This is a genomic window from Rhizobium lentis (genome assembly GCF_017352135.1).
GTDB classification, from domain to species: Bacteria; Pseudomonadota; Alphaproteobacteria; order Rhizobiales; family Rhizobiaceae; genus Rhizobium; species Rhizobium lentis.
In genome coordinates this window covers 1,162,929-1,278,271 of the sequence record NZ_CP071454.1, presented here as the reverse complement: position 1 = coordinate 1,278,271, position 115,343 = coordinate 1,162,929, and the positions used below count along the sequence as shown (strand labels likewise).

At 61.6% G+C, this 115,343-nt stretch carries 95 protein-coding genes, 1 tRNA gene and 2 pseudogenes (2 of these 98 cut by a window edge); 46 read left to right on the top strand and 52 right to left on the bottom strand.

The window, feature by feature from the left end; translation table 11 throughout:
• Window positions 1-515: the 3' portion of a bifunctional diguanylate cyclase/phosphodiesterase gene (locus J0663_RS06155; RefSeq protein ID WP_207243577.1), read on the top strand. It extends 1,699 nt beyond the left edge of the window; the window shows 515 of its 2,214 coding nt (coding positions 1,700-2,214); the start codon falls outside the window, past its left edge; it ends in the stop codon at window positions 513-515.
• Between the two features lie 39 nt (window positions 516-554).
• Here the strand turns inward: J0663_RS06155 and trhO are convergent, their stop codons facing one another.
• The 3 genes from trhO to J0663_RS06140 all read right to left on the bottom strand — a co-directional run bounded on the left by trhO (window position 555) and on the right by J0663_RS06140 (window position 2,956).
• Window positions 555-1,484, bottom strand: coding sequence for an oxygen-dependent tRNA uridine(34) hydroxylase TrhO (gene trhO, locus J0663_RS06150; RefSeq protein ID WP_207243576.1), 930 nt, complete (start codon window positions 1,482-1,484; stop codon window positions 555-557).
• Window positions 1,485-1,581: 97 nt separating this feature from the next.
• Complete coding sequence (locus J0663_RS06145; protein ID WP_207243575.1) at window positions 1,582-2,490, bottom strand: CHAD domain-containing protein; 909 nt, start codon at window positions 2,488-2,490, stop codon at window positions 1,582-1,584.
• Window positions 2,468-2,956 carry a CYTH domain-containing protein gene (locus J0663_RS06140; RefSeq protein WP_207243574.1) on the bottom strand — a complete coding sequence of 163 codons (489 nt, stop codon included), beginning with the start codon at window positions 2,954-2,956 and terminating at the stop codon, window positions 2,468-2,470. Before J0663_RS06140 ends, J0663_RS06145 begins: the two co-directional genes overlap by 23 nt.
• 153 nt (window positions 2,957-3,109) lie before the next feature.
• On the opposite strand from J0663_RS06140, the gene J0663_RS06135 reads away from it, so the two are divergent.
• From J0663_RS06135 to J0663_RS06120, 4 genes are all read left to right on the top strand, one after another.
• A complete protein-coding gene (locus J0663_RS06135; protein ID WP_207243573.1) occupies window positions 3,110-3,748 on the top strand; it encodes a 2-dehydro-3-deoxy-phosphogluconate aldolase in 639 nt (212 codons plus the stop codon).
• A 111-nt stretch (window positions 3,749-3,859) separates the two neighbouring features.
• A complete protein-coding gene (locus J0663_RS06130) occupies window positions 3,860-4,579 on the top strand; it encodes a tellurite resistance TerB family protein (protein ID WP_207243572.1) in 720 nt (239 codons plus the stop codon).
• 63 nt (window positions 4,580-4,642) lie between these two features.
• A complete protein-coding gene (locus J0663_RS06125) occupies window positions 4,643-5,338 on the top strand; it encodes a GNAT family N-acetyltransferase (protein ID WP_207243571.1) in 696 nt (231 codons plus the stop codon).
• Window positions 5,335-5,541, top strand: a complete 207-nt coding sequence (locus J0663_RS06120) for a hypothetical protein (protein WP_207243570.1) — start codon at window positions 5,335-5,337, stop codon at window positions 5,539-5,541. Before J0663_RS06125 ends, J0663_RS06120 begins: the two co-directional genes overlap by 4 nt.
• A gap of 57 nt (window positions 5,542-5,598) precedes the next feature.
• Here J0663_RS06120 and J0663_RS06115 read toward each other — a convergent pair whose 3' ends face one another.
• The 3 genes from J0663_RS06115 to J0663_RS06105 all read right to left on the bottom strand — a co-directional run bounded on the left by J0663_RS06115 (window position 5,599) and on the right by J0663_RS06105 (window position 8,333).
• Window positions 5,599-6,675 (bottom strand): nickel/cobalt transporter, encoded by a 1,077-nt coding sequence (locus J0663_RS06115; RefSeq protein ID WP_207243569.1) that lies wholly within the window; start codon window positions 6,673-6,675, stop codon window positions 5,599-5,601.
• Window positions 6,666-7,310 carry a DUF1007 family protein gene (locus tag J0663_RS06110; RefSeq protein ID WP_207243568.1) on the bottom strand — a complete coding sequence of 215 codons (645 nt, stop codon included), beginning with the start codon at window positions 7,308-7,310 and terminating at the stop codon, window positions 6,666-6,668. The genes J0663_RS06115 and J0663_RS06110 overlap by 10 nt, the downstream gene beginning before the upstream one ends.
• Window positions 7,311-7,439: 129 nt before the next feature.
• Window positions 7,440-8,333: a LysR family transcriptional regulator gene (locus J0663_RS06105; RefSeq protein WP_207243567.1), complete on the bottom strand. Its 894-nt coding sequence runs from the start codon at window positions 8,331-8,333 to the stop codon at window positions 7,440-7,442.
• Window positions 8,334-8,863: 530 nt separating this feature from the next.
• On the opposite strand from J0663_RS06105, the gene odc2 reads away from it, so the two are divergent.
• From odc2 to J0663_RS06090, 3 genes are all read left to right on the top strand, one after another.
• Window positions 8,864-9,997 carry an ornithine/lysine decarboxylase gene (gene odc2, locus J0663_RS06100; RefSeq protein ID WP_207243566.1) on the top strand — a complete coding sequence of 378 codons (1,134 nt, stop codon included), beginning with the start codon at window positions 8,864-8,866 and terminating at the stop codon, window positions 9,995-9,997.
• Between the two features lie 93 nt (window positions 9,998-10,090).
• On the top strand, window positions 10,091-10,681 hold the full coding sequence (locus J0663_RS06095) for a GNAT family N-acetyltransferase (protein ID WP_207243565.1): 591 nt from the start codon (window positions 10,091-10,093) through the stop codon (window positions 10,679-10,681).
• 224 nt (window positions 10,682-10,905) lie between these two features.
• Window positions 10,906-11,934, top strand: coding sequence for a serine hydrolase domain-containing protein (locus J0663_RS06090; RefSeq protein ID WP_207244448.1), 1,029 nt, complete (start codon window positions 10,906-10,908; stop codon window positions 11,932-11,934).
• 22 nt (window positions 11,935-11,956) lie between these two features.
• On the opposite strand, the gene cysE is transcribed toward J0663_RS06090, so the two are convergent.
• From cysE to J0663_RS06065, 5 genes are all read right to left on the bottom strand, one after another.
• A complete protein-coding gene (gene cysE / locus J0663_RS06085; protein WP_207243564.1) occupies window positions 11,957-12,775 on the bottom strand; it encodes a serine O-acetyltransferase in 819 nt (272 codons plus the stop codon).
• A gap of 102 nt (window positions 12,776-12,877) precedes the next feature.
• Entirely contained in the window at window positions 12,878-13,366 is a 489-nt protein-coding gene (locus tag J0663_RS06080) for a GNAT family N-acetyltransferase (protein WP_207243563.1), read from the bottom strand.
• Between the two features lie 16 nt (window positions 13,367-13,382).
• Entirely contained in the window at window positions 13,383-14,372 is a 990-nt protein-coding gene (locus J0663_RS06075; protein ID WP_207243562.1) for a WD40 repeat domain-containing protein, read from the bottom strand.
• Window positions 14,372-15,466 (bottom strand): CobW family GTP-binding protein, encoded by a 1,095-nt coding sequence (locus J0663_RS06070; protein ID WP_207243561.1) that lies wholly within the window; start codon window positions 15,464-15,466, stop codon window positions 14,372-14,374. The genes J0663_RS06075 and J0663_RS06070 overlap by 1 nt, the downstream gene beginning before the upstream one ends.
• A gap of 147 nt (window positions 15,467-15,613) precedes the next feature.
• Window positions 15,614-16,402 carry a creatininase family protein gene (locus tag J0663_RS06065; protein WP_207243560.1) on the bottom strand — a complete coding sequence of 263 codons (789 nt, stop codon included), beginning with the start codon at window positions 16,400-16,402 and terminating at the stop codon, window positions 15,614-15,616.
• Window positions 16,403-16,487: 85 nt separating this feature from the next.
• Here J0663_RS06065 and J0663_RS06060 point away from each other — a divergent pair, with 85 nt between their 5' ends.
• The 3 genes from J0663_RS06060 to J0663_RS06050 all read left to right on the top strand — a co-directional run bounded on the left by J0663_RS06060 (window position 16,488) and on the right by J0663_RS06050 (window position 19,133).
• Entirely contained in the window at window positions 16,488-17,000 is a 513-nt protein-coding gene (locus J0663_RS06060) for a MarR family winged helix-turn-helix transcriptional regulator (RefSeq protein ID WP_207243559.1), read from the top strand.
• A gap of 118 nt (window positions 17,001-17,118) precedes the next feature.
• Complete coding sequence (locus J0663_RS06055; protein ID WP_064708677.1) at window positions 17,119-18,141, top strand: LacI family DNA-binding transcriptional regulator; 1,023 nt, start codon at window positions 17,119-17,121, stop codon at window positions 18,139-18,141.
• 26 nt (window positions 18,142-18,167) lie between these two features.
• Window positions 18,168-19,133 (top strand): 2-hydroxyacid dehydrogenase, encoded by a 966-nt coding sequence (locus J0663_RS06050; RefSeq protein ID WP_207243558.1) that lies wholly within the window; start codon window positions 18,168-18,170, stop codon window positions 19,131-19,133.
• A 13-nt stretch (window positions 19,134-19,146) separates the two neighbouring features.
• Here the strand turns inward: J0663_RS06050 and J0663_RS06045 are convergent, their stop codons facing one another.
• Entirely contained in the window at window positions 19,147-19,926 is a 780-nt protein-coding gene (locus J0663_RS06045; protein WP_207243557.1) for a gamma-glutamyl-gamma-aminobutyrate hydrolase family protein, read from the bottom strand.
• A gap of 293 nt (window positions 19,927-20,219) precedes the next feature.
• Here J0663_RS06045 and J0663_RS06040 point away from each other — a divergent pair, with 293 nt between their 5' ends.
• Window positions 20,220-21,326, top strand: coding sequence for a TRAP transporter substrate-binding protein (locus tag J0663_RS06040; RefSeq protein WP_207243556.1), 1,107 nt, complete (start codon window positions 20,220-20,222; stop codon window positions 21,324-21,326).
• Between the two features lie 73 nt (window positions 21,327-21,399).
• Here J0663_RS06040 and J0663_RS06035 read toward each other — a convergent pair whose 3' ends face one another.
• Together J0663_RS06035 and J0663_RS06030 are read right to left on the bottom strand one after the other, a co-directional pair.
• Window positions 21,400-22,887 carry a TRAP transporter large permease gene (locus J0663_RS06035; protein WP_207243555.1) on the bottom strand — a complete coding sequence of 496 codons (1,488 nt, stop codon included), beginning with the start codon at window positions 22,885-22,887 and terminating at the stop codon, window positions 21,400-21,402.
• A gap of 21 nt (window positions 22,888-22,908) precedes the next feature.
• The gene (locus J0663_RS06030; RefSeq protein WP_207243554.1) at window positions 22,909-23,448 is read right to left on the bottom strand and encodes a TRAP transporter small permease subunit; all 540 of its coding nucleotides are present in this window, start codon (window positions 23,446-23,448) and stop codon (window positions 22,909-22,911) included.
• A gap of 328 nt (window positions 23,449-23,776) precedes the next feature.
• Here J0663_RS06030 and J0663_RS06025 point away from each other — a divergent pair, with 328 nt between their 5' ends.
• From J0663_RS06025 to J0663_RS06000, 6 genes are all read left to right on the top strand, one after another.
• Window positions 23,777-26,080 carry a putative bifunctional diguanylate cyclase/phosphodiesterase gene (locus J0663_RS06025; protein WP_207243553.1) on the top strand — a complete coding sequence of 768 codons (2,304 nt, stop codon included), beginning with the start codon at window positions 23,777-23,779 and terminating at the stop codon, window positions 26,078-26,080.
• A gap of 142 nt (window positions 26,081-26,222) precedes the next feature.
• Complete coding sequence (locus J0663_RS06020; protein ID WP_207243552.1) at window positions 26,223-26,975, top strand: N-acyl amino acid synthase FeeM domain-containing protein; 753 nt, start codon at window positions 26,223-26,225, stop codon at window positions 26,973-26,975.
• A 225-nt stretch (window positions 26,976-27,200) separates the two neighbouring features.
• On the top strand, window positions 27,201-27,425 hold the full coding sequence (locus J0663_RS06015; RefSeq protein WP_207243551.1) for an aa3-type cytochrome c oxidase subunit IV: 225 nt from the start codon (window positions 27,201-27,203) through the stop codon (window positions 27,423-27,425).
• A 202-nt stretch (window positions 27,426-27,627) separates the two neighbouring features.
• Window positions 27,628-28,776 carry a Re/Si-specific NAD(P)(+) transhydrogenase subunit alpha gene (locus J0663_RS06010; protein ID WP_207243550.1) on the top strand — a complete coding sequence of 383 codons (1,149 nt, stop codon included), beginning with the start codon at window positions 27,628-27,630 and terminating at the stop codon, window positions 28,774-28,776.
• The gene (locus tag J0663_RS06005; protein ID WP_207243549.1) at window positions 28,776-29,174 is read left to right on the top strand and encodes a proton-translocating transhydrogenase family protein; all 399 of its coding nucleotides are present in this window, start codon (window positions 28,776-28,778) and stop codon (window positions 29,172-29,174) included. Before J0663_RS06010 ends, J0663_RS06005 begins: the two co-directional genes overlap by 1 nt.
• Before the next feature lie 7 nt (window positions 29,175-29,181).
• Window positions 29,182-30,576 (top strand): NAD(P)(+) transhydrogenase (Re/Si-specific) subunit beta, encoded by a 1,395-nt coding sequence (locus tag J0663_RS06000; protein ID WP_207243548.1) that lies wholly within the window; start codon window positions 29,182-29,184, stop codon window positions 30,574-30,576.
• A gap of 38 nt (window positions 30,577-30,614) precedes the next feature.
• Here J0663_RS06000 and J0663_RS05995 read toward each other — a convergent pair whose 3' ends face one another.
• The 5 genes from J0663_RS05995 to J0663_RS05975 all read right to left on the bottom strand — a co-directional run bounded on the left by J0663_RS05995 (window position 30,615) and on the right by J0663_RS05975 (window position 36,352).
• Entirely contained in the window at window positions 30,615-31,097 is a 483-nt protein-coding gene (locus tag J0663_RS05995) for a DUF992 domain-containing protein (protein ID WP_207243547.1), read from the bottom strand.
• 130 nt (window positions 31,098-31,227) lie between these two features.
• Window positions 31,228-32,880 carry a sensor histidine kinase gene (locus tag J0663_RS05990; RefSeq protein ID WP_207243546.1) on the bottom strand — a complete coding sequence of 551 codons (1,653 nt, stop codon included), beginning with the start codon at window positions 32,878-32,880 and terminating at the stop codon, window positions 31,228-31,230.
• A 479-nt stretch (window positions 32,881-33,359) separates the two neighbouring features.
• A complete protein-coding gene (locus J0663_RS05985; protein ID WP_207243545.1) occupies window positions 33,360-34,226 on the bottom strand; it encodes a tetratricopeptide repeat protein in 867 nt (288 codons plus the stop codon).
• A gap of 135 nt (window positions 34,227-34,361) precedes the next feature.
• Window positions 34,362-34,574: a 30S ribosomal protein S21 gene (rpsU, locus tag J0663_RS05980; RefSeq protein ID WP_003585885.1), complete on the bottom strand. Its 213-nt coding sequence runs from the start codon at window positions 34,572-34,574 to the stop codon at window positions 34,362-34,364.
• 173 nt (window positions 34,575-34,747) lie between these two features.
• Entirely contained in the window at window positions 34,748-36,352 is a 1,605-nt protein-coding gene (locus tag J0663_RS05975; RefSeq protein WP_207243544.1) for an adenylate/guanylate cyclase domain-containing protein, read from the bottom strand.
• A gap of 284 nt (window positions 36,353-36,636) precedes the next feature.
• Here J0663_RS05975 and J0663_RS05970 point away from each other — a divergent pair, with 284 nt between their 5' ends.
• Entirely contained in the window at window positions 36,637-38,817 is a 2,181-nt protein-coding gene (locus tag J0663_RS05970; protein ID WP_207244447.1) for a CHASE2 domain-containing protein, read from the top strand.
• A gap of 86 nt (window positions 38,818-38,903) precedes the next feature.
• On the opposite strand, the gene J0663_RS05965 is transcribed toward J0663_RS05970, so the two are convergent.
• Entirely contained in the window at window positions 38,904-39,902 is a 999-nt protein-coding gene (locus tag J0663_RS05965) for a FecR family protein (RefSeq protein WP_207243543.1), read from the bottom strand.
• Between the two features lie 306 nt (window positions 39,903-40,208).
• Here J0663_RS05965 and J0663_RS05960 point away from each other — a divergent pair, with 306 nt between their 5' ends.
• From J0663_RS05960 to J0663_RS05945, 4 genes are all read left to right on the top strand, one after another.
• On the top strand, window positions 40,209-41,462 hold the full coding sequence (locus tag J0663_RS05960) for a sarcosine oxidase subunit beta family protein (protein WP_207243542.1): 1,254 nt from the start codon (window positions 40,209-40,211) through the stop codon (window positions 41,460-41,462).
• A gap of 109 nt (window positions 41,463-41,571) precedes the next feature.
• Window positions 41,572-41,913: a sarcosine oxidase subunit delta gene (locus tag J0663_RS05955; RefSeq protein WP_207243541.1), complete on the top strand. Its 342-nt coding sequence runs from the start codon at window positions 41,572-41,574 to the stop codon at window positions 41,911-41,913.
• Window positions 41,910-44,903: a sarcosine oxidase subunit alpha gene (locus tag J0663_RS05950; protein ID WP_207243540.1), complete on the top strand. Its 2,994-nt coding sequence runs from the start codon at window positions 41,910-41,912 to the stop codon at window positions 44,901-44,903. The genes J0663_RS05955 and J0663_RS05950 overlap by 4 nt, the downstream gene beginning before the upstream one ends.
• Window positions 44,896-45,444, top strand: coding sequence for a sarcosine oxidase subunit gamma (locus tag J0663_RS05945; protein WP_207243539.1), 549 nt, complete (start codon window positions 44,896-44,898; stop codon window positions 45,442-45,444). The genes J0663_RS05950 and J0663_RS05945 overlap by 8 nt, the downstream gene beginning before the upstream one ends.
• 144 nt (window positions 45,445-45,588) lie before the next feature.
• Here J0663_RS05945 and J0663_RS05940 read toward each other — a convergent pair whose 3' ends face one another.
• The 14 genes from J0663_RS05940 to J0663_RS05875 all read right to left on the bottom strand — a co-directional run bounded on the left by J0663_RS05940 (window position 45,589) and on the right by J0663_RS05875 (window position 69,612).
• On the bottom strand, window positions 45,589-46,077 hold the full coding sequence (locus tag J0663_RS05940; RefSeq protein WP_207243538.1) for a MaoC family dehydratase: 489 nt from the start codon (window positions 46,075-46,077) through the stop codon (window positions 45,589-45,591).
• 89 nt (window positions 46,078-46,166) lie between these two features.
• Window positions 46,167-48,146 carry a glycogen debranching protein GlgX gene (gene glgX, locus J0663_RS05935; protein WP_207243537.1) on the bottom strand — a complete coding sequence of 660 codons (1,980 nt, stop codon included), beginning with the start codon at window positions 48,144-48,146 and terminating at the stop codon, window positions 46,167-46,169.
• 12 nt (window positions 48,147-48,158) lie between these two features.
• Window positions 48,159-49,790, bottom strand: a complete 1,632-nt coding sequence (locus J0663_RS05930) for an alpha-D-glucose phosphate-specific phosphoglucomutase (protein WP_207243536.1) — start codon at window positions 49,788-49,790, stop codon at window positions 48,159-48,161.
• A 6-nt stretch (window positions 49,791-49,796) separates the two neighbouring features.
• Complete coding sequence (glgA, locus tag J0663_RS05925) at window positions 49,797-51,239, bottom strand: glycogen synthase GlgA (protein ID WP_207243535.1); 1,443 nt, start codon at window positions 51,237-51,239, stop codon at window positions 49,797-49,799.
• 3 nt (window positions 51,240-51,242) lie between these two features.
• On the bottom strand, window positions 51,243-52,505 hold the full coding sequence (glgC, locus tag J0663_RS05920) for a glucose-1-phosphate adenylyltransferase (RefSeq protein WP_207243534.1): 1,263 nt from the start codon (window positions 52,503-52,505) through the stop codon (window positions 51,243-51,245).
• 18 nt (window positions 52,506-52,523) lie between these two features.
• Window positions 52,524-54,731 (bottom strand): 1,4-alpha-glucan branching protein GlgB, encoded by a 2,208-nt coding sequence (gene glgB, locus J0663_RS05915; protein WP_207243533.1) that lies wholly within the window; start codon window positions 54,729-54,731, stop codon window positions 52,524-52,526.
• Window positions 54,728-57,190 carry a glycogen/starch/alpha-glucan phosphorylase gene (locus tag J0663_RS05910; protein WP_207243532.1) on the bottom strand — a complete coding sequence of 821 codons (2,463 nt, stop codon included), beginning with the start codon at window positions 57,188-57,190 and terminating at the stop codon, window positions 54,728-54,730. Before J0663_RS05910 ends, glgB begins: the two co-directional genes overlap by 4 nt.
• Window positions 57,191-57,463: 273 nt before the next feature.
• Window positions 57,464-58,696 (bottom strand): pilus assembly protein, encoded by a 1,233-nt coding sequence (locus tag J0663_RS05905; protein WP_207243531.1) that lies wholly within the window; start codon window positions 58,694-58,696, stop codon window positions 57,464-57,466.
• A 114-nt stretch (window positions 58,697-58,810) separates the two neighbouring features.
• Window positions 58,811-59,698 (bottom strand): transglutaminase family protein, encoded by an 888-nt coding sequence (locus J0663_RS05900; protein WP_207243530.1) that lies wholly within the window; start codon window positions 59,696-59,698, stop codon window positions 58,811-58,813.
• Window positions 59,695-62,112, bottom strand: coding sequence for a circularly permuted type 2 ATP-grasp protein (locus tag J0663_RS05895; protein WP_207243529.1), 2,418 nt, complete (start codon window positions 62,110-62,112; stop codon window positions 59,695-59,697). The genes J0663_RS05900 and J0663_RS05895 overlap by 4 nt, the downstream gene beginning before the upstream one ends.
• A 46-nt stretch (window positions 62,113-62,158) precedes the next feature.
• On the bottom strand, window positions 62,159-65,482 hold the full coding sequence (locus J0663_RS05890; protein WP_207243528.1) for a transglutaminase family protein: 3,324 nt from the start codon (window positions 65,480-65,482) through the stop codon (window positions 62,159-62,161).
• Window positions 65,483-65,593: 111 nt separating this feature from the next.
• Window positions 65,594-66,976, bottom strand: a complete 1,383-nt coding sequence (locus tag J0663_RS05885) for a sensor histidine kinase (protein ID WP_207243527.1) — start codon at window positions 66,974-66,976, stop codon at window positions 65,594-65,596.
• Window positions 66,973-67,650, bottom strand: coding sequence for a response regulator (locus J0663_RS05880; RefSeq protein WP_207243526.1), 678 nt, complete (start codon window positions 67,648-67,650; stop codon window positions 66,973-66,975). Before J0663_RS05880 ends, J0663_RS05885 begins: the two co-directional genes overlap by 4 nt.
• Window positions 67,651-67,743: 93 nt before the next feature.
• Window positions 67,744-69,612: a TPR end-of-group domain-containing protein gene (locus J0663_RS05875; protein ID WP_207243525.1), complete on the bottom strand. Its 1,869-nt coding sequence runs from the start codon at window positions 69,610-69,612 to the stop codon at window positions 67,744-67,746.
• Window positions 69,613-69,958: 346 nt separating this feature from the next.
• Between J0663_RS05875 and J0663_RS05870 the strand changes: the two genes are divergently transcribed.
• Window positions 69,959-71,005 (top strand): ABC transporter substrate-binding protein, encoded by a 1,047-nt coding sequence (locus tag J0663_RS05870; RefSeq protein WP_207243524.1) that lies wholly within the window; start codon window positions 69,959-69,961, stop codon window positions 71,003-71,005.
• 175 nt (window positions 71,006-71,180) lie between these two features.
• Here J0663_RS05870 and J0663_RS05865 read toward each other — a convergent pair whose 3' ends face one another.
• Complete coding sequence (locus J0663_RS05865) at window positions 71,181-71,390, bottom strand: hypothetical protein (RefSeq protein ID WP_207243523.1); 210 nt, start codon at window positions 71,388-71,390, stop codon at window positions 71,181-71,183.
• A 72-nt stretch (window positions 71,391-71,462) separates the two neighbouring features.
• Between J0663_RS05865 and J0663_RS05860 the strand changes: the two are divergent.
• From J0663_RS05860 to J0663_RS05810, 11 genes and pseudogenes are all read left to right on the top strand, one after another.
• Window positions 71,463-72,056: pseudogene (locus tag J0663_RS05860) on the top strand (LysR family transcriptional regulator); the annotation flags it as partial.
• Between the two features lie 41 nt (window positions 72,057-72,097).
• On the top strand, window positions 72,098-73,003 hold the full coding sequence (locus J0663_RS05855) for a LysR family transcriptional regulator (RefSeq protein ID WP_207243521.1): 906 nt from the start codon (window positions 72,098-72,100) through the stop codon (window positions 73,001-73,003).
• A gap of 145 nt (window positions 73,004-73,148) precedes the next feature.
• A pseudogene (locus J0663_RS05850) lies at window positions 73,149-73,631 on the top strand (ABC transporter permease); the annotation flags it as partial.
• Window positions 73,628-75,256: a dipeptide ABC transporter ATP-binding protein gene (locus J0663_RS05845; protein ID WP_207243520.1), complete on the top strand. Its 1,629-nt coding sequence runs from the start codon at window positions 73,628-73,630 to the stop codon at window positions 75,254-75,256. The pseudogene J0663_RS05850 and the gene J0663_RS05845, both read left to right, overlap by 4 nt.
• A 1-nt stretch (window position 75,257) precedes the next feature.
• Window positions 75,258-76,121: a serine hydrolase gene (locus tag J0663_RS05840; RefSeq protein WP_207243519.1), complete on the top strand. Its 864-nt coding sequence runs from the start codon at window positions 75,258-75,260 to the stop codon at window positions 76,119-76,121.
• Window positions 76,122-76,149: 28 nt separating this feature from the next.
• A complete protein-coding gene (locus J0663_RS05835) occupies window positions 76,150-77,691 on the top strand; it encodes an ABC transporter substrate-binding protein (protein ID WP_207243518.1) in 1,542 nt (513 codons plus the stop codon).
• 133 nt (window positions 77,692-77,824) lie between these two features.
• Window positions 77,825-79,270, top strand: a complete 1,446-nt coding sequence (locus J0663_RS05830) for a M20 family metallopeptidase (protein ID WP_207243517.1) — start codon at window positions 77,825-77,827, stop codon at window positions 79,268-79,270.
• Window positions 79,271-79,528: 258 nt separating this feature from the next.
• Complete coding sequence (locus J0663_RS05825) at window positions 79,529-80,473, top strand: Bug family tripartite tricarboxylate transporter substrate binding protein (protein ID WP_207243516.1); 945 nt, start codon at window positions 79,529-79,531, stop codon at window positions 80,471-80,473.
• Entirely contained in the window at window positions 80,470-80,961 is a 492-nt protein-coding gene (locus tag J0663_RS05820; RefSeq protein ID WP_207243515.1) for a tripartite tricarboxylate transporter TctB family protein, read from the top strand. Before J0663_RS05825 ends, J0663_RS05820 begins: the two co-directional genes overlap by 4 nt.
• 82 nt (window positions 80,962-81,043) lie before the next feature.
• The gene (locus J0663_RS05815) at window positions 81,044-82,561 is read left to right on the top strand and encodes a tripartite tricarboxylate transporter permease (RefSeq protein ID WP_207243514.1); all 1,518 of its coding nucleotides are present in this window, start codon (window positions 81,044-81,046) and stop codon (window positions 82,559-82,561) included.
• A gap of 151 nt (window positions 82,562-82,712) precedes the next feature.
• Window positions 82,713-82,883 (top strand): hypothetical protein, encoded by a 171-nt coding sequence (locus J0663_RS05810; RefSeq protein ID WP_207243513.1) that lies wholly within the window; start codon window positions 82,713-82,715, stop codon window positions 82,881-82,883.
• Window positions 82,884-82,991: 108 nt separating this feature from the next.
• Here the strand turns inward: J0663_RS05810 and J0663_RS05805 are convergent, their stop codons facing one another.
• Window positions 82,992-84,083 (bottom strand): DUF475 domain-containing protein, encoded by a 1,092-nt coding sequence (locus tag J0663_RS05805; protein WP_207243512.1) that lies wholly within the window; start codon window positions 84,081-84,083, stop codon window positions 82,992-82,994.
• 348 nt (window positions 84,084-84,431) lie between these two features.
• Here J0663_RS05805 and J0663_RS05800 point away from each other — a divergent pair, with 348 nt between their 5' ends.
• Window positions 84,432-84,650 (top strand): hypothetical protein, encoded by a 219-nt coding sequence (locus tag J0663_RS05800; protein WP_176538914.1) that lies wholly within the window; start codon window positions 84,432-84,434, stop codon window positions 84,648-84,650.
• A 48-nt stretch (window positions 84,651-84,698) separates the two neighbouring features.
• A complete protein-coding gene (locus J0663_RS05795; RefSeq protein WP_207243511.1) occupies window positions 84,699-84,878 on the top strand; it encodes a hypothetical protein in 180 nt (59 codons plus the stop codon).
• Window positions 84,879-84,933: 55 nt separating this feature from the next.
• Here the strand turns inward: J0663_RS05795 and J0663_RS05790 are convergent, their stop codons facing one another.
• Complete coding sequence (locus J0663_RS05790) at window positions 84,934-85,446, bottom strand: MgtC/SapB family protein (RefSeq protein WP_207243510.1); 513 nt, start codon at window positions 85,444-85,446, stop codon at window positions 84,934-84,936.
• A gap of 208 nt (window positions 85,447-85,654) precedes the next feature.
• On the opposite strand from J0663_RS05790, the gene J0663_RS05785 reads away from it, so the two are divergent.
• Entirely contained in the window at window positions 85,655-86,377 is a 723-nt protein-coding gene (locus J0663_RS05785) for a hypothetical protein (RefSeq protein WP_207243509.1), read from the top strand.
• Between the two features lie 6 nt (window positions 86,378-86,383).
• On the opposite strand, the gene J0663_RS05780 is transcribed toward J0663_RS05785, so the two are convergent.
• The 5 genes from J0663_RS05780 to cpdR1 form a co-directional block, all read right to left on the bottom strand.
• On the bottom strand, window positions 86,384-86,878 hold the full coding sequence (locus J0663_RS05780; protein ID WP_207243508.1) for a hypothetical protein: 495 nt from the start codon (window positions 86,876-86,878) through the stop codon (window positions 86,384-86,386).
• A gap of 436 nt (window positions 86,879-87,314) precedes the next feature.
• Entirely contained in the window at window positions 87,315-88,358 is a 1,044-nt protein-coding gene (locus J0663_RS05775) for a porin (RefSeq protein ID WP_207243507.1), read from the bottom strand.
• A 657-nt stretch (window positions 88,359-89,015) separates the two neighbouring features.
• Window positions 89,016-89,285, bottom strand: a complete 270-nt coding sequence (locus J0663_RS05770) for a hypothetical protein (protein WP_246590378.1) — start codon at window positions 89,283-89,285, stop codon at window positions 89,016-89,018.
• Between the two features lie 110 nt (window positions 89,286-89,395).
• A tRNA-Val gene (locus J0663_RS05765) sits at window positions 89,396-89,470 on the bottom strand.
• An 84-nt stretch (window positions 89,471-89,554) separates the two neighbouring features.
• Window positions 89,555-89,917: a response regulator CpdR1 gene (gene cpdR1, locus J0663_RS05760; protein ID WP_003542883.1), complete on the bottom strand. Its 363-nt coding sequence runs from the start codon at window positions 89,915-89,917 to the stop codon at window positions 89,555-89,557.
• A 188-nt stretch (window positions 89,918-90,105) separates the two neighbouring features.
• Between cpdR1 and J0663_RS05755 the strand changes: the two genes are divergently transcribed.
• Together J0663_RS05755 and hisN are read left to right on the top strand one after the other, a co-directional pair.
• Window positions 90,106-90,987: an N-formylglutamate amidohydrolase gene (locus J0663_RS05755; RefSeq protein ID WP_207243506.1), complete on the top strand. Its 882-nt coding sequence runs from the start codon at window positions 90,106-90,108 to the stop codon at window positions 90,985-90,987.
• Between the two features lie 265 nt (window positions 90,988-91,252).
• Window positions 91,253-92,026 carry a histidinol-phosphatase gene (hisN, locus tag J0663_RS05750; RefSeq protein WP_207243505.1) on the top strand — a complete coding sequence of 258 codons (774 nt, stop codon included), beginning with the start codon at window positions 91,253-91,255 and terminating at the stop codon, window positions 92,024-92,026.
• 47 nt (window positions 92,027-92,073) lie between these two features.
• Here hisN and J0663_RS05745 read toward each other — a convergent pair whose 3' ends face one another.
• Entirely contained in the window at window positions 92,074-93,048 is a 975-nt protein-coding gene (locus J0663_RS05745; protein ID WP_207243504.1) for an alpha/beta fold hydrolase, read from the bottom strand.
• A 529-nt stretch (window positions 93,049-93,577) separates the two neighbouring features.
• Between J0663_RS05745 and J0663_RS05740 the strand changes: the two genes are divergently transcribed.
• A complete protein-coding gene (locus J0663_RS05740) occupies window positions 93,578-94,048 on the top strand; it encodes an Hsp20 family protein (protein ID WP_207243503.1) in 471 nt (156 codons plus the stop codon).
• 59 nt (window positions 94,049-94,107) lie between these two features.
• Here the strand turns inward: J0663_RS05740 and J0663_RS05735 are convergent, their stop codons facing one another.
• On the bottom strand, window positions 94,108-95,154 hold the full coding sequence (locus J0663_RS05735; RefSeq protein ID WP_207243502.1) for a bile acid:sodium symporter family protein: 1,047 nt from the start codon (window positions 95,152-95,154) through the stop codon (window positions 94,108-94,110).
• Window positions 95,155-95,199: 45 nt separating this feature from the next.
• Between J0663_RS05735 and J0663_RS05730 the strand changes: the two genes are divergently transcribed.
• On the top strand, window positions 95,200-96,054 hold the full coding sequence (locus J0663_RS05730) for a LysR family transcriptional regulator (protein WP_207243501.1): 855 nt from the start codon (window positions 95,200-95,202) through the stop codon (window positions 96,052-96,054).
• 52 nt (window positions 96,055-96,106) lie between these two features.
• Here J0663_RS05730 and J0663_RS05725 read toward each other — a convergent pair whose 3' ends face one another.
• On the bottom strand, window positions 96,107-97,159 hold the full coding sequence (locus J0663_RS05725) for a threonine aldolase family protein (protein ID WP_207243500.1): 1,053 nt from the start codon (window positions 97,157-97,159) through the stop codon (window positions 96,107-96,109).
• A gap of 538 nt (window positions 97,160-97,697) precedes the next feature.
• Here J0663_RS05725 and gltB point away from each other — a divergent pair.
• On the top strand, window positions 97,698-102,419 hold the full coding sequence (gltB, locus tag J0663_RS05720; protein ID WP_207243499.1) for a glutamate synthase large subunit: 4,722 nt from the start codon (window positions 97,698-97,700) through the stop codon (window positions 102,417-102,419).
• Window positions 102,420-102,646: 227 nt separating this feature from the next.
• Window positions 102,647-104,101: a glutamate synthase subunit beta gene (locus J0663_RS05715; RefSeq protein WP_207244445.1), complete on the top strand. Its 1,455-nt coding sequence runs from the start codon at window positions 102,647-102,649 to the stop codon at window positions 104,099-104,101.
• 321 nt (window positions 104,102-104,422) lie between these two features.
• On the opposite strand, the gene J0663_RS05710 is transcribed toward J0663_RS05715, so the two are convergent.
• On the bottom strand, window positions 104,423-105,667 hold the full coding sequence (locus J0663_RS05710) for an SGNH/GDSL hydrolase family protein (RefSeq protein WP_207243498.1): 1,245 nt from the start codon (window positions 105,665-105,667) through the stop codon (window positions 104,423-104,425).
• A 60-nt stretch (window positions 105,668-105,727) separates the two neighbouring features.
• Window positions 105,728-106,951, bottom strand: a complete 1,224-nt coding sequence (locus J0663_RS05705; protein WP_207243497.1) for a lytic murein transglycosylase — start codon at window positions 106,949-106,951, stop codon at window positions 105,728-105,730.
• 203 nt (window positions 106,952-107,154) lie between these two features.
• Here J0663_RS05705 and galU point away from each other — a divergent pair, with 203 nt between their 5' ends.
• A complete protein-coding gene (gene galU, locus J0663_RS05700; RefSeq protein ID WP_207243496.1) occupies window positions 107,155-108,042 on the top strand; it encodes a UTP--glucose-1-phosphate uridylyltransferase GalU in 888 nt (295 codons plus the stop codon).
• Between the two features lie 55 nt (window positions 108,043-108,097).
• Here galU and J0663_RS05695 read toward each other — a convergent pair whose 3' ends face one another.
• Window positions 108,098-109,630, bottom strand: a complete 1,533-nt coding sequence (locus tag J0663_RS05695; RefSeq protein ID WP_207244444.1) for an outer membrane beta-barrel protein — start codon at window positions 109,628-109,630, stop codon at window positions 108,098-108,100.
• Window positions 109,631-109,773: 143 nt separating this feature from the next.
• Between J0663_RS05695 and J0663_RS05690 the strand changes: the two genes are divergently transcribed.
• Window positions 109,774-110,769: a KpsF/GutQ family sugar-phosphate isomerase gene (locus J0663_RS05690; protein ID WP_207243495.1), complete on the top strand. Its 996-nt coding sequence runs from the start codon at window positions 109,774-109,776 to the stop codon at window positions 110,767-110,769.
• A gap of 14 nt (window positions 110,770-110,783) precedes the next feature.
• Here the strand turns inward: J0663_RS05690 and J0663_RS05685 are convergent, their stop codons facing one another.
• The 4 genes from J0663_RS05685 to J0663_RS05670 form a co-directional block, all read right to left on the bottom strand.
• Complete coding sequence (locus J0663_RS05685) at window positions 110,784-111,239, bottom strand: NfeD family protein (RefSeq protein ID WP_207243494.1); 456 nt, start codon at window positions 111,237-111,239, stop codon at window positions 110,784-110,786.
• 3 nt (window positions 111,240-111,242) lie between these two features.
• Window positions 111,243-112,271, bottom strand: a complete 1,029-nt coding sequence (locus J0663_RS05680) for an SPFH domain-containing protein (protein ID WP_207243493.1) — start codon at window positions 112,269-112,271, stop codon at window positions 111,243-111,245.
• Between the two features lie 184 nt (window positions 112,272-112,455).
• Window positions 112,456-113,490 (bottom strand): ferrochelatase, encoded by a 1,035-nt coding sequence (gene hemH / locus J0663_RS05675; protein WP_207243492.1) that lies wholly within the window; start codon window positions 113,488-113,490, stop codon window positions 112,456-112,458.
• A 124-nt stretch (window positions 113,491-113,614) separates the two neighbouring features.
• Window positions 113,615-115,343, bottom strand: the 3' portion of a protein-coding gene (locus J0663_RS05670) for a 5'-nucleotidase C-terminal domain-containing protein (protein ID WP_207243491.1). It continues 242 nt past the right edge of the window; the window shows 1,729 of its 1,971 coding nt (coding positions 243-1,971); its start codon lies off the right edge, out of view; the stop codon is at window positions 113,615-113,617.

The following is a 115,343-nucleotide window of genomic DNA, read 5'->3' as shown; positions in this document are numbered from 1 at the left end:
CCGGACAGTTCCGCAATCCCGCTTTCACCGATTATGTGCGCTACGTGTTGAAGCAGACGGAGATCGAGGCCGACCGCATCACACTCGAGATCACCGAAGGTTATATGATCCAGAATCCGCAGCGGACCCGCCAGTCGATCGAACGGCTGAAGGGGCTTGGGGTCAAAGTGGCGCTCGACGATTTCGGTTCCGGCTTTTCCTCGATCGGTTATCTCCGGCAGTTCGGCTTCGACCGTATCAAGATCGACCGCTCGCTGGTCATGGGCGTCAACGAGGACAAGCGCCAGCGCGAAATGCTGCAGGCGACGGTGGCGCTCGCCCGCTCGCTCGATATCCCGGTGACGGCCGAAGGCATCGAGACCGAGGGGCAGGCCGTCGCCATGCGCCTGTTCGGCTGCGACTGCCTGCAGGGCTATCTGTTCGGAAAGCCTGTGGCGGCCGAGCGAATTACCGAGATGCTAAACGAACTTCGTGCCGCGGAGCCGTCAACCCGGCGCCGGCTCGGCGCGGCCTGACAGCGAAATTCTCGGACGGCAAGCTCTAAAAAATGAGGCTTAGCTGCCGATGTGCCGCTGGCCACGTTTTTTTGCCAGCGCGATCTGGTGCTGCCGCTGACGATAGCGCAGCCGGTCTTCCTCGGTGCGCTTAGCATAACAGTGGCTGCAGGAAACGCCTTCCTCGTAGAGCGGGGAGGTGATTTCCTCTGGTGTGATCGGGTTGCGGCAGGCGTGGCACAGCTTGTGTTCGCCTTCCTTCAGCCCGTGCTCGACCGAGACGCGCTCGTCGAAGACGAAGCAGGCGCCATCCCAGAGGCTTTCTTCCTGCGGCACTTCCTCCAGATATTTCAGGATGCCGCCCTTCAGATGATAGACCTCATCGAAACCCTCAGCCTTCATGAAGGCAGTGGCCTTCTCGCAGCGTATGCCGCCGGTGCAGTACATGGCGATCCTCGGCTTGTTGTGCAGGCCGGTATTCTGCCGCACCCAATCGGGAAATTCGCGGAAGGTTTTCGTCTTCGGATCGAGCGCGCCGCGAAACGTGCCGATCGCCGTCTCGTAATCGTTGCGGGTATCGATGACGATCGTATCGGGATCGGATATCAGCGCGTTCCAGTCCTGAGGCGCCACATAGGTGCCGACCACCTTGTTGGGGTCGATGTCTTCGACGCCCATGGTGACGATTTCCTTCTTCAGCTTCACCTTCATGCGCAGGAAAGGCATTTTGGAAGCGCGGCTTTCCTTATGCTCCAGGCCTGAAAATTCCGGCTGGGCACGCAGGAAGGCGAGCACGGCGCCAACGCCGGCATCCGGTCCCGCGATCGTGCCGTTGATGCCTTCGTGCGCCAGAAGCAGCGTACCCTTGACGCCGTTCTCCTCGCAAAGCGCCTGCAACGGGGCCTGCAGGCCGGCAAAGCGTGGCACGGAAACGAAATGGTAGAGCGCCGCTACAAGGAACGGGCCGGTGTGTGTCAGGCTGTCGGTCATGTGCGGGAAATACAGAAAATCGGCCGGCCGCGCAATTGCCTTCCGCCGGCGGTGGCCTCGACTGTGGCCGGCTGCAGGAGCACGTCTGCCATTCGTCTCAATTTGCGGCGGTTAGCCAGAGAAGCTCGATACGCTGCGCTTCCTCATCAGGGTCATCGGCGAAGACGGCCTCGGCTTTGACAAGCGCCTGCCGCCGGTCTTCCTGCTGGCGGAAGATGATCGCGTCGAGCAGATGGGCAAGATCGTCGTTGCGGGTGAAGATTTGCGGCTCGGCTTCGACCAGTTCGCAGAGCACGGCAAGATCGTGAATGCGGCCGAGATCCTCGACGAGATCCTTGGCCGCATCGCGCTTGGCCTTCATGGCGCCCGGCCAGACGTCGCGCAAAAGGGCGTGGTAAAGCCGATAATCGTAAGTGCGTTTGCGCAGATCGTGAAAAACGTCGGCCGATCCCTCGCCGTGGCAAGCCGCAAGCGCCGCCTTCGCTTTGCGCGCCGTCCGGCGCCAGCTCCTCGCCAGCATGCGGGCGTTCTTGCGGTGGCCGCCGTCAAAGCAGACCGCGTCCAGGGCGGCGGTGGCCTCCTTCAGAATGCCGGTCGTCTCCGTCAGCCTGTTTTCCAGCTCACTTTCGGCTTCCGCCATCCGGTCGCGGCGTCCTTCGAGAATGGTGACGATACGGCCGAGCGCCTCGCTTTCTTCTTTCCCACGCGCGGTTTTCTGCAGATATTGCGCGGTCCCGATCAAGGCGGCAGCGTCACGGATCGCCGAAAGCGACCGAGCGGTATCGCGAAGCCTCGCATTTTCGTGGTCCTGGAAATCCGGCACCTCGCGGGCCACCAGCCGGTAGAGCGAGCGCAGCCGCTTCAGGTTTTTGCGAAAGGAATGGATTGCCTCATGCGCTCCGTCCGGCCGCTCCTCGAGAACTGTTACGGCATAGTCAAGCTGCTCGGTGGCGACGCTGCGGAACTCGTCGGTGAAATCGGCGTCAGGCCGTATTCGATAGGCCATGCCTGTCATGCTCGTATTCTGTGGCAAGGGCCTGGTTGGAATAGCGGGCATCGCCGGTCACCTCACGGCCAAGCCAGCTGGGCAGGCCCGGATCGTCGGTTTCCGACGTCATTTCGACCTCGGCGATCACCAATCCGCGATGCGCGCCGGCAAAGACGTCGACCTCCCAGACAAAGCCCTTGTGCGGAACGCGGTAGCGCGTTTTCTCGATGACGATGCCGATTGCGTTCTGCAGCAGCTCTTCGGCATCGGCGACGGGGATATCGTATTCGAATTCATCGCGGGTGATAGCGCTGCGGCCGATCTTGATCGTCAGCCGCGCTTTCCTGCTGTCGAGGACGCGCACCCGGACGGAACGGTCGTCCATCGAAGCGATGTAACCCTGCCTGAGAACAGATCTTGTCTCGACTGCGGAACGCCATCCATCGCTGCGTACAAGGAACTTCCGTTCGATCTCTTTCGCCATGCCGATGAACCTTTTGTGACGGTCAAGGCACGGTAGCCCAATTTCCACGCATTTCCTACCCATCTTGTCATACGATCTGGTTTTATCTCGACAAGCCTCTGAGAGGGCGTTATTCCGGGTCGAATTCAATCGTTTCAAGGAAATCGCACGGCCATGGGCGAGAAAACAGAGAAGCTTCTTTCCATCCTGAAACTGCAGCCGGTTGTTCCGGTCCTGATCGTCGAGGACGCGAAGTCGGCCGTATCGCTGGCCCGCGCGCTGGTGGCGGGCGGCCTGAAGGCAATCGAGATCACTATGCGCACACCGGCGGCACTCGAGGCGGTGCGCGCCGTCGCGGCCGAGGTCGAGGGCGCCGAAGTCGGTGCCGGCACGATCCTGAATGCCGCCCATTGGGAGGCGGCTGTCGAGGCCGGTTCGAAATTCATCGTTAGCCCTGGCACGACGCAGGAGCTGCTCGAAGCCGCCGCCGATTCTGACGTGCCGCTGCTTCCGGGGGCTGCGACCGCCAGCGAAGTGATGGCGCTGCGCGAAGAAGGCTATCAGGTTCTGAAGTTCTTTCCGGCCGAGCAGGCCGGCGGCGCCGCCTATCTCAAGGCGCTCTCTTCGCCGCTCGCCGGCACGCTGTTCTGCCCAACGGGCAGCATTTCGTTGAAGAACGCCAGGGATTATCTCTCGCTGCCGAACGTCGTCTGCGTCGGCGGCTCGTGGGTTGCGCCGAAGGAATTGGTTGCAGCCGGCGACTGGGCAGGGATTACCAGGCTTGCGGCAGAGGCGGCCGCGCTCAAGGCCTGAGGTCAGACGGGCGGGGATGAGCATCAGGCGCAATCCCCGCGCCCTCCTATTTGTATTTCAGCCGTCGCAAACCTATGTTCTCCTCCGGCCTCAAACAGGAGATGACGAGGAATGTTCGACGCAAAGAAGCTTCTCGACCAGTTCTTGGGTTCGCAGGTGCCGGGTCTCGGCGGTTCGGTCCGCGACAGGGCGGGCGAGGCGGTACAGACGGCAAAGAACAATCCGATGAAGACCGGCGCGATCGCAGCCGTGCTGCTCGGCACCAAGACCGGCCGCAGTATTGCCGGCAACGCGCTGGCGATCGGCGGTCTTGCCGCGATCGCCGGCCTTGGCTACCAGGCCTACAAGAATTACCAGGCAGGCCAGGCACCCGCAGCCCCCTCGGATGCGCCCTCGGCAAACAATCCGGTTCTCCTGCCGCCGCCGGCCGAATCCGGTTTCGGGCCGGCATCGCCCGCCGGCAGCAACGAATTCGTACTGGTGCTGATCCGCGCGATGATTGCAGCCGCCAAGGCCGACGGTCATATCGACGACGCCGAACGCGCCCTGATCATGGACAAGATCAAGGCGGCCGATGTCAGCGGCGAGGCCGCGGCCTTCATCGAGCGCGAGCTAGCGTCGCCGACGGATATCGACGCGCTCGTCAAAGCGGCGGTGACCGAAGAACAGCGCGTCGAGCTCTACACTGCCTCGCGGCTCACCATCGAACCGGATTCGCGCGCCGAGCGCGGTTATCTCGATCTGCTTGCGGGCCGGCTCGGCCTCGCGGATCAACTGGTTGACCATATCGAAGCGACGGTGTCCTCCGCCAAGGCTACCTTGTCACAGTAGCATCCAGGCCGGTTGCCTTTATCGGGCGGCTGGCCTATCCACTCCTAGACAAGGGGAGTGAGCATGCGCGATCTTGCAAATTTCAAGGGCTGCCCGGCGCCGAAGCCGGTCACGCTGAAGGGCCGTTTCATCACTGTCGAGCCTTATCGGCGCGCGGAACATCTCGAGGCGCTGTGGGACGGGCTCGGCGGCATGGGGATCAATCCGCTGCTTCTCTATTTCGCGCAGGACGACTTTTCCGGCATCGACGATTTCGCCAACTGGCTGGACAGCGTCTATAGCAAGTCCGGCTGGCTCACCCATATCTTCCGCGACAATGCCACAGGCAAAATTGTCGGCATGGCGAACTATATGCGCGCCGACCCGGCAAACGGCGTCGTCGAGATCGGCGGCGTGGCGCATGGTCCAGAGATGAGCCGTTCGCCGCTGTCCACCGAAGCCCATTACCTGATGGCCAAGCACGTTTTCGAAGATCTCGGCTACCGCCGCTACGAATGGAAGTGCGACAACAAGAACGAGGCAAGCAAAACGACGGCCCTTCGCTACGGCTTCAGCTTCGAAGGGGTGTTCCGTCAGCACATGATCTCCAAGCATCGCAACCGCGACACCGCCTGGTTCTCGATGATCGATGCCGAATGGCCGCTGATCAACGATGCTTTCGAGGCCTGGCTTTCGCCCGAAAATTTCAACGCCGCCGGCGGCCAGATACGACGTCTGCAGGATATCCGCGCCGATCTGGAAAAGGAAAGGCTCGTATGAGCCCGGAGAGCCGCTCGCAGGCGATCGCCGCCGCCCTCATCCTGCTTGGCGCCGGCTTCGTCCTCTATTTCCTGCCGACCATCGTTCTATGGATCGGCAATTTCTCGCCGACGCTGGCAATTGCCGTCGGCGTCTGCCTGATCATGGCGTTTTTCGCGGTTTTCTGGCTGCGGGCGCGCTATCAGCGGGGCAGGGGAAAATAGACCTGCAGAATTGCGCAATTCCGGACGCAAAACCGCTTCGCACTTTTGCTGGAATGGCTAACCTTGTAGTGAAGCGCCGAGCAGCAGGACGCCCATCAGGATGACGAGCAGGGCGCCGAGGATTTCGATGGCGTTGCCGACCCAGACCGAGGCCCTCGAGCCGCGTCCGGAGAGGCGCACGGCAGCACCCTTGGCGGTGACGGCGACGGTGGCGAGTGCCGACACCGTGATGGCGGTGCCGAGCGACATGGCGGCGACTGACAGCATGCCACCGAGATAGAGGCCGTTCAGCAGTGAAAAAGTCATGACCAGAAGCGCACCGGAGCAGGGGCGAAGGCCGACGGCCACGATTGCCGACCAGGCCTCGCGGGCGCTGAACCTGTCGCCGGCGAGCAGGGCCGGATCAGGCACATGCGTATTGCCGCAGGTCTCGCAGGCCATGCCGGGAACGAAGCTGTGGCCGGCGCCCACGGCCTGTGCCTTGCCGCTGAAGATATAGGTTTGGCGTTCGGCCGCGTTGTCCTTCCAATCCAGCATCATGCTGACCGGACCGACCGGCGTCGCCAACAGCCGACGGCGCGGCAGATTGCCCGCCATCGAACGCAGTTTGCGGAACAGCAGCCAGCCGCCGAAGAGGATGACCATGATGAAACTTGCGATTTCCATCGCATGGGTCGCCGTCGTCAGCGTGATACCGGTGCCGCGCAGCACCAGCCAGGCGCCGCCGACCAAGGCCACGGCGACTGCCCCCTGAATGAAAGCCGAAATGAAGGAAATCACCACGCCGCGCTTCAGTTCGACCTCGTTCGCGATCATGTAGGAGGAGATGACCGCCTTGCCGTGGCCGGGGCCGGCGGCATGGAAGACGCCGTAGGCGAAGGAAAGGCCGACCAGCGACGTCAGCTGCCACGGATCCTCCCGCATGCCCTTCAACGCATCGGTCAGAGCCCGGTAGAAGGCCTGCTGTTCATGGTTCACGTAGAGCAAAAGCGGCGCGAGCGGCCCGCCGGTCGGTTGAAAACTCGGTTCGGCCGAGCCGATGCCGAGCGGAGATTGTGCATGGGCGAGGCTTGCAGCCGTCAGGAGCGTGAGGAGTGCTGCGGGAAAGATGAGGGACGGCCGTTTCATCCGCATGTGAGCTCCAGCCGGGTGGCGAAGAGTTTGGACATGTTGGTGCCGGTGGGGTCGGTGAAGAAGGCGTCCGTCAGCGACTGCTTGTTTTGCGAGATTACCTCGTCGGCATCCGGCCTTACGACCTGGTGTTTGCAGCCCTTGAAGCTGTCGCCGACCGTTGCGAGTTCGTTGTCTGTCGGAAAGTCGATCGATGTATAGAGCGTCGGATCGTAGACGCCGAAGGTGAGCCTGCCCTTGAGCGGCAACTTCTCGGCCGGCTTGACCGCAAAAAACATCAGAAGCTGGCCATTCTTATAGTCGACATGGATGATGTCAGGCTGCTGGACGGTGACGTTTTTGCCGTTGATCGTCAGGTTCATGTAGTAGTCGTAATCGGCAAGCGACTGCTTCACCGTTTTGCCGACCTGCGCGAGTTCGTTCGGCTCCAGCTTCAGATCGGTGTTCTTGTCGAAATCCATGACCACCGAGGAGGAGAAGACCTCGTCAAAGCGCCACACATTGCGCAGTTCCTCGATGCTGCCATCAGCGCCGGCCACGACTTCGAGCCGCGCCTCCACGAAGATGTGCGGATGCGCAAAGGCGGTTGCCGGCGCCAGCGAAAGAAGCGCGGTCATCAGTGGTATGGATTTGTTCATGCGTCCTGCTGCCTTATTCGCTCGACCCGTGTTCTTGCCAGAAATTGGGACGGAATTGGGACCGGCTCGCCGGCGGATCCCAATCGGGACCACCCCATCTTCCGGCCTGGCCGGTCTTGCCGCCCAATCTCACGGGTGTTTCTTGAACCAGTTATGCAAGTAATCGACGAAGATCCTCACCTTGGCCGGCAGATAGCGTCGGTGCGGATAGACGGCGTAGATGCCGCGGTCGGTCGGAATGTAATCGTTGAACAGCGTCACCAGTTCGCCGCTTTCGATTGGCTTGCGGGCGATGAAATCGGGAATGAGGGCGATGCCGATGCCGGCGAGTGCCGCGCGTAACGTCGCGTGCGGGCTGTTGACCTCTATCGGCCCGGAGACGGCGACGGCGAAGGTGGTGTTGTCAGGATTATAGAAGCGGATGCTCCCCTGGGTGCGTGAATTGGTATCGACGATGAAGGGAAGGCTGGAAATGTCACTCGGATGCCCGAGATCGGGATGGCGCTCGAGAAAATCCGGGGTGGCGCAGAGGTGGACGCGGAAATCGGAAATCTTGCGGGCAATCATGCCGGAATCTTCGAGCTTACTGATGCGGATCGCCACGTCGAATCCTTCCTCGATCAGATCGACGAATCGGTCGTCGGCGGCGATCTCCAGCGAAAGGTCCGGGTTCTCGCTGGCGAAATCGATCAGCGACTGGCCGACGTCGGCGTCGACGAAGGTGCGGGGGACGGAGATGCGCAGCCGTCCTTTCAGCTGCGCATTGTTTTCGCGCACGAGATCGGCAAGGTTGTCGATCTCTTTCAGAATATCCGAGGCGCTGCGATAATAGGTGTGGCCGGCCTCGGTCATGGAGAACTGCCGGGTGGTGCGGTTGAGCAGCAGGGCGCCGAGCTCATCCTCCAGCTCGCGCACATATTTGGAGAGCAGCGCCTTGGAGCGGCCGGTGCGCCGCGCGGCGGCGGAAAAGCCTTCGGCTTCGACGACGTCGATGAAGGCGCGTATGCGCGTCAAGGTATCCATGGCGCTTCCCAAAACTGTTTCAGAACGTTGAACAAATTGGGGCGCCCTGTTCAATTATTTTTTTGACCCCAAGATCAAAAAATCGCTTGATTATGAAGGCAAATATTCTTATCTCCCACTCAGCCCAAAGTCGCACGTGCCCATGGGTGTCCGCCGAACCCTCGAATTGGTGAGGAAATCGGTAAGGTACCTGGAATTAACCCCTCCAGTCGCTATTCCGGCCAACCGGAAAATGCGAGGACGCCTGAAGCAACGACGGTGCGGGCCTTTTTGTTCTCTCCCTGCTTTCCATCAGCGGGGGTTACTGAAGAGGCACACCATCATTGCCGGAAGTGCGGTTGGGATTCTCCCTCCAATCCATGGCAGACAAAGCCGAACTTACACCGCGTTCGCGGCGTTGGTTCATTATCCGCGCATCGAGCGCTTGCTATGGTTCCGGGGTCTCCACCGGCTGGTTCCAATGCAGGTTCTCGTATGCCCTTTGTCCTCCGGTTCACGCCGGAGCTCTGGAACTGGAAGAGGGAATCGATATGACCACCCAGCGCATCCGCGACTTTCTCGCAACCCGACGTCCCGACGGTCCCTGCCTCGTGGTTGACCTCGATGTCGTGCGCGACAATTTCCATGCCTTCCGCCACGCGATGCCGGATAGCGCCATCTACTACGCCGTCAAGGCCAATCCGGCCCCGGAAGTGCTGAAGCTGCTCGCCAGCCTTGGCTCCAATTTCGATTGCGCCTCTGTTGCTGAAATCGAAATGGCGCTCGAAGCCGGTGCGACCGCCGCCCGCATCTCCTTCGGTAACACGATCAAGAAGGAGCGTGACGTCGCTCGCGCACATGCGCTCGGCGTCAGCCTCTTTGCGGTCGACAGCCACGAGGAAGTCGAGAAGATCTCGCGCGCCGCTCCCGGCGCCCGTGTCTTCTGCCGCGTTCTGACCGATGGCGAAGGTGCTGAATGGCCGCTGTCGCGCAAGTTCGGCTGCGTCCCGCAGATGGCCGTCGACGTTCTCGTCTACGCTCATCAGCTCGGCCTGCAGTCCTACGGCGTCTCATTCCATGTCGGTTCGCAGATGACCAAGGTCGATGCCTGGGATTCGGCGCTCGCCGATGCTAAGCGCGTCTTCGTCTCGCTTGCCAAGCAGGGCATCCATCTGCAGATGGTCAACATGGGCGGCGGCTTCCCGACCAAGTATCTGCGCGACGTTCCGTCCGCAGAAGCGTACGGCAAGTCGATCTACCAGGCGCTGCGCACGCATTTCGGCAACCAGATCCCGCAGACGATCATCGAGCCGGGCCGCGGCATGGTCGGCAATGCCGGTGTCATCAAGGCGGAAGTCGTGCTGATTTCGAAGAAGTCGGACAATGACGATGCGCGCTGGGTTTTCCTCGACATCGGCAAGTTCGGCGGTCTCGCCGAGACGATGGACGAAGCCATCCGCTATCCGATCCGCACGGGGCACGACGGCGACGAGATGGAGCCTTGCGTCATCGCCGGCCCGACCTGCGATTCGGCCGACGTGCTCTATGAAAAGAACCTCTATCCGCTGCCGATCTCTCTTTCGATCGGCGACGAGGTCCTGATCGAAGGCACCGGTGCCTATACGACGACCTATTCGGCGGTCGCTTTCAACGGCTTCGAGCCGCTGAAGGCCTACGTCATTTAAGGTCGTTACCGCCGGCCCCGTAACCAGTCGGGGCGGCAAGCTCACAATTTTCCTCATCACCGCTGATAACGGTATTGGGTACGGGAGGCCAAGATGGCCGCTGTTCTTGATTCTGTCCGCGCATTCTTTGCGCCCTCCATTTTCACCATCGACGCCGAAAATCCGTCGGATGTCGTCGCCCGTGAAAATCTGCTCGACCGGGTCATGGGCCCGGATCGCCGCAAGAAATCGTCGGAGAAGATCCGCCGCAACCGGATTCCGGCCGAAGGCCTTGCCCTCGTTGCGCGCGATCGCGACGGCCATGTCATCGGCTCGGTGCGGCTCTGGAACATCGAGGCCGGCGTCAATGATGAAGGTACGCCGATCAATGCGCTGCTGCTCGGCCCGCTCGCCGTTGCGCCTCATCACGGCGGCAAGGGCATCGGCTCGGCGCTGATGCGCGCGGCGATCCTCGAAGCTAAAAACCGCGGGCATGGCGCCGTCCTGCTAGTCGGCGATGCCGCATATTACGAGCGCTTCGGCTTCTTCGCCGAAAAAGCTCGCCATCTTGTCATGCCGGGTCCGTTCGAACGCTCGCGCTTTCTTGCGCTCGAGCTCACGGAAGGCTGGCTTGACGGCGCGGCCGGCATGATCGTTCCCTCGGGGCGCATGCTGGCCGGCGCGCCGGTTCGCCGCGCAGCCTGAGGCTGTGCGACCAGTCGGCCGGGGTTGAGGGTCCTTCCCTCGGCCGACGGTGTCCGCGCCGCTTGACCATGGAGGCAGGCGGGCCTGCCAGGTTGCGGCGCGGATTGTCTTTTTAGCGGGCTCGCGGCGGGATCACCGGATGCCCGGTACACACGGCAACACAATCGCGTGAAATGTGCCGCCGGCCCGCGAACATCCCGCGGCGATATCCTATCTTGCGCGGCATGATCCGCGTTCTCTCCCTTCTGCTTTTCTTCTCCCTGTCGCTTGCCGCCTCGGCGCCGGCCGTTGCCCCGAGCACGGCCCTCGCCGTCACCGGGCTTGGTCCGCGCCTCGATTTGGCGGCGAGCGACCCGGCGATGCGGGCACTAAAGACGGTGATTGTCGCCCGCGGCGGACGCGTTCTCTCCGAACGTGGCTTCCATGGCCATTCGCCATCAGAATCGACCAATATCAAGTCCGCATCGAAATCGATCATTTCGGCGCTAGTCGGTATAGCAATCAGCAAAGGCTTGCTCGATGGACCAGACCAGAAAATCGCGCCGATCCTGAAGGCCGATCTTCCCGCAGCGCCCGACCCGCGCCTCAACGACATCACCATCGGCCACCTTCTCTCGATGCAAGCCGGGCTCGCCCGCATGTCGGGACCGAATTACGGCCGCTGGGTTTCCTCACACAACTGGGTGCGCTTCGCCCTCTCACAGCCCTTTGTCGATCGGCCGGGTGGGGAAATGCTCTATTCCACCGCGTCCACGCATCTGCTTTCAGCCATTCTGACCAAGGTCGGACGTCGTTCGACGCTGGCCTTGGCGCGCGAATGGCTCGGCCCGGTCGACGGTTTCCACATCGAGGCATGGGAGCGAGATCCGCAGGGCATCTATCTCGGCGGCAATCAGATGGCGATGAGCGCTCGGTCCCTGCTTGCCTTCGGCGAGCTGTATCGCAACGGTGGACGCACGCCGGAAGGGGAGCAGGTGGTGCCCGCCGACTGGATCTCCCGGTCGTGGCAACATCGCACCAACTCGTATTTCTCCGGCGATGAATATGGCTATGGTTGGTTCGCACGGCAGATCGGCGGCGAGCAGGTGCATTTCGCCTGGGGCTATGGCGGTCAGATGCTCTACATCGTGCCGTCGCTCGATCTGACCGTTGTCATGACGTCGGAAGAGAGCGGCCCTTCTGCCCGAAACGGCTACAGGGACCTGCTGCACGGCCTGCTGGCGGACATCATCGGCGCGGTGCGGGCGACCTGACGACGCGCCGCGCGTCTTTAACCTAAATATTCTGGTCCATGGTCTCGGCCGGGATCTCATCGGCACGGTGGATGCGCACGATGGCAGCCGGCACGCCGGCGACCGTGCAATGTTCGGGGACCGGTTTCAGCACGACGCTGCCGGCGGCGATCTTGCTGAAGGCGCCGATTTCGATATTACCGAGGATCTTGGCGCCCGCGCCGATCATGACGCCGTGGCGGATTTTGGGATGACGGTCGCCCGTCTCCTTGCCGGTGCCGCCGAGCGTGACATTCTGCAGGATCGACACTTCATCCTCAATGACAGCGGTTTCGCCGATGACGATTCCCGAGCCGTGGTCGAGCATGATGGAAGCGCCGATCCGTGCGGCCGGATGTATATCCGGGCCGAAGACCAGCGAGGCCAGATTGGCGAGCCAGGTAGCGATTTCCAGCCGGCCGGCGTTCCAGAGCGCATGGGCGATGCGGTGCGTCTGCAGCGCATGAAACCCCTTGAGGTTCAGAAGCGCGTGCAGAAATGTCGTGCAGGCCGGATCGCGCTCGCGCACGGCAATGAGATCGGCCTCGACCTTGCGCATGATATCGTCGTTCAGGGTGGACAGGATGAGATCGAACAGATTGCCCGTTTCCACCTGCGTGACGGAAAGCCGCGCGGCCAGAACACGGGCGATGATCTCATGATCGCCGGTCGCGTCCGTTACCTCGGTGGTGAGCAGGCGCCGCAATATCGGTTCGCGTGCGGCAAGCTCGGCCGCCTCGGCGCGGATGACGGCCCAGACGGATGCGTCGCTCAAAGGCGGCGGCTGTTGCTCGGCCAAATCGAGGCCGGTCGATTTCGGCATTCCCTTTTCCTCTGTCAGCCGCAGCGAAGGCGATGCTTCGCGGGTCACATGTTCGCTTGGCCAGCGCATTCGGCAAGCCCGATATACAGGCGGTCCGATGTTCTAGCCAGACAGGCCAGGCGTCGGCTCTGGAAGCCGGCGCCAATGATAACACACATCCGGTTCTTTTTCCTCATTATCGAGGCCGTCGGTTTCTTCCTCGGCGGTAAAACCGTGCCGCTCGTAAAAAGCGCGGGCGCCCGTATTGCGCTGGAACGTCCACAGTCTGATGTCGTCCATCTCCTCCTTGGCGCAGCCGAGAAGCAGGGAGCCGATGCCCATACCCTGGAAATCGGGGAGAACATAAAGCTGCTCTATCCAATCGTCGCCATAGGCGATGACGCCGACGAGCTTGTTTTCCACGGCGGCGCCGAGAATCGCGCGATTCGGCAGCAGATGCATGCGCCAGTACTGCTCTTCCTCTTCCGGCCTGTGCAGAACCGGCAGCCAGGGCAGCCGCTGCCATAGGGCGACACGCCTGATCCGTGCTGCCGCCTGCATGTGGCTGGCGCCAAGTGCGACGATTTCAGCTTTGGCCAGGGGGTCGTTCATTGCCGGCAACGCGGCCTTAAGCCGAGATATCGACGACGCCGCAATCGCCGGCTTCAGAGGCGAAGGCAAGCAGCTTGCCGTTTGCACTCCAGCTCATCGCCGTTATCGCACCTTTGCCGGGGCGGCGTAGCAGGGCTGCCTTGCTGTCGGCGATGCGCACGGCGAGGATCATGCCGTCGACGAAGCCGATGGCAAGAATATCCTCCAGCGGATGGAATCTTACCGCGGTCGCCATGATATTGGCACGGGTGCCGAGCTCCAGCGGCGCCTTGCCCATCGGCCCGTCCTTGCCCTGGAAGGGCCAGACGATGGCTGCGGGCGCGCCTGAGGAGGCAAGCCATTTGCCTTTGACCGACCAGGAAAGCGATTTCACCTTGGCGGGATAGCCGGTCATGCGCATGTGGCGGGCCTCGGCGCCAGGTTTGCTGTCGAGCTTCCAGCCGTGCAGGGCGTTTTCCTGCATCGAGGTGACGAGGAAATTACCATCAGGCGAGAAGGTGACGGCGGTATGGGCGCCCTTCCATTCGAGATCGACCGGTTTGGCGTTCATGCCGACCCAGTGCAGGGATACGCCGTTGTAACGGGCGGCGGCGATGCGCAGGCCTTTCGGCGCGAAGGCGATGCCCTCGACCGTGCGTTCCTCCGGGAATTCCTTGGTGGTGCCATCGGCCAGGCGGACGAGCGAACTCTTGCCGTAGGAATAGGCAACGGCTCCTTGCGGGCCGGCCGCGACCTGCGCGATCCACTTGCGCGGCGCAGTCGCGAGTTCGCGGACGCTGCCGTCGGCGGCGATGCGCAGAACCTTGCCGTCCTCGCCGCCGGAGATCAGGCTGTCGCTATATGGATCACGGATCGCGGTGAGCATGCCCTGATGGGCTTCTGAAACCCTCTCGCCGCCGTCCAGCCGATGAAAGGTGCCGTTTGCGTTTGCGAAAAAGGGGGTATCACCCAAAAATTCGACGGCCAGAATGTGGCCGTCGAGATCAAGCGGTGCAACTGTCGGCATCAGGCGGCTGCCTCGCAGGCCTTGAAGGAGGCCTCGAGCTTTTCGCGGTCGAGATCGCGGCCGATGAAGACGAGACGGCTTTCATGCTTCTCGCCTTCCTTCCACGGACGCTGATGATCGCCTTCGATGATCATGTGCACGCCCTGGACGACGTAACGCTCGGGGTCGTCCTTGAAGGCGATGATGCCCTTGAGGCGGAGAATGTTCGGTCCCTGCGTCTGCGTGACCTTCTGAATCCAGGGGAAGAAACGCTCCGGATTCATCTGGCCGCCGCGCAGCGATACCGACTGCACCGTTACATCGTGGATCGCTGACATCGCCCCATGGTTATGGGCGCCATGGTGGTGATCGTGACCGTGATGATCGTGATCATGGTCATGATGGTGGTGGTCGTGATCACAATCCGGTCCGCAGACATGATCATCATGGCCGTGTTCGAGGAAATGCGGATCGTTTTCGAGCGCGCGTTCCAGGTTGAAGGCGCCCTGATCGAGCACGCGGGCGAGATCGACGCCCGAGCGGCTGGTTTTGTAGACACGGGCGGCCGGGTTGATGGCGCGGACGATGTCTTCGATCACATCAAGTTCTTCGGGGCTCACGAGGTCGCTCTTGTTGATGACGACGACGTCGGCGAAGGCGATCTGGTCCTCGGCCTCGCGGCTGTCCTTCAGGCGCAGCGGCAGGTGCTTGGCGTCGACGAGAGCAACGACAGCGTCAAGCTCGGTCTTGGCGCGCACGTCGTCGTCCATGAAGAAGGTCTGGGCGACCGGCACGGGATCGGCAAGACCTGTCGTCTCGACGATGATGCCGTCGAAGCGGCCGGGGCGGCGCATCAGGCCTTCGACGACACGGATCAGGTCGCCGCGCACCGTGCAACAGACGCAGCCATTGTTCATTTCGTAAATTTCTTCATCGGACTCAACGATGAGGTCGTTGTCGATGCCGATTTCGCCGAACTCGTTGACGATGACCGCATATTTCTTGCCGTGATTTTCCGAGAGGATGCGGTTGAGCAAGGTCGTCTTGCCGGCGCCGAGATAACCGGTGAGCACGGTGACGGGAATGGGCTTCTGTGTGGAGATCGCGTCGGTCATGAGAACCTCTAGGATTAGGCCTGCGGCCGAACGGCTGGGGATCGGCTGCTTGAACGGTTGGTCTCATATAATGGCATGGGCACGGCAGTTCAAAGGATTTTATAATGTTATAAGATCACATCATCTGCACCGGGCAGATCACCCATTTCACCGGAGCTGCGTGATGTCGAATGCATCGATATCCTCCAGCAATTCCACCAGTCCCTTCACCGCATGCGCTATCAGCGCCTCGCCCTTTTCAGCCGTCGCAGCCGCGGCATTGCCTGCAACGCCTGATCTGTTGAGATCCGACATTTTCCAGCCGAAGGCGTGCGGGCCGTAGGCGCGCAGGTGTTTGAAGCGAGCGGCGAATTCCGTCTGCCGCGAGGGGAAATCCGCCGCCTTGGTCATATCGACCCTGTCGGGATGAAGCGCCAGCATCACTGAGGTCTCGATATCGCCGCCATGAATGCCGATCGCCTTTTCCTCCGGCGCAATCACGCCATCAGGCAGGCCGAAACGGGTCCAGCTCGTCGCCACTGCCAGCATGGCAAAACGGACCCGCGCCTCTGTCGCGACGATTGATATGAGAGGCGAATTGCCGCCATGGGCGTTCAGCATTACGAATTTGCGGATTCCCTGCTTCGCCAGCTCCTCGGCGATGCCGAGCCAGCGGTTGACCGCTTCGTCGAAGGCGAGCGTCTTCGTTCCTTCAACATCCATATGCTCTATGGAGTAGCCGACCGATTCGGCGGGCAGGAAGGTGGCCGACAAGCCGTCGCGCAAGGCCATCTTCAATCGTCCGGCGATGCCTTCGGCAATCAGCGTGTCGGTTTCGAAGGGCAGGTGGGGGCCGTGCTGCTCATGAGCGCCAAGCGGCAGCACCGCGATCAGGCGCTCTCCGCCAGGGGCCTCGACCGAGCCGCTGTCGTCGAAGTGGGGTGAAGGCGTCGTCATCCGGTTGTTGCCTCTTGTTTATGACGAGATCATGGGCAATGTCATATCGCAGCGGCTTCGGGGCTTAAAGATCAAAGGGATGGCTATGGGAAAGAAGCATAAGGACGGCAAGAAGAGCAAGTCCAAGAAGAAAGACCAGACGGAGTATACGCTCGTCGACCTTTCGCCAGCGCTGACCCAGGCGGCTCGTTCCATGCGTACGGCGCTCTCGCGCAACCTTTTCGAAAGCGGCCTCTACGCCGGTCAGGACGGCGTCATTCTCTCGCTTGCCGAAAGCGACGGCATGACGGCGGGCGGTCTTGCCCAAAAGCTCGGAGTGAAAGCGCCGACGATGACGCGGACGATCGGTCGCATGGAGGCGCAAGGTTTTCTTGAGCGCAAACCCGATGCTGAGGATGCGCGCCTCACCAAGGTCTACCTCACTCCGCTTGGCCGCGACAGCGTGCGGGCGATCGAGATGGCGGCTTCGGCCTGCGACAGACTGGCGACGCAGGAATTCTCAGAAAAGGAAATCCGCAATCTTGTTCGCCTGCTGAAAGCGATCGATGCCAACCTGCAGGCCGAAGCGCTTCCCATCGAAGAGCCGGACGAAGACTGAAAATTCCCTGAAAAGACCAATTGCCTCCGCCGGTTAAATCTTTTAATTAAACATTTTAAGGCCGCGCCGGTTTTCCAGCGTGGTCTTGCTGTCTTGCGTGCTGCCTGGAGGAGGACACGTGGTCCAGAAGATCAAGCTTTCGACGATCGCCGAGACGCTCGGGATCTCAACGGCGACCGTGTCGCTCGCTTTGCGCGACAGTCCGCTGGTTGCAGGCAACACGCGGGAGAAGATCAAGGAGCAGGCGCGCGCGCTCGGCTACATCTACAATCGCCGTGCCGCCAGCCTGCGCACCTCGCGCTCCGGCATCATCGGCGTCGTCGTTCACGACATCATGAACCCGTTCTATGGCGAGATCCTGAAGGCGATCGAAAGCGAGCTCGATCGCAGCCGTCACACCTTCATTCTTTCCAACCATTACGACAATGTCGAAAAGCAGCGCACCTTCATCGAGACGCTCCTGCAGCTCGGCGGCGACGGCGTCATCATGTCGCCGGCGATCGGCACGCCGCCGGAAGATCTGCAACTGGCGGAAGAAAACGGCATGCCGGCGATCCTCGTCGCCCGCTCGATGGAGGGTCTGGAGCTGCCAACCTATCGCGGTGACGACAGCTACGGCATTTCGCTTGCCACCAACCACCTGATCGGTCTCGGTCACCGCTCGATTGCAATGATCGGCGGCACGGACCAGACATCCACCGGCCGCGACCGCTACCAGGGCTATGTCAATGCGCTGCGCAAGGCCGGCATCGAGGTCGATCCGAACCTGCGCATCCCCGGTCCCCGTTCGAAACAGGGCGGTTTCGAAGCGGCGGTGCATTTTCTCTCCCTGCCGCAGAAACCGACGGCGGCGGTCTGCTGGAACGACCTCGTCGCAATCGGCCTCATGAACGGCATCGCCCGCGCCGGCCTTGTGCCGGGTCGCGATATTTCCGTCACCGGCTATGACGATCTCGAGGAGGCCTCGATCGCTACGCCGGCGCTGACGACCGTCTGGAACGGCCAGACCGAAGTCGGCCGCCTGGCTGCGCGCGCGCTTCTCGATCGACTTGCCGGCAGCCACGAACCTGACGGCATGCATCTCATCAAGCCGGAAATGCGTATCCGCCAGTCGACCAGTCCCCATCGGCCCCGCGCCTGAACCAGACCCGTCCAGGAGGAAAAGCCATGTCCCGCATCGCCATTCTCGTTCCTGGGAAGATACACGAGCGTGTACTCGAAAGGCTGAAGGATCGTTTTGAGATCATCGCCGTCCCCCGCGAGGAAAGGTTGGCGCTCGACGGGGAGACCGCCGGCCGCATCCGCGGCGTCGCCGTCTCCGGCGCTTTTGCCGGTGCCTGGATGGACCAGTTGCCTAGCGTCGAGGTGATCGCCAGTTTCGGCGTCGGTTATGACGGCACGGACGTAAAGCGCGCGGCCGAAAAGGGCATCGTCGTCACCAATACGCCAGACGTTCTGAACGACGAGGTTGCCGATACGGCGGTCGGCCTGTTGTTGAACACGATCCGCGAGTTGCCGCGGGCCGAAGCCTGGTTGCGCGAAGGCAATTGGAAGCCGGGCACGTCGTATCCGCTGTCCCGCTTCTCGCTCAAGGGCCGTCATGTCGGGCTCTACGGCCTTGGCCGCATCGGCCTCGAAATCGCCAAACGGCTGGAGCCGTTCAAGGTGAAGATCAGCTACCATACCCGATCGCGCCATGCCGACGTCTCCTACGACTATTACCGGTCGCTGAAGGGGTTGGCGGAGGCGGTGGACACACTGATCGCCATCGTTCCGAAGACGCCGCAGACGCATAAGACGATCGATGCCGATATTCTGGCCGCTCTCGGTGCGAACGGAATTCTCGTCAATGTCGGCCGCGGCTGGACGGTGGATGAAGAGGCGCTGAGTGCAGCTCTCGCATCAGGCTCGCTCGGTGCGGCCGGCCTCGACGTTTTTTATGAAGAGCCGTCCGTGCCGTCCGATCTGCTTGCGACCGAAAATGCCGTCCTGCTGCCGCACGTCGCCTCCGCCTCCGTGCCGACGCGCAATGCCATGGCCGATCTCGTCGCCGACAATCTCATCGCCTGGTTCGAGAAGGGAGCAGCGCTGACGCCGGTGCCGGAGACACCGCAAAAAGCCAAGCGAGATTGAGCTCAGGCGCCTCTTAGGCGCTCGCCTGTGCCGTTATAACCGGCAGTTTGCCGGCAGCGTAGCTGCGGACGGCGCCGCCGAAGGCGGCAAACAGCCTATTCGATGCCGCGTCGGTTTCGGCCCAATATTCGGGATGCCATTGCACGCCGACGGCAAAGGCCCTGGCATCGATCACGGAAACGGCCTCGACCGTGCCGTCTTCGGCGGTGGCTTCCACCTGCAGGCGGGGTGCGGTTCTGGCGATCGCCTGGCGATGCAGCGAATTCACGCGGATATCGCCCGGGCCGAGAATGTCTGCGATGCAGGAACCTGCCTTGATATGAACAGTCTGGCGGATGGCGTACATGCCGTCGCGGTCGACGCCTTCCGGCCGGCGGTGATCCCAGATGCCGGGTTCCTCGTGGATCTCGCTTGCCAGCGAGCCGCCGAGAGCGACGTTCAGCTCCTGAATGCCGCGGCAGATGGCGAGCAGCGGGATGGCGCGGTCGATGGCGCGGCGGATGAGCGGCAGGCTGGTGGCGTCGCGGGCGGGGTCGAAGGGGCCGTCTCTTTCGGTGGCCTCGGCGCCGTAAAGCGAGGGGTGCACGTTGCTGGCCGAGCCGGAAACCAGAAGGCCGTCGACACGGTCTAGGATCGCGTCGGCATCGTAGCCTGCCTCGAAGGCCGGGATGATGAAGGCCATGACGCCGGCCGCATTCAATGCCGCACGGAGATATTGATGTTGCACGGCATGCCAGGTCGCGCCGTCGAAACTGCGGATATCGGCAGGAATGGCAACGATCGGTTTCGTCATATCAGCCCCGGTGAAAATCTCTGTGCTTGCCGTTTTTGGCGCCAGAACGGCCGCCAAGTCAACGCTTGGCTGCGTGCGGTGGCCAAATTGCGGCGAAAGCGGCCCCATGTCCCGCCGGGTTAGACGCTAAGCCGCTGATTTTGATGGGCGTGTTCGTATTGCCTTATTGCCGTCTTGATGCCAAAGGCTAATAGACTAAAGCTTGAATCGCGACCTTTGCCATGCTTAGGTTTGCCCTTGCTGCGGGTGGGGTGAAGATCGCCGCGCAGCGCCATCTATACGGGAGGTTTTTGATGGATCGTCGTTCGTTTTTCAAGAAGGCGGGGACCGCCGGCGCCGGAGCGGTTGCCGCAACGGCATTGGCAGCGCCTGCGATCGCGCAGGAGAATCCGAAGATCGCATGGCGTATGACGTCATCGTTTCCGAAGAGCCTGGACACGATCTATGGCGGCGCGGAGGACATCTCCAAGCATGTCGCCGCCGCGACGGACGGCAATTTCACGATCCAGCCTTTCGCAGCCGGTGAAATCGTGCCAGGCCTGCAGGCCGTCGATGCCGTGGCCGCCGGCACGGTCGAGGCAGCCCATACCACCTCCTATTATTTTGTCGGCAAGGATCCGGCCTATGCTTTCGGAACGGCCATCCCGTTCGGGCTGAACAGCCGCCTGACCAATGCCTGGTTCTACGAGGGCAACGGCAACAAGCTGATGAACGAGTTCTACGCCACGCAGGGTATGTACGCGCTGCCGGCCGGCAATACCGGGGCGCAGATGGGCGGCTGGTTCCGCAAGGAAATCAATACGCTGGACGATCTCAAGGGCGTCAAGATGCGCATCGCCGGCCTTGCCGGACGTATCATGGAGAAGGTCGGCGTCGTCCCGCAGCAGATCGCCGGCGGCGACATCTACCCGGCCCTCGAAAAGGGCACGATCGATGCGGCCGAGTTCGTCGGTCCCTATGACGACCTGAAGCTCGGCTTCCACAAGGTGGCGAAATACTACTATTATCCGGGCTGGTGGGAAGGCGGCCCGACGGTGCATGCATTCTTCAATCTGGAAAAATGGAGCAACCTGCCGAAGCATTATCAGGCAGCGCTTACCGATGCCTGCGCCTTCGCCAATACCAACATGCTGGCGAAGTACGACATGAAGAACCCGACGGCGCTGAAGCAGCTCGTTGCGGAAGGCGCGACACTGCGCCCGTTCAGCCAGGAGATCATGGAAGCCTGCTTCCAGGCGGCGACCGGCATCTACAGCGAAATCTCCGGCACGAACCAGTATTTCAAGAAGATCTACGAAGACCAGACCGCCTTCAAGCGGGATGCCTATCTCTGGATGCAGCTTTCGGAATACACGTTCGATACCTTCATGATGATCCAGCAGCGGGCCGGCAAGCTTTAAAGCTTTCGCTGGCGCTCGATCCAGCTGATGACGAAACCCCCGGATCTTCAGTCCGGGGGTTTTCTTTTCCACTCTATTTGCCGGGTGCCGGTGCTCCGGGCAGGCCGTTCAATGGCGGCAGGGTGAGGCCCGGGATCTGCGGCGAGCCGTTGCCGCCGCCCACCGGTGGCAGGCCGAGCTGACCGCCGAAGCCCGGTACTTCGATCTTGATCGTGTTCGGGTCTACCTTCGGGCCGCGGTCCAGCCAGTAGGTGACCGATTCCGGCCAGAAGATCACGATTGCCACCAGGATGATCTGCATGCCGACCCAGGGAAGCGCACCCATGTAGATATCCGAGGTCTTGACCTCCTTGCCGGCGATGGAGCGCAGGTAGAAGAGCGCGAAGCCGAAGGGGGGATGCATGAAGCTCGTCTGCATGTTGACGCAGATCAGCACGCCGAACCAGATCAGGTCGATGCCGAGACTGGAGGCGACCGGCGCGAGCATCGGTATGACGATGAAGGCGATCTCGAAGAAATCGAGGAAGAAGGCGAGGATGAAAATGAAGATATTGACGAAGATCAGAAAACCGACCGGGCCGCCGGGAATGCCCGAGAGCATGTGCTCGATCCAACGCGATCCATCCATCCCCTGAAAGACAAGGCTGAAGCAAGTGGAGCCGATCAGGATCATCACCACCATCGATGTAATGTGCGTGGTCGAGGTCATCGCCTCGCGGATCAGCGGCCAGGTGAGGCGGCGGTTCAAGGCTGCCAGCGCCATGGCGCCGACGACGCCGAGCGCGCCAGCTTCCGTCGGCGTGGCAAGGCCCATGAAGATCGTGCCGAGCACGAGGAAGATCAGCACGATCGAGGGCACCATGCCCATCAGCACCTTCGCCAGGAGCGCCCAGTTGAAGTCGCCGCGCACCTCTTTCGGAAGCGGCGGCATCGATTTCGGGCGGATGATCGACATGACCAGGATGAAGAGCACGAAGATCGTCACCTGCAGGATCGAGGGGCCGATTGCGCCGAGATACATGTCACCGACCGACCTGCCGAGCTGATCGGCGAGAACGACGAGCACGAGCGAGGGCGGGATGACTTGCGTGATCGTGCCGGAGGCGGCGATGACGCCGGTGGCAAGGCGCGGGCTGTAACCGTAGCGCAACATGATCGGCAGCGAGATCACCCCCATGGTGATGACGGAGGCCGCCACCGTGCCGGTGATCGCGCCAAGCACGGCGCCGACGAGGATGACGGCATAGGCCAGGCCGCCGGGTATCCTCCCGAAGAGCTTGCCGGTGCCTTCGAGCAGATCCTCGGCGAGCCCGCAGCGCTCCAGCACTGCGCCCATGAAGGTGAAGAAGGGGATGGCGAGCAGCAGGTCGTTGGAGATAATGCCGAACAAGCGCAGCGGTAGGTTGTGCAGAAAGGCTTCGCTGAAATGGCCGGTGGCGATGCCAATGATGCCGAAGAACAGGCCGACGGCGGCGAGCGAAAAGGCGACCGGAAAGCCGTAGAGCATGAAGACGACCATGCCCAGGAACATCGCCGGCGGGATGATGCCGAAGTCAAACAAATCTGTTCCTCCCGATCCGCCTTACTGCAGCGGCTTTTCGTATGTCGTGTCGATCTCGATGGTGCCGGTCAACGCTGCGATCCGCTTGATCAGCTCGGAAACGCCCTGGAGAGAAAGCAGCGCGAAACCGGCGACCAGGATCAGTTTGACGGGCCAGCGGATCAAGCCGCCGGCATTGCCCGATATCTCTCCCTGCTGATAGGACAGGGCGAAAAACGGCCAGCACAGCCAGGCGAGATAGATGCATGCTGGCAGGAGTAAGAAGATGAGGCCGAAGATGTCGATCCAGATCTTCGCCCTGTCGGAAACCGCGCCATAGATCAGATCGACGCGGACATGCTCGTTGTTGTTCAGCGCGTGCGATGCGCCGAGCAGGACGACGAAGGCGAAGAGATACCACTGGATCTCGAGCCAACCGTTCGAACTGTAGTTGAAGGCGTAGCGGACGATGGCATTTCCGGCGCTGATCAGGCAGCAGAACAGGACCATATATTCGGAAAGTTTGCCCATGATCCGACTGATCGCGTCGATCAACCGGCTTGCTGCCAGAAGTGCCGACATTCGTTCCCCTTGTCTTTTGCCCTGCCTTTTTCGGCAGCTTTCCCTCTTTGGAATCGGTGTAGACCACGGCCTTTCAAATTGGAAGGATAAATGCCTTGCGTTAGAGCATAGTCTAAGGTGCAAAGGGCAGGCCTGTATGGCCAATCTATATTTCGACAACCTAGGCGTGGATAAATTATTCCCCTAATTTCGCCGAGTGGATGCATTATCTCGCGCAGGCTGTACTGTTCATCCTGTGGTTTTAGAAAATTTGACCAAATGTTGGATTCGATTGAAATCAATTTTTAAAGGGTTGGGCTTAGAATCCCCGCGCACAGGGAAAGTGTGGATGAAGCCAGATAACCCGAACAGGGTCCCTATCGATGTGTATTTGTCGTTTGTGAGCTCCCTTTCCGGGAACCGCATGACGCTTCTTGCGGGTGTGGTCGTCCATGTGGCGACATGCCTCGCCGTCGCTGCCAAAACACAGTCTTCTGTCTACATCCTGCTCTCTGCCGCTTTCCTCCTGGTTTTCAGCGTGCGAATGGCCATCTTCCGCCAGTTCGATCGCGTCGACAAGGCCGCGCTGTCGCGCGCCGGAATCCAGCGCTGGGAGCGGATTCTGGTTGCCGGGGCGGCCTGCACGACGGCATTGCTCGGCATCGCCAGCGGTTACGCGATCTTCGTCGTTCACGATTCCTTTGCAGAGCTTGCCTGCATTGCCGTCACCATGGCGACCATGGTCTCGGTCGTCGGCCGCAACTACGGTTCGCGCCTCGCGGTCGATCTTCAGACATTCTCCTGCTGCCTGCCGATGATCGTCTGCAGCCTGCTGGCGCTGGATTTTTATCGCGGCGTGCTGTCGATCTTCCTCATTCCTTTCTGGCTGACGACGCGGGCCATGGCGAACGGCGTGCGCGAGTTTCTCTATGAGAACGTCATTGCGCGCCGCGAAATCACCATCATCGCCGACCGTTTCGATACGGCGCTCAACAACATGCCGCACGGCCTCGTCATGGTCGATGCCGAAAACCGCATCCAGGTGGTCAATCGCAAGGCCTGCGAGCTTCTGAAGATCGGCGCGCCGGAGCGGCTGAAGGATCGTGACCTCGGCGCGGTGCTGCGCTACGGCGCGCGCTACAGCTTCATGGATGCCTCGCAGCCGGAGCTCATTCTGCGCCAGCTCACCCAGGTGGCAGAAGGTAACCTGTCGCGCACGCTCGTTCATTTTCCCGAGAGCCTGTCGCTCGAATTCTCCGCCAGCCGCAGGGCCGATGGCGGCGCCGTGCTGATCTTCGAGGACGTGTCGAGCCGTGTGAAGGCGGAGCAGAAGATCCTGCACATGGTGCGCTTCGACGCGCTGACCGGCCTACCCAACCGGGAATATTTCGGGCAGCTGGTGCAGGAGTATTTTGCCAAGTATCCGAAGAAGAACGGGCCGCTCGGCTTCATGGTGCTCGATATCGACGAGTTCAAACATGTCAACGACATGCGCGGCCATGTGACCGGTGACCATCTGCTCTGCGCGATCGCCGCCCGCATCAAGCAGGCTTGCGGCAATGCCATCCTCGGCCGACTGATGGGCGATCAGTTCATCCTGTTTTTCCCGCAGGCGAAGGAGCAGGCCTCGCTCGACCGCGAAATTCGCCGCGTTCACGCTGCGATTCAGGGCCACTACGAAGTCGACGAAGTGACTTTTCTCGTTTCGCTCAGCGCCGGTTATGCGATTCTCGAAGGCGATGCGTTCGCGATGGACGAATGGAGCGTCAAGGCGGACCTTGCCCTGTTCGAAAGCAAGTCGCGCTTCAAGGGCGGCATATCAGGCTTCGAGCGGGAGATGGATGGCCGCTATATCGAGCAACAGAAACTGAAGGCGGATCTGCGCGACGCGGTCTCGGCGCAGGCGCTGCATCTCGTCTTCCAGCCGATGTTCCGGGCCGACGGCTCACGGATCGAATGTGCGGAGGCGCTGGCTCGCTGGGTGCATCCGACGAAAGGCGCAATCCCGCCCGACGTCTTCATCAAGCTCGCCGAGGATATGGGGATCATCTCCGACATCACCCGTTTCGTACTGTTCAAGGCCTGCAGCGAATGCATGACCTGGCCGGAACACATCGCCGTATCGGTCAACCTGTCCGCGCGGGATCTGCGCGATGCCGACATCCTCTCGGTGGTCGCCGATGCGCTTACCCACTCCGGGCTCGGCGCGGAGCGGTTGCATCTCGAAATCACCGAAAGCTGCCTGATCGACGAGCCGCAGGCAGTCCGTGCCATCCTGGCGGAGCTCAGAGCCCGCGGCATCACCATCGCGATCGACGATTTTGGCACCGGCTTTTCCAGCCTCAGCTATCTCGACACGCTGCCGCTCGACATCGTCAAGATCGACCGCTCTTTCGTGCGCAACATCGTCGAGGATAACCGTCGCCTCAAGCTCCTGCGCGGCACGGTCAATCTTGCGCGCGAGCTCGGCCTCAAGATCGTCATCGAGGGCGTCGAAACCGATGAGCAGCTGGCGCTGCTCAACAAGCACCGCAGCACCGATCTCGTGCAGGGCTACGTGTTTTCGCCGCCGGTGCCTTCCCAGAATATCACGCTATTGCAGCAGGGCATCGGCCGCCGCACCGTCCAGCGTCGCCGCAACAAGGTTGCCTGAGCTCTCGGCATCGGCCGCTTTCCCCTGACAATCCCCGCGCCTGTTAACCTTAATAGTTTATATACGGCCCGAATTATCGGATTTCCTTGCCTAAATCTCGCCGGCGTATGATTAATAATCCGTTAACGAGCGGATCAAGAAAATGTCAGATACACTGTTCAAACGAAGTGATTTCAGCACGAAAATTTTGGAAATATTGGATCATGTCGAATATCGCCGCGTCGAAAGCAGCGAGGACATGGAGCAGGTGGAACGCCTGCGCTACAAGGCTTACAAGGCCCACGACGTGCTGGCGCTCGCTCCGAAAGGGCTGCTTGATGACAGCGATTTTGACAGCCACGCCTATATTTTCGGTCTGTATTATTATGGTGAGCTGATCAGTACGATCCGGGTTCATTATGTGACACCCGAGCATCGCCTCAGCCAATCCGGCGGCGCTTTTCCCGAGGCGATGGATGAGCTCCTTGACGCCGGGCTAACCTTGATCGATCCGGCGCGTTTCGCGGCCGATCCGGAACTCACCGCCGACTTGCCATGGGTCCCCTATCTGACGCTGAGGCCCACGATCGTGGCGGCCGCCTATTTCCGTGCGGACCGCGTTCTTCAGTTCGTCCGGCCGCCGCATGCGGCTTTCTACAAGCGGGTCTTCTATGCCGATACGGTCGTTCCGGGGCGGCTGGCGAAGAACTACGGAATCGACATGACGCTGATGGCGACGAACGTGGTCGAGGTCGGGCGCAAGCTGTTGACGCGTTACCCCTTCTTCATCTCCAGCGCCAGCGAGCAGCGCATGATGTTTTCGCGCAATCCTAATGACACACTGCCGCCGCTCACCATCATTCCGACGGCGCGCTTCGTGCCGCCAGGTGAACTCGGCACAGATCTGCCGCTATGATTTCTCCTGCCCGCCGCTTGAGCAGAGGATGGGGCGATGACACGACCGCAGCCGGCGTTCCCCACGCATTTTCCTAGCGGAAAGAAGGTGGCTCGGAAACGCGCCTGCGGCATTCTCATGCATTGCGCTTTCCCCGGTCATTGTGTAATCCCTGCAGGCAGGGATTTCCCTTGCTCAAGCGGGGGAATCAGGCAGCGCAGAGGCATTTTCAGGGAGACGATATTTATGGCCGAACATCATACCGGACCGGTCGAGACCGGCGCGCCGATGGATTACAAGGAACATGAAAAGACCTACGACATGTTCATCGCCGGCACGAAATACGGCACGATGCTTCTCGTCGTTCTCCTGCTTGCGATGACCGTCGGCTTCTTCGGCGGAGCCGGCTTTCTCGGCGGGCTTTTCATTTTTGTCTTTCTTCTCGCCATCGCCATCCTCCTGCTCCGCTGATTGCGGCTAGCGCGGCGTCCCGAAAATCGACATCGATTGTCGGAAGCGCGCCGCGTAGGGCCAAACAGTTGAAGCGTCTTGTGCGTTCGAGGGGCACATGGCGCTCTGAGGCGAGGGAAGGCTTCAACGAAGCTTTGTGACTAGGTGCTTGGCCTGCGCAGGGGAGCCTGTGGCGGTCTGGCTGACCCGGAGGAGGGGGCAGTTGGGCAGTATCATTTTCGTTGCGAGGGAAATCACGGACGGGGAGACGCGTGTCGCGGCCTCCGCCGAGACCGTGAAGAAGATGAAGGGCTTCGGCTTCGACGTCGTCGTCGAAGCCGGCGCGGGTGCGGCTTCGCGCATTCCGGATGGGGAGTTCGAGGCTGCCGGCGCCAGGATCGGCGGTCTTGCCGATGCCGCCTCCGCCGACGTGGTGCTGAAGGTGCGCCGTCCGACATTGTCGGAAATCGCCGGCTACAAAAGTGGCGCCGTCGTCATCGCCATCATGGATCCCTACGGCAATGACGAAGCGATCGCGGCTCTTGCCAGGGCCGGGCTGTCGGCTTTTGCCATGGAGCTGATGCCGCGCATCACCCGCGCCCAGTCGATGGACGTGCTCTCCTCCCAGGCCAATCTCGCCGGCTATCAGGCCGTCATCGAGGCGGCGGCGGTCTATGACCGCGCCGTGCCGATGATGATGACGGCGGCAGGCACCGTGCCGGCCGCCAAGGTCTTCGTCATGGGCGCCGGTGTCGCGGGTCTTCAGGCGATCGCCACCGCGCGCCGCCTCGGTGCCGCGGTTTCGGCCACCGACGTCCGCCCGGCTGCCAAGGAACAGGTCGCCTCGCTCGGCGCCAAGTTCATCGCCGTCGAGGACGACGAGTTCAAGGCGGCGGAAACGGCCGGCGGCTACGCCAAGGAGATGTCGGCCGACTATCAAGCGAAGCAGGCCGCCCTCGTGGCCGAACATATCGCCAAGCAGGATATCGTGATCACCACCGCTCTCATTCCCGGCCGGCCGGCGCCGCGGCTCGTGTCGCGCGCCATGCTTTCGTCGATGAAGCCGGGGGCGGTCGCCGTCGACCTCGCGGTCGAGCGCGGCGGCAACATCGAGGGCGCCGTTGCCGGCGAGGTCGTTGATGTCGAAGGTGTCAGGGTGATCGGTTTCGCCAATATGCCGGGCCGGGTCGCGGCCAGCGCCACGGCGCTGTATGCCAAGAACCTCGTCACTTTCCTCGAGACCATGGTCAACCGCGAAAGCCGGAGCGTCGTCGTCACCCTCGACGACGAGCTCGTCAAGGCGACGATGCTGACCTATGCCGGCGACGTGGTTCATCCCGCCTTCGGCGGCGCGAAGAAGGGAGACATCTAATGGCCAGTGAAGCAATGGACAGAGCGCTGGAGCAGCTCGACCAGGCAGTGACCGCCGTCATGACGGCAGCGGCCCAGGCGCCGGACGCGGCGAGTGCAGCGACCGGCGGAGCGATCGATCCCTTCGTCTTCCAGTTCGCGATCTTCGTCTTGTCGATCTTCGTCGGCTACTACGTCGTATGGTCGGTGACGCCGGCGCTGCATACGCCGCTGATGGCCGTCACCAATGCGATCTCCTCTGTCATCGTCGTCGGCGCGCTTCTGGCGGTCGGCATCTCGACAAGCGGGCTTGCGACCGGCTTCGGCTTCGTCGCCCTCGTGCTGGTTTCGGTCAACATCTTCGGCGGCTTCCTCGTCACCCAGCGAATGCTTTCGATGTACCGCAAGAAGGACAGGTAAGCGACCGATGACCAATATCGCAGCCTTCCTTTACCTCGTCTCCGGCGTGCTCTTCATCCTGGCGCTGCGCGGCCTTTCGCATCCGGCCACCAGCCGCAGGGGCAATCTTTACGGCATGATCGGCATGGGGATCGCGATCCTCACAACGCTCGTGCTGGCGACGCCGAATTTTGGCGGCTTCGTGCTGATCATCCTCGGGCTTGCTATCGGGGGCAGCGTCGGCGCCTATGTAGCCCGCACCATCGCCATGACTTCGATGCCGCAGCTCGTCGCCGGCTTCCACTCGCTGGTCGGTCTTGCCGCCGTGCTGGTCGCGGCATCGGCGCTTTACACGCCTGACGCGTTCGGCATCGGCGAAATCGGCCATATCCATACCGAGGCGCGCATCGAAATGGCGCTCGGTGTCGCGATCGGAGCGCTCACCTTCACCGGCTCGATCATTGCCTTCCTGAAGCTCGACGGGCGCATGTCCGGCAAGCCGATCTTGCTGCCTTACCGGCATCTGATCAATGCGAGCCTGCTGGTGCTGATCGTGCTCTTCATCATCGGGCTTGCGGTTACCGAGAGCCATTTCGATTTCTGGGCCGTCGTGGCGCTGTCGCTGGCGCTCGGCGTGCTGCTGATCGTACCGATCGGCGGTGCGGACATGCCTGTCGTCGTCTCGATGCTGAACTCCTATTCCGGATGGGCTGCGGCCGGAATCGGCTTCACGCTCGGCAATCTGGCGCTGATCATCACCGGCGCTCTCGTCGGTTCCTCCGGTGCGATCCTTTCCTACATCATGTGCAAGGGGATGAATCGATCCTTTGTCTCCGTCATCCTCGGCGGATTCGGCGGCGAGACGGCGTCCGGCGGACCCGATACGTCAGACCGCACGGTCAAGCTCGGCTCGGCCGAGGATGCGGCGTATCTGATGGCCAATGCGTCGAAGGTCATCATCGTGCCGGGGTACGGGATGGCGGTCGCTCAGGCCCAGCACGCGCTGCGCGAGCTTGCCGACAATCTGAAGAAAGGCGGCGTCGAAGTGAAATACGCGATCCACCCGGTCGCGGGCCGCATGCCCGGCCATATGAACGTGCTGCTGGCCGAAGCCAATGTTCCCTATGACGAAGTCTTCGAGCTCGAGGATATTAATTCGGAATTTGCACAGGCCGATGTTGCCTATGTCATCGGCGCCAACGACGTCACCAATCCGGCTGCGCGCGACGACAAAACCTCGCCGATCTACGGCATGCCGATTCTCGATGTCGACCGGGCAAAGACCTGCCTTTTCGTCAAGCGCTCGCTTGGCTCCGGTTACGCAGGCATTGACAACACGCTGTTCTACAAGGACGGCACGATGATGCTGCTCGGTGACGCAAAGAAAATGACCGAGGATATCAACAAGGCGATCGCGCATTGATCGAGCCTGATGCAGCCGCCCTTTCGGGGCGGCTTTTTTCATGTCTCGGCCGGCACCAGCGTCATCTTCTCGACGCCGATGGCGAGGTTCAGCCCTTCCTGGGCTTGAACATTCAGCGGCTGCAGCATGAAGGCCTTGTTGGTGCCGCCGGCGATCACCTTGGCGCCTGCGCCGGCACCGATGCTCGCATCGGCGCCGATGCCGTAATATTCGCCGGCAAGCGCGAATTGCGGCATATCCGTGCCGGTCTTTGCCAGCACCTGCCAGATCATCACGCTCTTGCCGGTCTGGCCGAGGTCGATGCCGAATTTCTCTATCTTGCCGGCATAGACTGCCTTGGCCCCGCCGGATGCCGGCGTATAGGTGCAGATGAGATTCTTCTGCGAGGTGACGATCAGGCCCTGACCGCCATCCGATCCGCAGACCAGACGGCCAAGCGTCACATAATTTTCCGCGCTCGCCGTGTTTGCCCAGGCAGCGGCCGTCAGAGCCGCGGCGGCGATCATCGTTTGCTTGAACATGGTCCTTCTCCTTTGGAACGACCTGTTCGAAACGGGTTGAGGTGGCGATTGTTCCGGTTACAGCGCCACGCGCTTCGCAACGCGCAAAGGGACGCTGCAGCACTTTGAATCGACGCATCGGTGCGATGCTTTATTCCCGCTCCAGCGTGGCGCGCTGCGCCGTCAGCACCCATAACAGGCCTTCGGGCCGGAAATCGACCTGCACCGTGCCACGGAAGGCGGCGGCGGCGTGCGCCTTGATCACGGTCGTCCCGAAGCCCGAGCGCGACGGCTCCGTAACCGGCGGACCGCCGCGCTCCTCCCAGGTGAATCGGAGCAGGGCATCCGGCTGGTCTTCCTCCCTGATGTCGCGCCAGTCGAAGCGGACGCGGCCTTGCGGGACGGAGAGCGCCCCATATTTCACCGAATTGGTGGCGAGTTCATGCAGGGCGAGGCCGAGATTCTGCACAGCATCCGGCTTCAGGACGAAATCTTCGCCGGTGATTTCGATCTGCTCGCGCGATTGCGGGAAAGCCTGCAGATGGATGTCGACGACCCGCCGAAGCGGCACGCCTCCCCATTGTTCACTGGTCAAGAGCTCGATCGAACGCACCAGCCCCTCGAGACGGTCGGCGACGGCGGCCTGAAAGGTTTCGACGCTGTCGGCCTGCTTGGCGAGTTGGCGCATCATGGCCTGCGCAAGTGTAAGCAGGTTCTTGGTGCGGTGGACGAGTTCATGCATGACGAAGCGCAGCCGATCCTCGGTCTGGCTGCGATCGAAAGAGGCGTTCGAAAGAGCGATCGCCACCTGGTTCGCCTCGATGACGCTGGTTTCAACGGGTGAGACGATGTGGCCTTCGCCCATGCGCTTTGCCATGTCGGCGATCTCGCGGATGGTGGTGCGGACCTGCCGCGCGACGGCATAGGCGGCCAGGACGGCGACGAGCACGAGTGCGACGCCTCCGATGATGAGGAAGCGCCAGGTGCTGAGGATCGAAGCCTGCGCCACTGGTCCCCAGATCACCGTCTTCCACGACCAGCCGGGAATCTGGGCATAACCGAGAAGCATATGCGGCAGGATTGTCCCGTCTTCGAAGACGCCCCGGGAGAAGCCAAGCGCCGGCAGGATGCGCGGATCGAAGGGCGTGCCGGGCTTGAGGGCGGCGGGACCGGCGGCAACGACCACGTGACCACTTTGATCGATGACGGCGGCCGACCAGCCGGGGGCAAGACCCTGGGTCGTTACGAGCCTGCCGAGATCTCTGGCATCCTGCGTGATGATGAGGGCGGCGACCGGATCGTTCGCCCTTGGCAGAGTGACATTATAGACCCATTCGCCGCTGGCTCTGCCGCGAAAGACGTCGGACGCCTCGATGCGGCCGGACTTCAAGGCGGCATCGACGGCAGCGATGTTTGGTGTCTTTTCGAGCGGCGTGCCGAAGGGCTGGCGCGTGTTCAGCAACTGCTGACCGGTGCGGTCGACGGCGATGACGTAGAGTGCATTGTTGCGCAGAGCCGATTCGGTGTGCTCGTGGAAGGAGGCAAGATCGCCGTTTTCAAGTTCCGGCGAGCTCGACAGCAGGCGCAGTGTCGTCGCCATGTCCTGAAGCTGGCGATCGATGATGCGCGAAAGGGCAAGCGCGTCTTGCGCCGTCTCGCGCTTCAGCGTCGAGCGCTGGTTGTCCTCCAGCTGCAGCAGAAGCAGCGCCACGAAGGCGAAAATCGGCAGCGCGATCGCCACCGCCATGGCGACGAGATAGGTGCCGATCGAAGCTTTCGGAAAGAACAGTGCGACGATCTTCATTTATGCGCCACACCGCCTGTGCCATTGCAATTCCTCAGACCGCAACTCCAGATGCGGCCGGGTCCTTTGCGCGTCTTGAAGGACGCACGGCGACGTGGTGCGCGCTGTCCGCAACAATGTTTGTCTGCGGTTAGCAAAGCAAAGATCCGCATCTCTCGCAAACCGCCCTCAACATGTTTTCGCACGCTCCGATAGCGCACTGTCGAAGCAGCCACATGTTAGGGGGAGCAAACGCCGCTTGCAACATGCTATGACATGCCATCGAAGACGGCGCGGTTTTTTCCGCCTCTCTTTTCAAAGCGATGCGGGCACTGTCATGACGGCTTGCTCCCGCCGCTCGTCGCTACACGTGCATCGGGCTGGCTGATCGACCGGCCGGATTGGCCGTAGAACTCAGCTACGACACGCGCCCGCCGGTCGATCATCCGACTCCGATTGAGCCAACAGAATGCTGCATTTTAGCTGGGAAAGGCTCACATCTAGCCGGCTGGAACACCGACTCGCACGAGGCCATCGCGGGCCGGCTGGTATTTCGGATCAAGCCCGACCGCATGGCGATAGGAGCGGGCCGCCTTGGCCTTGTCGCCGCGGCGTTCGTAGACGAGGGCCTGGTTGGCCCAGGATTCGGCGATATTGCCATTGAGTTCGATCGCATGATTGAAATCGGCAAACGCGTTGTCGTCGTCATTCAGCGCGATGTAGGAGATACCGCGGCCATTATAGGGCTCGGCCGAATTCGGCGCGAGCGAGATGGCCTTCGAGAAATCGTCGATGGCTTTATCCTGCTGATTGCGCTTCTGATAGATCAGGCCACGATTGTGATAAGCGCGGCCATCGGTGGTGCCGAGCTGGATCGCCTTGCTGAAATCATTGAAGGCCGCGTCGTCCTGGCCGGCCATGCGATAGACATTGCCGCGGCCGATATAGGCGACGTCGTAGCTCGGGTTGATCTGCAGGGCGGCGTTATAGTCGGCGATCGCCTGTTGCTGCTGGCCCATGTTGCGATAGACGAGCGCGCGGTTGGCATAGGCCTGGAAGAAGCGCGGGTTGATCTGCAATGCCGTGTTGAAATCGTTCAGCGCCTGGCGGAACTGGCCGCCGCGACCATAGGCGGACCCGCGGACATTGTATCCTTCGGGATCCCTTGGGTTGGCGTTGATGACTGCCGTCAACGACGCGATGTTCTCTTCCGAGCCCTGCGCCTTGTCGATGCGGATCACGGCGTCCGTGGTATTGGTCGTCTCGCAGCCGGCGAGGCCGAACATGGCGGCCAGCGCCAAAGCCGGCAGGAATGCGGTTTTCTGCAAGCGCCAGGCGCGGGACGGATTGAAGGTGGTAACAGCCATTCGGGCTCGCTTTCCCCATGCGGCATATCCGATATCCGGGATATGCGATCTTCAGCGGCAAACTAAAAAGGCGGCGGCGAACCAATCGCCCCCGCCACAATGCATCTGAAAACGTCGAAAAAACGACGGCAACGCTTAGCGTGCGACCAGGCCTTCGCGCTGTGCGCGCTTGCGGGCCAGCTTGCGAACGCGGCGAACAGCCTCTGCCTTTTCGCGAGCGCGCTTCTGCGACGGCTTCTCGTAGTAGTCGCGCATCTTCATTTCGCGGAAAATGCCTTCGCGCTGCATCTTCTTCTTGAGAGCGCGGAGAGCCTGATCGACATTGTTATCGCGGACAAGTACCTGCACGAGAATCACGTTCCTTTGGTTCGGTTGATGCCTGAGGCGGCGCAGCGCCAGGGGCAAAAATATAACGTTCGCGCGGCCGCAGCCTTGCGATTGGTGATGCGGGATAGCAGATCGAGGAGGGGAAGTCCAGATGGATATGGGAGGCAGGCGGAAAAATCACATCCGCCGGCATCCTATGTCGGCCGAGCCGATTCCGGCAAGGCTTCATCCAGAGCAGCAATAGCCTCCTTCAGCGCTGTCCTCACCCGGAGGCGATCTGCAGGCTCCAGCCGGCTCATATCCAGATGCAGGTCGAGGCCCGAGAGATGTTCGCTCAGAACGCGGCTCTTGTGATGCTCGCCGAGCGTCAACCCATCGACCGCATAGGGCACGATCTCGCGCTGTATGCCCTTCATCGTGATCGGCGGCAGGGGGTGGGCGTCGACGATTTCGTTCACCAGCGCATAGGTTTCGTAGCTGATGACGATTTCTCCGCCCTGGGCGATCGACTGCAGCCGGGCCGCGAGATTGGCCTCGGCCCCGATGATCGTATAGTCCATGCGATCGTTGCTGCCGAAATTGCCGACGTTGCAATAGCCGCTGTTGATTCCCATGCGCACGACAAAAGGCTCTTCGGTGCCGTTTCTGCGCCATCTGTCCTTGAGCTCGCCGAGCCGGCGCTGCATGTCGACGGCCATGCGAAGGCAGGCTCTCGCGTCCTCCTCCGGACCTTTGGTTTCCGGGTCACCGAAGAAGACCAGCATGGCATCGCCGATGAATTTGTCCACCGTGCCGCCGTGGGCGAGCGCAATGTTCGACATTTCGGTCAGATATTCGTTGAGCATCTCCGTCAGCGCTTCCGGCTGCAGCCGCTCGGTGGTCGCGGTGAAATCCTTGATGTCGGAGAAGAAGATCGTCAGGCGCTTGCGCTCGGTATGGACCACGACGTCTTTCTGTCCGCTGAAGATGCTCTTGTAGATCTGCGGCGAGAGGTAGCGCGAAATCTTCAGGGAAACACTGGCGAGGAATTCGTTCGCCGTTTCGAGATCCCGGTTGGCGCTATGGATGGCGCGCGCCTGCTGGCGCTGCAACAGAATGAAGCTGAGGCCGATGATGGCGACAAAAAGAAAATAGCAGAGCAGATATTTGAAGGCGAAGACGTTGCTGACATAGGGTTGTTTTATGACCACTTCCTGAATGCCGCGCACATCGCCGACCTTCCAGTCGGTCTTCGGGCTTTCCGGATGGCTGTTGTGGCAGGCAACACAGGCCTGGCCCATGACGACAGGCGTGATGAACCGCAGGGAATCGGTCAATCCGACGCGGGTGAGGTCGTTCAATGTCTGCTGCGGATTGGCGCGCAGCGCGGCAAGCGCTTGTCTTTCAAAATCGTCGAGTTCGTGGGAGGCGCGGCTCTTGAAGGGAAGGTCGGAGACGAAACGATAGGTGATATTGGCCTGCTGTTCCTTGATGACGTCGCCGAGTTCCAGCGAAAGTGTTGCCGGAAGCGGGATGGCACCTGGAATGTTGGCGTAATTGTGGGAGACGACGGTGCCTGCGGTCGCGCCGCTGGCGTGCGCGGCCAGAACGCGTCCGACGACGTTTGCCGAATAATAGGAGCGGATGCTCGATATCAGCGAGCTCATATCGCGCGCCTGGCGCCTGAGCGTGTTTCCGGAGAGATCGCTGATATCGAGCCAGACCGCAAGCGGCAGCCCTGCAAGCATCGCCAGCACGACGACAATCAGCCAGTAGCCGCTTCGACGCGCGGCGGATTCGGAAATCACTGGAGCCCTCATTCTTCCATTTAAAAAGCATTTCGCCTTTTGATGCTTACAAGAACATTTCGCTGCACGCCCGGCAAGATCGAAGCCTTGTCGTCCAAGCAAAAGCGCGGCCGACTGACGGCGTCGCGGAATTTGAAGACGCCTTTGCGCCGATCGGCGGAAAGCGAAACCCGGGAAGCCGAAAAGAAGCGCCGAAATGCATGTGCGAATGGCGTTCAGCCCGAAAGCGGCGTAGCCTGTTGGCCGGCAGGTGCGGGGCCGATCGATCGGCTGTGGGAGGGACACCGGTTGAGATGATAACGCGGTCGCAGCAAATCGGTGTCGTCATCGGCCTGGTGATCGTTGCTGCGCTGACGATCCTGCGGGCCGGCGATCCCGGAATTTTCAAACTGATCCGTGGCGTGACCTTCGACGAATATCAGCGGCTGCTTCCCCGAGCCTTCGAGCCGATGCCGGTACGTGTGATCGACATCGACGAGGCGTCGTTGCGTCAATTCGGCCAATGGCCATGGCCACGAGACCGGTTGGCCCTGCTGGTGGACAGGCTTTCCGACATGGGCGCTGCGGCCATCGCCTTCGACATTCTCTTCGCCGAACCGGACCGGCTGTCGCCGCGCAATGTCGTGCGCGAGGTCGAAGGGGTCGATCCTTCCCTGGCCGAGAGGCTTCCGGACAATGACGAGATATTTGCCCGCTCGATCTCCGGCAAGCCTGTCGTGCTCGGCTTCGGCCTGTCCAACGAGGGCAATTACCGGCCGCCTGTGAAGGCGGGCTTTGCTTTCACCGGCGAAAGCCCCGTCTCGGCTCCGCCCTATCTTGCCGCATCGACGCCGCTCAGACCGCAATTGGAAGCCAACGCCACAGGGCTCGGCCACATCAGCCTCAATCCCGGAAACCCTTCGCCGGTGGTGCGGGCGGTTCCGTTGTTCCTGACCGATGGCGCCCAGCTCTATCCCAATCTCGCGATCGAGGCGCTGCGCGTCGCGCAGCGTGCATCGACCTATGTGCTGGCCGGCGCGCCCGATCGTGCCGGCGTGATGACTTCGGCAAAGATCGGGGATTTCGTCGTCCCGCTGACGGCGGCGGGGGAGTTCTGGCTCTACGTCAGCCCCGACCGAGCCGAGCGCTATATCTCCGCCCGCCAGGTGCTCGCCGCGGAAGGCGCCGCTCTCGAGATCTCCGCCGCCATCGACGGCAGCATCGTTTTCGTCGGCACCTCCGCGGCCGGCCTGCAGGATATCCGTGTTACGGCGCTCGGCGAGAATGTTCCCGGCGTTTCGCTGCATGCGCAGGCTGTCGAGCAGATTCTCTCCAGCCGTTTCCTGTCGCGGCCCGATTGGGCGGACGGGTTGGAAATCCTCACGATCGCAGTGCTCGGATGCCTGCTCGTCGTGGTGACGACTTTCGTCAGTCCTGCCGTCGCACTGGTCTGCGGTCTGCTTATTACCGCCATGGCGCTGGTGGCCTCCTGGCTATGCTTTCTCTATGCGGGGCTTCTTCTCGATCCGCTGGCTCCGATCGTCAGCGGATCGATCACCCACTTTGCCGCAACGTCCTTCCGTATTCTGGTGATCGATCGGGAAAGGCGCGAGGTGCGGCGCGCCTTCGGACATTATATCTCGCCGTCACTGCTCCATCGCATCGAGCATACGCGCGACGCATTGCGCCTCGGTGGCGATGACCGGGAGCTGACGGTCATGTTCGTCGATGTCAGGAATTTCACCGAGATCAGCGAGCGGCTGGCGCCGGCGGATGTCGTTGCGTTCCTGAACACATTGCTCGATGCGCTGAGCCGGCATGTCGTCGCCAATGAAGGCACGCTTGACAAGTTCATCGGCGATTCGATCATGGCGTTCTGGAATGCGCCGGTCGATGTCACCAATCATGCAACCAAGGCGGTGCGCGCCGCGCTCGCCATGCGCGAGACGCTCGCCGAACTGAACCTCGCCGATGCTTTCGGCTTCGGACCCGGACAAGAGGTCAGGATCGGTATCGGCATTCACACCGGCCTTGCCTGCGTCGGCAATATGGGTGCCAAGACCCGCTTCAACTATTCGGCGGTCGGCGACGCCGTCAACGTGGCGGCGCGCATCGAATCCTGCTGCAAGGAGGTCGGCTTCGATATTCTGATATCCGACAGCACCGCAAGGCTGGTGCAGGCAATGGCGCTGCTCGACGCCGGCGCCATTCCGCTCAAGGGAAAGAGCAGCCGCACGAAGATCCTCGCCGTCGTCGGTGACGAGCGTGTCGCGACATCCCGGGAATTCGCCGCGCTCGACGCCGTTCACCGGCAATTGATGCAGGCCCTGCTTTTGCATTCGAGGAATAGCCGCAAACTGATCGATACGGCAAAACTCAGGGCCGAGCAGGTGGTGAGCGGTTTGGCGGAATTCTACCGGCGGATATCCGGCAGGAGCGACCATTTCCGGGAGTTGCCCGTCGATAGCGAAAAGAGGGTTGTTGATGCCGAAAAGTAAAAGCGAATTTACCGAATGGCGCACTCCGCTATCGTGAGGTGGACATGGCGGTGCAGACGTCTTGATTTGGACGGATTGCGAAAGCCTCAACGACCGCGATTGAAGTTCCAACCTCTTTTGTGGTCCCGATCATTGTGATGATCGCGATCTCCATCATGGTGGGGTTCCCGATGATCCAAACCGTGATTTCCGGGCTTGCCGTCAGTGTCGTGCCGGCCATGGCCATAATGCTTGTCGGGTCTATCCGGCTTGTCATGATGGGGCTTATCATGGTGCGGCTTGTCGTGATGAGGCTCGTCGGGCTTGTTCGGTTGCTCCTTTTGCGGCTCGGTCTGTCTCTGTGGCGGATCCTGCCGCTGCGGAGCAGGTGCAGCCGCCGGCGGAGGCCGCATTCTGTCTTTTCTTTCCGGCGCAACGGAGGCCATATTGCAGCCGCCGAGCATGCCAAGGCCGCCCGAGAGACGCTGGTTGCCGGAAAGGAAGGGCAGGGCGCGCTGGTTTCCAAGCCTCTGGAGAACGTTACGCTCCACCGGGCGGGCCGCCGTCATATCGCCGTTCGGCTTTGCCACGACGCAGTCGCAGCGCTGCTGCAGCTGCCGACAGCCACCCGGGCCGCAGAAGCTGGCTGCGCCGTTCAAGAGAACGACGGCGGTGGTGCCGTCGGGACCGACATAGAAATCGAATGCGGTGCCGCGCACCCCGATCGTGCCCGCCGGTGTCAGAATCTGATAGGCCGACGATTTCGAATTGCCGCTGACCCATCGGAAGGTCCCCTTGGCGGCCTTGATGGTGAGTTTTCTCACCGATTGGGAATCATCAAAGACGTATTTGTCGATGACGACAGACGAACCCCAGCCGACCGCAAGTTTGGTGCCGTCACGAAACAGGAATTGGCCGAGTCCGGATTGCGATGTTCGAATCCGCTCGTCGCGGTGGACGCTGGCATTGACTTCGATCGGACCAGCCTGTCCGGTCACTTCGGTCTTGATGAGTACAGCCTGGCCGACCGGCTCGGCCGCGGGCGACCCCTGGGCGCTGCAAAGCGCTAGGAAAAGCGCGTGGAATAATGAACGCCGACCCCGCATGATACAAGAACCCCGGCAACGGCGGAGAATTAACATTTTGGTAACTACTTGTCTTCTCGCCCTCTTGGGTTAGGGCCAACCAGGCGGCCGCCGGTCGTTCGCCTTTTGTGTCACGCCGGTGAACGGCATTCGCCCGAGTTTCGGAAGCGGAGCGCGGGTCTGAGAGACAGTGCGTTTTTCGACATCATGTCGTTCAGTGTCAAAAGCAAAGCTCTCGCGCGTCGCAAAAGAGCCGTTGTGCCGCATTTGGATTTGCGATTTGTATGGGCGCGGAGAATAGTCCTTGCCCGAAGGAGAAGAAGGCGGATGCGGAAATATTCGGTTTTTGCCGTGGCGCGAGAGGCCCTTCGCGGCCACAGAGGTTGGGAGAAGCAGTGGACCTCACCGGAGCCGCGCGCCGAATACGACGTCGTCATCATCGGCGCCGGCGGGCATGGGCTGGGTGCGGCCTATTATCTCGCCAAGGAGCACGGCATCACCAATGTGGCGGTGATCGAAAAGGGCTGGCTCGGCGGCGGCAATACCGGGCGCAACACGACCATCATTCGCTCGAACTATCTCTACGAAGAGAGCATGCACATTTACGAGCATTCCATGAAGCTCTGGGAAGGGCTTTCCCAGGAGCTCAACTACAATGTGATGTATTCGCCGCGCGGCGTTATGATGCTCTCGCACAATATTCACGACCAGCAGTCCTTCAAGCGGCATATCCACGCCAACCGGCTCTACGGCATCGACAATGAATGGCTGACGCCGGAGCAGGCGAAGGCCTATTGTCCGCCGCTCGATATTTCGGCCAGCGCGCGCTATCCGATCAACGGTGCGGCGCTGCAGCGGCGCGGCGGCACGGCGAGGCACGATGCGGTGGCCTGGGGCTATGCGCGGGCGGCCTCCGATCGCGGTGTGCACATCATCCAGAACTGCGAAGTGACGGGCATCCGGCGCGGTGCGGACGGACGGGTGATCGGCGTCGAAACCTCGCGTGGCTTCATCGGCGCCAGAAAAGTCGCCGTGTCGGCGGCCGGTCATACGTCGACAATCACGAAGATGGCTGATGTGCGCGTGCCACTGCAGTCGAGCCCGCTGCAGGCGCTGGTCTCCGAGCCGCTAAAGCCGATCTTCCCCTGCGTCGTCATGTCGAACACGGTGCATGCCTATATCTCCCAATCCGACAAGGGCGAGCTCGTCATCGGCGCCGGCACCGACCAGTACAATTCCTATTCACAGACGGGCGGATTGCAGATCATTACCCACACGCTCGACGCGATCTGTGAACTCTTCCCGATGTTCCGTCGCGTCAAGATGATGCGGCAATGGGGCGGCATCGTCGATAATACGCCGGATCGCTCGGCGATTCAGTCGAAGACGCCGGTTCCCGGACTTTACATCAATTGCGGCTGGGGCACCGGCGGCTTCAAGGCAACGCCGGGCTCGGCCAATCTTTTTGCGCATCTGATCGCTCGCGATGAACCGCACAAGTTCAACGCCGGCCTGACGCTGGACCGCTTCCGCAGCGGCCGGTTGATCGATGAGGCGGCGGCTGCGGCGGTGGCGCACTGACGATGAACCCGTTTGTCCGGATGCTCGCTTCTTTTGTCGCTCACCCCCTCATCCGCCTTTCAGGCACCTTCTCACCGCTGGGGAGAAGGGGAGGAGAAGGAAATCCCACATGCTGCTGATCCATTGCCCTTACTGCCAGGAAGAGCGCTCGGAGCTCGAATTCCGCGGCGCGGGTGACGCGCATATCGCGCGACCCACAGACATCGCCTCGATCTCGGATGAGGAATTCGAAGCTTACTTCTTTCTGCGCGACAATCCGAAGGGCCTGATCTTCGAACGCTGGCGGCATATTCACGGCTGTGGCCGCTTCTTCAATGCGGTGCGCGATACGGTGAGCGACAAGTTCATCATGACTTACAAGGCGGGTGAGCCGAAGCCGCGGGTCGGTGCTGAGGCTGAGCAGCACGCGCCTGTCGAGACATATGAAGCCGTGGAAGGAGAGGCGCAATGAGCGGCGCACATCGTATCGTCGGCAAGGGGCGTCTGACGCCCGCCAAGACCGCGCGTTTCAGCTTCGACGGCAAGAGCTACACGGCGCTCGAAGGCGATACCGTCGCCTCGGCGCTGATCGCCAACGGCATTCATCTCGTCGGCCGTTCGTTCAAATATCATCGGGCTCGCGGTATTCTGTCTGCGGGTGCCGAGGAGCCGAACGCGCTGATCGACGTCGCCCGCGACAAGGCGCGCAAGCAGCCGAACGTGCGCGCCACGGTGCAGGAAATCTTCGACGGCATGATCGTGGAGTCGCAGAACCGATGGCCTTCGCTTGCCTACGACGTCGGTGCGGTCAACAACCTGATGTCGCCGTTCTTCGCCGCCGGCTTCTACTACAAGACCTTCATGTGGCCGCGCGCCGCTTGGAAACATGTCTATGAACCGCTCATTCGTCGCGCAGCCGGCCTCGGTGTCGCGCCGACGGAGGAGGATCCGGACCGTTATGCCAGCCGCTATGCCCATTGCGACGTGCTGGTCGTCGGCGCCGGCGTTGCCGGGCTTTCGGCGGCGCTCGCCGCGGCCGAAACCGGCGCGAAAGTGATCCTCTGCGACGAGCAGGCGGAAGCAGGCGGGGCGTTGCGTTACGACGCCGGCGTGAAGATTGACGGACAGGATGGTTATGCCTGGGCGCAGAAAGCCGTGGCGCGGCTGAAGGCGATGGACAATGTCAAGGTGCTGATCCGCACGACCGCCTTCGGCTACTACAACCACAATTTCGTCGGTCTCGCCGAGCGCGTCACCGATCACGTCGCCAAGCCTTCCCACGATCTGCCGCGCGAGCGGTTGTGGCAGGTCCGGGCCAAGCGGGTGATCCTCGCCACCGGCGCAATCGAACGACACATGGTGTTTCCGAACAACGACCGGCCCGGCATCATGCTCGCCTCGGCGGGGCGGATGTACCTCAATCATTATGGTGTCGCCATCGGGACCAATGTCGGCATCTACACGGCGCATGACTCGGCCTATGAAGCGGCTTTCGATCTCAAGCGGGCCGGTGTTTCGATCGCTGCCATCGTCGATTGCAGGCAGGCGCCGGGAGCGGCGGTGCTGGCAGAGGCGCGTGCGCTCGGCATCGATGTTCTCACGGGTCAGTCGGTCGTCAACACGGCTGGGCGACTGCGCATCTCGTCGATGACGGTGGCGCGCAACGGCGGCGGTTCGCCGCGCAAGATTGCGGTCGATGCGCTGCTGGTTTCCGCCGGCTGGACGCCGTCGGTCCATCTGTTCTCGCAATCGCGCGGCAAGGTGGCCTTCGACGCTGAAAGCCAGCGCTTCCTGCCCGGCACCTATGCGCAGGACTGCCTCTCCGTCGGCGCCTGCAATGGCACCGACGACCTGCAGCGAACGGTCGAGGAATCGCTTGCCGCCGGCGAGCTGGTGGCAAAGGCCACCGGCAAGAGCGGCGGCGGCAAGATCACGATCTCGGCCGAACAGCCCTATGACTGGACCGGCGGAATGATCGGAGCTGCCGAAGGCGCCGGGCCGAAGGCCAATGCCAAGGCCTTCATCGATTTCCAGCATGACGTCTGTGCCAAGGATATCCGCCTTGCCGTGCGCGAGGGCATGCACTCGATCGAGCATATCAAGCGGTTTACGACCAACGGCATGGCCTCGGACCAGGGCAAGCTTTCCAACATGCACGGCCTGGCGATCGCCGCCGAAATGCTTGGCAAGGAAATCCCTAGGGTCGGTCTGACGACCTTCCGCGCGCCCTACACGCCGGTAACCTACGGTACGCTCATCGGCCATTCGCGTGGAAAGCTGTTCGACCCGACACGCAAGACTTCGCTGCACGACTGGGAAGAAGCCCATGGCGCTGTCTTCGAAGACGTCGGCAACTGGAAGCGCGCCTGGTTCTATCCGCGTTCGGGCGAGAATATGCATCAGGCGGTCGCGCGCGAATGCCGAACGGCACGCGAGTCGGCAGGTATCTTCGATGCCTCGACGCTCGGCAAGATCGAGGTGGTGGGCCCGGATGCGGCGAAATTCCTCAATCTCATCTACACCAATGCCTGGGATACGCTGAAGCCCGGCAAGGCCCGCTACGGCATCATGACCCGCGAGGACGGCTTCGTTTATGACGACGGTGTTGTCGGTCGCCTGGCGGAGGATCGTTTCCATGTGACGACGACGACAGGCGGCGCGCCGCGTGTCCTCCACCATATGGAAGATTACCTGCAGACGGAATTCCCCGACCTTAAGGTATGGCTGACCTCGGTGACCGAACAATGGGCTGTCATTGCCGTACAGGGACCGAAGGCGCGCGAGATCGTTGCGCCGCTGGTCGAGGGCGTCGACCTTTCGAACGAGGCCTTCCCGCATATGAGCGTTGCCGAGTGCACGGTCTGCGGTGTACCGGCGCGGCTCTTCCGGGTCTCCTTCACCGGCGAAATCGGCTTCGAAATCAACGTGCCGGCCGATTACGGCCAGTCGGTGCTCGAAGCGGTCTGGGCCAATGCCGAACCCCTCGGGGCGTGCGTCTACGGCACCGAGACCATGCACGTCCTTCGCGCCGAGAAGGGCTATATCATTGTCGGCCAGGACACGGACGGAACAGTGACTCCTGACGACGCGGGCGTTGCCTGGGCGGTTTCGAAGAAGAAGAAGGACTTCGTCGGCATCCGCGGGTTGCAGCGGCCGGACCTCGTCAAGGAGGGGCGCAAGCAGCTTGTCGGCCTCGTCACCAAGGACCCGAACCTTGTGCTTGAGGAAGGCGCGCAGATCGTCGCGAGCCCGAACGAGCCGAAGCCCATGACGATGCTCGGCCATGTCACATCGGCCTACTGGTCGGAAAACTGCGGCAGGTCGATCGCCTTCGCATTGGTCACCGGCGGCCGGGCGCGGATGGGCGAAACGCTGTATGTACCGATGCCGGACCGGACGATCGCCGTCGAAGTGACGGATCTGGTGTTCTTTGACAAGGAAGGAGGCCGCATCCATGGCTGATGTCGCAATTCGCAAGCCGGCACTGGCCGGCCGTCTCGGCGGCTCCGCCACTGTGCGCTTGGCAGTCGCATCGCCCGCAAGCCGCGTGGCACTGCGCGCGCCGGCAGGATCGCTCGCAGCACTTTCTCTGGCTCTCGGTCTGTCTGTGCCAACCACTCCGAAGACGTCCGGCCGCGCAGGTGTGCGTTCGGCGCTCTGGCTAGGACCGGACGAGTGGCTGTTGATCGATGAGGCCGGCGGCGATCTGATGGCGGCATGTTCCAGCGCCGGCGCGCTGCATTCGGCGACAGATGTCTCCCACCGCAACGTGGCGGTCATCGTTTCAGGGCCGGGTGCGGAAACCACACTTTCCGCCGGCTGCCCGCAGGACCTGTCTCTGTCTTCCTTCCCGGTCGGCGCCGCCTCGCGCACCATTTTCGGCAAGGCGGAGATCGTGCTTCTCCGCACGGAAGAAGATACGTTCCGCGTAGAGTGCTGGCGGTCGTTTTCCGACTACGTCTTCGGGCTGTTGGCTGAGGCGGCGGAAGATGCCGGACATTGAGGCTTTCAAGCCGGCTGCTTAGAACCAAACGAGATTTTCAGGGCCGCAAATGACAGTTGCGGCCCATTTCGCGCGTAAGTATGGCATCATGCTGGATGCGGCGAAGCCGTCATCAGTCGGGGCGTGTAAGAACGCGGCTCTTGCCTAAACGTCATCCGGCCGGTCCTTCGAGTCGAACTGAATGATGGTGATCCACCTTGCCGTCAGCGCGGGCTTCTTCTCGTTTTCGATTTCGATCGTCACGTCGTAGGTGGTCATCAGCATGCCGCCGCCGCGGAAGCGGGCGTCGGAAAGCAGGAAGCGACCGCGCACACGGGCGCCGCTCCTGACGGGCGTCATGAAGCGAACGCGATCGAAACCGTAGTTGATGCCCATGGTCTGCTCGCGCACTTTCGGCAGGCAGTTGTAGTTCATCGCCGACAGCAGCGACAAGGTCAGAAAACCATGGGCGATGGTGCCGCCGAAGGGGCTTTCGGCGGCGGCGCGCTCAGGATCGACATGAATGAACTGATGGTCGTCGGTGGCCCCCGCAAAGGCGTCGATCATCGCCTGATCGACAGTGATCCAATCCGATAGGCCGGTTTCCATGCCGATCAATCCCCGCACGTCGGAGAGTGAAATTTCCGTGACCATGAATTCCTCGTGAGAAAAGCCGCCGGGCCAAGCCTTATCGTGCATTTATGACGATTGCGATAAGGATTTGCGTGCGTGGGGAAAGGCAGTCATTTTTCTACGAAAAAGGCGACGGAGCGTGGCTCGACGGTCACGCTGGCGCCAGCCTTCTTCGCTCCTTCCGGCGTCAGTTGGCGCCAGCCAGGCTCGTTTTCCGAGGGGAGCGTAAAGAGCTGGCGGCTTTCCGAACGATTGAAGAGCACGGCAAGCCGGGTCTGCCTGCCCCTGAAGGCTTGGTCTGCAGTCGCCAGCAGCATGCCGAGGGTCGAGAGTGACGGTGTCTCCCAGTCGGCGACGGTCATTGGTTCGCCCGAAAGCGAGATCCATTCGACGTCGCCGTTTCCCGATAGAAAGCTCGTTTCCGAAAAGACAGTGAAGCGACGGCGCAGCCCCGCCACGAATGCGGTATGGGCGATGAGATCCTCGTTCAGCGCCTTCCAGTCCAGCCAGGTGATCCCGTTGTCCTGACAATAGGCGTTGTTGTTGCCATGCTGGCTGCGGCCACCCTCGTCGCCGGCCGTCAGCATGATGCTGCCGCGCGTGGCAAAGAGCGTGGAAATGAGCGCCATTACGTCGTTTGTCCGGCGCTTGCGGATCGTGGGATAGAGGGTTTCGCCTTCGACGCCGTTGTTCCAGGAGTGGTTCTCGTTGTGGCCGTCACGATTTTGCTCGCCGTTGGCATCATTGTGCTTGCCGGCGTAGGAAACGAGGTCGATCAGCGTGAAGCCGTCATGGGCGGCGAGGAAATTGACGCTGCGCGTCTGATTTCCATCGTTGCGGGAGAAAATGTCGGAGGAACCGGCAAGCGCCGTCGCCAGCGACCCCGTCTTCCATTGGTCACCGCGCCAGTAGCAGCGCAGATCGTCGCGAACCCGGTCGTTCCATTCGAGGAAGGGACTGGGGAAATTGCCGAGCTGGTAGCCGCCGGGGCCGATATCCCAGGGTTCGGCGATCATGATCCGATCGGTAAGCACGTCGTCTGTCAAGATCGCGGCGAGCGTTCCGTCATCACGCTGGAAGCCCGTCGCGGTGCGGCCGAGGACCGGGGCGAGATCGAAGCGAAAACCGTCGACGCCCGCATTGAGCACGAAGTGCCGCAGGCTGTCGATGACGAGGCGCCTGACCTCAGGATGATCGCAGGCGATAGTGTTGCCGGTGCCCGTGTCGTTGACGAGTTCGCCAGGGTTATTCTGGACGTGGCGATAGTAATGCAGGTTGTCGAGGCCGCGCAGCGACAGCGTCGTGCCATAGCGGTCGCTTTCGCCGGTATGGTTGAAGACGAGATCGAGGATGACGGCGATTCCTTCGGCATGCAGGGCGGCAACCGTTTCGCGCAGCTCCGTCACACCGCCGGGTACAATCCTTGGATCGAGAGCCATGAAGGCGACGGGATTGTAGCCCCAGCCGTTGGTGAGCCCGAGCGGCGGCAGGTGGCGTTCGTCGATCCAGGCGGTGATCGGCATCAGTTCGACGGCGTCGACCCCGATCCGCCTCAGATGGGCGATGACGGCGGGATGGGCAAGCGCTGCAACCGTGCCGCGCTGGGCCTCCGGTACGTCGGGATGGAGAATGGTGAAGGCCCGCACGGCCACCTCGTAGATGAAGCCGCCCGGTTTGAAGAGCGGCTTGCCGATGGCGGCGCGCGTATCGGACGTGACGATCGCCTTCGGCATCAGGTCCTGGCTGTCCTCGCCATAGATGCCGAGGCGGGGATCGTAGCGGAACGGCCGGTCGATCTGCTTGGCGTAGGGGTCGATCAGCAGTTTCGAGGGATCGAACCAGAGGCCGTTGTCGGGTGCATAGATGCCATCGGCGCGATAGCCGTAGCGAGCCCCCTGCTTCAGCCCGTCGACGAACAGACGATGGAAATGATGGCTGTCGCGCGCCATCGGCAGGCGCGCGAATTCTCTGTCGCCGTCTTCTTCGAAGAGGCAGAGTTCGATCTGCGCGGCATGATGCGACCATACGGCGAATTCGACCCCGGATTCGAAAACGGTCGCGCCGCCTTGCGCCGAACTTTTTCCCCGCATGCTCCCCCCGGATCAGGTGATCACGGTTGGCTCATCGCGCCCCGTGCGGTCACGAATGCTGGCAACGCTTTCGGCCGCCGCGATCAGATCGGCGAGCGCTTCCTGCGTTTCGATATTGTGGCGAGTCGAATCCGGCTCGTAGCGCTCGATATAGACGCGCAAGGTTGCGCCAGACGTGCCGGTGCCGGAGAGACGGAAGACGACGCGGGAGCCGCCCTCGAAGAGCACGCGGATGCCCTGATGCTCGCTCACCGATTTATCGATCGGATCGTGATAGGCAAAGTCGTCGGCCTTCTCGACCTTGAGGCTGCCGAAGCTCTTGCCGGGCAGGGTGGAAAGCTGGCTGCGGAGATTGTCCATCAATCCGTTCGCCGCATCGGTGTCGAGGCCTTCATAGTCGTGACGCGAATAGTAATTGCGGCCATAGGTCTGCCAGTGCTGGGTGACGATGTCGGCGACACTTTCGCCGCGCACGGCAAGAATATTCAGCCACAGCAGCACCGCCCAGAGACCGTCCTTCTCACGGACGTGATTGGAGCCGGTGCCGGAGCTTTCCTCACCGCAGATCGTCGCCATGCCGGCGTCGAGCAGGTTACCGAAGAATTTCCAGCCGGTCGGCGTCTCATACATGCCGATGCCGCGTTTTTCGGCGACGCGGTCGGCGGCACCCGATGTCGGCATCGAACGGGCTATGCCGGCGAGGCCGCCGGAATAGCCGGGTGCGAGATTGGCGTTGGCGGCAAGGATGGCCAAGCTGTCGGAAGGAGTGACGAAGATGCCGCGGCCGATAATGAGATTGCGGTCGCCGTCGCCATCGGATGCGGCGCCGAAATCGGGTGCATCGTCGCTCATCATCTCGTCAAAGAGTTCTTTGCAATGAACCGGGTTCGGATCGGGGTGATGGCCGCCGAAATCCGGCAGCGGCATGAAATTGCGAACCGATCCCGAGGGGGCGCCAAGGCGATTTTCGAAGATTTCCTTGGCATAGGGGCCGGTGACGGCGCTCATCCCATCGAAGGCGATGCGAAAGCCGAGGCTGATCAGATTGCGGATAGCGCCGAAATCGAACAGTTCTTCCATCAGCGCGGCATAGTCCTCGACCGGATCGATGACCGAGAGGATCATGCCGCCCGGAAGCTCGTCCTTGCCGATCCGGTCGAGATTGACGTCAGCGAAATCGGCGATCTTGTAGCTGTCGATCGTCTTCGAGCGGGCGTAGATCGCGTCGGTGATCTTTTCCGGCGCCGGGCCGCCATTGTTGATGTTGTACTTGATGCCGAAGTCTTCGGTCGGGCCGCCGGGATTGTGGCTGGCGGAGAGAATGATGCCGCCGAAGGCCTTGTATTTGCGGATGATGTGGGACGCGGCCGGCGTCGACAGGATGCCGCCCTTGCCGACCATGACCTTGCCGAAGCCGTTGGCGGCGGCCATCTTGACCGCCTTCTGGATGACTTCGCGATTGTAGTAGCGTCCGTCGCCGCCAATGACGAGGCACTTGCCCTGATAGCCTTCCAGCGAATCGAAGATCGACTGGATGAAGTTCTCCGCATAGTTCGGCTGCTGAAAGACCGGAACCTTCTTGCGCAGGCCCGATGTGCCGGGCTTCTGGTCCAGGTAGGGCGTGGTGGGTACGGACTTGATCATTTTAGGTCACATGCCTTTCGAGACGAGGCTTGAATAGAGGGCAGCGTAGCGTTCGGCGCTCTTCTCCCAGGAAACATCCGATTTCATGCCCTGCTTTTGCAATTGGGTCCAGAGTTTTCGGTCCGCGTAAAAATGCATCGCACGGCGGATTGCCTGTAGCATGCCCGTTTCTGTCACGGGTGAGAATTGTATGCCGGTCGCCACTTTCGCCGCAAGTGCGGCGTGATTTGCGTCGATCACCGTATCGTTCAATCCACCGGTGCGGGCGACGATCGGTACACAGCCGTAGCGCAGACCGTAAAGCTGGGTGAGCCCGCAAGGTTCGAAGCGCGAGGGAATGATGATCGCGTCGCAACCGGCCTGCATCAGGTGCGACATCGGCTCGTTGTAGCCGATCGAGACCCCGATGCGGCCGGGATGGCGGCTGGCCGAGGCGAGCAACGCGCCTTCAAGGGCGGCTTCGCCTGAGCCGAGCACGACGAGCTTGCCGCCCATGGCGACGATCTCGTCGGCGACGTTGGCGACGATATCCATGCCCTTCTGCCAGGTGAGACGGCTGATAACGCAGAAGATCGGCGCATCGTCATTGTCGAGATGGAAGAACTCGGCGATCGAGCGGCGGTTTTCTTCGCGGTTCTTCAGGGTCGCCGGGCCATAATGTGTGTGGACGACGGGATCGGTAGCCGGATTCCAGACATCGGTGTCGATGCCGTTGACGATGCCGTGCAGATGATCGATGCGGGTGGCGATGACGCCTTCGAGCCCCATGCCGAATTCCGGCGTCAGGATCTCATCGGCGTAGGTGGGGCTGACTGTGGTGACCGCATGCGATGTTTGCAGACCGCCCTTGAGGAAGCCGACAGTGCCGTAATATTCGATGCCGTCGACGGCGAAGGCGTGACCCGGCAGGCGCAGACCGGGGAAGATCTCGGCGCCGAACTGGCCCTGGAAGGCGATGTTGTGGATCGTCAGCACGCTCGGCAATTCCGGCGTCGGATAATAGCGCATATAGACCGTTGTCAGCGCCGCCTGCCAGTCGTGGGTGTGGACGAGATCCGGCCGCCAACCGGGGAGAAGGCCGGCGGCGATCTCGGAAGCGGCGAGCGACAGAGCGGCGAAACGGCGCCAATTGTCGGGATAATCCTTGCCGAGCGGATCGAGATAGGGGCCGCCCGGCCTGTCGTAATAGGCAGGTGCATCGAGGACGAGCAGATCGAGGCCCTCGTGCTCGACCTCGAGCACGGTCGCCCGCTCACCGAGCAGGTCCGGGAATTCAAGCCGGATGACGGGGTCGCGAATGACCTTCATGACGGCGGGGTAGCCGGGCAGAAGGGTCTTGGTCTCGACCCCGAAGGCTTTCAGTGCAATCGGCAGGGCGCCGGACACATCGGCCAGGCCCCCTGTCTTGATCAAAGGGAAGACTTCGGACGAAACCGAAAGAACTTTCATACGTCAGATATCCAGCTTGTCGATCATCGGTTGCGTGATCAGGCAGACGCCGCTTTCCGTTCGCCGGAAGCGCTTGGCGTCGAGCTCGGCATCCTCACCAACGACGAGGCCTTCCGGAATGACGACACCATGATCGATCACCACATTCTTGAGCTGCGCGCGCCGTCCAATCTTCACGTTCGGCAGGATGACCGCTCCTTCCAGCTTGGAAAAGGAGTTGGCCCTGACACCGGTGAAAAGCAGGCTCTTATTGAGGCTGGCGCCCGAGATGATGCAATCGCCTGACACAACGGAGGAGGTGGCCGAGCCGCGGCGATCTTCGTCATCATGGACGAATTTCGCCGGCGGCGTGATCTCGGCATAGGTCCAGATCGGCCAGGACTTATCGTAGATATCGAGCTCCGGCACGATCGCCGTCAGGTCGATATTGGCCTGCCAATAGGCGTCGATCGTGCCGACGTCGCGCCAGTAGGGCTCGTGCTCGAAGTCAGAACGGACGCAGGACTTGGCGAAGCGGTGGGCGACCGCCTTACCGTTCTTGACGATATAAGGGATGATGTCCTTGCCGAAATCGCGGCTCGAGGTCGGGTCGGCGGCGTCCCGGCGCAACGCATCGAGCAGGAATTTCGTGTGGAAGACGTAGATGCCCATCGAGGCGAGCGCGAAATCCGGCTTGTCGGGAATGCCGGGCGGATCGGCCGGCTTTTCGATGAAGGCGAAGATCTCGTCCTTGTCGTTGACATGCATGACCCCGAAGCCGGTCGCTTCCATGCGCGGCACTTCCAGGCAGCCGATCGTCACGTCCGCGCCGGAATCGACATGCTGCTGGAGCATGTATTCGTAATCCATCTTGTAGACATGGTCGCCGGCGAGGATGACCATGTATTCGACGCCGTAATCCTCGATGATATCGATGTTCTGATAAACGGCGTCGGCGGTGCCTTCATACCACTGCGTTTCGGAAACGCGTTGCGAGGCGGGCAGGATGTCGAAGCTTTCGTTTCGCTCGGGGCGGAAGAAGTTCCAGCCGCGCTGCATGTGGCGGATCAGTGAATGCGCCTTGTATTGCGTCGCGACTCCGATGCGGCGAATACCCGAGTTCAGAGCGTTCGACAGCGCGAAATCGATAATGCGGGCCTTGCCGCCGAAATAGACCGCGGGCTTGGCACGCCGGTCGGTGAGTTCCTTCAGACGACTCCCCCTGCCGCCCGCCAGAACATAGGCCATTGCATCGCGGGCAAGTGGCTGAATACGCTTTTCTACCATTTTCTCCTCCCACCAGTCTTAATTTTCGGGTTCAAGCATGATCGTTGCCAAGGGCGGCAGCGTAATCGAGCAGGTGATGTTGCCGCCGGCATCGACGGCCTGCACGCGCCCGCCATTGCCCTTGCCGCTGCCGCCATAGATGTCGGCATCGGTATTCAGAATTTCCCGCCAGCGGCCTGCGAGGGGCAGGCGCATCAGATAGTTCTCGCGGTAGACGGGAGTAAAGTTGGTGATGACCACGATTGGCTTCTGGCCCGGCGCTTTGCGCTGCCAGGCAAAGACGGAGTTCTCGGCGTCGTCCGCAATCAGCCATTCGAAGCCCTCGCCCTCGCAGTCACGCTCATGCAGGGCGGGCTTGCTGCGATAGGTGAAGTTGAGGTCGCGCACCAGGCGTCGCATGCCCTCGTGCATGCGATATTGAAGCAGGTTCCAGTCGAGCGATTTCGCTTCGCTCCATTCGCTCCATTGGGCGAACTCCTGGCCCATGAACAAGAGCTTCTTGCCGGGATAGCCCCACATGTAAGCGTAGTAGGCGCGCAGATTTGCGAATTTCTGCCAGTCGTCGCCGGGCATTTTGGCGATCAGCGAGCCCTTTCCGTGAACGACCTCGTCATGCGACAGCGGCAGGACGAAGTTTTCCGAATAGGCATAGAGGAGGCCGAAGGTGAGTTCGTTGTGGTGGTGCTTGCGGTGCACCGGATCGCGCTTCATGTAGCTCAGCGTGTCATGCATGAAGCCCATGTTCCATTTGAAACCGAAGCCGAGGCCGCCTTCATGCACGGGTTGCGAGACTTTCGGCCAAGAGGTCGATTCCTCGGCGATGGTCATGACATTGGAATGCTGGCCATAGATACGGATATTGAGGTCCTGTAGAAAGCGGACGGCTTCGAGGTTTTCGTTGCCGCCATATTCATTCGGAATCCATTCGCCGTGTTTGCGGGAATAATCGAGATAGAGCATCGAGGCGACGGCATCGACGCGCAGGCCGTCGAGATGGAATTTTTCGGCCCAATAGAGAGCGTTGTTGACCAGATAGGAAACCACCTCGGTGCGGCCGAAATTATAGATCGCCGTGTTCCAGTCCGGATGGAAGCCCTTGCGCGGGTCTTCGTGCTCGTAGAGCGCCGTGCCGTCAAACCAGCCGAGGCCGTGTTCGTCGGTCGGGAAATGCGCTGGCACCCAGTCGAGAATGACGCCGATGCCGACCTTGTGGCAGCCGTTGACGAAACGGGCGAAGCCTTCCGGCTCGCCGAAGCGGGCGGTCGGCGCATAAAGGCCCGTCGTCTGATAGCCCCAGGAGGGATCGTAGGGATGCTCGGTGATCGGCAGGAATTCGATATGGGTGAAGCCCATGTCGACGCAATAGGGGATGAGGCTGGAGGCCAGTTCGTCCCAGGAGAGCATGGTGCCGTCCTGCCGGCGCTGCCAGGAGCCGGCATGCACCTCATAGATCGAGATCGGCTGGCGACGCTTGTCGGTCTCGCGCCAGTGCTTCAGATGAGCCTCGTCCTCCCAGATCTGCTCCAGCTCGGCAGCGGCGATCGAGGCGGTCTTCGGCCTGAGCTCGCTGCGGCGAGCGAAGGGATCGGCCTTCAGCGGCAGCAATACGCCGTCGTGGCCGCGGATCTCGAATTTGTAGGCGACGCCGAGCGGTATGTCCGGGGCGAAAATTTCCCAGATGCCGCTGTCGGCGCGAAAGCGCATGACGTGGCGGCGGCCGTCCCAATTGTTGAAATCGCCGACGACCGAGACGCGCTGGGCGTTCGGCGCCCAGACGGCGAAGTGAATGCCCTGGGCGCCGTCATGCCTGAGGAGGTGGGCGCCCATCTTGTCGAACAGGCGCAGGTGCGAGCCTTCGCGGGCATAATAATCGTCCATCGGCCCGAGCACTGGACCAAAGCTGTAGGGGTCGGTGACCGCCCATTCGGCATCGCCGCGCCGGGCGCGGTAGCGCACCGGCTGCAGTTTGCTGAGCGAGACCAGGCCGGCGAAGAAGCCGTCGGCGTGAAGCGGTTTCAGTTCGCCGATAATGCCGCCGTCGAGCGTCATGGCGGTCACTTCTTCGGCGCCCGGAATGAAGCACCGGGCAACGAAAGCGTCACCGGCCTGGTGCACCCCTAGGACGGCAAAGGGATTGGAATGCGAGCCGGCAAGGATCGCCGTGATTTCATCTGCCGAAATTTCCCAGGAAAGCTCTACTTCAGGGACAGTTTTCGGCGTTTTCATCCGGCTCTCCAGATTTCGTTTGCATATTGCCTGATCGTGCGGTCGGAGGAGAACCAACCCATCCGTGCCGTATTGTTGATCGTCTTCGTGTACCAGGCGGACTGGTTGGTCCAGATCTGGTCGACGTCGCGCTGGGCCTGGGCATAGGCGTCGAAATCGGCGGCGACCATGAACCAGTCATGCGAATAGATGCCGTCGATCAGCGCCGTGTAGCGATTGCGGTCATCGGGCGAGAAGACGCCCGAGCCGATGGCCGAGAGCGCCTGGGAGAGTTCACGGGACCCCTCGATGATGGCGCGGGGATTGTGGCCGTCGCTGCGGACCTTGGCGACTTCATCGGCCCTAAGGCCGAAGATGACGATATTGTCTTCGCCGACATTGTCGCGCATCTCGACATTGGCGCCGTCGAGCGTGCCGATCGTCAGCGCGCCATTGAGGCCGAACTTCATGTTGCCGGTGCCGGAGGCTTCCATGCCGGCGGTCGAAATCTGCTCGGAAAGGTCGGCGGCGGGAACCATGACCTCGGCGAGCGAGACATTGTAATTGGGCACGAAGACGACCTTCAGCAGTCCGCGCACTGCCGGGTCATTGTTGATGGTGCGGGCGACGTCGTTGATCAGTTTGATGATGAGCTTGGCGTTGTAGTAGCTCGGCGCCGCCTTGCCGGCGAAGAGTTTCACGCGCGGCACCCAGTCCAATTCCGGATGCGAGCGGATCTGGTCGTAGAGGGCAACCGCTTCGATGATGTTCAGAAGCTGGCGTTTGTATTCATGGATGCGCTTGATCTGGATGTCGAACATCGCCGATGGATCGAGCTTCACGCCCATGCGGCTGGCGACGAGATTGGAAAGCGCCACCTTATTGGCCCGCTTGACCGCGGCGAATTTCTGCTGGAAAGTCGGATCGGAAGCATGCGCTTCGAGTGGGCGCAGCTTCTCGGCATCATCCAGGAATTCGTCGCCGATCGCTTCGCGGATCAGACTGGTGAGACCGGGATTGCACTGCTGCAGCCAACGGCGCGGTGTAATGCCGTTGGTCTTGTTGTTGATGCGATCCGGGTAGAGCTTGTGCAGGTCGGCAAATACGGTGACCTTCATCAGATCGGTGTGCAGCGCCGAGACGCCGTTGATCGAGTGCGAGCCGATGAAGGCGAGATTGCCCATGCGCACACGGCGGTCGCCGCTTTCCTCGATCAGCGAGATCGAACGGATTTCGCTGTCGGAGAAATTCTTGCCCTTGCGGGCGTCGAGCAGGATCTTGGCATTGATCGCATAGACGATCTGCATGTGGCGCGGCAGCAGGCGCTCGAAGAGCGGAACCGGCCAGCTTTCCAACGCCTCGGGCAGAAGCGTGTGGTTGGTGTAGGAAAAGGTGCGGCGGGTGATATCCCAGGCCTGGTCGAAATCCAGGCCGTGCACGTCGCAGAGCAGGCGCACCAGTTCCGCGACCGAGACGGCCGGATGGGTGTCGTTCAGCTGGATCGCCACCTTGTCCGGCAGCGAGGTGAAATCGTCATATTGCTGCAGGTGGCGGCGCAGGATGTCCTGCAGCGAGGCCGACGAAAAGAAGAATTCCTGGCGCAGCCGCAGTTCCTGACCGGCGGGCGTGGCGTCGGCGGGGTAGAGGACGCGGGTCAAGCTTTCGGCCTTGTTGCTTTCGCGCAGCGCCCCGATGTGATCGCCGGCGTTGAAGGCATCGAGCAGGATCGGATCGATCGGCTGCGCCGACCAGAGACGCAGCGTGTTGACGCGTTTTCCCCGCCAACCGACGACCGGGGTGTCGAAGGCGGCAGCGATGACGCGCTCGGCCGGTTTCCAGACGTAGCGCGGCTGGTCATCGTGGGTGGTGATGAATTCGACAGAGCCGCCGAAGCCGATTTCATAGGCGCTCTCGCGCCGTTCGAACTCCCAGGGATTGCCATGGGCGAGCCAGTTCTCGGGCAGCTCCACCTGCCAGCCATCGGCCAGCTGCTGGCGGAAGAGGCCGTGGACATAGCGGATGCCGTAGCCGTAGGCCGGAACGTCGACCGTCGCCATGCTTTCCATGAAGCAGGCGGCCAGACGCCCGAGGCCGCCATTGCCGAGTGCCGCATCCGGCTCGAGGCCGGCGATGACGTTGACGTCGACGCCGAGGGAGGCGAGCGCATCGCGAACCTGTTCCATCAGGCCGAGGTTGGAGACGGCATCGCGCATCAGGCGGCCGATCAGGAACTCGAGAGAAAGATAATAGACGCGCTTGGCACCTGTCGCATAGACCTCGCGGGTGGAAGCCATCCACTTGTCGATGATACGGTCGCGCACCACCAGGATCGTCGCTGTCAGCCAATCATGCGGCTTTGCCACCTTGGCATCCTTGCCGATGCGGTAGGTCAGGCGTTCGATGATTTCTTCGGCGAGAATTTCCGGCCTTGAGCTGCGGGGAGCGGGAGAGGGGATAACCGGCTTGGATACGGTATTCATGGTCAGATCTCGCCAATTTTAATTTGGTTTCAGGATGTTATGCCTGATTTAATCGATTTGTCGCCTGGGCTTGCGACAGTTTATGCATCGTTAGGAAGCACTTGCAACAAAGGAATTGGACAAACGAAAAATTTGCGAAACCTTCATATTCGCATGGCTGGAAGGATTGATTTCAATCGCCTTTCCCGATCTGACAGCGGGCAGCAATAACGAAAAGCCGCGCCGGTTTGTTCCAGCACGACTTTTCGGTACCATTTTTCGTGGGGCGTCTCGTCAGTTCGTCAGACGTGTCACCTGAGCGGAAGCTTGGGCTCCGATTGCCTTGAAGGCGGCAAGGAGATCTTCCATTTTTTCCGCCTGGAAATAATGAGCGTCATCGGAGGCGCAATAATCCAGCAGCGCCTGTCCGCCCGCCGGCGCCATAAAGGCGATCGTATAGATTTCGATGCCCTTGGACTTGGCGGTGTCGCATGTCGCTTTTGTCAAAGTGTCGTAAGAGCGGCCGCCACTGCTGTCGTTGTTGTTGTCGCCGTCTGTCATGAAGACTATGTATTTTTTGGGTATTTGCCCGGTTTTCAACTTGTGGGTGGAGTCCTCGGCGTCGTTCCCGGCGGCGTTCTTAGCTGTCAACGACGTGTAAGCCGTATTCATCGCGCCGCTAGAATTCGTGCCGCCATTCGCCTGAAGCGCGTTGACATAACTCGTAACACCGGCAGTACCCCATGCGAGATTGCTGGGTGAGTACTCGACGATGTCGTAGGATACCGCGCCGGTGCGCACGTACTGCGCATTGGGGTCGGCGCTGTTCAGCTGTCCGAAGAGATTGCCGGCAGCAATCTTCAGCGCCTGTATCTTGGTGTAATAGTTCGTACGGGTGCCGGTGCAGGTGTCCCAGACTTCCTTGCCGTTCTTGTTGTAGTAAGGGTTGCACTTATAGGTGTATGATTCAGTCGGGTATTCCTTGTTGACGGTCGCCGTGTCCTCTCCCATTGATCCCGACTTATCGAGTGCGAGGAACATAGAGATCGAGCCTTGGGTCTGTGAATGACCACCGACCGTCGTGCCGGAGGTCGAGAGACGTTGCGTCCTGAAGCCGACCGCCTGCATGAGCGGGTTGACCGTGAGGTCGTAGCTCGGTGAGACCGTTACTTGGTAGGATGTCGAGTTGCCCGATGTCGTTGTTTGGACATTGACGCCCGTCGTGCTCTTGATGTCGGTACCGCTCTGCAGATAATTCGCCATCTGCCCCGCGACGAATTTCCGGGCGAAGGCTTCGGCCTCAGAGGTTTGGATCGTGCCATTCGCCAGTGCGGTGGCGGTCGCAAGCGCCGCCGAATCGGCCGCCTCCTGCAATTGCTGCTTCGAGAGCAGCATATCTCCGACCTGGATCGCCATGCCGGCAGCGCCGAGCAGAACCGGCGCCAAAATCGCCGTCATGATACCGAAATTACCGCCTCGATCGCTCAACATGCGACGCAGGCAGGGACGCAAAAAGAAGGTGCTCATCATGTTCACCCAACTGGAAACCCTGTAGGGCGATTTACGCACGCTGCTTCTTTACGCCATCCTTACGGCGTCAATAGAATTTTAACGAATGCGCGGATTTTTCCATTTTTGGGATTACTTCAGCGGGATCACGTCGACCGCTTGGACCGCACGCTGGCCGCCATAGCTTTTCAACACGCCGATGACGGGAACGACGTCCGAATAGTCGCGGCCGTAGGCGACGACGATGTGGTCGGTGCCGGCGGATATGTTGTTCGTCGGGTCGAGTTCGATCCAGCCGATCGTCTCGCCGCACCAGACCCGAACCCAGGCATGCATGGCATCCGCCCCTTCCAGCCGCTCCTTGCCGGGAGGCGGGATGGTGCGCAGGAAACCGGAGACGTAGCCGGCCGGTATGCCGAGGCTTCGAAGCGCCAGGATCATGATGTGGGTGAAATCCTGGCAGACGCCGCGCTTCAGCTTGAAAGCTTCAAGCGGCGTCGTGTCGACAGTCGTCGCATCGGGATCGTAGGTGAAGTCCTTGTTGACGCGGGCACAGAGCGCATGGGCGATCTGCATTACGGTCAGCTGCGGGGTGGCGCAGCTTCGCGCATAATCGGAGATTTCGCGCGCTTGCGTCAGGCGCGGGCTGTCGCCGAGGAAGTGGTGCGGCGAATCCGGCGCCAGTGACCAGATGTCTGTTATTTCCTCCGGCAGGTCTGCCAGCAGCGGCGAGAAATCGGCGGCGATCGGCTGGCTTTCCACCTGTACGCGGGCCTGCATGCGAATATCGAGCGACTCATGCGGCGCGCGCAGCATGAAAGAGGTGGCGGGATGATGGAAGAAATCGACGAAATGCGACTGCTCGTCCGGCGCCGGTGAAACGGTGATCGAGCCGGCGACCAGGCGTTGGCGGTCGGTCAGCGACAGCGGCATCAGGCGCATGATATGGCGGGCGCCGGAGGCCGGCACGTCGTAGCTGTAACCCATGCGCAGTGAAAGATCGTAAAGCACCGGCGTCACCCGAGATAGGTTTGGGCGAGCAGATCGGAAAGCTGCTCCAATTCGCGTTCGAGCCGCTGATAGACCTCGACCCCCATGCCTTCCGGCGTCATCACCGCCAGCCCGGAATGAAGCCGCATCGCCTCCCGATAAAAGGGCGACATCTGGCCGTTGATCAGGGCGTTCGGCAGCTGCTCGACCTCGTGGTGGATCTCGTTCACCTGGAAGAGGACCGAACGGGGGTTGAGGGGATCGAGTGCGAGCAAGTCGGTGACCGTCAACCGCGCCGTGTTGACATTGTAGCGGCGGCGGTGGGTCATGACGCTGTCACCGATCTCGAGCAGCATGTCGAGCGCGCCGTCGGGTGCTTCCGGGCCGGACATGTGGCCGAGCAGCCGCGTCATGTGCAGGCCGCGCTCGATATAGCGGCCGAGCGAGAGGAAGCGCCAGCCCATGAAGCGGTACATGTTCTCGTGGACCAAGCCGGCAAAACCAGCGAGCTTGCGCAGAAGGATGGTCATCGCATGGCTGGCGTCGTCGCCGGCAGAGACGGTGACATGGAAGCGGCGCGCGGTCTTGGCGAGATCGTTGAGCGCCAGCCAGCCGTCTGGCGAGAAGCGGTCGCGGATGTTGCTTGCCGAATAGACGGCGCTGTCGATGTTGCGCAGAAGCGTTTCCGGCACGGGCTCGGCGGTATCGATATCGACGGCCGCGAGATAGGCGGAGACGTCGGCAAGCAGCGGCTGACTCGGATCGGCGGCTTCGGCGTAACGCGCATGCCAGGCGCGCAGAATGCGCAACGCCCCTTCGGCGCGTTCGATGTAGCGGCCGAGCCAGAAAAGGTTGTCGGCCGCCCGGCTCGGGAGGCTGCCCGGCATGTTCCGGGTGAAGCTGCCTTCGGCCGGCAGCAGCGTGTGACGCTCGACCGGTTTGTCGCTGACGATCCAGACATCGGCGGCGGCTCCCCCAGACTGCATGGCGATCGCTGCGACGTCGGCGCCGGAACCGATGCGGGCAAAACCGCCGGGCATGATCTGCCAGCCGTTTGCCGTGCGGGCCGCGAAGACGCGCAGCGACATCGGTCGCGGCACGAGCTTGCCATCCACCCAGGCGGGCGTCGTCGAGAGCGTCACAACCTCCTGGCCGACCAGCTTGGGGCCGTCCGAACTCAGCCAGTCGGTGATGGAGTCCCTGGCGGTCGCCCGCAGCGACGAGCCGAGCACGGATTCACCGTTGTCGTCGAAGAAGGGCGCACGGGAATAGGCCGGGCCGATCACCATCTTCTCGATATTTTTGGCGACCTGCTCGCGCTCTTCCTTCTGGCCGCACCACCAGGTGGCGATCGACGGCAGTTTGAGATCCTGCCCGAGCAGATGCCGGCAGATGGTCGGCATAAAGGCCAGAAGCGCCCGGGTTTCGAGAATGCCGGTGCCGAGCGCGTTGACGATGGTGACGCTTGCGGCGCGCAGCGCTTCCACCAGGCCGGGCGTGCCGATGTGCGAGTTCTGGTTCAGCTCCAGCGGGTCGGCAAAGGCTGAATCAAGGCGGCGCCAGAGCACCCCGATCGGCTTCAGGCCGGCGACGGTGCGCACCATGACGCGGCCCTTGACGACGGCGAGATCCTCGCCCTCGAGCAGCATGAAGCCGAGATATCGGGCGATGTAGGCGTGTTCGAAGTAGGTCTCGTTGGCGGGCCCCGGCGTCAGCACGGCGATGCGGTCGTCGCCCGAATGTTTCATGTCCTGCAGCGCGTCGCGGAAGGCGCCGAAGAAGGAGGCGAGGCGGTGGACCGGCGTCTCGGCGTAGATATCCGAGAAGGCGCGGGTCGTCGCGACGCGGTTCTCCAGCGCGAATCCGGCGCCCGAGGGAGCCTGCGTCCTGTCGGCGAGAACCCACCAGTTGCCGTCGGGTCCCCGGCCGATCTCGAAGGCGCAGAAATGCAGATAATGGCCGGAGGCCGGTTTGATGCCGGCAAGCGAGCGCTGGAATTCGGGATTGGCGGCGATCAGCGCCGGCGGCAGGAAGCCTTCCTGCACCAGCCGATTGTCGCCGTAGATGTCGGCGACGATCGCCTCCAGCAGGTCGGCGCGCTGGACGAGGCCCGCCGACAGCGCCTGCCATTCACGCTCGTCGATCAACACCGGGATATGCGAGATCGGCCAGGCGCGCTCGCCGGTGCCCTTGCTGCCATAGGCACGATAGAAGACGCCGGCATCCCTGAGATAGCGGTCGGCCCGGGCGAAACGCTCGACGAGATCTTTTTCCGGCATCGCGCTCAGATGCGAGAGGAAGCGCTGCCAGACGGGGCGGACGACGCCATTATTGCCGACCATCTCGTCGGCCGTGCCGGGAAGCGGCGCATAGTCGAAGGCCGCATCCTTGCCGATGCGATCCTCTGCCTCTCCCCTGCGCTCCACTGCGGGTCTTTTACCCATCAAAACTCAAACCTTCACCCCGCCGCCTCGACCCTCGACCTTCGTGTCAAATTCCGGCGGGCCGCCTCAGATCCAGCGTCAGCGGGAATTCCGGCGAACCCGTTTCTGCGCGCGGGATATAACCGCCCGCCGTATGGCCCCATGGCTCGAATCGGGCGAGCCGCCTTGCTTCCGCCTCGTTGCCATTGACCGGGAAGGTGTCATAGGACCGGCCGCCCGGATGGGCAACATGATAGATGCAGCCGCCGATCGAACGCTTCGACCATGTATCATAAATGTCAAAAGTCAAAGGTGTGTTGATCGGCAGGACGGGATGCAGGCCGGAGGCCGGCTGCCATGCCTTGTAACGGACGCCGGCGACCGACACGCCCGAGGCACCGGTCGGCGTCAGCGGCAGGATGCGGCCGTTGCAGGTGACGGTGTAGCGCGAGGCGTTACTGGTTTCGAGACGAACCTGCAGGCGCTCGACGGAGGAGTCGACATAGCGCACGGTACCGCCGATCGCGCCTTGTTCGCCCATGACATGCCATGGTTCCAGCGCCTGGCGCAGCTCCAGCTTCGAGCCTTCATATTCGACCTCGCCGCAGAATGGGAAACGGAATTCGAGCTGGGCCTTGAACCATTCGGGGCTGAGATCGAAGCCGTTTTCGCGCAGGTCGGCGAGCACGTCGAGGAAGTCGGCCCAGACATAATGCGGCAGCATGAAGCGGTCGTGCAGCGAGGTTCCCCAGCGCACGAACTTGCCCTCGGCCGGGTTCATCCAGAAGCGGGCGATCAGCGCACGCACCAGCAGTTGCTGTGCAAGCGACATGCGGGCATTCGGCGGCATCTCGAAACCGCGGAATTCCACGAGACCGAGGCGACCTGTCGGGCCATCCGGCGAGAAGAGCTTGTCGATGCAGATTTCGGCGCGATGTGTATTGCCGGTCACGTCGATCAGCAGGTTGCGGAACAGGCGATCGACGAGCCAGGGTAGCGGCTGCTGGCCGCGGCCCGGCGCCGGGATCTGCGCCATGGCGATTTCCAGCTCGTAGAGGCTGTCGTGACGGGCTTCGTCGATGCGCGGCGCCTGGCTGGTCGGGCCGATGAAAAGGCCCGAGAAAAGGTAGGAAAGCGACGGATGGCGCTGCCAGTGCAGCACGAGGCTCTTCAGCAGATCCGGACGGCGCAGGAACGGGCTGTTGTTCGGATTGCTGCCGCCGACGACGACATGGTTGCCGCCGCCGGTGCCGGTGTGGCGGCCATCGATCATGAACTTGTCGGCGCCGAGCCGGCTCTGGCGGGCCTCCTCGTAGATCGCGGTGGTGATGTCGACAGTCTCTTTCCATGTCGAGGACGGATGGATGTTCACCTCGATAACACCGGGATCCGGGGCGACGCGGATGACGTTGATGCGCTCGTCCTGCGGCGGTGGATAGCCTTCGATATGGACGGCGAGGCCCAAGGCGGCGGCCGCTCGTTCGGTCGAGGCGATGAGATCGAGATAATCTTCGAGCGTTTCCGTCGGCGGCATGAAGATGCAGAGCCGCCCGTCACGCGGCTCGACGGAAAGCGCGGTGCGAACATGGCCGCCGATTTCATTGACTGACTGCGGCGTGCCCGGTCGCTGACCGGTGAAAGGCTGGAAGTGCGCTGCCTGAAGCGGACGCCCGCCGTCATGTCCGAAATCCGGCAGTTCGGGCCGCTCCACGAAGGGATCGAGCGGATTGATGTAGGGATATTGCGAGGGCGGGATATAGGCGAGCGAGCTGAGCGGCAGCCGGTAGCCGACAGGACTGTCGCCCGGCACGAGGAAGATGCGGCCGCGCCGCGTCGACCATTTCTCGCTCGTCCAGGCGCGGCCGCTGGCACGTGCGTTCCAGGCCTGAACGGGCAGCACATAGCCGGTCGGGCGCGTCAATCCCCGGTCGAAGACGCGGGCGATGCGGCTGCGCTCCTCGGCATCTTCGAGCTTGGAGTTCGACGGATCGACATTGTCCGGCAAGCTTGCTTCCTTGACGAGCCACTCGGCGGGATCCTCGAAGGCCGGCACGACGTAATCGGGCCGCAGATCGAGTTCGCCGGCGATTGCCGTCAAAAGGCGGCCGGCATCATCCTCCGTCACCTGGTAATCGCGCCCCTCGGTGGCCACCAGGTCATCGTTGGACCAGATCGGCAAGCCGTCCTTGCGCCAATAGAGCGAGAAGGTCCAGCGCGGCAGGCTCTCGCCCGGATACCATTTGCCCTGGCCGTAATGCAGGAAACCGTTCGGAGCAAAGCGGGTGCGAAGTCGGCGGATGAGCGTGTCGGCTTTTTCACGCTTGGTCGGGCCGACGGCTTCGGTGTTCCATTCGGCCGACTGGAAATCGTCGATCGAGACGAAGGTCGGCTCGCCGCCCATGGTGAGGCGCACATCCTCCGCCTCGAAGACACGGTCGACCTTCTCGCCGAGTTCGTTGAGTTCGTTCCAGCTTTCATCGGAGAAGGGTTTGGTGATGCGCGGGTGTTCGGCGACGCGTGAGACCTTCATGTCGAAGGCGAATTCGGTCTCGGCCTCGCCGAAATAACCGCCGGAGATCGGGGCGGCGTTGCGGTAATGCGGCGTGGCGGCCAGCGGGATATGGCTTTCGCCGGTCAACAATCCGGAGGTGGGATCGAGGCCAACCCAGCCGGCGCCGGGCAGATAGACTTCCGCCCAGGCATGCAGGTCGGTGAAATCGACTTCGGTGCCGGAGGGGCCGTCGAGCGCCTTCAGGTCAGGCGTCAACTGGATGAGGTAGCCGGAGACGAAACGGGCGGCAAGACCGAGATGGCGAAGGATCTGGACGAGCAGCCAGCTGGTGTCGCGGCAGGAACCCGTGGCGCTTTCCAGCGTCTCCTCCGGTGTCTGCACGCCGGCCTCCATGCGGATGACATAGCCGATCTGCCGCTGAAGCCGGGCATTCAAACTGACGACCATATCGACAGTCGGTTGGCCGGGCGACCAGTCGAGGGTCGGCAGCAGCGCCTTCAGGCGCGGGCCGGCCGGCTCCGGCGTCATATAGATCGACAGATCCTCGCGGATCGTTTCAGGATAATCGAAGGGCCACTTGGTCGCTTCCTCTTCGACGAAAAAATCGAAAGGGTTGTAGACCGTCATGTCGGCGACGAGGTCGACCTCGATCTTGAACTCCGTCACCGGATCCGGGAAAACATAGCGGGCGAGATAATTACCGTAGGGATCCTGCTGCAGATTGACGAAGTGGTTGGCGGGCGTGACTTTCAGCGAGTGGCTGAGCACCCGTGTCTTCGAATGCGAGGCTGGTTTCAACCGGATGATCTGGGGGCCGAGGCGGACCGGTTTGTCATAGGTATAATGCGTCAGGTGATAGATGCTGGCTTTGATCGACATATTTCTCTTTATATCCGGCGCGCATCGTCGTGCGGCTTTGCTGTTCCCAAAGCCAGTGTGTGCAATGCAGCGAAAGAAAGCAAGATCGAAAGGTCGAGATGCTGACGGCTTTTACACCGCCCTGGCAAAGGTGACGGCCGCCGTCAGACCCCTGCCGCCCGTGCCGGGCTCCAGTGTCAGTACGGCGTTGAAAAGATGGGCGATTTCCTCGACGATGGGTAGGCCGAGGCCGGCGCCGGGCGCGCCGGATTCATTGCCGCGCGAAAAGCGTCTGCGTACCGCCTCCAGCTTCTCGGGCGGAATGCCGGGGCCGTTGTCCTCGACTTCGAGGCGGACCGTCTCCGCGGCCGCGATGATGCGGACGGTGACCTCCGCCCCTTTTCCGGCATAGGCGATGGCGTTGCCGGCGAGGTTGCGCAGCATCTCGCCGATCAGCAGCGGTTCGGCACGGATCATCGCCGGGCTTTCACCCTCGAAGCCGAGATCGATGCCGGCGACAGCGGCTGCCGGGATCTGTTCACCGGTGATTTCCTGGGCGATTGCTGCAAGGTCGATGGCGGAGGCCGTGAGCGCCTCCTTGGCAGTGGCGGCGTCGATCTTCGCCATCAGAAGAAGCTGGGCAAGGATGCGCTCGGCATGCGCCACGGCCTGGTCGCCCTTCAGCGCCGCCGCGTGGGCTTCATCCAGTGCGCCGGCGCGGGCCGAAAGAGCAAGCTGGGTGCGGATGATCGCCAGCGGCGTGCGGAGCTGATGGCTGGCATTGCCGGTGAAATGGCGCAGAGCATCGAGGGCCGACTGCAGGCGAACCATGAAAGAGTTCACCGTATCGACCAGCGGCTCGACCTCGCTCGGCACGGTCTGTTCGATCGGATGCAGATCGTCGGGACTGCGTTCGCCGATGGCGTCGCCGAGCTTGTAGAGCGGGCGCAGCGCCACCGTGACCGAAATCCAGACGATCACTGCCGCGCCCAAGATCATCACGGCGAGGCGCAATGCCGAGCGCACCAGGATCGCCTGCGTCAATTGCCGGCGGGCGATGGTGGTTTCGGCGACCGTCACGACGAAGGGCACGGAGCGGATGCCGGTGGAGGCGGAGCGCTCGAGGGTGGCGATGCGGATCGGCTCGCCGCGGAAGCTGTCATCTGCAAAGGCTGCGGCATTGCCGGGCGTGTTCTTCAGGACCGGCAGGGACTGGTAGCCGGTGATGAATTGACCCGGAGGGCCGTCAACGCGGTAGAAGACACGGTCCTGCGCAGCCGAGGTCAGCATTTCAAGTGCGACATAGGGGATGTCGACCTGCAGCGTACCGTCTTCGGCGACGACGACGCGTTCGGCAATTGCCAGGGCGGAGCCGGCGAGCACGCGGTCGGAGACGATGTTCGAGGTCTGGACTGCCTCGCGATAGGTATCGGCGAGCGCCAGCGTACCGATGACGGCAGTCGAGATGAGCAGCCAGAAGAGCAGTCGGCGCCTGAGGGAATAGGCGGCTTTCATGGGGCCTCGGGCAGCTTGTCGAGATAGTAGCCGATGCCGCGAGCGGTCTTGACCGTCAGGCCATACGGCGAGAGGCGCTTTCTCAGCCGGCTGACATATTGCTCGATGGCGTTTGCGGAGATGTCGTCGTCGAAGGCGGTCAGCGACTGGATGATCGCCTCCTTGGCGACGACCTTGCCAGCCCGCATGAAGAGGATTTCGAGCAAGCCAAGTTCGCGGGCGGGAATATCAAGAGGCGTATCGCCAGATGAAAAGGTACGGGAATTGAGGTCGAAGGAAATGCCGCCGAAGCCGACGGTCGCAGACCGCAGCCCGGCCTGGCGGCGCAGCAACACGCGTACGCGGGCCTCGAATTCGGCAATGTCGAACGGCTTGATCAGATAATCGTCGGCGCCGAGATCGAGCCCCTTCACCCTTTCCTCTGGCGCCCCCCGCGCCGTCAGGATCAGGACAGCCGCCTGGTTCTGCCGCGCGCGCATGGCGCGCAGCACGTCGAGCCCATCCATTTCGGGCAGGTTGAGGTCGAGAATGACAAGATCGAAACTTTCCGCCGCGATAACCGCATTGGCCGACGCGCCGTCATGGACGACGTCGACGGCATGGCCCGTACCGCGCAGGATTGCCGACAGACCGTCCGCCAACGCGATATTGTCTTCTGTGAGCAGGATGCGCACGGATGTTCCCTCTGTTTTCAAAGGAGATTACAGAGGTGGCGGAGCGATGTCATAGCGATTTTCAAAATTCGGTGAATCGCCAGGGACGAGATTTCAGCTCCCGGTCCTCTCGATCCGTTCACGTTCCGTCATCGCGATGGCCAATAATTTCCGGAAGCGGGGATCGCCGCGGATGTTGTCGAGATCGGAATCATTGTTGAACCATTTGATGTGATAGACCGAGCTGTTCGGCAGCAGTTTCTCGAGGAGCTCGATCGCCTGATCGACGTCGCCGAGGACGGAATAGACGCAGGCCAGATTATACTGGGCGACGATGTCGTCGGGATCGATGGCGATGGCGCGGGCGGCCCAGGCGCGTGCGCGCGCCGCATCGCCGAGATGGGCAAGCGCCAGCGCACCGCGATGGGCCGGGCCGGAGTTTTCCGGATTGAGATTGAGCGCACGTTCGGCCCGCAGCAGGCCGAGGCGCGCCCAGTTTTCCGTATCCACCGGACGGCCGAGCGAGCGGTAGGCGGACATCAGATGGATCGGCGAGACGTAGTCGTCAGGACGGATTTCGGCGGCGCGGGTGAAGTACTGAACCGATTCGGCAAAATTGCCGTGCATGAAGAAGAACCGGGCATAATGGAAATTCGCCTCGAAGAGGTTCGGGTCGAGCGTGAGGGCACGTTCGAAGGCGGCCGCCGCCCGATCATCGAGGCCGCTTTGATGCAGGGCCAGTCCATGCGAGGCGTGGGCCTCGGGAAGATTGGGGTCGAGCTGAAGGGCGCGAGCGCTCATCTCGAGGATGCGCGCCAGCGGCACATCGTCAGGCGCCCAGTCGCGGATCGCTGCGTCGCAGTCGGCAATGCCGGCATAGGCGCGGGCATATTCAGGGTCGAGCTCCACCGCCTTGCAGAACATACGTCTGGCGAGCTGCAGGTAGGATTTCGTCCAGGTGTGGGAGAGCTGGCGGCCCCTGAGATAATAGGTATAGGCCTCGACATTGGCGGTCGGTTCGTTGGCGATCGCCTTCTTCTCCTCCGGCAGCAGGCGCACCTTCAGCTGGCTGACGATCGCCTGGGTTATCTCGTCCTGAATGGCGAAGATGTCGGTGAGGTCGCGGTCGTAGCGCTCGGCCCAGAGATGGTCGCCATTGGCGGTGTCGATCAGCTGGCCGGAAATGCGCACGCGCTTGTCGAAGATGCGCACGCTTCCTTCGAGCACATAGCGCACGCCGAGTTCCTGGGCGAGCCGCTTCAACTTCACCGATATGCCCTTATAGGTAAAGATCGTGTTGCGCGGCACGACGTGCAGGCTGGAGATCTTGGAGAGATCGGTGATGATGTCCTCGGTTATGCCGTCGGAGAAATAATCCTGGTCGGCATCGCCGCTCATATTGGTGAAGGGCAGCACCGCGATGAAGCAGGTGTTGCGGTTTTGCGCGACCAGCCTGGCCGAGGAGGGCGCGCCCAGAGTAACGGTATAGACCTGCACCGGCTGGCGGATGTTTTTCAGCGTATGTTCGCCGATGAATTCGAAACCGAGATTGAGTCGTGAGCCAACCTGATCGCGCACCGACGCCGACACGGCGATGCCGCCCGGCGCGGCAATGCGTTCAAGCCTGGCAGCGAGGTTGACGCCGTCGCCGAAAATGTCGCCGTTCTCGACGACGACGTCGCCGAGATTGATGCCGATGCGGAATTCGACGCGTTCGTCCTTGGGCACGTTCGCGTTGCGGGCCGACATGCTGCGCTGGATTTCGGCGGCGCAGGCGACGGCATTCACCACGCTCTGGAATTCGGCAAGGATGCCGTCGCCGGTGAGTTTGACGATCCGGCCCTTGTAGTCGGAAATGCGAACGTCGACCAGCTCGCAGCGATGGCGGTTCAGCGCCTGCAAGGTGCCTGATTCATCAATGCCCATCAGTCGGCTGTAGCCGACGACATCCGCAGCGAGAATAGCGCTCAGTCGTCGTTCCATGACCCCTCCCATGGATCTCACAGAGTAATCCAGCTTTTTATAGAGTTTTTGTCGCGCAGTGTCGTCCCCCGAATAAGAAAATTCGGGCGGCTTCGACGTTTTAACGTGGCAGCGCACCCTATATCGTCGCCGATCTTCATCAATACTCTAAACGGGCAAAGGCTGCCGGGAAACCATAATCATTTATGGTTAAAGTGGTCGTCAGGCCGGCAGGTGCTTTGTCGTTGTTCCACACCAATACTTGCCATCCGCCGAACAATTCCGCTCGCGGCGGCCGCCTAGATCCTGCGCCCTTGCTCCTCCCGCCGTGCTCGGGCATTGTTGCGGTATGAGGAGAATTTTCATTTTGCTGCTGGTGTTCTGGCCGGGTTGTGCCTTGGCCGAGCAAGCCTTCTATCCGGCGAAGTCGGGTAATACAGCCGCACCGGTGCTGACGGTTTATTCTTCGCTGGACGAACCCTTGGCACGACCGATGATCCGCGGTTTCCAGGAAGCCAACCCCGATGTCGCGGTCAGCTATGAGGACATGCTGACCGGGGAAATCTACGACCGGATCGTCAGGGAAACGGATGCCGGTGGCAAAACGGCGGATTTCGCCTTTTCCTCGGCGATGGACCTCCAGGTGAAACTTTCCAATGACGGCTATGCGCAGGTCAGCAACCTGCCGATGAGCGCTACATGGCCGAAATGGGCGAACTGGCGCAACACCGCCTATGCGCTGACTTTCGAGCCGGCGGTATTCGTCTATCACAAGCCGAGCTTTGCGCACGAGCCGGTGCCGAGCTCGCGGGCGGAATTCGTGGACTATCTGAAGCGCAAGGGCAACGCGGTCTATGGCCGGATCAGCACCTACGATATCGAGCGATCGGGCGTCGGCTTTCTTTTCATGGCGCGCGATCAGGAGCAATTCGGCGACATCTGGTCGGTGATCGGCGCGATGGGCGCGGCCGGCGTCAAGCTCTACTCGACGAGCTCGGCGATTCTCGAACGCGTCGCCGACGGGCGCTTCGTGCTCGGCTATAATATTCTCGGTTCCTACGCCGCCGACTGGGCTTCGCGGCACCCCGATGTCGGCATCGTGCTGCCGAAGGACTATACGGTGGTGATGTCGCGCATCGGCCTGGTGCCGCAGGCTGCAGCCGAGCCGGAGCTCGGCCGCCGCTACCTTGCCTTTTTCATGTCGAAGGAGGGCCAGACGATCATGGCGCGCGAGCTGCAGATTCCGGCCGTCAGTCCCGAGGTGGCGGGCGAGAACACCGCCAATACGCTGCAGGAACTACTCGGCGCCCAACTTCGTCCGGTGCCTGTCAGTCCCGGGTTGATGGTCTATCTCGACCAGGTAAAGCGTGCGCGGCTGATCGCGCACTGGAACGAGGTTCTGCGGGCGCAGTGAAGCAAGGGGTGTTCCTGCGAGCGCCGGACAGCCATATCCGGAACAGATTGTCGGATCCGCGCTGCCAGTCTCAGCCTCGCCGAAGCAGGCCGGCGCGGCTGAAGCACCTCCAGAACGCGAAGTCACGAAAAGCCCGAATTGACAGAGGTTATACGGCCTCTGGCCCGCAAGCAGTTCAGCTTCCCGGTGGTTCGCCATACCAAGCGGTCCACAGGTCTGCGGCCTCATTCAGTCTTCTGACGCGCGCGTAGAGGTCGCAGCTCGGTTGACGATTTCCCCATTTCAGGCAGTCGTCAAATTTTTCGCGGTGCGCCTGCGTGCTCAGCAGCTCCTCGCTTGCGCCCAGCAACTGAGCCACGCCCGCCGCCGCGCCGATTGCGCCCACCGTCGCTGTCTGCTTTTGACAGCGCTGCAATCTTATGCAGTTTTCGAATTGGCTACCGAGGAAAGTCATCACATGGTTAGGGCAGTCAGCGCAGGAATCAGCCTCAAGCATATCGAGGCCTTTGATGCGATCGCGGCAACGGGATCGACGATCGCCGCCGCGCTGGAACTCGGCATTTCACAATCCAATACCAGCCGACTGCTGCAGCAGCTTGAAGATTATCTCGGCTTCCGTCTGTTCGAACATGACAAGAACCGGTTGTCTCCGACCCGTGAAGGCCGGCGGCTCGGGCCGGATATCCGCGCCATTTCGGATCGGTTGCGGGAGCTGAAAACGGCGGCGGTGAAATTGGAAAGCGGTCATTCGCGCGAGATGCTGCTGCGCCTTGCCTTCCCGGCCAGCCTGTCATCCACCGTGCTTCCCCGCATGATCAAGGCCTTCTTCGGCGCTCACGGTTCGATGCGCGTGGAGCTCGCTTCCGGCAGCGATTTTGCGATCGAGAGGATGGTGGCGGACGGAGAGGCCGATATCGGCTTCGCGCGCCTGCCGCTGGCGACGCCTGGACTGCGGCAGGAGAAACAGCTTTTCTCCCCGGTGACCTACTGCCTCGTTAGCGGCGAGAAATATCCCTTGGCCAAATCCGCAGGCCTTTTTCTGGGAAGCATTGCCGACTGGCGCTGGGCCGCTGGTGCAGAGGACGTTTCACGATGAACATCAGACAGCTTGAGGTCTTGCGGACGCTGATGTCCACCGGATCGACCATTGCGACGGCCAAGGCCATGGGCCTCAGCCAGTCGGGGGTGAGCCGGCTCCTGCAGCAGCTTGAGGCGGATTTGTCCATTACCCTTTTTGTACGCGACAAGGGGCGACTGATCCCGACGCCGGAGGCGGCCATCCTCGCCCGGGATGCAGAGAATATTCTCTTGGCCGTGGATCGGATGTCAGGGCGCGCTCAAGATCTGAGAAGCGGCGCCGCGGGGCCGGAAATCGTGCGGATCGGTCTGCCAAGCAGTATGTGGGAGAACTTCGCGCCGGCCATGCTGGTGGATTACGTGCGGGATTTCCCCACTGTCCGCATCGAGACGTTTTTCGACACCACTATTGCCATCAATAAGCTGGTCGAGGAGCGTGTGCTCGATATCGGCTTCCTGCGTATGGAGGGGGAAATCGGTCCCGGCATCGAAGTCGAGCAGGTGGCGAGCGGGGAAAGCGTCTGCGTCATCCCGAGGGATCACCAGCTGGCAGAATTGGCGGAGATTTCGGCTAAGGACCTGCGCGATGTGCCGCTGATCCTCATCGGCCGTCAAAGGCCCAATCGCATGGCGCTCGATCAGAGCTTCAAACAGGCGGGCGTGAAGCAGACCGTCAAGATCGAAACGCATACGAACAGTTCTGCTTGTTCCTATGTCGCCCATGGCCTCGGTGTCACGATCATCAGCAGCTTCTATGCAAATCTCTATCGCCATCTTCCCGTTGTGCATCGTCCGTTCATTCCGCTTGCACGTCAGCAGTTCGGGCTTGCACGTGCTGCAGGCGTTCCCCTGTCGATTGCAGCGCAATCTTTGAGCGATGCATTGAAACGGCAGATCCAGCTTTCACAAAAAAATATTTGAATCAGTAACTTACTTAGCCAGACCAAGGGAGCGCAGCGTTTCGTGCATCCTATCATTCTGCATAAACATATGACGATTACGCATAATATTGCGGAGATTTTTTCATTCCGTCATAGTCTTCCCTAACGAAACCGATGGCGGCCAGGCATTCCCCGGCATTCTGCTGGCGCTTGGTCTGTTGGCTGTATTCGGCGCCAATCAGTACGGCATCATCTTCGCACTCGGCATTTCCTACACCCCGTCCATGGCGCGCGTCGTGCGCGGCGCGGTTCTGTCGTTGCGGGAGCGGGAATTCATCGAAGCGTCCAGAATAATGGGCAACAGTGAGCTTTTCACGATGGTCCGTCACATCCTGCCCAATTGCCTTGCTCCGATCACCGTGCTTGCCACGTCGATGTTCGGTTGGGCCATCCTCTCGGAAAGCGCCCTGAGCTTCCTGGGTCTAGGTGTGCCTCCGCCGGCGCCGACCTGGGGCAACATGCTTGCCGCCGGCCGTCCCTTCATCCAGCAGGCCGTGTGGCTCGGCCTTTTTCCCGGCCTCTGCATCGCGCTGACGCTGCTCGGCATCAATCTTCTGGGCGACGCCCTTCGTGACAAGCTGGATCCGCGTATGAGGGGGCTGAAATGACCGGCGATACGCTTTTGAACGTTTGCGGTCTCTCGCTTGAGGTTGCAGGCACCGGCCTGCAGGTCGTCAAGGACGTCGGCTTCGACATAGCGCCAGGCGAGATTGTCGGCATTGTCGGCGAGAGCGGCTCCGGCAAGACGCTGGCGACCCGGGCGCTGATGTCGCTGCTGCCGGCGGCGGTTCGCGTGACTGGCGGAACCGTGCGTTACAAGGACCGCGACGTGCTTTCGATGAGCAACAGCGATGTTCGAGCGATGCGGGGCCGGGAGATCGGCGTCGTGTTCCAGGAACCGATGACATCCCTCAATCCATCCATGACTATCGGCCGTCAGCTGGAGGAGGGGCTTGTCCTGCACACGAAGCTGGCGCCGCAGGAGCGGCGTGGGCGCATCCTCGACATGCTGAAGCGCGTCGGCATTCTCAACCCTGAAGGCGCCCTGACTTCCTACCCGCATGAGTTTTCCGGCGGCATGCGCCAGCGCATCATGCTGGCCTCCGTCATGCTGCTGAAACCGGCATTGCTGATCGCCGACGAGCCGACCACGGCGCTGGATGCCGTCATCCAGCGCGACGTGATGGAGCCGATGGTCGATCTGACGACCGCGCAAGGCACAGCCATCCTCCTGATCAGCCATGATCTGCCGATGGTTGCCCGATACACCAGCCGTATCATCGTCATGGAGAAGGGCGCCATTGTCGAGCAGGGGCGCGCCGACAAGCTTCTCGCGGCGCCACAGCATCCCTATACATGCAAGCTCCTTTCGGCGCTCCCCTATCGCGGTGAATCGCGCGCCATCGACAAGACCAAGACACCGATGGTTTCGGCGCAGAACATCGTCGTCGACTATCCCGGTCGCCGGTCGTTCCTGAAAAGGGCGCGAGGGAAGCGGGCCCTGCATGGGGTCAGCATCGATGTCTATGAAGGCGAGGTGGTCGCCCTCGTCGGCGGTTCCGGTTCGGGAAAGACGACGCTTGGCCGCACCATCGCCGGCCTTGTCAGGGAAAGCGGCGGGACGATCACGTTCCGGGGCCGGTCCCGCAACGAGGATTGGAAGAACTACCGGCTGGATTGCCAGATGGTGTTCCAAGACCCCTACTCCTCTCTCGATCCGCGCATGACCATTCTCGCGCTTGTAGAGGAGGCGCTGCGTCTGGTGCCGAACCTGAGCGGCGAGGCCAAGCGGCGACGGGCTTTCGAAACGCTCGAAGAAGTGGGCCTCGGGAGGGACTATGCCAGCCGCTATCCGCACGAATTATCAGGCGGCCAGCGACAGCGCGTCGCCATTGCCCGTGCCGTTGCGCGCCGGCCGAAATTCCTGATCGCCGATGAGCCGGTGTCGGCGCTCGACGTTACCGTCCGTGCGCAGGTGCTTGACCTCTTCTCGGATCTGCAGAAACGCTACGGATTTTCCTGCCTTTTCATCAGCCACGATCTTGGCGTGGTCGAGCAGGTGGCGGACCGCGTGGTGGTGATGCAGGAAGGCCGCATCGTCGAGCAAGGCGACCGCGGCACGATCTTCGACAATCCGAGGGAGTCTTACACGCGTCGCCTCCTCTCGGCCATCCCCGCGCTCGACCACAATGCAAGCGGTGGTGTGACACTCAAATGGCGTTTGGAGAATTGACATGGCTATCGTGACGACATCGGCCGATACGGCCGAACAACTTCATGCAATCTGCGAAGCGCAGCCATTCGTCACCCGGTTCATGGTGCGCAACCTGCGCACCGGTGAAACGATAGAGCGCGGCGCTGGCGAAGAAACCCCTTCGGCCAGTACCCGGAAGACATCGATCATGATGGCGGCGCTCAAGGCCGTTCATGAAGGCCGGCTCGATCTCGACGAGCCGATCACCTACGAGGCTCGCTTTGCCGAGGGAGTGGCAAGCGGCATGTTTCGCTATCTGACGCCGGGCATCGTCATTTCGTTGCGCGACGCGATCACCGGGATGATGGTGTTGAGCGACAATGTCTGCACCAAGATGGTCTTCGAGCGGCTGACGCTCGAGGAGGTCGACGGCTATTGCAAGTCGATCGGCATGGGCGGCACGCATCATCGTTTTTTAATTCCACCGCTGGCCCTATCACCTGATCACTCGCTGCGGTCGGTCACCACGACCACGGCACGCGACCAGGTTTTTCTGCTGCAGGCGATCCTCGATGCACAGACTTCGAAGGAAGCGGCAGAGAGATTGGGCTGCTCGCAGGCGCTGTGCCGCTATGCGCTTCAAACCCTGAAGAACCAGATCCTGCGTTATGCGATCCCGTCGAGATTGCCGTTCGCCACCGTGGTTGCGCACAAGGGCGGCACGGGCAAGCGCGGCCGTATGAACGCCGGCATCGTTTATCTGGACGAAGAGCCCTTCTATGCCATTGCCGTATTCACCGATGACGTGCCTCAGGCCATGGCGGACGGCACGCCCGGCTACACGATCGCGCTCGAAACCATCGGCCGGCTCTCACGGGCCTGCTGGGACAATTTTCAACCTTGATCATCGACAAAACAAAGAGGGTAGAACAATGAAGAAAATTTTTCTCGCCGGAACGATGCTGCTCGGTATGACAGATCTCGGGCATGCGCGCGACATCGTCGTGGCTCAGAGTTCGGATCTGCGCAGCAGCAATCCCGGGGTCAATCGTGACGGCAATACCGACGGTGTTATCCTGCACATCGTCGAGGGCCTGGTCGGCTATAACAATAGCGGCGAGGTCAAGCCGCTGCTCGCCAAGAGCGTCGACGTTTCCGGCGATGGCCTTACCTATACATTCCGCCTTCGAAACGACGTGAAATTCCACAATGGCAAGCCGCTGACCGCCGACGATGTCGTGTGGAACTGGAACCGCTATCTCAAGCCCGAGACGAAATGGACGTGCCTTTCCGATTTTGCGCCCGGCGGCGCCGTCCCCGTGACTGGTGTGAAAGCGCTTGACGCATCGACCGTCCGGATCACGCTCGAAAAGCCCTCGGCCGTCTTTTTGGGTCTGATGTCGCGCCCGGAATGCGGTTACACTGCCATTATTTCCCCGGATTCCGTGGCTGCGGATGGTAGTTTCGTCAAACCGGTCGGGACTGGTCCGTTCATGTGGGACGAATGGAGAAAAGGCGAGTACATCCGTCTCGCCAAGTTCACCGCCTACGTCTCTCCCGAAAATGACGGCAAGCCGGACGGGATGGTCGGCTCGAAGCGACCTTTGGCCGACGGCATCAAGTTCATGGTCATTCCCGATGCATCCACCGTCAAGGCAGGACTGGAATCCGGCGTCCTCGATACCGCCGAGATATCGCCTGACCTTATTCCGGAGATCAGGGCGAGCGATAAGCTGCAGCTGATCGTCGCCCGCAACAACGGCAAGAACCTGTTCTACATCCAGACGCGCGACAAGGTGCTGAGCAAACCCGGCGTGCGGCGCGCGATGGCAATGTCGCTCGACCTCGGCGAGCTTGTCGCAGCCGCCTCAAATGGAACCGGCGAGGCGAACGGCTCGATGGTGTCGCAAGATTCCGTGTATTTTGACGATACCCAGAAGCAGAGGCTGCCCTACGACATCGAGGCGGCGAAGAAGGAATTGGCCGATGCCGGCTACAAGGGCGAACCGATCACCATCATCGCCAACAAGCGCGGCAATGTTCCAAGCTTTCCCGCTGCGGTTATGGCGCAGGCGATGATGCAGCAGGCCGGGTTGAATGTGCAGATCGAAGTTCTCGATTACGCAACACAAGTCGACCGCCGCCGGTCAGGCAACTATCAGGTGATTTCGCAATCGGTCGCCCCGCGGCTCGACCCTGCGCTGATGTACAGTTTTTACGTCGGCAACAAAGACAAGAACGCTTCACTGATGTGGGACGATCCCAAGGCGGTGGAATTGATGAAAGCGGCTTATGTCGAAGCCGATCCGGCCAAGCGGCAGAAGATATTCGACGCTTTCCATGAGCTGATACTGAAGGAGGCGCCGGGCATTTTCCTTTACGACATGGTCGACGTGTGGGGTGCGACGAAGACGTTGAAAGGACAGCCGGTGTGGCAGTCGAACGCCCGCCTCTGGGAAGTCTCGGTCGGTTGAAGAATCTTGCTGTCCGAGGCGTAGACGCCGCGGCACTTCAGATTGGTAGCACAACAGGACCGGCAGGCTCGCTTGCCGGACCGATAAGTCATGCCTGCGGCCTTCCGACCGCCGGGAGAAGCAAGGATAAGGGATGAGCAAGGAAGCAGTGGATGCGATCGTTTCGGCGATCGAGCGTATGCGGCCGGCCTGCGCGGTGCTGAGCGACAGGATTTGGGATCTTGCCGAACTGAAATTCGAGGAGAAGAATTCTTCCGGCCTGCTGGCAAAGGCCCTTGAGGACGAGGGCTTTTCCGTCCGTCGCGGCGTAGCCGACATGGAGACTGCCTTCATCGCAGAAGCCGGCGCGGGTAAGCCGGTCATAGCGTTTCTCGGCGAATTCGACGCACTCGCGGGCATGAGTCAGATTGCGGGCATCGCCGAGCAGCGTTCGCTTGCGGCAGGCGCGACCGGACATGGCTGCGGCCACAATCTTCTGGGTGTCGGGTCGTTGATGGCCGCCGTCGCGCTAGCCAACCATTTGAAGGATAACGGCATTCCTGGGACTGTGCGTTACTATGGCTGCCCCGGCGAAGAGGGCGGCTCCGGAAAGGCCTTCATGGTGCGTGCCGGGGCGTTCGACGATGTGGACACGGCGCTCACCTGGCATCCCGCACCGTTCAACGGCGTTCGCTCCACAAACAATCTCGCGGTGCTGGAATATTATTACAGGTTCAAGGGCGTTGCGGCCCACGCTTCCAATGCTGCGCATCTCGGCCGATCCGCACTCGATGCCGTGGAGCTTATGAATGTCGGTGTCAATTTCCTGCGCGAACATATGCAACAGGACTGCCGCGTGCATTATGCCATCACCGATGCCGGCGGACGGGCTGCCAATGTCGTGCAGGCGCGGGCCGAGGTGCTCTACCTCATCAGGGCGCCGGACATGCCACAGGCTCTCAGTCTCGCAGCGCGTGTGGAAAAAGTCGCGCGCGGCGCCGCGATGATGACCGAGACCGATGTGGAGATCATCTTCGATACGGCTTCCACGAACCTTCTCCCGAATATTACGCTGGAAACGGCGATGCATGAAAACATGATGGCGCTCGGCCCTATCGTCTTCGACGAAGCCGATATCGCCTTTGCGCGTCGCATCCAGAAGACGTTTACCGACGAAGCCATTGCCAGCAGCATCAGGCTGTATCAGATCGGGCGCGACGTTTTCTCCGCTGCCAAGATCGATGGCGCGATGCCGCTCCATCTCGGGCTGCGGCATTTCGAGGGCTATCCGCACTTTCGGGCGGGGTCGACCGATGTCGGCGATGTGAGCTGGGTGACCCCCACGGCCCAGTGCTGGGCTCCTGCCTGGGCCATCGGCACCAACCCGCATACATGGCAGGTGGTTGCGCAGGGAAAGGCGCCGGCTGCGCATAAGGCGATGGCGCACGCAGCCAAGGCTCTCGCGCTGACCGGTCTTTCCCTGGTGAAATCACCGGAGCTGATGAAGGCGGCGAAGGCCGAATGGATGGAGAAGACCGGTGGAAAGCCTTACATCTGCCCCATCCCGACGGATGTGATGCCGGGAGCGATGAGCCGCTGAAAGCAACACGGCGTATCCGGTGTGCGGGCAATTACGGCAAAAAAGTGTCCTTTCCTCCTGGATATCTTGCCGATGTCAGCTAGATGACAGCTTGTTGTGGTGGCTTTGGCTACTTCTTCTCCGTGGAGGCGGAGAACTGAAGCCTTGGGAGGTATTCCGCTCGTCATTCAGGACAATTGCGTCCGCTGGCCGGCCACCCCTCCCGATTCATTGGAGAATAACAGGCGGTTCGCTCAGCCGCCCCCCGGAGGACAAATCGTGAAACATACGTTCATCGCAACCATTCTCGCAGCGGCCATCGCGCTGCCGGCCTATGCGGCCGACTACACCATCATCGCGCCGGCCGCTCCCGGCGGCGGCTGGGACCAGACCGCCCGTTCGCTGCAGACCGCGCTGCAGCAGGAGAAGATCTCCGGCAACGTGCAGGTCCAGAACGTTCCGGGCGCCGGCGGCACCATCGGCCTAGCACAGTTCAGCAGCCAGGCTGCCGGCAATCCGAATTCCCTTATCGTCGGCGGCTATGTCATGGTCGGCGCCATCCTCACCAACAAGTCGCCGGTGACGCTGAAGAACGTCACGCCGATCGCCCGCCTGACCGGCGAATATGAGGCCGTCGTCGTTCCCGCCTCGTCCGATATCAAGACGATGGCCGATCTGGTCGCGGCGCTGAAGAAGGATCCCGGAGCGGTTTCCTGGGGCGGCGGTTCGGCCGGCGGCACCGACCACATCACCGTCGGCCTGATCGCCAAGGCGTCCGGCGTCGACCCGACCAAGATCAATTATGTCGCCTTTTCCGGCGGCGGCGAGGCGCTTGCCGCCATTCTCGGCGGCCAGGTGACAGCCGGCGTATCGAGCTACAGCGAGTTCGAATCGCAGGTGAAAGCGGGCACGCTGCGTCTTCTTGCCGTATCGAGCGACAAGCGCATCGACGGCGTTGATGCCCCGACGCTGAAGGAAGCCGGCACCGATGTCAGCATCCAGAACTGGCGCATGGTTGCCGCTGCTCCCGGCCTGTCGGCAGAGCAGGTCGCAGCCATCACCTCCGATTTCGAGAAGCTGCACAGCTCCGCCACTTGGCAGGAAATCCTGAAGACCAAGGGCTGGGCCGACACTTATTTGTCCGGCGATGCCTTCAAGGCGCAGCTCGAAAAGGATGTCGCCGCCACTGAAGGCATTCTCAAAGAGATCGGACTTGTTCAATGAGCGAGGATAACACCTCCTCGGCAACCACACGCCGCCCGGATCGGGCGGCGTTCATCATTGCCGTTTTCCTCTTCGCTGTCGCCGGCGTGATGGCCTGGGATGCCGCGCATCTGAAAACGATCGCGCAGTACGATCGCATCGGCCCGGCAACCATGCCCCAAGTGGTGGCCTTCGGCCTCTTCTGTCTTGGGATCTGGACCGTAGCCGAAGCCTGGCGCGGCCAGTTTCCGGAACGCGATCGACAGGACGTGGCGCCGGTCATCTGGATCATTGCCGGTCTAGTCGGACAGATGCTGCTTTTGCGCCTCGCCGGCTTCTCGATCGCGACAGGCCTGCTGTTTGCGTTCACGGCACGCGGCTTCGGCAAACGCAAGCTCTGGATTTCGCTGCCCTTCGGCATCGTCTTCAGCTTCGTCGTCTGGGCGATCTTCTCGCAGCTGCTGCAGCTGACGCTGCCGGCCGGGCCGCTTGAACGCCTGTTCTTCTGACGGCGCGCGCTGTCAGCATTTTTGATTTTTGCGCAGCGCCGGATCGCGGAACGCACGGCCGGAACGCGCTTGGGATATCAAGATGAGCACATTCGAATTCCTATGGCAGGGGATCCTGGTTGCGATGCAGCCGATGAACCTGGTTTATGCGCTAGTCGGCGTCACACTCGGCACCGCCGTCGGCGTGCTGCCGGGCATCGGACCCGCACTCACCGTGGCGCTGCTGTTGCCCGCCACCTACAAGCTCGACCCCGGCGGTTCGCTGATCATGTTCGCGGGCATCTATTACGGCGGCATGTATGGCGGTTCGACGACCTCGATCCTGCTGAACACGCCGGGGGAAAGCGCCTCGATCGTCACGGCGCTCGAGGGCAATAAGATGGCGCGCGCCGGGCGCGGCGGACCGGCGCTGGCGACGGCGGCGATCGGCTCCTTCGTCGCCGGCCTGCTCGCTACCCTCGGGCTTGCCTTCATCGCGCCTTATATCGTCAAGCTGGCGCTGGTCTTCGGGCCGCGTGAATATTTCGCGCTGATGGTGCTCGCTTTCGTCACCGTCTCCTCGGCCTTCGGCGATTCAGCGCTCCGGGGTCTGACCTCGCTGTTCATCGGCTTTGCGCTCGCCATGGTCGGCATCGACCAACAGACAGGGCAGGCGCGGCTTTCCTTCGGCATACCCGATCTGCTTGACGGCATCGAGGTGACGACGCTCGCGGTGGCGATGTTCGCGATCGGCGAGACGCTTTACATCGCCGCGCAGGGCAACAGGCTTGAGGACAAGGTCGAGGCCGTCAAGGGCTCGCTCTGGATGAACGCGCAGGATTGGGCGCGCTCGTGGAAAGCCTGGCTGCGCGGCACGCTGATCGGCTTCCCGATCGGCGCGATGCCGGCGGGCGGCGCCGAAATCGGCACCTTCCTGTCCTATGCGACCGAAAAGCGGCTGGCGAAGAACCCCGAGGAGTTCGGCCACGGCGCCATCGAAGGCGTGGCCGGCCCAGAGGCGGCGAACAACGCATCTGCGGCCGGCACGCTGGTGCCGCTGCTGACGCTCGGCCTGCCGACGACGGCGACGGCGGCGATCATGCTTGCCGGCTTCCAGCAATACGGGCTGCAACCCGGACCGCTGCTGTTCGCCACCAACCCGCAGCTCGTCTGGGGTCTGATCGCCAGCCTGCTCATCGCCAACGCAATGCTCCTGGTCTTGAACCTGCCGATGATTGGCCTCTGGGTGCGGTTGCTGACCATTCCGAAGCCGTGGCTCTACGCAGGCATTCTGCTGTTTGCGACGCTCGGGACGATCGGCGCCAATCCGTCGGTCTTCGAACTCGGCATGCTGCTCGCCTTCGGCCTGCTCGGCTACGTAATGCGGCTCTTCGGCTATCCGATCGCGCCTGTTGTCGTCGGCCTGATCCTCGGGCCGCTGGCCGAGCAGCAACTGCGCCGGGCGCTGGCGATCAGCCAGGGCGACGTTACGACGCTGGTGATGTCACCGATCGCGGCAGGCCTTCTGATCGTGGCGGCGGCGGCTTTCCTCATTCCGTTGATCCTGCGCATTCGCGGCAGGGGCCAGGTGCTGTCGCAGCTGGCGGCAAACGAAGACTAAAAAGACGACATTACCCCTGCCTCAAGGCCGGCCATGGAGACATGCGCCGGCCTCTTCTTTTTGCATGGCAGAGGTGATTTTACGTGCGTTGTCGATGCGCCCGCGCACTGCCATCTATGGGTGGTCAACATAGAACAAGAGGAAAAGGACAATGTCCGCCATCCGTAATTCCGTCCATAATGGCTTCCTGGGTCGCGCATTCGCTGCGCTGAGCGCCGCAAATGCCGTCAGCGCCGCTGTCGAAGCCGGTCGCCGTCCGCGCGCCCGAGACCTCACGGAACTCGGCATCGATCCGGCCTCCTTCAACCGGGTCATCCGCTAAGCTCTTCAAGGCATGCATGAATGAAACAGCCCGCAACCGGATGGTCGCGGGCTTTATTTTTGTTTCGCCGAAGGAGCCGCAACGCGGGGCGTTGCGGCATGTAGCTCGTCAGGCGTGCAGTTCATCCCGCCGGCCGGCATGATCTTCCACCCGTTCGCGCCTGTTGTGGCGGATGGACGACCAGAGCGACAGACCGATCAAGACCGCGCCGCCGAGACCGGTGATGACCTCGGGAATGTGCACCAGGGTCTGCGCATACATGATCACCGAGAGGATCAGGATGGCGTAGAAGGCGCCATGTTCGAGATAGCGGTATTCGGCGAGCGTTCCCTTCTCCACCAGCATGATCGTCATCGAGCGCACATACATGGCGCCGATGCCGAGACCGATGGCGATGACGAAGAGGTTCTGCGTCAGGGCGAAGGCGCCGATGACGCCGTCGAAGGAGAAGCTGGCGTCCAGCACCTCCAGATAGATGAAGGCGCCGAGACCACCCTTGGCGGCGGCGCTCATCGTCTGCTGCGATGCGTCGAGCAACTCGCCGACGACCTCGACTGCGAGGAAGGTGAGCAGGCCATAAATCGCGCAATGGACGAAGACGCTGGCTTCCTCGCCGCCGATCAGCCAGGAGAAGACAAGCATCAGTGCCAGCACGAAGGCGATCTCGATGCCCCTGATGGTGGCCGAGCGCGCCATCACCTTTTCCAGGCCGCGAAGCCAATGGATCTTCTTCTCATGATCGAAGAAATAGCTGAGGCCGACCATCATCAGGAAGGTGCCGCCGAAGGCTGCGATCGGCAGATGCGCATCGTTCATGATGCGGGCATATTCCTCGGGTTCGCGGGCAGCCAGCACCAGAGCGTCCCAGGGGCCGATCCGTGCCGCGATCGCGACGATTGCCAGCGGAAAGACGATGCGCATGCCGAAGACGGCAATGATGATGCCCCAGGTGAGGAAGCGTTTCTGCCAGACCGGCGTCATCTCCTTCAGCTTGTTGGCATTGACGATGGCATTGTCGAAGGAGAGCGAGATCTCCAGCACCGCAAGCACGGTGCAGATGAAGAAGACGGTCGCCATGCCGCCGATGGTGCCGGTCGTCTGCCAACCGAGCACAGCGCCGAGAACAAGGCCGAGGGCCGTGACGATGAACGCCCAGCGGAAATAGCCGAGCGAGGATTTATCGGTCGCAGACTGGTTCATGGCCGCACCTCGCGGCCGCAAAGCCTATTTGAGAGGGTGGAGATATTGTAAAAACACGGCATACCACAATGGGCATGCTGACAAGGCATGGTGAGCTTTTTCATCGATGAAAAATCCGCCGGCTGAGCTGCAGGCGGTACCGACATCACGAGAGCGCCGTAAAAACTCTCGCCAGAGGGGCCCGGCACCAATGTTCCCCGCAGCCGATGTCTGGAAGGCTGCGGGATAGGCCCTAGGTAATGAACTTCCCGAACCAGTCAAGTCCAATCGCGACACAGAAATCGGCAAATATTAGGGAACCATCCGGGCCTCCGTTCGTTTGATCCTGGTTGAGCTTAAAGGAGGCCGATGATGCACACTTCGACCCATATCCCCGACAAACGCACGGAAGCGTCCGACCGCATGAAGCGGGCAAGACCGAACCGCATGCAGAAGGCGCAGGTGCTGCCGCCGCATCATGTCGACCTGACCCTGACGCCCGGCGTCATCCACGACATTCATGTACCGGCACATGTCACCGGCGCGGACCTCTCCAAGGGCGGTCCTGATATCAAGGGCAAAAAATAATCGGCCTTTGGCCACGTCGACCGTAATCTGAAACAGGGTGAGAAACATATGAGTGTGAATTTTGTGCCCCACGACATCTTCATCCGGCACGAAAATGAATGGAAGGCCGTCCGTGAAGCCGCGGATGAACGCATCGATATCGGCAAGCGCCAAAAGCCGCTCACCGCTTCCATCATTCGCCCGGCATCTGTCGGGAAAAGCGATCCTTCGGCCGCACGATCCGAATGACAAACGGACAGTCAAGTTCGCAAGAACGCCCGGCAACGCCGGGCGTTTTGTTTATCTATTTTCGCTCATCCCCATCGATACGCTGCCCGGAATTATAGCCGAGCCACTGTTCGAGCTTGCCGAAGGCGAAGAGGACGCAAATTGCGGCAAGCGTCGTGAAGAAGGCAACCGGCCAATAGCCGAAGCCCATCGCGAGGCCGGTCGCGCCGGAGAGCCACATGCCCGCGCCCGTCGTCAGCCCGTGGATCCGGCCTCTGGCAAAGACGATCATGCCCGCGGCCAGGAAGGCGACGCCTGCGGTCACTGCTTCGATGACACGCAACGGGTCGATGCGGACCTGTTCGCCATCGGCAAAACCCGGCATGTGCACGGCCTCGATCGAAATGATGGCGAAGAGGGCGGCGGCAAGGCTGATCAGGATATGCGTGCGGAAGCCGGCAGGGCGGTCGCGCGCCTCGCGTTCGAAGCCGATGAGGCCACCGAAGACGATGGCGCCGAGCAGGCGGGCAAAGATGACGGGATAGTGGATACGCGATGCCGGTATCATGTCGGCGAAGATGAGATCCATAAAAATTTCCTTGGGCAGACGGATTTTTCGCTGGCTAACGTCCCGGCGCCGGATTTGTTCAGCTTTTTTGCCCGCCAGGCGCTCGACGTCAGCGGAGTAGCGGGATCGTGCGAGGAAGCGATCGGTGGGAACACACTATCCTTACACCGTGCCAACCTTTCGGAAAGGATTGAGCGGCGATAATCCCGGCCTCACGGGATTCGGACAGATGGCCAAGACAGCAACACGCGGCCGCCGTAAGGCGCCGGCGAGAGGAAAGAGCAGGGCGCGCAACAGCGGTGGCGGGCTGTTGCCCTGGACGGTGATCGGCATTGCCGCGATCGCCAGCATCGCCGCCTATGACAACTGGAAGAGCATCAAGCCGATGCTCGCCAAACAGCCGGTCCCGACGATACGGGAAATGACGGAGGCAAAGCCGGCCGCTCGGAAGGATGCGCCGCCGAAGCCGGTGGCGCTCGCAGCACCGACGCCGAAAGTGGCGCCGCCGCCAGCACAACTCTTGCCGCCGGCAGCCATTCCCACACCGATCGTTCAGCCGGTAAAGGCGATGCCGTCTGGTTCCTCTCCTGCAACTGCGGAAACCGGGGCGGCCGCCTTCGGTTATTGCGGGCAGGGCGCGCACATCAACTGCGTCGGCGACGGCGGCGTCTTCTGGTACAAGGGCGAAAAGATCGTGATCGCCGACATGGCAAGCCCGATTGCCGACCGGGCGCGCTGCGATGACGAGCGCAGGGTGGCCTTTACCGCCAAGGCGCGGCTGCTGGCGCTTCTGAACGCCGGACCCTTCACCCTGAATGCAGCTGGTAAAACCGAGTCTTCCGGCGCGCCGAGGGTCGTCTCGCGCGACGGGCGCTCCTTCGGGGTGCAGTTGATCAATGAGGGGCTGGCGCGCAAGCCCGGGGCTGCCGGCGGCGCATGGTGCGCCGCCTGACGAGGACTACTTATCCTTCTTCACCAATTTGCCGCCGGTGCGGAAGCTGCCGGTGAAGGAGGAGTCCTTGCTTTCGGCGGTGCATTCGATCGCGATCGGCTTGCCGGCATAAGGATTGCCGAAGGTGCAGAAGCCGGCGACCTTGACCTGGCCGGTCATCTTGTTGCCGACGCCGGTCGTGACGAGGCTCAGCGGCAGGCGAGCATTGCCGTTGGAGGCTGGCTTGATGCCGCTGCCATCGCCCTGGAAACCGAGCGCCTTACCGTCTGAAGTGAAGATAAAGGTCACCGAGCCGTTGGCCAGCGTGACGCTGGCAAGCTCATTTTTGCAACCCTTCGTGGCGTCGAATTTGGCGACGACCAGTTTGGCGCATTTGCCGGAAAGCGTAATGACGCCGGGGGCGCCGGGAAATGTCTCTGGCGGGGAGGCGGGCGCAGCAGAGGCTGGCAAGGCGAGGACGACGGCAAAAAGGCCGGCGGCGACAAGCGCGGATAACTTCATTTCGATCTCAAACCCCATGTCCTGGCGAGGCGAATCACCGCCACGCCTTCGATTCGCCATGGCATGGCTCTGTGTCCGAATTTGGTTCCGCCATTCCTCCAGCACAAAGATTCCGCCGGCCGCCGGGCAGGCCCTATCGACGGCAGATGAGCGAAAAGCGGCTGAGCTTACCGGCTAAAAGATCCAGCAACGGGGCAGAAGCCTGCCGGAAATCGGCAAGGGCCGATGTGACCGACAGTAGCGAGGCGCTCAACGAGCGCCCGCCATCTTTGACGCAGTTTTGATCAACGGGAATGGGCCCAGGCAGGGAAGTCCAGGCCCATTCTTTCCCAATCGGAGGTCAGTCAGATCAGGATTTGCAGCTGCCGGTTTTATGCGAGGCGTTATCCCGTAGCCGCAGCACGCGGGGTGACATGCATTGGCCGGCAACCCCTTATCAGAACGCGCGCTGCAGGCGGAAGAAGCCCGAGGTGACGTCGTCAGCATTGTCCGGATCGAGGTACTGAACCGAAACCTTTGCCGAGAAGTTGTCGACGATCTGGTAGTCGACCGTTACGCCGGCCTTCCAGGCGTTAACGTCATCGTTGAACTCGCCGGCGGTGACGCCGTAGTTGTCGTAGTACTGAACAGCCGGGGTGATCTTCAGCTTGTCGGTCGCCTTGATGGCGTATTCGGCAGCGATCGCCCATTCTGCCTTGTTGTAGTAGGCGTTCGGGTTGGACGCGTAGACAACTGCGAGGCCGAGCGTGCCCGGACCGACAGCAACCGTACCCATGGCGCGGACGGCGCCTTCTTCATTGTCGGTGTCGTAACCGGCGGTGATCTGGTAGCTGAAGATACCAGCCTTGCCGCCGAGACCGACCGCAACGCCAACGTTGTTCGGCTCTTCGCCGTTGTAGAACGGGCCGTCTTCCAGCTCGTCGACGCTGATGCCGGCGTAGAAGGCCTCGGTTTCGTACTGATAACGCAGCGAGTTGTGCAGCGTGACCGGAGAACCGATATCGTCGGTTTCGCCGGAGAGGCCGTCGTCCCACCAGCTGTAAAAGAGACCAGCGCGGAAGCCTGCGATGTCGATGTAAGCGGAGTCGAGGATAGCCTTCTGGGCCGAAGCGTTGTCAGCATTGAACTGCATGACGATGACGCCGGTCAGCGGACCATATTCGGTGTCGCTCTTGGCGGTGAACTGAACCTGCCCGCGGGTGCGGGCGTCCCAGTCGGAATCGTTGGCGACAGAACCGCCGCCGCCGGCGCCGATCGAGCTGGCGTTCGGAGCGACGTCAACCTGGAAACGGATGTAGCCGTTGATCTTCAGGCAGGTTTCGGTGCCGGGGATGTAGAAGTAGCCGGTGCCGTAAGCGTCGCAGACGCGAACATATTCAACCGGTTCCGGCTCGGCAGCGACGATGGCGTCAGCAGCCTGAGCGCCGGATACTGCTGCGAGAGCAGCAGCGGAGCCGAGAAGAAGGCTCTTGATGTTCATGGAATAACCTCCAGTTCAGATGCAAGAGGATGAAGACCGTTGCCGTCGGCAGTCCCTACGGATCTTCACCCCGTGTGATCGAAGCGGCACCTTTTTAGCTCGGTGCCTGCCTCGCCGCGGAAGTTACATAGTGGATGCTGCACTGCAACGTCATTGTCGATCATGACAGCAGGGCGCACCGGCTATGTTGCTGAAATAACACGCGTTTTGTCACAAACTTGTCATCTGCCCGTCACAAAATTGAGATCCTCGCCGGTTCGGCAACGATCGGCTGACGGCGGGCGGCAATATGCAATTGATGCTGGCGTGAGCAGGTCCTTATATGTGGAAACGCCGTCGCTGCAATCTCGGCGATTCGAAGAAAACCCGACAGTCCTCGTGAGTTGCCAGGGCATGCAGCTTGACTTTGCCGGAGGGCGTAAGGACGCCGGGCGCGCGGGAAAGGTCTCGGGCAGAGTGCGGCAGAGCCCGGTAAGTTGAGGAGAATAATTACGCCGCTGTCGGTCGCGAAATCTGAATCTCTGGTCTTAAATGCGATCCGTTCGCGATGGCAATCCGCCGTGCGCCGGACAGGCTAATTCCTATGCATCACCGATTTGGCCTGCAGGGCGGGCTCTGTCGGGCAAAGACAGCGGTCAGCCACCTATGCCCTGCAAATCACTCGAGAGTAGCTTCCTTGCGCGCCACATTGCCGCTCACGTTGATGTCGATACCCAGCATCGTGCTGCCGCTCAAGTCGACGCCGTAATCAAGGAGATTCTGCCGCGTCAGATGAAGCATCACGCGGCCTGCCTGTTCAACCGGCCGGCCTCGCATATGAGATACGACATATTCGGCAGTGACGGGGTAGCGTCCCTGAGGGAGGCTGACACCCTTTGCCAAGGAAATCTTGTCGCTGGAAACCACGAGAGTTTTGCGTCGTTTCATTACCTGCGCCAAACCGAGAACTCCTATTGGCAGGTTTGTCGAACCTGCGGGCCACGATGTAAAAAGGCCTCTCGATTTCTCGAAAGGCCTTATAGATCAAGCAATCTGGATGGTGGGCGTGACAGGGATTGAACCTGTGACCCCTACGATGTCAACGTAGTGCTCTCCCGCTGAGCTACACGCCCATCCGATGGCGGCGCATAGATCACAAAACCTTCGGAGCCGTCAATAGGCTTTTTTCAGTTTTGTGACGCACCGCCCGGCAAGCCTTATGCGGCAAGCATTTTGTTGACCTCGTCTACGAGGTCGCGCAGGTGGAACGGCTTGGAAAGGACCTTGGCATCCTTCGGTGCCTTCGAATCGGGGTTCAGCGCCACGGCGGCAAAACCGGTGATGAACATCACCTTCAGGTCAGGATCGAGTTCGGTGGCCCGGCGCGCCAGCTCGATGCCATCCATCTCGGGCATGACGATATCGGTCAAGAGCAGAGAAAACGGCTCCTCGCGCAGCCGGTCATAGGCGCTGGCGCCATTGTCATAAGAAAGGACCTTGTAACCGGCCTTTTCCAGCGCTTTCACCAGGAAGCGGCGCATGTCGTTGTCGTCTTCGGCGAGAAGTATCTTCTGAGTCATCAATCCAGACCGCTGATCAATAGGTTTTGGGTGGGCTGCCCGCCGTTTACACTAGTCTTCGCCCGGTAAACAACCGGTGAATTGCCTGTCCGCGACTGCCATCCCTTCTACATAGTATGGACTTGAGGGCGGGCAACTGGCAACATGGACGAAGCAGCCAGTTCATGACATGGTAAAGAGGGCCGAAAGTGCCGGAAATCCGCGAATACGAGCTTTTTGAGGTTCATGAGCCCGTGTCGCAGACCATTCCCTTCGTCTACAACTCTCCCCACAGCGGCCGCATTTATCCACCGGAATTCATCGCCCAGTCGAGGCTGGAAGGCATTGCCATCCGCCGTTCCGAGGATCATTACGTCGACGAGCTGTTCGGTTCAGCCGTCGAGCTCGGCGCGCCATTGCTCGCCGCCAATTTTCCCCGTGCCTATCTCGACGTCAACCGTGAGCCCTACGAACTCGATCCGCGGATGTTCGATGGGCTGCTGCCGCCCTATGCCAATGTCAATTCGCTGAGGGTCGCCGGTGGACTCGGAACCATTCCGCGCATCGTTGCCGAAAACATGGAGATTTATTCGCGGCGGCTGCCGGTGCAGGAGGGGCTCGACCGGGTCGAAGCGGTTTACAAACCCTATCATGCGGCGCTGCGCCGGCTGATTGCCCGCACCCATGTGCAGTTCGGCTTCGGCGTGCTGATCGACTGCCACTCGATGCCCGGCAATGTGCGTGTGGCCGGCTGCAACGGGCGGCCCGATTTCATCATCGGGGATCGTTACGGCACCAGTGCTTCGGCCGAACTTTCGCGCGCCGCCATCGCCATTCTCGAGGAAATGGGCTTCGCGGCGATCCGCAACAAGCCTTATGCCGGCGGCTTTATCACCGAACATTACGGCCGCCCGTCGCGCGGGTTGCATGCGCTGCAGATCGAAGTGAACCGGGCGATCTATGTCGACGAAGTGACGCTGGAAAAGCGCGAGGATTTCTCCCAGGTGGTCGACGCCGTCACGGCCTTCATGCAGCAGATGGCGGACTATGTCGAGAAATTCGCCGGTGAACGGGCCCTGGCTGCCGAATAAGCTTTCGAACTCCCCGTTTTCCGCCTGCCTTCCGGCAAAAAAAACCGCGCTGGTCAGCGCGGCTAAGTCTAGGGAGGAAACACCCAAGGAGGGTATTTACAGTCAGAAGACTGTACGAAAGACGCTACTATTGCATTGCACAAATGTCAAGCAATATATTGCGCTGCGATATCTTTGGGCAGTTCGCCTGAAATTGCCTCCTTCGTTTGCATTCCCGCCACTTTTCGGTATGAAGGCCCATTCCCGCCAGCCAAACGGTGCCACCATGCTTCCTGACCGTTCGTTCTTCAATCGTCTGGCGGAGGCCGCCCGCGGCGAGACGCTGCCGCGTTTCCGCTCCGGCCTCGACGTCACGAACAAACTTTCTTCCGGTTTCGATCCGGTGACGGAAGGCGACCGGGCAGCCGAGCTCGCCATCCGGGCGCTGATCGAGGAGAATTTCCCCGATCACGGCATTCTCGGCGAGGAGCACGGCGATGTCGGGCTCGACCGGGACTATGTCTGGGTCATCGATCCGATCGACGGCACTCGCGCCTTCATATCGGGCGTGCCGGTCTGGGGAACGCTGATCGGCCTGCAGAAGGAGGGCCGGGCGATCATGGGCATGATCGAGCAGCCCTTTACCGGCGAACGCTATTTCGCCGATGAGAACGGCTCGATCTATATCGGGCCGGAGGGCGAGCGGCGGTTGGTAACGCGCCAATGCGAGTCGCTTTCGAATGCCATCCTGTTTACCACGTCGCCACATCTCTTCGCCGGCGATGAGATGGAAAAATACCGGGAGATCGAGGGCCAGGTGCGGCTCTTCCGCTATGGATGCGACTGCTATGCCTATGCGCTGCTTGCCGCCGGCCATATCGACCTCGTCATCGAGAACGGGCTGAAGCCCTATGACGTCGGCGGCATCATTCCCGTCATCGAGGGAGCGGGCGGCATCATCACTACTTGGGATGGCGGCCGGCCGGAAAACGGCGGCTCGATCATCGCCGCCGGCAGCCGGGCGATCTATGAGCAGGCTATCGCCGTTCTGCAGCGCTGACCCCGGTCAGCGTTGCTGATCCCCCGGTCAGCGTTGCTGATCTGGTGTCACGTGCCGAGGGCGGCGACGTCGTGATTATCCTCGGCATCGCTGCCGGGGATGAAGGCGTGGAAGGCGGCGAGTGCCGCAGCGCGGTAGATATCCCGTTCCTGGAAGATTTCGTGGCGGGCGCCGTTGATCGGCACCAGCTGGCCGGCGCGGAAATAGCGCGAGAGCCGCTCCTGCGCCGTATAGGGCACGACGCCGTCACGCGTCGGGGCGATAATGATGGTCGGGATGGTGATCGAAAAGAGATGATTGGGCGTGGTGACCCGATCCATGGCGCGGAAAGCTTCGGTTAGCCAGCGGGCCGTCGGCGGCCCAAGCGTCAGTTCCGGATGGGCCTTCATCATTGCGACATTGCGCTCGAAACGGGTTACGTCCGAGGTCAGCGGATTGTCGCGGAAATCCGGCTCCTTCAATTTCGAGGTCAGCGGCATGAAGCCGAGGCCGGCGGCCGTCAGCGTGCCGGCAAGAGTGCGGATGACGCGGGGTGAAGCCGACTGGCCGGTCAGGCCGATGAAGGGAGCCGACAGCACCATCCGATCGATACGGGTGGTGAGATAGGGGGCGGCCGATAGCGCGATCAGCCCGCCTGTGGAGTGGCCGAGCAGGTAGAAGGGCAGGCGGGTATCCGGCAGCACTATCTTCTCGAGGAACGTATCGAGATCGCGTTCGTAATCGGAAAAGCTGCGGATATGGCCGTGATTGCGGCGCTTCAGAAGCCGTGACGAACCGCCCTGGCCGCGCAGATCGAAGGTCGCGACCCAAAGGCCTTTGGCCGTCAGCTCACGGATCGTCTCGAAATATTTTTCGATATATTCGTTGCGGCCATGGATGATGACGACCGTTCCTTTAGCGACCTGACCGCCGGAGCGAAAAACGGCATAACGCACTTGGTGGCCGTCATGGGTTTCGAAGAACCCTTCGGTTCGGTTTTCCGGGGCAGGATTGTCGGGCGTCGAATAGAGAACCTGATCCATGACCTTGCCAATGCCGCTGCTGACTGTTTCTCTATTAGAGCACCGTGCGTCCTTTCGGACGCACAAAGGACGCTCTAACTCCCAGAATCGAAGGATCGTGCTTCCGAAAATCGATTCCGATTTTCGGAAGCACGATCCGTTAGGGATAGCCTATGGCACACGGCTTGGAAAGCGGCGGCCACTCGAAGGGCTGATAGCGGGAAAAGGGCCGGCAGGAGCATGAGGGTGCTCGCAGCCGGCCGAAGTTAAGGCTGAAGAAGAAGGGACGATGCACTTCAGCCGTCGGGGCCAGTGTCACCCGACGTCGCCATTTCTAAGATGACGTGCCTGAACGTGCTCCGAACCGGCCGTTCACGCGAGGTTCACGGACAGTTCAAGGCGATTTCAAAAAGGTCTTGAACTCGCCGAATCCCGTCCCCATCTCCTTGCTGCGGGTGCCGAAAAAGGGCCCGCGCAACCGTCCCGAGGCCGCCAAAGATGGGGTTTCAGGGGCATTTATCGCAACACGTCGCTTCCGCAGGAGGACATTATGCGTCACGTAGACTTCTCTCCCCTTTATCGTTCGACGGTCGGTTTCGACCGGCTTTTCACCATGCTCGACAGCCTCGCTCAGCCGGAGCAGGCGCAGACCTATCCGCCCTACAATATCGAGCGCACTGGTGAAAACACCTATCGCATCACCATGGCAGTAGCCGGTTTCGACGAAACGGAACTGTCGATCGAAGCCCATGCCAATGTGCTGTCCGTGAAGGGTGAAAAGAACGAGGATACTGCAGAAGGCGGCGAATTCCTCTATCGCGGCATTGCCAAGCGCGCTTTCGAGCGCCGCTTCCAGCTTGCCGACCATGTCGAGGTATCAGCCGCTTCGCTGAAGAACGGCCTGCTTCACATCGTTCTTCTGCGCAACATTCCCGAGACCATGAAGCCCCGCAAGATCGCGATTGCCGCAGAGCCGGTCGATGCTCCGAAGGCCATCGAGGCGCAGGTCATCAACGGTTAATCATTGTTCCCTTTCGAGGAAACGGACGGCGCTCCACCGGGGCGCCGTTTTTCATTTGCTCACGCCGGGCTGGCGGCATCCTTCATCTGCTGTTCCGTCGCGCGGCGGGCCGCAGCGGCGGCGTATTTCTGGGCGATGATGGCACAAGCCATCAGCTGGATCTGATGGAAGAGCATCAGCGGAAGCACGATTGCGCCGATCGACTGGCCGGCGAAGATGACGTTCGCCATCGGCACGCCACTTGCCAGACTCTTCTTCGATCCGCAGAAGGTGATGGTGATCTCATCGCCCTTGTTGAAGCCCAGCCAGCGGCTGCCGAACATCGTCAAAACAAGGACAAATACCAGAAGCATGATGTCGGCGATGATGACGACCGCGATGTCGGCGATCGAGAAGGTGTGCCACAGGCCTTCTACGACCGCGTTCGAGAAAGCGAGATAGACCACCATCAGGATCGAGCCGCGGTCGACGGGCATCAGGATCTTCTTCCTGGCGCGGATCCAGTCGCCAATCCAGGGCTGCAGGATCTGGCCGACTACGAAGGGGGCAAGCAGCTGCAGCAGGATCTGCTGGAGCGCGTCGAAGGAGAAGCTGCCATGGCCGCCGACGGAAAACAGCAGGCCGACGAGCAGCGGCGTCAGGAACATGCCGAAAATATTGGACGCGGAGGCCGAGCAGATGGCGGCGGGCACGTTGCCGCCCGCCATCGAGGTGAAGGCGATCGAGGACTGCACCGTCGACGGCAGTACGCAGAGGAAGAGAATACCGAGATAAAGCGGCTGCGGCAGGATCGTATTGGGGATGTAGCCGAGCCCGAGGCCGAGCAGCGGGAAGACGCCGAAGGTCGTCAGCAGGATGACGAGATGCAGGCGCCAGTGCAAGAGGCCAGCAATGACCACATCGCGTGAGAGGCGGGCGCCGTGCAGGAAAAACAGCGCCGCAATGGCGAGATCGGTGGCGATGCCGAAATAAGCCGAGAATGTGCCGCTCGCCGGAAACAGCGAGGCGAGAATGACCGTGCAGACGAGCAGGATGGTGAACGTATCGGGCAGAAAGCGGCGCATGACGGTCTCGCGACAAAAAACAGTCATGGTTCTGTCGTCCATTATGATCCAGGATGCAAGAAATAACAGTTATCGGAAATCTGGATTATGCTGGACCTTTCGCAATTGCGCAGTTTCGTCGCCGTTGAACAGATGGGCAGCTTTACGCTCGCCGCGGAAAGGCTGGGTCTCGGCCAATCCACAGTCAGCCAGCACATCCAGCGGCTGGAGGCGGCTCTCGGGCGCAAGTTGCTTGCGCGCGACACGCACAAGGTGATGCTGACCGGCGATGGAGAGGCGCTGCTGTCGCATGCACGCGCCATGCTTTCGATCGAGGGGCAGGTACAGTCGCTGTTCAAGAGCAACAGCCTGCGCGGCAGGCTGCGGCTTGGGGTGTCGGAAGATTTCGTCACCAGTCAGCTGCCGGCGGTGCTCGAGGATTTCGTTCGGTCGCATCCGTCGGTCGACCTCGAACTGACGGTGGCGCTTTCCGGCGTCCTCTACGAGATGCAGGACAATGGTGAGATCGACCTGGTGCTAGCCAAGCGCCGGCTCGGCGACGCGCGGGGAACGCTCGTCTATCGGGAGCCGCTCGTCTGGCTGGCGCGCGATCCCGAGCATGTGCTCGCCTCCGGCCTGCTGCCGCTGATCGCCTTTCCGCCACCGAGCGTTACGCGGGCGATCGCGCTGGAAGCGCTCGGGCGAAACGGCGTGGCGTGGCGGATCGTCTGCACCTGCGGCAGCCTTAGCGGCCTGACGGCGGCGGCGCGGGCCGGAATGGGCGTGCTGGTGCAACCACGTAGCATGGCTCCGTCAGGGCTGAAGGAAATCGCCGCGGGAAAGCTGCCGGTCCTGGAGGATGTGGAATTCGTGCTGGTGCCGCGCAAGGGCGCAGATCGGGCGCTGGTCGCCGCCCTTTCGGAGGATATTCTGCAAAAGGTGAGAAGGTTGAGGGCGGCGTGAGCTGTGGCCCAGCGAAAGGCCCGCTGAAAAGGCAGGCCCTTTCAGGCGGCCGTCACGCGGCGAGGCACTTCAGGAAACCATCGACATCCGCTTCCGTCGTCGCGAAGCTGGTGACGAGGCGGATCAAAGCCTCATTTTCAGAAACGAGTTCCGCTGTGGCGGCCGGGATCGGCCATTCATAGAATTTGGCGCCCCTGCCTTCCGCCGTTTTTGCAGCGCTTTTGCTGACGACTGCGAAGACCTCGTTGGACGCGGTTGGCCAGGCGAGGCGGGCGGCGTTGCTGGCGCCGATACCGGCGCGCAGGCGGTCGGCCATGCCGTTCGAATGGCGGGCGAGATCGAGCCAGAGGTTGTTTTCGAAATAGGCATCGAACTGGGCGGCGATGAAGCGCGATTTGGAAAAGAGTTGGGCGGCGCGCTTGCGGATGAAGGGCATTTCCCTTGCCTGATCGGGATTGAAGAAGACGATTGCCTCCGCGCACCAGCAGCCGTTCTTGGTGCCGCCGAAGGACAGCATGTCGACGCCGCGCTTCCACGTCATCTCGGCGGGGGTAGCGTCTAGCGCGATCAGCGCATTGGCAAAGCGGGCGCCATCCATGTGGAACGGCAGGTTGCGCTTTTTTGATATGGCGGCGATCTCGCCGATCTCCGGCAGGGAATAGACGGTGCCAATCTCGGTTGCCTGGGTTATCGTCACCGCGCTGGCGCGGCCATGACGCAGCGCGTCTTCAGGATAATGAGCAATCTTCGCCGAGAGCCTGGCCGGATCGATCTTGCCGGCTTCGCCATCGACAGCGACGAGACGGGCGGAGCCCGAGAAGAATTCCGGCGCCCCGCATTCATCTTCGATGACGTGGGCTTCCGAATGGCAGAAGGTGATCCCGCCGGGGCGCTGGACGCTCGCGAGCGACAGCGAGTTGGCGGCGGTGCCGGTGGCGACGAAGAAAACGGAAACGTCACGTTCGAAGATCTCGGAAAAGCGGGCCTCGACCTTTCGATCGAGATCACCGGCGCCGTAGGCTGGGGCAAAGCCGGCCGATTCCGAGAGCAGGCGCTCGGCAATGGATCTGTGGGCGCCGGCCCAGTTATCGGAAGCAAAGAACATGGCGGAAACCGTGCGGAGTGGAGCGGGTGGAGAGGTTCGCAGCGGACAGTAAGCCAAAGCTTCACCGGATCAAGGCTATCACCCCGTGACGCATCACAGAAATTGAACTACGCAATCAATAAAAAGAATAATGCACTCATGCGTAATTTAATTTCGCCATTGGGGTTTATGTGGCAATCTTCCGTCGTCAAATCGCGTTTTTTCGCGGCGCGCTCTTGCGGAGCGAGATCGTTTCTGGCATAGAACGGATGGATTAGGACAGTGTTGCTGTCCTATTTTGGCCTTAACGGCCGAAGAGGCGCCGAAAACCCTGGCAGCGACGGGCTTTCACGCTATAGTTCTTCCGAGCGTCTAGCCTTTGGCTGGCGCGCGGAGGCGAATGGCAGGCGCGGAACGCGACGGTTTGCTTTCCTTTGAGCAGATGTCTGCGGCCGATCTTCACAATGCAACAGCGCTGTCATGCGCCGAACCTATCTTCGGGTGCGGCTCGGACGAAAAGCCGCCCGCGGCCCCGCGGGCTTCGACAGGAGGAAAGACGATGACGAAGACGCCATCCATGGAATTTGACCGATTTGCCGCTGATAAGGTGCGCGGGACGGCCAATACGTCCAAATCCGCCTCCGGCCTGCCGAAGAAACAGGGCCTCTACGATCCCCGCAACGAGCACGATGCCTGCGGTGTCGGCTTCGTCGCGCATATGAAGGGCGAAAAGTCGCACCAGATCGTCAAGGACGGCTTGTTCATCCTCGAGAACCTGACACATCGCGGCGCCGTCGGCGCTGATCCGCTGATGGGTGACGGCGCCGGCATCCTGGTGCAGATTCCTGACCGCTTCTTCCGTGAGGAGATGGCCGTGCAAGGGATCACTCTGCCGCCGGTCGGGGAATATGGTGTCGGCCATATCTTCATGCCGCGCGATGAAAAGCAGATCGAGCACTTCAAGAAGGTGATCAAGGACGTCGTCGAAGAGGAAGGCCAGGTCCTTATCGGCTTTCGCGACGTGCCGGTCGATAATTCCTCGCTTTCCAAAGCGCCGGCAATTGCCGCGACCGAGCCTCATCACGTGCAGGTTTTCATCGGTGCCGGCGAGGATGCCGAAAACAACGACGAGTTCGAGCGCCGCCTGTTCACGCTGCGCAAGGTGATCTCCAACCGCATCTATGACGAGTTCGACGGCGAAGAGAGCAATTTCTACCCGGTATCGCTGTCCTCGGCGACGGTGGTCTACAAGGGCATGTTCCTGGCCTATCAGGTCGGCGCCTATTATAAGGACCTGTCGGACCCGCGTTTCGAAAGCGCGGTAGCGCTCGTGCATCAGCGCTTTTCGACCAACACCTTCCCTTCCTGGAAGCTCGCGCACCCCTATCGCATGGTTGCCCATAACGGCGAGATCAACACGCTGCGCGGCAACGTCAACTGGATGGCCGCCCGCCAGGCCTCGGTGTCCTCGCCGCTGTTCGGTGAGGATATCTCCAAACTCTGGCCGATCTCCTACGAGGGGCAGTCGGACACGGCCTGCTTCGACAACGCGCTCGAATTCCTGGTGCGCGGCGGTTATTCGCTGGCGCATGCGGTGATGATGCTGATCCCGGAAGCCTGGGCCGGCAACCAGTCGATGGCGGCTGAACGCAAGGCCTTCTATGAGTATCACGCGGCCCTGATGGAACCGTGGGACGGACCGGCGGCCGTCGCCTTCACCGATGGCAAGCAGATCGGCGCCACACTCGACCGCAACGGCCTCAGGCCGGCGCGTTATCTCGTGACCGACGACGACCGCGTCATCATGGCGTCCGAGGCCGGCGTGCTGCCGGTTCCGGAAGAGAAGATCATCCAGAAATGGCGCCTGCAGCCGGGCAAGATGCTGCTGATCGATATGGAAGAAGGCCGTATCATCTCCGACGACGAGGTGAAGTCGAAGCTTGCAACGGCGCATCCCTATCGCAGCTGGCTCGACCGCACCCAGCTCATCCTTGAAGACCTGAAGCCGGTGGAGCCGCGGGCGCTGCGCCGCGACGTGTCGCTGCTCGACCGCCAGCAGGCCTTTGGCTACACAACCGAGGATACCAAGATCCTGATGTCGCCGATGGCGACGACGGGGCAGGAGGCGATCGGTTCCATGGGTACCGATACGCCGATCTCGGCGATGTCGGAAAAGCCGAAGCTGCTCTATACCTATTTCAAGCAGAACTTCGCGCAGGTAACGAACCCGCCGATCGATCCGATCCGCGAAGAGCTTGTCATGAGCCTCGTCTCCTTCATCGGCCCGCGCCCGAACATTCTCGATCACGAAGGCATGGCGAACGCCAAGCGACTCGAAGTGCGCCAGCCGATCCTGACCAACGGCGACCTCGAGAAGATCCGTTCGATCGGTCATACGGAAGACCGCTTCGACACCAAGACGCTGGATTTCACCTATGATATCGAGCGCGGTGCAGCCGGCATGCCCGAAATGCTCGACCGGCTCTGCGAGCGCGCCGAAGCGGCGGTCAAGGGCGGTTACAACATCATCGTGCTCTCCGACCGCCAGATCGGGCCTGACAGAATCGCCATTCCGGCGCTGCTGGCAACGGCTGCCGTGCACCATCACCTGATCCGCAAGGGGCTTCGCACCTCGGTCGGTCTCGTCGTCGAGACCGGCGAGCCGCGCGAAGTGCATCATTTCTGCCTGCTCGCCGGCTACGGCGCCGAGGCGATCAACCCATATCTCGCCTTCGACACGCTGCTCGACATGCATGCCAAGGGCGAATTCCCGAAGGAGGTGGATGCCTCCGAAATCGTCTACCGTTACATTAAGGCGGTCGGCAAAGGCATCCTAAAGGTCATGTCGAAGATGGGTATTTCGACCTATCAGTCCTATTGCGGTGCCCAGATCTTCGATGCGATCGGCCTGTCGTCGGAACTGGTCGACAAGTATTTCTTCGGAACCGCGACGATGATCGAAGGCATCGGCCTCGAGGCGATCGCCGAAGAGACCGTCGCCCGTCATACGGCAGCCTTCGGCAAGGATCCGCTCTTGGCGACGACGCTCGATATCGGCGGCGAATATGCCTACCGCATGCGCGGCGAAAGCCATGCCTGGACGCCGGATGCGGTTGCGGCCCTCCAGCATGCCGTGCGCGGCAATGCCGAAGACCGCTATCGCGAATTCGCCGAGATGGTGAACAATTCGGCGCTGCGCATGAACACGATCCGCGGGCTGTTCAACATCAAGAGCGCCGAAGCGCTCGGCCGCAACCCGGTCTCGATCGACGAAGTCGAGCCGGCGGCCGATATCGTCAAGCGGTTCTCGACGGGGGCGATGTCCTTCGGCTCGATCTCGCGCGAGGCGCATACGACACTGGCGGTCGCCATGAACCGGATCGGCGGCAAGTCGAACACCGGTGAGGGCGGTGAGGAATCCGATCGCTACATGCCGTTGCCGGATGGCTCGACCAATCCGGAACGTTCGGCGATCAAGCAGATCGCCTCGGGCCGCTTCGGCGTCACCACAGAATATCTGGTCAATGCCGACGTGCTGCAGATCAAGGTGGCGCAGGGTGCAAAGCCCGGCGAAGGCGGCCAGCTGCCCGGTCACAAGGTCGACGCGACCGTCGCCAAGACCCGCCACTCGACGCCGGGTGTCGGCCTCATCTCGCCGCCGCCGCACCACGACATCTATTCGATCGAGGATCTGGCGCAGCTGATCTACGATCTGAAGAACGTCAACCCGACCTCCGACGTTTCGGTCAAGCTCGTCTCCGAAGTCGGCGTCGGCACGGTGGCCGCCGGTGTCGCCAAGGCGCGCGCCGATCATATCACGGTCGCCGGCTTCGACGGCGGCACGGGTGCCTCGCCGCTGACCTCGCTCAAGCATGCCGGCAGCCCCTGGGAGATCGGCCTTGCCGAGACCCAGCAGACGTTGGTGCTGAACGGCCTGCGTTCGCGCGTCGCGCTGCAGGTCGACGGTGGCCTGAAGACCGGTCGCGACGTCATCATCGGGGCGCTGCTTGGCGCCGACGAGTTCGGCTTCGCCACCGCGCCGCTGATCGCCGCCGGCTGCATCATGATGCGCAAGTGCCATCTCAACACCTGTCCGGTCGGCGTGGCGACCCAGGATCCGGTGCTGCGCAAGCGCTTCAAGGGTACGCCGGAGCACGTCATCAACTACTTCTTCTTCGTCGCCAACGAAGTGCGCGAGATCCTCGCCTCGCTCGGGTTTACCCGGCTCGACGACATCATCGGCGCCTCGGAACTGCTTGAGAAGGACGAGATGCTGGCGCATTGGAAGGCCAGGGGCCTCGATTTCAGCCGGATCTTCCACAAGGTCGACGCTCCCAAGCAGGAGACTTTCTGGACGAGCCGGCAACAGCACCCGATCGACGATATTCTCGATCGCGCGCTGATCGAGCAGGCACAGCCGGCGCTGACCGACAAGACGCCTGTCGCTTTCGAGGTTGGCATCAAGAACGTCGACCGTTCGGCGGGCGCGATGCTGTCCGGCGAAGTCGCCAAGCGCTTCCGCCACCGCGGGCTGAAGGAAGACACGATCAATGTAACGCTTCGCGGCACGGCGGGGCAGAGCTTCGGTGCTTTCCTGGCGCGCGGTGTCACCTTCAACCTGATCGGCGACGGCAACGACTATGTCGGCAAGGGTCTTTCGGGCGGCAAGATCATCATCCGGCCGCCAGAGGATTCGCGGATCGTGGCCGAGCACTCGATCATCGTCGGCAACACCGTGCTTTACGGCGCCACCGAGGGCGAATGCTACTTCCGCGGTGTGGCGGGTGAACGGTTCGCCGTGCGCAATTCGGGTGCGATCGCCATCGTCGAGGGGGTCGGCGATCATGGCTGCGAATATATGACCGGCGGCGTCGTCGTCGTGCTTGGTGCTACCGGCCGCAACTTCGCAGCCGGCATGTCGGGCGGTGTCGCCTATGTGCTCGATGAAGCCGGCGATTTCGCCAGCCGCTGCAACATGGCGATGGTCGAGCTCGAGCCGGTGCCGGAAGAGGACGACATGCTGGAGAAGCTGCATCATCACGGCGGCGATCTCATGCACAAGGGACGCGTCGATGTCTCGGGTGACATGACGCGCCATGACGAGGAGCGCCTCTACCAGCTGATTTCCAACCATCTGCACTATACGGGGTCGACCCGTGCCAAGCAGATCCTGGACAATTGGGCCGATTATCGTCCGAAGTTCCGTAAGGTCATGCCTGTGGAATACCGGCGTGCGCTCGAGGAAATGGAGCGCAGCCGGATGGGCATCGCCGCGGAATGATTTGAACCGGGGCATCCGCCACCTGCCGGTCGCAGATGGCGGATGCCGGAAACATCTCGATGACTCGTGATGCTGCTGAGGATGGCGAAAAGCCGTCCGGATCGCGCGATGTCCTTCAGGAGATCTGTTCCAATGACGGTCAAGGGAAGCAATCCGCCCGGGATACCGGGACTGACGACAGACAACTGGCCGCGGGTGAGGCGGTCATGAGGGTAAGGGACGAAGAAATGGGTAAGGTAACAGGATTTCTGGAAATCGACCGGCAGGTGGCGAAGTACCAGCCGGCGTCGGATCGTATCCGTCATTTCCGCGAGTTCACGATCCCGATGTCGGACCCGGAAGTGCAGAAACAGGCCGCCCGCTGCATGGACTGTGGCATCCCCTATTGTCACGGCCCCACCGGCTGCCCGATTCACAACCAGATTCCGGATTGGAACGACCTCGTCTACAATAATAACTGGGAAGCGGCGATTCAGAACCTGCATTCGACCAACAACTTCCCTGAATTCACCGGCCGTGTCTGCCCCGCTCCCTGCGAGGAAGCCTGCACTTTGAATCTCGAGGATGCGCCGGTCGCCATCAAGACGGTCGAGCAGGCGATCGCCGACAAGGCCTATGAACTCGGTTTTATCCGGCCGCAGCCGGCGACGGTCCATACCGGCAAGAAGGTCGCCGTCATCGGATCCGGCCCGGCCGGCATGGCGGCGGCCCAGCAGCTTGGCCGCGCCGGCCACGAGGTGCATGTCTATGAGCGCGAGACCAAGCCGGGCGGCCTATTGCGCTACGGCATTCCCGATTTCAAGATGGAGAAGAACTTCATCGACCGCCGCGTCGAGCAGATGAAGGGCGAGGGCGTCACCTTCCATTGCGGCGTCAATGTCGGCGTCGACGTCAAGGTCGAGCAGCTGCTCGCCGATCACGACGCCGTTCTCTACTGCGGCGGCTCCGAGACGCCGCGCGAAGCGGGCATTCCGGGCACGGATCTGGCAGGCGTGCATGATGCGATGCCCTATCTCGTGCAGCAGAACCGCCGCGTCGGGCGTGAGAATATCGACAGCGTCGGCTGGCCGTCGGATCCGATCCTTGCCGGCGCCAAACATGTCGTCGTCGTCGGCGGCGGCGACACGGCTTCGGACTGCGTTGGCACCGCCTTCCGCCAGGGAGCCGTCAAGGTCACCCAGCTCGACATCCGGCCGCAGCCGCCGGAAAAGGAAGACAAGCTCGCCGTCTGGCCCTTCTGGGCGACGAAGATGCGCACCTCCTCCTCGCAGGCCGAGGGCGCCGTGCGTGAATTCCAGGTCGCAACGCTCGAATTCATCGGCGAAGACGGCGTGCTGACGGGCGTCAAATGCTGCGAGGTCGACGAGCGCCGGCGGCCGGTTGCCGGCACGGAATTCGTCATTCGTGCCGATCTCGCCTTCATCGCCATCGGTTTCCGCGGCCCGTTCACCACAAGCGTGCTGAAGGAACTCGAAGGCAAGCTGACACTCAATACCGATAAGCGTGGCTCAACCAATGTCGTGGCCAATGATCGCGACTACAAGACGTCGATCGACAAGTTCTGGACGGCGGGCGACGTGCGCCGCGGCCAGTCGCTGGTGGTCTGGGCGATCCGCGAAGGCCGCCAGGCGGCACGCGCCATCGACGAGGCCTTGATGGGCTCGACCGTCCTGCCGAACTGATCGCACCTCACATAGGCCCACAATGAGACGAACTCCGCCCTTCCGGCGGAGCTTTTTATGTCCGACAGCGCGCTCTTTCGTCGTGCGGCCGCAGGCGGCGCAAACGAAAGGAAGGCACCTCGCGAGACCTCCTCAGTTTGTTGACAAAGTCTCCTCCGTCATGCTCGGCCCTGTGCCGAGCATCTAACCACAGCGATTGCTTGACGGAAAAGTATTTATCTTAATGGACCGGCGCAGATCCTCGACACAAGGCCGAGGATGACGTCGCGGATTTTGCTGTGGTTTGTGGCAGCCCGGGAACACCACCTCGCGCCGACCTTCTCATTTCACCGAGACTTCGGCTGGCGTCTTGGTCGCCGGCATGCGGTAGTCGTCGACGCGCCCGACAGGAGCCGGCCTCATCTCTCCCTGCTCGACCAGGAGATCGCGCGGCGACTTCGTCAGCGTCATCGGCGGCGGCTGTGCCCCGAGAAGCTCGGTGCCGCCGTCGAGATTGGGATCGGAGAGGCTGATAGGCACGGTGTGTTCGACCGGATTGGTGGGAAGGCCGAGGCCAGGCAAGTTGCTTTCATCCAGGCGCACCAGATCAGGGCTTGCCTGGGCGCCGAGAATACGGCGGGCCGGCTTCTCCACATAAAAGGCAAGCTTGCGCCGGCCGGCCTGGGTGAGATTGATGCCGTCGGAGGTGCGCAGGCGCACCTGCTGGCCGTTCACGTCGGAGCCGGTGACGATGAAATTGCCGTTTTCGTCGACAAAACCATCCCAGATATCGACGAATTCGCCGCCGATGCTCTCGACCTGGTTACGATAAAGCTGGTTCATCTGAACGGCATCGGCTGTCATCTGATCGGATTCGAAGGCGGGAAGGCCGACCCAGAGAAGGGGGATCTTGCGGCTGGTGACTTCCTTGCCGAAGGAAAGAACGCGCCGGCGATATTCGGTAAACCAGCCGTCGGTGCGGAACTTCTCCTTGGCGGTATCGGTCACCATCTGCTGGCGGTCGTTGGCGCCGATCATGACGACGACCATTGCCGGCTTCAGCTCGTCAATCATCTTCAGCAACTGTTCCGGCCAGTTGTAGTAATCGTCGCGGACAAGACCCGAGGAAACATTGCCGCGGGCTTCGACGATGACGCCGGGCGAAGTCTCGAAGGCGGCGGTCAGGCCGTCGCCGAGGCCGCTGGCAAGAAAATCGCCGACAATCAGGATCTTGCGGGCGTCGGGAAGCTTCTGCACGACAGGCTCTTCTTCCTGTACCGGAGCGCGGACCGGCGGCGTGGTGCGGGGATTGACCACCGCTTTCTGGGCTGGCGGCGGGCGCTTACGCTGCTGGCGTCTCGGCTGCGGCACATCAGGAGCCTGCGGGCTATCGTCGAGGTAGCGCCGGCCGAGGAAGAAATCCAAGATCGACCGCCGCTGATAGCGCTGCTCCTGGGCTTGCGCGACGGTCACCGGCGCAACAGCGCCGAGACAGAGCGAAGCGGCCATCAAGGCGAGCATGAGCCAGCGGATTTCAGTGGTCCGGTCAGTTTTCTTCGTCATGGGCAGTTCCGCATCTGCCGGCATCTTGCACTGAGGGCAAGCCAGCTTCTACCCCCGCTTATGTAGGTCACCGCTAGGCCGCTTCTAGCGGCGCAGTGCGTTCAGAAGCGGCAGCGAGGGCTCGCCGTCCGGCTGCATGCCGATGCGCTCCTGCACGGCCGATATCGCCGCTTTGGAACCCGAGCCGAAATTGCCGTCGACCTCGCCATTATAATAGCCGAGCGTCTTGAGACGGGTTTGCAGCTCGAATTTCTCGGTGATGTCGAGCGCGCCGTCGGGACGCGGCCAGCGCTGCTGCATGCCGCCATAGCCGGCGATCTGGTCGGCCAGCAGGCCGATGGCAAGCGCATAGCTGTCCGACGCATTGTAGTTCTTGATGGTGAAGAAGTTTGCGGTCATCAGGAAGCCGGGGCCGCCGGCGCCGGCCGGCATTTTCAGCACGGCCTTGGTGCCGCCGTCGCGGAAGGGCTTGCCATTGGCGCGTTTCAGGCCGAGCTCCGCCCATTGGGCCAACGTGTGAGTTTTTCCAGCCTGCTTGGCGGCTGGCGCGGGAACGACGACCTCATAACCCCAGGTCTTGCCGGTGTCCCAGCCATTTTTCATCAGCAAGTTGGCCGAAGTCGCAAGCGCATCCGGCACCGAGTTCCAGATGTCGCGATGGCCGTTGCCGTCGGCATCGACAGCATAGAGCAGATAGCTCGTCGGGATAAACTGGGTGTGGCCCATGGCGCCTGCCCATGAGCCGGTCATCTCACGTGCCGGCACGTCGCCGTTCTGCAGGATCTTCAGCGCGGCAACCAGCTGTTTCTTGGCGAATTTGGCGCGGCTCGGATCGGCATAGGCAAGCGTTGCCAGCGCGCGCGGCACGTAGTGCAGCCGGTCGTTCTTGTCGAGGATTGCGCCGTAATTCGATTCCATCGACCAGATCGCCAGGAGAATGGACTTTTCGACGCCGAAGCGCTGCTCGATGGCACTGAGCGTGCGCGCATGCTTGACGGCCATCTCGCGGCCGATCTTGACTGTGTAGGGATTGACGCGCGAATCGACGTAGTCCCAGATCTTCGAGGTGAATTCCGGCTGATAGGCCGCTTTTTCAAGCACGGTCGGGTCAGGTTCGCTCACGCCGGAAAAGGCCTTTTGATAAGTTGCCTTACTGATGCCACTCTCAGCGGCAGTTTGGTAAAAATCCGCGATCCATTTCTGGAACCGGGTATCGGCTTTCGCGCTGTCGGGGACCAGGCCTACCTGGGCGGCGACAATGAGGGCGAGAGCAAGACCACGAAGGGAGTTTTTGTGATTCTGGATCATCGACAGTCGTATCCGTCATCTTCAGTTTTCGGTGCATCAGGGGCATCATGTCCGCCCAGACCCGAGACTACAGGAACGGAGTCAACAAATTCTTTACCATGGCGGCTCGCGGCGGTCACCATTGCAAAACAGTAGCAATTCTATACTAGTCAGTCGTGAACGGCTTTATTTAAAAGGCGATTTAGTCAAAGCAGGAGGCCTGTGTGGCGCATCACAATAAAGTTCGTAAGGCAGTTTTCCCGGTGGCGGGGTTGGGAACGCGATTCCTACCGGCGACGAAGGCTGTTCCGAAGGAAATGTTGACCGTTGTCGACAAGCCTATCATCCAATATGTGGTCGATGAGGCGCTCGAAGCCGGAATCGAGCATCTGGTCTTCGTTACCGGACGCAACAAGCACATCATCGAAGACTATTTCGACATTCATTTCGAGCTGGAACAGACACTGCGCCAGCGCGCCAAGGAGGCGGAAATCACCCTTCTTGCCGAGCAACTGCCGAAGGCCGGGACGGTGAGCTTCACCCGTCAGCAGGAGCCGCTCGGCCTCGGCCATGCCGTGTGGTGCGCCCGCGAAATCGTCGGCGACGAACCTTTCGCGCTGCTGCTGCCCGATATGATCATGAAGGGCGACAAGGGCTGCATGAAGGGCATGATCGACCTTTACGGCCAGAGCGGCGGCAACATCATCGCCGTCGAGGAATGCGCCCCCGATCAGGCTCATAAATACGGCATCGTCGGCGTCGGCGAAGCGATCGGCGAAGGCTTTCGCATCACCGGCATGGTGGAAAAGCCAGCCAAGGGAACGGCGCCCTCGAATTTCTTCATCAACGGCCGCTACATCCTGCAGCCAGAGATCTTCAAGATCCTCGAAACTCAGGAACGCGGCGCCGGCAACGAGATCCAGCTCACCGACGGCATGCTGAAGCTGCTGAAGGAGCAGGATTTCGCCGGTTACCACTTCCGCGGCACGACCTACGACTGCGGAGCCAAGGACGGCTTCATCCTGGCGAACGTCGCTTATGCCCTCGAACGTGCTGACATCCGTCCGTCGGTCGAAGGCGGTTTCAAGGAATTGGTCGCAGGGCTGAACTAAGGTTCCGTCAGGCCTATCAGTGATCGACGCCGCGCTTCCCTTCGGATGCGCGGCGTTATCTTTTCAGCTTGAGGCCGACACCGGCGCGCCATTGCTGCGAGTCCTCGCCGTCCTTGCGCGTCGTCAGTTCGTAGCCAAGCGTGCTCGTCAGATCGAGATAGCGGTTGATGTTCCAGATCAGGCCGGTCGCCGCGGTATGGACGAGTTCGTCGTTGATGGTGCTGTCGGTGGGATAATCGCGCCAAATCAGGCCGCCGATCATCGTGCCGACGAGATTGTCGCGCAACTGGTGGGTGACCGTCGTCGTCAGCGCGTGCGAGACGTAGCCGCTTTCCCCTGCCGTGGTCGAGGGCTGGATGCTCGTCTGCAGGTCGAGATTGACATCGGTGCCGCGGATCGGCGACCAGAGCAGGCTCGCATCGAGGGTAGCCGTATCGATCGAATCGAGGCGGCTGTCTTCAAAGTCCGCCCTCGCGTAGCCTATGCCGATCTCGCCCTTCAGCTTTTCGCCGAGGTCGACCTCGACGCCCGCCTTGACGCCGTAGCTATGACCTGAGCGTTCGTAACCGGCGGAATCGCGTGTCTCGTCATAGACCGTGCGGCCGATCGTGCCCTCGATGAAAGGAATGAGCGCGGGAGAGAGTTCGTAGCCGACTCGGCCGCGCAGCGTGCCGGTCGTCTGGTTGCGATCGCTCAAGGTCACGGTGGTGCCGTTGGCGAGCGTGGCATCCGAATAGACGGAGCGCGTCAGCGCCAGCGCCGTCGTGCCGCGCAGGATGCCGAAATCGCGTTGGATGGAGGCGCCGGCCGAAAACTCCTGCACATCGGACTGCTGTGTGGCATCGGCGATGGCGTCGGGATCGTCCGTATCCTCGCGGTAGAAATTGTAGCCGGCCGTGAGGTGCGCGACCGTATCCTGTGGAAGGTCCAGCCGGAGATCGCCGTTGACCTTGAAGGACGGCTGCTCCTCGCCTTCACCGCTGATGTTCCTTTGCCAGGCGCCTTCAGAGGTGACGGTCAGCTGGTGGCGGCGCCAGTCGGAAGTGAGCGTCGCGGCCGCATCCGTTTCGAGGAAGGCGCGCCGTTGACTGGTATTGCCGTCCTTCGTGGTCTCGGTGTTGATGCTTTGGGTCACGCTCGGCCGGAGCACGAAGGTGCCGATCGGAATACCCGGCGTTTCTGCCGTCGAGGCGCTTTCCGCAGTCCTGCGGCCCGGCAGCGTCTCGTCCACCCGTGCCTTGCGGGTGTTCAGCCGGCGCATGTCCTCGTCCAGGATGGAGCCGGTGATGTCGTCGCCTGATTGCGCATCCGGTATGGCGGGCCTCTGCTGGGCATCGTCCGCATTTCCAGCCGTTCCAGTTGCCGCGGGGACGGTGGAACCGTCGCTTTCGTCATCGAAACCGTTGCTTGTGTTGCCATTGTCCTGGGTGGCGGAGCGGCTACCGGGCGTACTCGACAGCTGCAGTGAGGCGGACTGCGCGAAAGCCGCCGTCTGGGCGAAAAGCAGGCTGCCGAACACAGCAGAGCAGACGACACGGCTCATGGCGCGGAGCGGCGTCACACTGCTCGTCTGTTTTGGCTGGCCCATGCAATTCGTGCCTGACATGCTTTCGGTTCTTACCCAAAGGTAAAGCCTTGTGGTTAACCATTCGTTGCCGCCGGCGAACGCTGTTCACACTTCGGAAATGGTGCGGGGTGGACTTGGAAAGTGAAAAGGTCTAACGCATCTTCATGAACAGAAGAGCGATCAAACTCGTTGAAAACAGTGTGCTCGAATCGGCAAAACGCACGATAGAGACCGAAAAACGCGGTCTTGAAGCGCTCGAACGGGCCTTTGATGATGGACTGGCCGGTCCTTTCGCCCGGGCCGTCGAGGTCATCGGCGATATCTCCGGGCGTGTCATCGTCACCGGCGTCGGCAAGAGCGGCCATATTGGCGCCAAGCTTGCGGCGACATTCGCCTCGACCGGCACGCCCGCCTTTTTCGTGCATGCGGCCGAAGCCAATCATGGCGATCTCGGCATGATCGCACGCGATGACGTCGTCTTGGCGATTTCCAAAGGCGGCGAAAGCGCCGAGCTCAAGAGCATCATTTCCTTCACACGACGCTTTTCGATCCCCCTGATCGCGATCACCTGCAGCGGAGCTTCGTCGCTTGCGTCGGCCGCCGACATCGTGCTTTTGGTGCCGAACGAACAGGAAGCCTGCCCCAATGGGCTGGCGCCGACGACCTCTACGCTGATGCAGCTAGCACTTGGCGACGCCTTGGCCGTCGCACTCCTGGAAGCGCGGGGCTTTACCGCCACCGACTTCCACGTTTTCCATCCCGGTGGCATGCTCGGTGCGAGCCTGATGCATGTCGCCGATATCATGCATACCGGCGAGAAGCTGCCGCTCGTTGCCAAGGGCACGCCGATGCCCGAGGCGATCACGGTGCTGTCGCGCAAGCATTTCGGCTGCGTCGGTGTGCTCGACGAGGATGGGCGGCTCTGCGGCATCGTCACCGAAGGCGACATGGCTCGGAACCTGAGCCGCAATCTTGCCGAACTAGCCGTCGACGACATCATGACGAAGACACCGAAGACAGTGAGACCGACGATGCTGGCGACGGCGGCGCTGGCGTTGCTCAACCAGCACCACATCGGCGCCCTGATCGTCATCGATGAGGATAGCCGGCCGATTGGGCTGGTGCACTTCCATGACCTGCTGCGGATCGGCGTCGCCTGATCGGCGCCTTCCGGTCAGACTGGCTCGACTCTGAGGTCGCGGCCATTGCTCGAGACCACCTTCACCCGCGTTCCCACAGGAAGATCGGGTCCCATCACCTGCCACAGCGTATCATCGAGCCGGATGCGGCCGCGGCCCTCGCGGATCGGCTCCTGCAGCGTCGCGGTGCGTCCGATAAGACTTGCACCGCGTTGATTGAGGAAGGGCTCGTCGGTCTCGGCGTTGCGCAGAGTCAGCCGGCGGCCGGCAAAGGTCGTGGCGACGGCCAGAAGTGCAAAAAGGATCGCCTGGAGTTCCCAGACCCAGAAGGCGCTGTCCCAGAAGAGCAGGGACAATGCGCCGACGATCAAGGCCGCTAGGCCGATCCAGACCAAGAAGAAACCTGGCACGACCATTTCGGCGGCCAGCAGCACGAGACCGGCGACCCACCAGTTCCATGGACCGAGTTCCGCGATGATCTTTGCCATCATGGCTTATCGCTCCTGATCCGGATTGGAGGAATTGGGGGCCGGGGGATTGATCGGCGGCGTCGAGCGGATCGGCGCGGGACGCGGACGCGGCGCGGTCGGTGGCGGATTGCCGCCGTCACCGAAGACTTCGCGGGCGATGGCACCGATGCCGCCGAGCGAGCCCAAGATGGACGAGGCTTCCATCGGCATCAGCACGATCTTGGAATTAGGCGCCGAGCCGACGGAGGCGAGCGCTTCGGTGTATTTCTGGGCGACGAAATAGTTGATCGCCTGAACATCGCCGGCGGCGATTGCTTCAGAGACCATCTTCGTCGCCTTGGCTTCGGCCTCGGCCAACCGCTCGCGGGCTTCGGCGTTGCGGAAAGCAGCTTCGCGCTGGCCCTCTGCCTGCAAAATGGCGGATTGCTTGGCACCCTCGGCCCTGAGGATCTGCGCGTTGCGCGCGCCTTCGGCTTCCAGGACCTGGGCGCGCTTCTCACGCTCCGCCTTCATCTGGCGGGCCATCGCGTCTACGAGGTCGCGCGGCGGCTGAATATCCTTGATTTCAACGCGCGTGACCTTGATACCCCAGGGCTGAACAGCCTCGTCGACGACGCGCAGCAGCCGGTCGTTGATCGCGTCGCGGTTGGAAAGCAGTTCGTCGAGGTCCATGGAACCCATGACCGAGCGGATGTTGGTCATGGTGAGATTGAGGATGGCATTTTCGAGATGAGAGACCTGGTAGGCGGCCTGGGCGGCGTTAAGCACCTGATAAAAGGCGACGGCATCGGCGGAAACCGAAGCATTGTCCTTGGTGATCACCTCCTGGGTCGGTACATCAAGCACCTGCTCCATGACATTCATGCGGGCGCCGACACGCTCGATGAAAGGGGTGATGAGGTTGAGGCCCGGCTCCAGCGTGCGGGTGTATCGGCCGAAGCGCTCGATGGTATAGCGATAGCCCTGCGGCACGGTCTTGATCCCGGCAAAAAGCACCAGGATGACAAAAATGACCAGCACGATCACGACGATGTCGAAGCCGCCGAACAGCATGAAAAATTCCTCCCATCGGCGCATGCGCTCGCGCCCACAACTGATGTGGTGAGTTAGCATGTTCTTTGCGAGGAAGAAATGACACGTGGATTCACCACCTTCCGACGAGAGAAGATCTCGTGCCGGCAGGCTAGGCGCGGCTAACGTCGGCTATCCCTTCGGTGCTGCTTTCCGGTCAGGTTTCTCAGACCCAGCCCTGCAATTCGCGCCGGACAACCTTTTCCAGCACCTTCATGCCGTCTTCACTGTCGTTGAGGCAGGGGATATGGGCGAACTTCTCGCCCCCATTCTCGTGGAAGGAATGGGCTGCCTGTTCGGCGATTTCCTCCAGCGTTTCAAGGCAGTCGGAGACGAAGCCGGGATTGATGATGGCGATGCGCTTGACGCCCTGGCTGGCAAGTTTTTCCACCGTCTTGTCGGTATAGGGTTGCAGCCATTCCTCCGGTCCGAAGCGGGACTGAAAGGTGACCATGAAGGTCTCCTTGGTGAGCCCGAGCCGCTCGCGCAGCAGGCGGCCGGTCTTTTGACATTGACAGTAATAGGGATCGCCCTGCTTGAAATAGGACATCGGAATGCCGTGGAAGGAGGCAAGCAACATGTCCGGCTTCCAGTCGAGCGTCGAAAGGTGCTTTTCGACGGATTGGGCTAGTGCCTCGATATAGGTCTCGTCGTCGTGATAGTCGGGCACGGTGCGCAGCGCCGGCTGCCAGCGCATCGAGAGAAGCTTCTGGAAGGCCTTGTCGTTGACCGTGGCCGTGGTCGCCGCCGCATATTGCGGATAGAGCGGGAAAAGCACGATCCGGTCGCAGCCCTCTTGCTTCAATGCGTCGATGCGCGAAGCAATCGACGGCGTTCCGTAACGCATTGCCCAGTCGACCTTGACGTTTTCGAGATCGCGCAGGCGCTCGGCCATCAGTTCCGACTGGTTGCGGGTGTAGGTGCGGAGATAACTTTCGTTCTTCTCCTTGTTCCAGATCAGCTCATAGGCCTTCCCAACCTTCTGCGGGCGCCTATTGAGCACGATACCGAACAGGATCGGATACCATTTCCAGGGCGACCATTCGATGACGCGGCGATCGGTGAGGAATTCCCTGAGATAGCGGCGCATCGAGATATAATCGGTACCGTCCGGCGTACCGAGATTGACCAGCAGCACACCGATCTTACCGGATTTTACGGCCGGATGGTCCGCCGGGCGGATTGAAGTATCTGCGGTCATTTTGGCCCCAACGCTCTCATTTCTGTCACATCGGCTCATACGCTGCCGGGAGATTAGGGTTCTATAGAAAGAAAAACCGGCCCGGGAAACCCCGTGCCGGTCATGGCAATCGGGACAAATTGTCTTATTTTGCCGGAACCTGGATTTCCTTGCCGATCGTCAGGTGGCGCGGGTTCGGGCTGCCGTTTGCTTCCGATAGCTTTCGCCATAGCGTGCCGTCGCCATAGAAGCTGACGGCGAGATCCCAGAAGGTATCACCGGCGGCAATGACATGAGTGGCGGGCGTCGCTGCTGCGGGCGCGGAGGTTGCCGGAGCTGGAGCCGGTTCCGTCGCAGGCGCGGCAGGGGCAGGCGCGGCCGGTGTCGCAGGGGCAGGCTCGGGAGCCGGAGCGGGTGCAGCCGGAGCAGGAGCGGGCTCGGTCGCCGGCGCAGGTGCTGCCGGAGCTGGAGCAGGAGCCGCCGGTTCGGCGGCGGGCGCCTGTGCTACAGTCGCACCGAGTTCAGTGACGCGGCCGTCGGTATAGGGCTTGTAAGGCGAATGAGCGGCCAGATATGCGGCGGTCACGTCGGCAAGGTCCGGACCATAATCGTAAGCGTTCTTGCCTTCCTTGAAGATCGTATAGCCGTCGCCGCCGGCCCGCATGAAGTTGTTGGTAGCGACCTTGTAGGTCTTGGCCGGATCGATCGGCACGAAGTTGTCGCCGTCCTTCACCTGGACATCGCTGACACGGCCGCCGACAGGCTTCGACTGGTCGAAGGAGAATTTCAACCCGGCGACCTGGGGAAAGCGTCCGGCACCCTGGTCGATCTGGCTGACGCCATTTTCGAGCGCCTTGACGACATCCGCGCCGGTCGCCTCAAACGTGGCGAGGGTGTTCTGGAACGGCAGGACGGTGATGACCTCGCCCTGGGTGACGTCGCCGCCGTCGATCGAGGCGCGCAGGCCGCCGCCGTTCTGGATGGCGATGGTGACGCCCTGGTTCTTGGTGCGATCAAGAATGGCGTCGGCGACCAGATTGCCCATCGAGCATTCCTTGACGCGGCAAACCTTACGGTCGCCATCGATCGGGCCTTCAGAGGAGCCGATCACCTTCTTGCGCAGTTCCTCGATCGGCTTTGCCAGTTCGGCGACGCGGCTGACGACAGCGGGGTCGGGCGTGAAGGACGAATCGACCAGGATCGGATCGCCCTTGGCATCCTTGACGACGCCATTATCGTCGAAATTGACGACGAGATCGCCGAGATACTTGCTGTAGGAGGCGGCCTGGACGACCGGCACCTTATAGCCGCCGGGATTGTCGACCATCGTCGGATATGGGCCTTCGGCCTTCGGATCGGTGTTGGAGAGCAGGCTATGGGAATGGCCGCCGACAACGACGTCGACATCCGGAATCTTGGCGATGAAAGCTAGGTCACGGGGATAACCGACATGGGTGAGCGCGATGATCTTGTTGACGCCCTGGCCCTTCAGATCCTGAACGGCGGCGGTGATTGTCTGGACGTCGTCTGCGATCGTGACGTTCGGGCCAGGGGAAGAAAGCTCCGGCGTATCATTGGTGACGGCACCGACGATGCCGATCTTCTGGCCGCCGACATCGAGCACCAGCGACGGCTTGATGCGATCGCCGAGCTTTGAGGCGGCGCTCGCCTTGATGTTTGCCGTCACGACGGGGAATTGCACCTTGTCGAGAAAGGTCGCGAGCCCATCTTCGCTGTCGTCGAATTCATGATTGCCGACGGTCATGGCGTCGAACTTCATCAGGTTCAGGAATTCGGCTTCGGCCGCGCCCTTGTAGGTCGTGTAGAAGAGCGAGCCCTGGAAATTGTCGCCGGCATTCAGGAGAAGGACGTTC

Bases quoted from the DNA above. Each gene is read 5' to 3' on its own strand.
- trhO (WP_207243576.1), bottom strand. From the start codon at position 1,484: ATGACCGACAGCCTGACACACACCGGCCCGTTCCTTGTAGCGGCGCTC.
- J0663_RS06145 (WP_207243575.1), bottom strand. From the start codon at position 2,490: ATGGCCTATCGAATACGGCCTGACGCCGATTTCACCGACGAGTTCCGC.
- J0663_RS06140 (WP_207243574.1), bottom strand. From the start codon at position 2,956: ATGGCGAAAGAGATCGAACGGAAGTTCCTTGTACGCAGCGATGGATGG.
- J0663_RS06135 (WP_207243573.1), top strand. From the start codon at position 3,110: ATGGGCGAGAAAACAGAGAAGCTTCTTTCCATCCTGAAACTGCAGCCG.
- J0663_RS06130 (WP_207243572.1), top strand. From the start codon at position 3,860: ATGTTCGACGCAAAGAAGCTTCTCGACCAGTTCTTGGGTTCGCAGGTG.
- J0663_RS06125 (WP_207243571.1), top strand. From the start codon at position 4,643: ATGCGCGATCTTGCAAATTTCAAGGGCTGCCCGGCGCCGAAGCCGGTC.
- J0663_RS06120 (WP_207243570.1), top strand. From the start codon at position 5,335: ATGAGCCCGGAGAGCCGCTCGCAGGCGATCGCCGCCGCCCTCATCCTG.
- J0663_RS06115 (WP_207243569.1), bottom strand. From the start codon at position 6,675: ATGCGGATGAAACGGCCGTCCCTCATCTTTCCCGCAGCACTCCTCACG.
- J0663_RS06110 (WP_207243568.1), bottom strand. From the start codon at position 7,310: ATGAACAAATCCATACCACTGATGACCGCGCTTCTTTCGCTGGCGCCG.
- J0663_RS06105 (WP_207243567.1), bottom strand. From the start codon at position 8,333: ATGGATACCTTGACGCGCATACGCGCCTTCATCGACGTCGTCGAAGCC.
- odc2 (WP_207243566.1), top strand. From the start codon at position 8,864: ATGACCACCCAGCGCATCCGCGACTTTCTCGCAACCCGACGTCCCGAC.
- J0663_RS06095 (WP_207243565.1), top strand. From the start codon at position 10,091: ATGGCCGCTGTTCTTGATTCTGTCCGCGCATTCTTTGCGCCCTCCATT.
- J0663_RS06090 (WP_207244448.1), top strand. From the start codon at position 10,906: ATGATCCGCGTTCTCTCCCTTCTGCTTTTCTTCTCCCTGTCGCTTGCC.
- cysE (WP_207243564.1), bottom strand. From the start codon at position 12,775: ATGCCGAAATCGACCGGCCTCGATTTGGCCGAGCAACAGCCGCCGCCT.
- J0663_RS06080 (WP_207243563.1), bottom strand. From the start codon at position 13,366: ATGAACGACCCCCTGGCCAAAGCTGAAATCGTCGCACTTGGCGCCAGC.
- J0663_RS06075 (WP_207243562.1), bottom strand. From the start codon at position 14,372: ATGCCGACAGTTGCACCGCTTGATCTCGACGGCCACATTCTGGCCGTC.
- J0663_RS06070 (WP_207243561.1), bottom strand. From the start codon at position 15,466: ATGACCGACGCGATCTCCACACAGAAGCCCATTCCCGTCACCGTGCTC.
- J0663_RS06065 (WP_207243560.1), bottom strand. From the start codon at position 16,402: ATGACGACGCCTTCACCCCACTTCGACGACAGCGGCTCGGTCGAGGCC.
- J0663_RS06060 (WP_207243559.1), top strand. From the start codon at position 16,488: ATGGGAAAGAAGCATAAGGACGGCAAGAAGAGCAAGTCCAAGAAGAAA.
- J0663_RS06050 (WP_207243558.1), top strand. From the start codon at position 18,168: ATGTCCCGCATCGCCATTCTCGTTCCTGGGAAGATACACGAGCGTGTA.
- J0663_RS06045 (WP_207243557.1), bottom strand. From the start codon at position 19,926: ATGACGAAACCGATCGTTGCCATTCCTGCCGATATCCGCAGTTTCGAC.
- J0663_RS06040 (WP_207243556.1), top strand. From the start codon at position 20,220: ATGGATCGTCGTTCGTTTTTCAAGAAGGCGGGGACCGCCGGCGCCGGA.
- J0663_RS06030 (WP_207243554.1), bottom strand. From the start codon at position 23,448: ATGTCGGCACTTCTGGCAGCAAGCCGGTTGATCGACGCGATCAGTCGG.
- J0663_RS06025 (WP_207243553.1), top strand. From the start codon at position 23,777: ATGAAGCCAGATAACCCGAACAGGGTCCCTATCGATGTGTATTTGTCG.
- J0663_RS06020 (WP_207243552.1), top strand. From the start codon at position 26,223: ATGTCAGATACACTGTTCAAACGAAGTGATTTCAGCACGAAAATTTTG.
- J0663_RS06015 (WP_207243551.1), top strand. From the start codon at position 27,201: ATGGCCGAACATCATACCGGACCGGTCGAGACCGGCGCGCCGATGGAT.
- J0663_RS06005 (WP_207243549.1), top strand. From the start codon at position 28,776: ATGGCCAGTGAAGCAATGGACAGAGCGCTGGAGCAGCTCGACCAGGCA.
- J0663_RS06000 (WP_207243548.1), top strand. From the start codon at position 29,182: ATGACCAATATCGCAGCCTTCCTTTACCTCGTCTCCGGCGTGCTCTTC.
- J0663_RS05995 (WP_207243547.1), bottom strand. From the start codon at position 31,097: ATGTTCAAGCAAACGATGATCGCCGCCGCGGCTCTGACGGCCGCTGCC.
- J0663_RS05990 (WP_207243546.1), bottom strand. From the start codon at position 32,880: ATGAAGATCGTCGCACTGTTCTTTCCGAAAGCTTCGATCGGCACCTAT.
- J0663_RS05985 (WP_207243545.1), bottom strand. From the start codon at position 34,226: ATGGCTGTTACCACCTTCAATCCGTCCCGCGCCTGGCGCTTGCAGAAA.
- J0663_RS05975 (WP_207243544.1), bottom strand. From the start codon at position 36,352: ATGAGGGCTCCAGTGATTTCCGAATCCGCCGCGCGTCGAAGCGGCTAC.
- J0663_RS05965 (WP_207243543.1), bottom strand. From the start codon at position 39,902: ATGCGGGGTCGGCGTTCATTATTCCACGCGCTTTTCCTAGCGCTTTGC.
- J0663_RS05960 (WP_207243542.1), top strand. From the start codon at position 40,209: ATGCGGAAATATTCGGTTTTTGCCGTGGCGCGAGAGGCCCTTCGCGGC.
- J0663_RS05955 (WP_207243541.1), top strand. From the start codon at position 41,572: ATGCTGCTGATCCATTGCCCTTACTGCCAGGAAGAGCGCTCGGAGCTC.
- J0663_RS05950 (WP_207243540.1), top strand. From the start codon at position 41,910: ATGAGCGGCGCACATCGTATCGTCGGCAAGGGGCGTCTGACGCCCGCC.
- J0663_RS05945 (WP_207243539.1), top strand. From the start codon at position 44,896: ATGGCTGATGTCGCAATTCGCAAGCCGGCACTGGCCGGCCGTCTCGGC.
- J0663_RS05940 (WP_207243538.1), bottom strand. From the start codon at position 46,077: ATGGTCACGGAAATTTCACTCTCCGACGTGCGGGGATTGATCGGCATG.
- glgX (WP_207243537.1), bottom strand. From the start codon at position 48,146: ATGCGGGGAAAAAGTTCGGCGCAAGGCGGCGCGACCGTTTTCGAATCC.
- J0663_RS05930 (WP_207243536.1), bottom strand. From the start codon at position 49,790: ATGATCAAGTCCGTACCCACCACGCCCTACCTGGACCAGAAGCCCGGC.
- glgA (WP_207243535.1), bottom strand. From the start codon at position 51,239: ATGAAAGTTCTTTCGGTTTCGTCCGAAGTCTTCCCTTTGATCAAGACA.
- glgC (WP_207243534.1), bottom strand. From the start codon at position 52,505: ATGGTAGAAAAGCGTATTCAGCCACTTGCCCGCGATGCAATGGCCTAT.
- glgB (WP_207243533.1), bottom strand. From the start codon at position 54,731: ATGAAAACGCCGAAAACTGTCCCTGAAGTAGAGCTTTCCTGGGAAATT.
- J0663_RS05910 (WP_207243532.1), bottom strand. From the start codon at position 57,190: ATGAATACCGTATCCAAGCCGGTTATCCCCTCTCCCGCTCCCCGCAGC.
- J0663_RS05905 (WP_207243531.1), bottom strand. From the start codon at position 58,696: ATGAGCACCTTCTTTTTGCGTCCCTGCCTGCGTCGCATGTTGAGCGAT.
- J0663_RS05895 (WP_207243529.1), bottom strand. From the start codon at position 62,112: ATGGGTAAAAGACCCGCAGTGGAGCGCAGGGGAGAGGCAGAGGATCGC.
- J0663_RS05890 (WP_207243528.1), bottom strand. From the start codon at position 65,482: ATGTCGATCAAAGCCAGCATCTATCACCTGACGCATTATACCTATGAC.
- J0663_RS05885 (WP_207243527.1), bottom strand. From the start codon at position 66,976: ATGAAAGCCGCCTATTCCCTCAGGCGCCGACTGCTCTTCTGGCTGCTC.
- J0663_RS05875 (WP_207243525.1), bottom strand. From the start codon at position 69,612: ATGGAACGACGACTGAGCGCTATTCTCGCTGCGGATGTCGTCGGCTAC.
- J0663_RS05855 (WP_207243521.1), top strand. From the start codon at position 72,098: ATGAACATCAGACAGCTTGAGGTCTTGCGGACGCTGATGTCCACCGGA.
- J0663_RS05845 (WP_207243520.1), top strand. From the start codon at position 73,628: ATGACCGGCGATACGCTTTTGAACGTTTGCGGTCTCTCGCTTGAGGTT.
- J0663_RS05840 (WP_207243519.1), top strand. From the start codon at position 75,258: ATGGCTATCGTGACGACATCGGCCGATACGGCCGAACAACTTCATGCA.
- J0663_RS05835 (WP_207243518.1), top strand. From the start codon at position 76,150: ATGAAGAAAATTTTTCTCGCCGGAACGATGCTGCTCGGTATGACAGAT.
- J0663_RS05830 (WP_207243517.1), top strand. From the start codon at position 77,825: ATGAGCAAGGAAGCAGTGGATGCGATCGTTTCGGCGATCGAGCGTATG.
- J0663_RS05820 (WP_207243515.1), top strand. From the start codon at position 80,470: ATGAGCGAGGATAACACCTCCTCGGCAACCACACGCCGCCCGGATCGG.
- J0663_RS05815 (WP_207243514.1), top strand. From the start codon at position 81,044: ATGAGCACATTCGAATTCCTATGGCAGGGGATCCTGGTTGCGATGCAG.
- J0663_RS05810 (WP_207243513.1), top strand. From the start codon at position 82,713: ATGTCCGCCATCCGTAATTCCGTCCATAATGGCTTCCTGGGTCGCGCA.
- J0663_RS05805 (WP_207243512.1), bottom strand. From the start codon at position 84,083: ATGAACCAGTCTGCGACCGATAAATCCTCGCTCGGCTATTTCCGCTGG.
- J0663_RS05800 (WP_176538914.1), top strand. From the start codon at position 84,432: ATGATGCACACTTCGACCCATATCCCCGACAAACGCACGGAAGCGTCC.
- J0663_RS05795 (WP_207243511.1), top strand. From the start codon at position 84,699: ATGAGTGTGAATTTTGTGCCCCACGACATCTTCATCCGGCACGAAAAT.
- J0663_RS05790 (WP_207243510.1), bottom strand. From the start codon at position 85,446: ATGGATCTCATCTTCGCCGACATGATACCGGCATCGCGTATCCACTAT.
- J0663_RS05785 (WP_207243509.1), top strand. From the start codon at position 85,655: ATGGCCAAGACAGCAACACGCGGCCGCCGTAAGGCGCCGGCGAGAGGA.
- J0663_RS05780 (WP_207243508.1), bottom strand. From the start codon at position 86,878: ATGAAGTTATCCGCGCTTGTCGCCGCCGGCCTTTTTGCCGTCGTCCTC.
- J0663_RS05775 (WP_207243507.1), bottom strand. From the start codon at position 88,358: ATGAACATCAAGAGCCTTCTTCTCGGCTCCGCTGCTGCTCTCGCAGCA.
- J0663_RS05770 (WP_246590378.1), bottom strand. From the start codon at position 89,285: ATGAAACGACGCAAAACTCTCGTGGTTTCCAGCGACAAGATTTCCTTG.
- cpdR1 (WP_003542883.1), bottom strand. From the start codon at position 89,917: ATGACTCAGAAGATACTTCTCGCCGAAGACGACAACGACATGCGCCGC.
- hisN (WP_207243505.1), top strand. From the start codon at position 91,253: ATGCTTCCTGACCGTTCGTTCTTCAATCGTCTGGCGGAGGCCGCCCGC.
- J0663_RS05745 (WP_207243504.1), bottom strand. From the start codon at position 93,048: ATGGATCAGGTTCTCTATTCGACGCCCGACAATCCTGCCCCGGAAAAC.
- J0663_RS05740 (WP_207243503.1), top strand. From the start codon at position 93,578: ATGCGTCACGTAGACTTCTCTCCCCTTTATCGTTCGACGGTCGGTTTC.
- J0663_RS05735 (WP_207243502.1), bottom strand. From the start codon at position 95,154: ATGGACGACAGAACCATGACTGTTTTTTGTCGCGAGACCGTCATGCGC.
- J0663_RS05730 (WP_207243501.1), top strand. From the start codon at position 95,200: ATGCTGGACCTTTCGCAATTGCGCAGTTTCGTCGCCGTTGAACAGATG.
- J0663_RS05725 (WP_207243500.1), bottom strand. From the start codon at position 97,159: ATGTTCTTTGCTTCCGATAACTGGGCCGGCGCCCACAGATCCATTGCC.
- gltB (WP_207243499.1), top strand. From the start codon at position 97,698: ATGACGAAGACGCCATCCATGGAATTTGACCGATTTGCCGCTGATAAG.
- J0663_RS05715 (WP_207244445.1), top strand. From the start codon at position 102,647: ATGGGTAAGGTAACAGGATTTCTGGAAATCGACCGGCAGGTGGCGAAG.
- J0663_RS05710 (WP_207243498.1), bottom strand. From the start codon at position 105,667: ATGCCGGCAGATGCGGAACTGCCCATGACGAAGAAAACTGACCGGACC.
- J0663_RS05705 (WP_207243497.1), bottom strand. From the start codon at position 106,951: ATGATCCAGAATCACAAAAACTCCCTTCGTGGTCTTGCTCTCGCCCTC.
- J0663_RS05695 (WP_207244444.1), bottom strand. From the start codon at position 109,630: ATGGGCCAGCCAAAACAGACGAGCAGTGTGACGCCGCTCCGCGCCATG.
- J0663_RS05690 (WP_207243495.1), top strand. From the start codon at position 109,774: ATGAACAGAAGAGCGATCAAACTCGTTGAAAACAGTGTGCTCGAATCG.
- J0663_RS05685 (WP_207243494.1), bottom strand. From the start codon at position 111,239: ATGATGGCAAAGATCATCGCGGAACTCGGTCCATGGAACTGGTGGGTC.
- J0663_RS05680 (WP_207243493.1), bottom strand. From the start codon at position 112,271: ATGCTGTTCGGCGGCTTCGACATCGTCGTGATCGTGCTGGTCATTTTT.
- hemH (WP_207243492.1), bottom strand. From the start codon at position 113,490: ATGACCGCAGATACTTCAATCCGCCCGGCGGACCATCCGGCCGTAAAA.